The 113,706-nt window shown below is 63.7% G+C and carries 102 protein-coding genes and 5 pseudogenes (2 of these 107 cut by a window edge); 51 read left to right on the forward strand and 56 right to left on the reverse strand.

Annotated elements, in window-relative coordinates; all coding sequences use genetic code 11:
* The 5 genes from ACVENA_RS21660 to ACVENA_RS21680 form a co-directional block, all read right to left on the reverse strand.
* On the reverse strand, window positions 1-662 hold the 5' portion of the coding sequence (locus ACVENA_RS21660) for a dioxygenase family protein (protein WP_449327025.1). The gene continues 229 nt to the left of window position 1, outside the view; the window shows 662 of its 891 coding nt (coding positions 1-662); its start codon is at window positions 660-662; its stop codon lies beyond the left edge, outside the window.
* Window positions 663-699: 37 nt separating this feature from the next.
* A complete protein-coding gene (catC, locus tag ACVENA_RS21665) occupies window positions 700-990 on the reverse strand; it encodes a muconolactone Delta-isomerase (protein ID WP_449327026.1) in 291 nt (96 codons plus the stop codon).
* 11 nt (window positions 991-1,001) lie between these two features.
* A complete protein-coding gene (locus tag ACVENA_RS21670) occupies window positions 1,002-2,150 on the reverse strand; it encodes a muconate/chloromuconate family cycloisomerase (protein WP_449327027.1) in 1,149 nt (382 codons plus the stop codon).
* A 243-nt stretch (window positions 2,151-2,393) separates the two neighbouring features.
* Window positions 2,394-2,579 (reverse strand): hypothetical protein, encoded by a 186-nt coding sequence (locus ACVENA_RS21675; RefSeq protein ID WP_449327028.1) that lies wholly within the window; start codon window positions 2,577-2,579, stop codon window positions 2,394-2,396.
* A 52-nt stretch (window positions 2,580-2,631) separates the two neighbouring features.
* On the reverse strand, window positions 2,632-3,762 hold the full coding sequence (locus ACVENA_RS21680) for a citrate/2-methylcitrate synthase (protein WP_449327029.1): 1,131 nt from the start codon (window positions 3,760-3,762) through the stop codon (window positions 2,632-2,634).
* Window positions 3,763-3,852: 90 nt separating this feature from the next.
* Between ACVENA_RS21680 and ACVENA_RS21685 the strand changes: the two genes are divergently transcribed.
* Entirely contained in the window at window positions 3,853-4,920 is a 1,068-nt protein-coding gene (locus ACVENA_RS21685) for a citrate synthase/methylcitrate synthase (RefSeq protein WP_449327030.1), read from the forward strand.
* Between the two features lie 396 nt (window positions 4,921-5,316).
* On the opposite strand, the gene ACVENA_RS21690 is transcribed toward ACVENA_RS21685, so the two are convergent.
* Window positions 5,317-6,507, reverse strand: a complete 1,191-nt coding sequence (locus ACVENA_RS21690; protein WP_449327031.1) for an IS91 family transposase — start codon at window positions 6,505-6,507, stop codon at window positions 5,317-5,319.
* A 5-nt stretch (window positions 6,508-6,512) separates the two neighbouring features.
* Entirely contained in the window at window positions 6,513-7,412 is a 900-nt protein-coding gene (locus tag ACVENA_RS21695; protein ID WP_449327032.1) for a tyrosine-type recombinase/integrase, read from the reverse strand.
* A 205-nt stretch (window positions 7,413-7,617) separates the two neighbouring features.
* Here ACVENA_RS21695 and ACVENA_RS21700 point away from each other — a divergent pair, with 205 nt between their 5' ends.
* From ACVENA_RS21700 to mobF, 14 genes are all read left to right on the forward strand, one after another.
* On the forward strand, window positions 7,618-7,776 hold the full coding sequence (locus tag ACVENA_RS21700) for a hypothetical protein (protein WP_449327033.1): 159 nt from the start codon (window positions 7,618-7,620) through the stop codon (window positions 7,774-7,776).
* A gap of 645 nt (window positions 7,777-8,421) precedes the next feature.
* The gene (locus tag ACVENA_RS21705; protein ID WP_058456001.1) at window positions 8,422-8,742 is read left to right on the forward strand and encodes a DUF736 domain-containing protein; all 321 of its coding nucleotides are present in this window, start codon (window positions 8,422-8,424) and stop codon (window positions 8,740-8,742) included.
* Window positions 8,743-9,210: 468 nt separating this feature from the next.
* Window positions 9,211-9,375 carry a hypothetical protein gene (locus tag ACVENA_RS21710; protein ID WP_322309587.1) on the forward strand — a complete coding sequence of 55 codons (165 nt, stop codon included), beginning with the start codon at window positions 9,211-9,213 and terminating at the stop codon, window positions 9,373-9,375.
* A gap of 123 nt (window positions 9,376-9,498) precedes the next feature.
* Window positions 9,499-9,930, forward strand: a complete 432-nt coding sequence (locus ACVENA_RS21715) for a hypothetical protein (protein WP_449327034.1) — start codon at window positions 9,499-9,501, stop codon at window positions 9,928-9,930.
* A 310-nt stretch (window positions 9,931-10,240) separates the two neighbouring features.
* A complete protein-coding gene (locus ACVENA_RS21720) occupies window positions 10,241-10,555 on the forward strand; it encodes a DUF736 domain-containing protein (RefSeq protein ID WP_449327035.1) in 315 nt (104 codons plus the stop codon).
* Window positions 10,556-10,677: 122 nt separating this feature from the next.
* The gene (locus tag ACVENA_RS21725; RefSeq protein ID WP_449327036.1) at window positions 10,678-10,887 is read left to right on the forward strand and encodes a transcriptional regulator domain-containing protein; all 210 of its coding nucleotides are present in this window, start codon (window positions 10,678-10,680) and stop codon (window positions 10,885-10,887) included.
* Window positions 10,888-11,050: 163 nt separating this feature from the next.
* Entirely contained in the window at window positions 11,051-11,455 is a 405-nt protein-coding gene (locus ACVENA_RS21730; protein ID WP_439513712.1) for a DNA -binding domain-containing protein, read from the forward strand.
* Between the two features lie 102 nt (window positions 11,456-11,557).
* The gene (locus ACVENA_RS21735) at window positions 11,558-11,800 is read left to right on the forward strand and encodes a helix-turn-helix transcriptional regulator (RefSeq protein WP_011542767.1); all 243 of its coding nucleotides are present in this window, start codon (window positions 11,558-11,560) and stop codon (window positions 11,798-11,800) included.
* Window positions 11,800-12,345: a DUF2840 domain-containing protein gene (locus tag ACVENA_RS21740; RefSeq protein ID WP_449327037.1), complete on the forward strand. Its 546-nt coding sequence runs from the start codon at window positions 11,800-11,802 to the stop codon at window positions 12,343-12,345. Before ACVENA_RS21735 ends, ACVENA_RS21740 begins: the two co-directional genes overlap by 1 nt.
* The gene (locus ACVENA_RS21745; protein WP_011542765.1) at window positions 12,342-12,932 is read left to right on the forward strand and encodes a S26 family signal peptidase; all 591 of its coding nucleotides are present in this window, start codon (window positions 12,342-12,344) and stop codon (window positions 12,930-12,932) included. The genes ACVENA_RS21740 and ACVENA_RS21745 overlap by 4 nt, the downstream gene beginning before the upstream one ends.
* Window positions 12,929-13,657 (forward strand): lytic transglycosylase domain-containing protein, encoded by a 729-nt coding sequence (locus ACVENA_RS21750; protein ID WP_449327038.1) that lies wholly within the window; start codon window positions 12,929-12,931, stop codon window positions 13,655-13,657. The genes ACVENA_RS21745 and ACVENA_RS21750 overlap by 4 nt, the downstream gene beginning before the upstream one ends.
* Window positions 13,658-14,003: 346 nt before the next feature.
* A complete protein-coding gene (locus tag ACVENA_RS21755; RefSeq protein ID WP_449327039.1) occupies window positions 14,004-14,372 on the forward strand; it encodes a hypothetical protein in 369 nt (122 codons plus the stop codon).
* A complete protein-coding gene (locus ACVENA_RS21760; RefSeq protein WP_449327040.1) occupies window positions 14,369-16,267 on the forward strand; it encodes a type IV secretion system DNA-binding domain-containing protein in 1,899 nt (632 codons plus the stop codon). Before ACVENA_RS21755 ends, ACVENA_RS21760 begins: the two co-directional genes overlap by 4 nt.
* On the forward strand, window positions 16,267-19,077 hold the full coding sequence (gene mobF, locus ACVENA_RS21765; protein WP_449327041.1) for a MobF family relaxase: 2,811 nt from the start codon (window positions 16,267-16,269) through the stop codon (window positions 19,075-19,077). The genes ACVENA_RS21760 and mobF overlap by 1 nt, the downstream gene beginning before the upstream one ends.
* A gap of 84 nt (window positions 19,078-19,161) precedes the next feature.
* Here mobF and ACVENA_RS21770 read toward each other — a convergent pair whose 3' ends face one another.
* From ACVENA_RS21770 to ACVENA_RS21785, 4 genes are all read right to left on the reverse strand, one after another.
* Window positions 19,162-19,962, reverse strand: coding sequence for a JAB domain-containing protein (locus tag ACVENA_RS21770; protein ID WP_439513707.1), 801 nt, complete (start codon window positions 19,960-19,962; stop codon window positions 19,162-19,164).
* A gap of 137 nt (window positions 19,963-20,099) precedes the next feature.
* Window positions 20,100-20,573 carry a hypothetical protein gene (locus ACVENA_RS21775; RefSeq protein ID WP_431591841.1) on the reverse strand — a complete coding sequence of 158 codons (474 nt, stop codon included), beginning with the start codon at window positions 20,571-20,573 and terminating at the stop codon, window positions 20,100-20,102.
* Window positions 20,574-20,614: 41 nt separating this feature from the next.
* Window positions 20,615-20,947, reverse strand: coding sequence for a hypothetical protein (locus ACVENA_RS21780; RefSeq protein WP_431591840.1), 333 nt, complete (start codon window positions 20,945-20,947; stop codon window positions 20,615-20,617).
* Window positions 20,948-21,006: 59 nt separating this feature from the next.
* Complete coding sequence (locus tag ACVENA_RS21785) at window positions 21,007-21,495, reverse strand: LuxR C-terminal-related transcriptional regulator (protein ID WP_449327042.1); 489 nt, start codon at window positions 21,493-21,495, stop codon at window positions 21,007-21,009.
* Between the two features lie 218 nt (window positions 21,496-21,713).
* Here ACVENA_RS21785 and trbB point away from each other — a divergent pair, with 218 nt between their 5' ends.
* From trbB to ACVENA_RS21840, 11 genes are read left to right on the forward strand one after another with little or no spacing between them, the layout of a single operon-like run.
* A complete protein-coding gene (trbB, locus tag ACVENA_RS21790; RefSeq protein ID WP_439513705.1) occupies window positions 21,714-22,697 on the forward strand; it encodes a P-type conjugative transfer ATPase TrbB in 984 nt (327 codons plus the stop codon).
* The gene (locus ACVENA_RS21795; protein WP_011542756.1) at window positions 22,694-23,026 is read left to right on the forward strand and encodes a TrbC/VirB2 family protein; all 333 of its coding nucleotides are present in this window, start codon (window positions 22,694-22,696) and stop codon (window positions 23,024-23,026) included. The genes trbB and ACVENA_RS21795 overlap by 4 nt, the downstream gene beginning before the upstream one ends.
* Window positions 23,026-23,295 carry a VirB3 family type IV secretion system protein gene (locus ACVENA_RS21800; RefSeq protein WP_041383336.1) on the forward strand — a complete coding sequence of 90 codons (270 nt, stop codon included), beginning with the start codon at window positions 23,026-23,028 and terminating at the stop codon, window positions 23,293-23,295. The genes ACVENA_RS21795 and ACVENA_RS21800 overlap by 1 nt, the downstream gene beginning before the upstream one ends.
* A complete protein-coding gene (gene trbE, locus ACVENA_RS21805) occupies window positions 23,292-25,727 on the forward strand; it encodes a conjugal transfer protein TrbE (protein WP_449327043.1) in 2,436 nt (811 codons plus the stop codon). The genes ACVENA_RS21800 and trbE overlap by 4 nt, the downstream gene beginning before the upstream one ends.
* Window positions 25,728-25,740: 13 nt before the next feature.
* Window positions 25,741-26,460 (forward strand): P-type conjugative transfer protein TrbJ, encoded by a 720-nt coding sequence (gene trbJ / locus ACVENA_RS21810; RefSeq protein WP_449328981.1) that lies wholly within the window; start codon window positions 25,741-25,743, stop codon window positions 26,458-26,460.
* 1 nt (window position 26,461) lies between these two features.
* Entirely contained in the window at window positions 26,462-26,716 is a 255-nt protein-coding gene (gene trbK-alt, locus ACVENA_RS21815; RefSeq protein ID WP_449327044.1) for a putative entry exclusion protein TrbK-alt, read from the forward strand.
* Window positions 26,713-27,993, forward strand: coding sequence for a P-type conjugative transfer protein TrbL (trbL, locus tag ACVENA_RS21820; protein WP_449327045.1), 1,281 nt, complete (start codon window positions 26,713-26,715; stop codon window positions 27,991-27,993). The genes trbK-alt and trbL overlap by 4 nt, the downstream gene beginning before the upstream one ends.
* A gap of 6 nt (window positions 27,994-27,999) precedes the next feature.
* Complete coding sequence (gene trbF / locus ACVENA_RS21825) at window positions 28,000-28,683, forward strand: conjugal transfer protein TrbF (protein ID WP_449327046.1); 684 nt, start codon at window positions 28,000-28,002, stop codon at window positions 28,681-28,683.
* Entirely contained in the window at window positions 28,680-29,531 is an 852-nt protein-coding gene (gene trbG / locus ACVENA_RS21830; protein WP_449327047.1) for a P-type conjugative transfer protein TrbG, read from the forward strand. The genes trbF and trbG overlap by 4 nt, the downstream gene beginning before the upstream one ends.
* Window positions 29,528-30,739 carry a TrbI/VirB10 family protein gene (locus tag ACVENA_RS21835; RefSeq protein ID WP_449327048.1) on the forward strand — a complete coding sequence of 404 codons (1,212 nt, stop codon included), beginning with the start codon at window positions 29,528-29,530 and terminating at the stop codon, window positions 30,737-30,739. Before trbG ends, ACVENA_RS21835 begins: the two co-directional genes overlap by 4 nt.
* A complete protein-coding gene (locus tag ACVENA_RS21840) occupies window positions 30,736-30,957 on the forward strand; it encodes a DUF2274 domain-containing protein (protein WP_449327049.1) in 222 nt (73 codons plus the stop codon). The genes ACVENA_RS21835 and ACVENA_RS21840 overlap by 4 nt, the downstream gene beginning before the upstream one ends.
* A 357-nt stretch (window positions 30,958-31,314) precedes the next feature.
* Here the strand turns inward: ACVENA_RS21840 and ACVENA_RS21845 are convergent, their stop codons facing one another.
* Entirely contained in the window at window positions 31,315-31,464 is a 150-nt protein-coding gene (locus ACVENA_RS21845; protein ID WP_449327050.1) for a hypothetical protein, read from the reverse strand.
* Between the two features lie 55 nt (window positions 31,465-31,519).
* Window positions 31,520-32,527, reverse strand: coding sequence for a serine hydrolase domain-containing protein (locus tag ACVENA_RS21850; RefSeq protein ID WP_449327051.1), 1,008 nt, complete (start codon window positions 32,525-32,527; stop codon window positions 31,520-31,522).
* 124 nt (window positions 32,528-32,651) lie between these two features.
* Between ACVENA_RS21850 and ACVENA_RS21855 the strand changes: the two genes are divergently transcribed.
* The 5 genes from ACVENA_RS21855 (at window position 32,652) to ACVENA_RS21875 (ending at window position 39,938) form a co-directional block, all read left to right on the forward strand.
* Window positions 32,652-33,392, forward strand: a complete 741-nt coding sequence (locus tag ACVENA_RS21855; RefSeq protein ID WP_449327052.1) for a GntR family transcriptional regulator — start codon at window positions 32,652-32,654, stop codon at window positions 33,390-33,392.
* Window positions 33,389-34,702, forward strand: a complete 1,314-nt coding sequence (locus ACVENA_RS21860) for a hypothetical protein (RefSeq protein ID WP_449327053.1) — start codon at window positions 33,389-33,391, stop codon at window positions 34,700-34,702. The genes ACVENA_RS21855 and ACVENA_RS21860 overlap by 4 nt, the downstream gene beginning before the upstream one ends.
* Window positions 34,703-34,801: 99 nt before the next feature.
* Window positions 34,802-37,048, forward strand: a complete 2,247-nt coding sequence (locus ACVENA_RS21865) for a TonB-dependent receptor (RefSeq protein WP_449327054.1) — start codon at window positions 34,802-34,804, stop codon at window positions 37,046-37,048.
* 63 nt (window positions 37,049-37,111) lie between these two features.
* Complete coding sequence (locus ACVENA_RS21870) at window positions 37,112-38,644, forward strand: carboxylesterase/lipase family protein (RefSeq protein WP_449327055.1); 1,533 nt, start codon at window positions 37,112-37,114, stop codon at window positions 38,642-38,644.
* Window positions 38,645-38,705: 61 nt separating this feature from the next.
* Window positions 38,706-39,938, forward strand: a complete 1,233-nt coding sequence (locus tag ACVENA_RS21875; protein ID WP_449327056.1) for a serine hydrolase domain-containing protein — start codon at window positions 38,706-38,708, stop codon at window positions 39,936-39,938.
* A 197-nt stretch (window positions 39,939-40,135) separates the two neighbouring features.
* On the opposite strand, the gene ACVENA_RS21880 is transcribed toward ACVENA_RS21875, so the two are convergent.
* The 4 genes from ACVENA_RS21880 to tnpA all read right to left on the reverse strand — a co-directional run bounded on the left by ACVENA_RS21880 (window position 40,136) and on the right by tnpA (window position 43,039).
* Complete coding sequence (locus tag ACVENA_RS21880) at window positions 40,136-40,747, reverse strand: plasmid pRiA4b ORF-3 family protein (protein ID WP_037513771.1); 612 nt, start codon at window positions 40,745-40,747, stop codon at window positions 40,136-40,138.
* Window positions 40,744-42,276 carry an IS66 family transposase gene (gene tnpC, locus ACVENA_RS21885; RefSeq protein ID WP_449326736.1) on the reverse strand — a complete coding sequence of 511 codons (1,533 nt, stop codon included), beginning with the start codon at window positions 42,274-42,276 and terminating at the stop codon, window positions 40,744-40,746. Before tnpC ends, ACVENA_RS21880 begins: the two co-directional genes overlap by 4 nt.
* 62 nt (window positions 42,277-42,338) lie before the next feature.
* Window positions 42,339-42,686: an IS66 family insertion sequence element accessory protein TnpB gene (tnpB, locus tag ACVENA_RS21890; RefSeq protein WP_006963110.1), complete on the reverse strand. Its 348-nt coding sequence runs from the start codon at window positions 42,684-42,686 to the stop codon at window positions 42,339-42,341.
* Window positions 42,683-43,039 carry an IS66-like element accessory protein TnpA gene (gene tnpA / locus ACVENA_RS21895; protein WP_052182212.1) on the reverse strand — a complete coding sequence of 119 codons (357 nt, stop codon included), beginning with the start codon at window positions 43,037-43,039 and terminating at the stop codon, window positions 42,683-42,685. The genes tnpB and tnpA overlap by 4 nt, the downstream gene beginning before the upstream one ends.
* A 544-nt stretch (window positions 43,040-43,583) precedes the next feature.
* Between tnpA and ACVENA_RS21900 the strand changes: the two genes are divergently transcribed.
* Window positions 43,584-45,338 carry a chloride channel protein gene (locus ACVENA_RS21900; RefSeq protein ID WP_449327057.1) on the forward strand — a complete coding sequence of 585 codons (1,755 nt, stop codon included), beginning with the start codon at window positions 43,584-43,586 and terminating at the stop codon, window positions 45,336-45,338.
* A 45-nt stretch (window positions 45,339-45,383) separates the two neighbouring features.
* On the opposite strand, the gene ACVENA_RS21905 is transcribed toward ACVENA_RS21900, so the two are convergent.
* The 3 genes from ACVENA_RS21905 to ACVENA_RS21915 form a co-directional block, all read right to left on the reverse strand.
* Window positions 45,384-46,331 carry a formylglycine-generating enzyme family protein gene (locus ACVENA_RS21905; RefSeq protein WP_449327058.1) on the reverse strand — a complete coding sequence of 316 codons (948 nt, stop codon included), beginning with the start codon at window positions 46,329-46,331 and terminating at the stop codon, window positions 45,384-45,386.
* A gap of 95 nt (window positions 46,332-46,426) precedes the next feature.
* Window positions 46,427-47,119, reverse strand: coding sequence for a polysaccharide deacetylase family protein (locus tag ACVENA_RS21910; protein WP_449327059.1), 693 nt, complete (start codon window positions 47,117-47,119; stop codon window positions 46,427-46,429).
* Window positions 47,116-48,069 carry an aldo/keto reductase gene (locus ACVENA_RS21915; RefSeq protein WP_449327060.1) on the reverse strand — a complete coding sequence of 318 codons (954 nt, stop codon included), beginning with the start codon at window positions 48,067-48,069 and terminating at the stop codon, window positions 47,116-47,118. The genes ACVENA_RS21910 and ACVENA_RS21915 overlap by 4 nt, the downstream gene beginning before the upstream one ends.
* A 186-nt stretch (window positions 48,070-48,255) precedes the next feature.
* Between ACVENA_RS21915 and ACVENA_RS21920 the strand changes: the two genes are divergently transcribed.
* Both ACVENA_RS21920 and ACVENA_RS21925 read left to right on the forward strand, forming a co-directional pair.
* Window positions 48,256-50,763: a TonB-dependent receptor gene (locus ACVENA_RS21920; RefSeq protein ID WP_449327061.1), complete on the forward strand. Its 2,508-nt coding sequence runs from the start codon at window positions 48,256-48,258 to the stop codon at window positions 50,761-50,763.
* Between the two features lie 23 nt (window positions 50,764-50,786).
* On the forward strand, window positions 50,787-52,169 hold the full coding sequence (locus ACVENA_RS21925) for an MFS transporter (protein ID WP_449328982.1): 1,383 nt from the start codon (window positions 50,787-50,789) through the stop codon (window positions 52,167-52,169).
* On the opposite strand, the gene ACVENA_RS21930 is transcribed toward ACVENA_RS21925, so the two are convergent.
* Window positions 52,159-52,851 carry a TetR/AcrR family transcriptional regulator gene (locus ACVENA_RS21930; RefSeq protein ID WP_449327062.1) on the reverse strand — a complete coding sequence of 231 codons (693 nt, stop codon included), beginning with the start codon at window positions 52,849-52,851 and terminating at the stop codon, window positions 52,159-52,161. The two genes, ACVENA_RS21925 and ACVENA_RS21930, sit on opposite strands and share 11 nt — an antisense overlap.
* 195 nt (window positions 52,852-53,046) lie before the next feature.
* Here ACVENA_RS21930 and ACVENA_RS21935 point away from each other — a divergent pair, with 195 nt between their 5' ends.
* A complete protein-coding gene (locus tag ACVENA_RS21935) occupies window positions 53,047-54,681 on the forward strand; it encodes a carboxylesterase/lipase family protein (protein ID WP_449327063.1) in 1,635 nt (544 codons plus the stop codon).
* Here the strand turns inward: ACVENA_RS21935 and ACVENA_RS21940 are convergent.
* From ACVENA_RS21940 to ACVENA_RS21960, 5 genes are all read right to left on the reverse strand, one after another.
* Entirely contained in the window at window positions 54,656-55,666 is a 1,011-nt protein-coding gene (locus tag ACVENA_RS21940; protein ID WP_449327064.1) for a Gfo/Idh/MocA family protein, read from the reverse strand. The genes ACVENA_RS21935 and ACVENA_RS21940 overlap by 26 nt on opposite strands.
* Window positions 55,659-57,851, reverse strand: a complete 2,193-nt coding sequence (locus ACVENA_RS21945; RefSeq protein ID WP_449327065.1) for a beta-L-arabinofuranosidase domain-containing protein — start codon at window positions 57,849-57,851, stop codon at window positions 55,659-55,661. Before ACVENA_RS21945 ends, ACVENA_RS21940 begins: the two co-directional genes overlap by 8 nt.
* A 119-nt stretch (window positions 57,852-57,970) precedes the next feature.
* Complete coding sequence (rbsK, locus tag ACVENA_RS21950; protein ID WP_449327066.1) at window positions 57,971-58,912, reverse strand: ribokinase; 942 nt, start codon at window positions 58,910-58,912, stop codon at window positions 57,971-57,973.
* Window positions 58,905-60,296, reverse strand: coding sequence for an MFS transporter (locus ACVENA_RS21955; RefSeq protein ID WP_449327067.1), 1,392 nt, complete (start codon window positions 60,294-60,296; stop codon window positions 58,905-58,907). Before ACVENA_RS21955 ends, rbsK begins: the two co-directional genes overlap by 8 nt.
* Window positions 60,256-61,506, reverse strand: coding sequence for a sulfatase family protein (locus ACVENA_RS21960; RefSeq protein ID WP_449328983.1), 1,251 nt, complete (start codon window positions 61,504-61,506; stop codon window positions 60,256-60,258). Before ACVENA_RS21960 ends, ACVENA_RS21955 begins: the two co-directional genes overlap by 41 nt.
* 337 nt (window positions 61,507-61,843) lie before the next feature.
* Here ACVENA_RS21960 and ACVENA_RS21965 point away from each other — a divergent pair, with 337 nt between their 5' ends.
* A complete protein-coding gene (locus ACVENA_RS21965; protein WP_449327068.1) occupies window positions 61,844-63,805 on the forward strand; it encodes a cellulase family glycosylhydrolase in 1,962 nt (653 codons plus the stop codon).
* Here ACVENA_RS21965 and ACVENA_RS21970 read toward each other — a convergent pair.
* From ACVENA_RS21970 to ACVENA_RS22005, 8 genes are all read right to left on the reverse strand, one after another.
* Window positions 63,797-64,546, reverse strand: a complete 750-nt coding sequence (locus ACVENA_RS21970) for an FCD domain-containing protein (RefSeq protein WP_449327069.1) — start codon at window positions 64,544-64,546, stop codon at window positions 63,797-63,799. The two genes, ACVENA_RS21965 and ACVENA_RS21970, sit on opposite strands and share 9 nt — an antisense overlap.
* A 112-nt stretch (window positions 64,547-64,658) precedes the next feature.
* Window positions 64,659-65,456, reverse strand: coding sequence for a phytanoyl-CoA dioxygenase family protein (locus ACVENA_RS21975; protein ID WP_449327070.1), 798 nt, complete (start codon window positions 65,454-65,456; stop codon window positions 64,659-64,661).
* A gap of 98 nt (window positions 65,457-65,554) precedes the next feature.
* Window positions 65,555-66,931: a tannase/feruloyl esterase family alpha/beta hydrolase gene (locus ACVENA_RS21980; RefSeq protein WP_449327071.1), complete on the reverse strand. Its 1,377-nt coding sequence runs from the start codon at window positions 66,929-66,931 to the stop codon at window positions 65,555-65,557.
* A 232-nt stretch (window positions 66,932-67,163) separates the two neighbouring features.
* The gene (locus tag ACVENA_RS21985) at window positions 67,164-69,392 is read right to left on the reverse strand and encodes a TonB-dependent receptor (RefSeq protein WP_449327072.1); all 2,229 of its coding nucleotides are present in this window, start codon (window positions 69,390-69,392) and stop codon (window positions 67,164-67,166) included.
* A 124-nt stretch (window positions 69,393-69,516) separates the two neighbouring features.
* Window positions 69,517-70,284 (reverse strand): hypothetical protein, encoded by a 768-nt coding sequence (locus ACVENA_RS21990; RefSeq protein WP_449327073.1) that lies wholly within the window; start codon window positions 70,282-70,284, stop codon window positions 69,517-69,519.
* The gene (locus tag ACVENA_RS21995) at window positions 70,284-70,739 is read right to left on the reverse strand and encodes a DoxX family protein (protein WP_449327074.1); all 456 of its coding nucleotides are present in this window, start codon (window positions 70,737-70,739) and stop codon (window positions 70,284-70,286) included. The genes ACVENA_RS21990 and ACVENA_RS21995 overlap by 1 nt, the downstream gene beginning before the upstream one ends.
* Window positions 70,740-70,954: 215 nt before the next feature.
* Window positions 70,955-72,250, reverse strand: a complete 1,296-nt coding sequence (locus tag ACVENA_RS22000; protein WP_449327075.1) for a glycoside hydrolase family 172 protein — start codon at window positions 72,248-72,250, stop codon at window positions 70,955-70,957.
* A 63-nt stretch (window positions 72,251-72,313) separates the two neighbouring features.
* Window positions 72,314-72,904 (reverse strand): TetR/AcrR family transcriptional regulator, encoded by a 591-nt coding sequence (locus ACVENA_RS22005; RefSeq protein WP_449327076.1) that lies wholly within the window; start codon window positions 72,902-72,904, stop codon window positions 72,314-72,316.
* 146 nt (window positions 72,905-73,050) lie between these two features.
* Here ACVENA_RS22005 and ACVENA_RS22010 point away from each other — a divergent pair, with 146 nt between their 5' ends.
* On the forward strand, window positions 73,051-75,393 hold the full coding sequence (locus ACVENA_RS22010; RefSeq protein ID WP_449328984.1) for a TonB-dependent receptor: 2,343 nt from the start codon (window positions 73,051-73,053) through the stop codon (window positions 75,391-75,393).
* Between the two features lie 67 nt (window positions 75,394-75,460).
* On the opposite strand, the gene ACVENA_RS22015 is transcribed toward ACVENA_RS22010, so the two are convergent.
* Complete coding sequence (locus ACVENA_RS22015) at window positions 75,461-75,898, reverse strand: hypothetical protein (RefSeq protein WP_449327077.1); 438 nt, start codon at window positions 75,896-75,898, stop codon at window positions 75,461-75,463.
* A gap of 125 nt (window positions 75,899-76,023) precedes the next feature.
* Between ACVENA_RS22015 and ACVENA_RS22020 the strand changes: the two genes are divergently transcribed.
* Entirely contained in the window at window positions 76,024-76,983 is a 960-nt protein-coding gene (locus ACVENA_RS22020; protein WP_449327078.1) for a hypothetical protein, read from the forward strand.
* Between the two features lie 530 nt (window positions 76,984-77,513).
* On the opposite strand, the gene cydB is transcribed toward ACVENA_RS22020, so the two are convergent.
* The 5 genes and pseudogenes from cydB to ACVENA_RS22045 form a co-directional block, all read right to left on the reverse strand.
* Window positions 77,514-78,512, reverse strand: coding sequence for a cytochrome d ubiquinol oxidase subunit II (gene cydB, locus ACVENA_RS22025; protein ID WP_449327079.1), 999 nt, complete (start codon window positions 78,510-78,512; stop codon window positions 77,514-77,516).
* Window positions 78,509-79,915, reverse strand: a complete 1,407-nt coding sequence (locus ACVENA_RS22030; RefSeq protein ID WP_449327080.1) for a cytochrome ubiquinol oxidase subunit I — start codon at window positions 79,913-79,915, stop codon at window positions 78,509-78,511. The genes cydB and ACVENA_RS22030 overlap by 4 nt, the downstream gene beginning before the upstream one ends.
* A 35-nt stretch (window positions 79,916-79,950) precedes the next feature.
* Window positions 79,951-80,406, reverse strand: a complete 456-nt coding sequence (locus ACVENA_RS22035) for a DoxX family protein (protein ID WP_449327081.1) — start codon at window positions 80,404-80,406, stop codon at window positions 79,951-79,953.
* Between the two features lie 10 nt (window positions 80,407-80,416).
* Window positions 80,417-81,202, reverse strand: coding sequence for a sulfite exporter TauE/SafE family protein (locus ACVENA_RS22040; protein WP_449327082.1), 786 nt, complete (start codon window positions 81,200-81,202; stop codon window positions 80,417-80,419).
* Window positions 81,203-81,206: 4 nt separating this feature from the next.
* A pseudogene (locus tag ACVENA_RS22045) lies at window positions 81,207-82,352 on the reverse strand (NAD(P)/FAD-dependent oxidoreductase); the annotation flags it as partial.
* A gap of 100 nt (window positions 82,353-82,452) precedes the next feature.
* Here ACVENA_RS22045 and ACVENA_RS22050 point away from each other — a divergent pair.
* A complete protein-coding gene (locus tag ACVENA_RS22050) occupies window positions 82,453-83,478 on the forward strand; it encodes an IS110 family transposase (RefSeq protein WP_449325887.1) in 1,026 nt (341 codons plus the stop codon).
* Between the two features lie 3 nt (window positions 83,479-83,481).
* On the opposite strand, the gene ACVENA_RS22055 is transcribed toward ACVENA_RS22050, so the two are convergent.
* The 7 genes and pseudogenes from ACVENA_RS22055 to ACVENA_RS22085 form a co-directional block, all read right to left on the reverse strand.
* A complete protein-coding gene (locus tag ACVENA_RS22055; protein ID WP_449327083.1) occupies window positions 83,482-84,123 on the reverse strand; it encodes a TIGR01244 family sulfur transferase in 642 nt (213 codons plus the stop codon).
* Window positions 84,124-84,147: 24 nt separating this feature from the next.
* Window positions 84,148-84,558, reverse strand: coding sequence for a DUF6691 family protein (locus ACVENA_RS22060; protein WP_449327084.1), 411 nt, complete (start codon window positions 84,556-84,558; stop codon window positions 84,148-84,150).
* The gene (locus ACVENA_RS22065; protein WP_449327085.1) at window positions 84,555-84,995 is read right to left on the reverse strand and encodes a YeeE/YedE family protein; all 441 of its coding nucleotides are present in this window, start codon (window positions 84,993-84,995) and stop codon (window positions 84,555-84,557) included. Before ACVENA_RS22065 ends, ACVENA_RS22060 begins: the two co-directional genes overlap by 4 nt.
* Window positions 84,992-85,492, reverse strand: a pseudogene (locus tag ACVENA_RS22070) (MBL fold metallo-hydrolase); the annotation flags it as partial. The pseudogene ACVENA_RS22070 and the gene ACVENA_RS22065, both read right to left, overlap by 4 nt.
* Before the next feature lie 231 nt (window positions 85,493-85,723).
* A complete protein-coding gene (locus ACVENA_RS22075; RefSeq protein ID WP_449325887.1) occupies window positions 85,724-86,749 on the reverse strand; it encodes an IS110 family transposase in 1,026 nt (341 codons plus the stop codon).
* Between the two features lie 252 nt (window positions 86,750-87,001).
* Window positions 87,002-87,322: pseudogene (locus ACVENA_RS22080) on the reverse strand (ATP-binding protein); the annotation flags it as partial.
* 242 nt (window positions 87,323-87,564) lie between these two features.
* Window positions 87,565-88,518, reverse strand: coding sequence for a beta-1,6-N-acetylglucosaminyltransferase (locus tag ACVENA_RS22085; RefSeq protein ID WP_449327086.1), 954 nt, complete (start codon window positions 88,516-88,518; stop codon window positions 87,565-87,567).
* 472 nt (window positions 88,519-88,990) lie between these two features.
* Here ACVENA_RS22085 and ACVENA_RS22090 point away from each other — a divergent pair.
* The 3 genes from ACVENA_RS22090 (at window position 88,991) to ACVENA_RS22100 (ending at window position 93,321) form a co-directional block, all read left to right on the forward strand.
* A protein-coding gene (locus tag ACVENA_RS22090; protein ID WP_257546647.1) for an IS3 family transposase occupies window positions 88,991-90,354 on the forward strand; the annotation gives its coding sequence in 2 pieces (ribosomal slippage) (window positions 88,991-89,338 and window positions 89,341-90,354; 1,362 coding nt in all).
* Between the two features lie 875 nt (window positions 90,355-91,229).
* Window positions 91,230-91,574, forward strand: coding sequence for a DUF2958 domain-containing protein (locus ACVENA_RS22095; protein WP_016745822.1), 345 nt, complete (start codon window positions 91,230-91,232; stop codon window positions 91,572-91,574).
* A 457-nt stretch (window positions 91,575-92,031) separates the two neighbouring features.
* Window positions 92,032-93,321, forward strand: a complete 1,290-nt coding sequence (locus ACVENA_RS22100) for a hypothetical protein (protein ID WP_016745823.1) — start codon at window positions 92,032-92,034, stop codon at window positions 93,319-93,321.
* On the opposite strand, the gene ACVENA_RS22105 is transcribed toward ACVENA_RS22100, so the two are convergent.
* Window positions 93,312-95,396 carry a S8 family peptidase gene (locus tag ACVENA_RS22105; RefSeq protein WP_255308788.1) on the reverse strand — a complete coding sequence of 695 codons (2,085 nt, stop codon included), beginning with the start codon at window positions 95,394-95,396 and terminating at the stop codon, window positions 93,312-93,314. The two genes, ACVENA_RS22100 and ACVENA_RS22105, sit on opposite strands and share 10 nt — an antisense overlap.
* Window positions 95,397-95,423: 27 nt before the next feature.
* Here ACVENA_RS22105 and ACVENA_RS22110 point away from each other — a divergent pair, with 27 nt between their 5' ends.
* A complete protein-coding gene (locus ACVENA_RS22110) occupies window positions 95,424-95,699 on the forward strand; it encodes a hypothetical protein (RefSeq protein ID WP_255308787.1) in 276 nt (91 codons plus the stop codon).
* 236 nt (window positions 95,700-95,935) lie between these two features.
* Here the strand turns inward: ACVENA_RS22110 and ACVENA_RS22115 are convergent, their stop codons facing one another.
* Entirely contained in the window at window positions 95,936-96,928 is a 993-nt protein-coding gene (locus ACVENA_RS22115; RefSeq protein ID WP_012049856.1) for an AAA family ATPase, read from the reverse strand.
* Between the two features lie 847 nt (window positions 96,929-97,775).
* Here ACVENA_RS22115 and ACVENA_RS22120 point away from each other — a divergent pair.
* A pseudogene (locus ACVENA_RS22120) lies at window positions 97,776-98,294 on the forward strand (ParB/RepB/Spo0J family partition protein); the annotation flags it as partial.
* A 231-nt stretch (window positions 98,295-98,525) separates the two neighbouring features.
* Here the strand turns inward: ACVENA_RS22120 and ACVENA_RS22125 are convergent.
* Both ACVENA_RS22125 and ACVENA_RS22130 read right to left on the reverse strand, forming a co-directional pair.
* Window positions 98,526-99,551 carry an IS110 family transposase gene (locus ACVENA_RS22125; protein ID WP_449325887.1) on the reverse strand — a complete coding sequence of 342 codons (1,026 nt, stop codon included), beginning with the start codon at window positions 99,549-99,551 and terminating at the stop codon, window positions 98,526-98,528.
* A gap of 252 nt (window positions 99,552-99,803) precedes the next feature.
* Window positions 99,804-100,130 (reverse strand): annotated as a pseudogene (locus ACVENA_RS22130) (ATP-binding protein); the annotation flags it as partial.
* 8 nt (window positions 100,131-100,138) lie between these two features.
* On the opposite strand from ACVENA_RS22130, the gene ACVENA_RS22135 reads away from it, so the two are divergent.
* Complete coding sequence (locus ACVENA_RS22135; protein ID WP_449327087.1) at window positions 100,139-100,306, forward strand: DUF2274 domain-containing protein; 168 nt, start codon at window positions 100,139-100,141, stop codon at window positions 100,304-100,306.
* Between the two features lie 17 nt (window positions 100,307-100,323).
* Here the strand turns inward: ACVENA_RS22135 and ACVENA_RS22140 are convergent, their stop codons facing one another.
* Window positions 100,324-100,632, reverse strand: coding sequence for a hypothetical protein (locus tag ACVENA_RS22140; RefSeq protein WP_012049887.1), 309 nt, complete (start codon window positions 100,630-100,632; stop codon window positions 100,324-100,326).
* On the reverse strand, window positions 100,629-101,576 hold the full coding sequence (locus ACVENA_RS22145; RefSeq protein WP_012049888.1) for a LysR family transcriptional regulator: 948 nt from the start codon (window positions 101,574-101,576) through the stop codon (window positions 100,629-100,631). The genes ACVENA_RS22140 and ACVENA_RS22145 overlap by 4 nt, the downstream gene beginning before the upstream one ends.
* 324 nt (window positions 101,577-101,900) lie before the next feature.
* Between ACVENA_RS22145 and ACVENA_RS22150 the strand changes: the two genes are divergently transcribed.
* Genes ACVENA_RS22150 through ACVENA_RS22175 form a run of 6 tightly spaced genes read left to right on the forward strand, consistent with a single transcriptional unit; the run spans window position 101,901 to window position 109,074 of the window.
* Window positions 101,901-102,509: a TetR/AcrR family transcriptional regulator gene (locus ACVENA_RS22150; RefSeq protein WP_012049889.1), complete on the forward strand. Its 609-nt coding sequence runs from the start codon at window positions 101,901-101,903 to the stop codon at window positions 102,507-102,509.
* Window positions 102,506-103,537, forward strand: a complete 1,032-nt coding sequence (hlyD, locus tag ACVENA_RS22155) for a secretion protein HlyD (protein ID WP_012049890.1) — start codon at window positions 102,506-102,508, stop codon at window positions 103,535-103,537. Before ACVENA_RS22150 ends, hlyD begins: the two co-directional genes overlap by 4 nt.
* A 1-nt stretch (window position 103,538) precedes the next feature.
* The gene (locus tag ACVENA_RS22160) at window positions 103,539-105,323 is read left to right on the forward strand and encodes an ATP-binding cassette domain-containing protein (protein WP_449327088.1); all 1,785 of its coding nucleotides are present in this window, start codon (window positions 103,539-103,541) and stop codon (window positions 105,321-105,323) included.
* A complete protein-coding gene (locus ACVENA_RS22165; protein ID WP_049771264.1) occupies window positions 105,320-106,489 on the forward strand; it encodes an ABC transporter permease in 1,170 nt (389 codons plus the stop codon). Before ACVENA_RS22160 ends, ACVENA_RS22165 begins: the two co-directional genes overlap by 4 nt.
* A 6-nt stretch (window positions 106,490-106,495) precedes the next feature.
* Window positions 106,496-107,620 carry an ABC transporter permease gene (locus ACVENA_RS22170; RefSeq protein WP_012049893.1) on the forward strand — a complete coding sequence of 375 codons (1,125 nt, stop codon included), beginning with the start codon at window positions 106,496-106,498 and terminating at the stop codon, window positions 107,618-107,620.
* Window positions 107,617-109,074 carry an efflux transporter outer membrane subunit gene (locus ACVENA_RS22175; protein WP_012049894.1) on the forward strand — a complete coding sequence of 486 codons (1,458 nt, stop codon included), beginning with the start codon at window positions 107,617-107,619 and terminating at the stop codon, window positions 109,072-109,074. The genes ACVENA_RS22170 and ACVENA_RS22175 overlap by 4 nt, the downstream gene beginning before the upstream one ends.
* A gap of 44 nt (window positions 109,075-109,118) precedes the next feature.
* On the opposite strand, the gene ACVENA_RS22180 is transcribed toward ACVENA_RS22175, so the two are convergent.
* The 3 genes in view from ACVENA_RS22180 to ACVENA_RS22190 are tightly spaced (each overlapping or abutting the next) and all read right to left on the reverse strand, a layout consistent with a single transcriptional unit that may run on beyond the window.
* Window positions 109,119-110,354 carry a TolC family protein gene (locus ACVENA_RS22180; RefSeq protein WP_016747683.1) on the reverse strand — a complete coding sequence of 412 codons (1,236 nt, stop codon included), beginning with the start codon at window positions 110,352-110,354 and terminating at the stop codon, window positions 109,119-109,121.
* A complete protein-coding gene (locus ACVENA_RS22185; protein WP_016747684.1) occupies window positions 110,354-110,653 on the reverse strand; it encodes a DUF3240 family protein in 300 nt (99 codons plus the stop codon). Before ACVENA_RS22185 ends, ACVENA_RS22180 begins: the two co-directional genes overlap by 1 nt.
* Window positions 110,646-113,706 carry the 3' portion of an efflux RND transporter permease subunit gene (locus tag ACVENA_RS22190; RefSeq protein WP_016747685.1) on the reverse strand. The gene runs 11 nt beyond the window's last position, so the window shows 3,061 of its 3,072 coding nt (coding positions 12-3,072); its start codon lies beyond the right edge, outside the window — the gene reads right to left on this strand; it ends in the stop codon at window positions 110,646-110,648. The genes ACVENA_RS22185 and ACVENA_RS22190 overlap by 8 nt, the downstream gene beginning before the upstream one ends.

A 113,706-nucleotide genomic window follows, 5' to 3' on the forward strand; every position in this document is an offset into this window, starting at 1 on the left:
TGCGCGGGACGGTTGCCGTGACGGCCGAGCGCGTCCATCAGCGTTTCGGCGGCGCCGCCGGGCGGTACGCTGTAGCCGCTGGGCAGGCGCGAATGAAAGGCATAGAGGCCATCGTCGCCGAGGCGGATGCGGCGGCGGTTGTTGAACGGGCTTTGCGCACCGGTCGGGTCGAAGTGCGAATAGAAGCCCTTCGAATTGGCGTGCCAGACGTGCAGCAGCGCGCCCTTGACCGCTTCGCCGTCCATGCCCCGGATCGCGCCGTTCATGTAGAGGGTCACGGTCTCGTCCTCGTCCTGCGACAGATTGACGTCGCCTTCGACGATCGGCGCGTCGGCGACATAGAGCGGGCCCTCGATCGTTCGCGGCGTGCCACCGCCCCGCCCGGCCTCGGCGTCCTGGGCATCCATATACAGGTCGAGGAAATGCTCGAGGCCGAGCCCCGGCACCAGCAGGCCGAACTCGTCGGCACCCTGCTGCAGGTAGGTGACCGCCTTCCAGAATTCGCTTTCGTCGATGTCGTATTTGACGATCGTGTTCATCACCGCCTCAACAAGGTCGCGCACGATATGCTTCAGCCGGGGGTCGCCGCCTTCGGCGTCGAGGCCGCTCGCCCGGTCGAGCAGATTCTGGATGGGCGCGCTCTGCACGAAATCGGTGGTCATGATGCTCTCCTGTATCGGGTCCATAGTCTGGTCTGGTTCAACGGTCGTCGTCGTGGATCGACGAGGGATGTCGGCACAGCGCCGTCACGCGCACGTCCATGAAGGGATAGAGCGGCAGGCTGGTCAATATGTCGTGCAACTCGCCATTGCCCGCGACGTCGAAGATGCTGACATTGCTGTACTGGCCGACCACACGCCAGATGTGGCGCCAAGTGCCTGCGCGCTGCAATTCCTGGAACCGCGCCTTTTCCGCCGCCTTGAGTGCTTCGAAACGCGTCGGATCATAGTCCAGCGGCACGTTGACATCCATTTCGACCTTGAACAGCATGATCGGACCTTTCAGGCAGCCGGGATACTGATGGTGGCGCGCGCTGCGCCGCGCCGAAGGAAGTCGACGCGATCGTCGTCGAGCGCGATCCCGAGGCCAGGCGCGTCGGGTACGCCGAGCGAGAAATCGCGATAGTCGAGCGGCGTTGCCAGTATCTCTTCGGTGAGTAGCAACGGTCCGAACAATTCGGTACCGAACGCCAGCGAGGGGAAGGTCGCAAACACATGCGCCGAGGCGATCGAGCCGACACCGCCTTCGAGCATCGTGCCGCCATAGAGCGCGACGCCGGCGGCGTCGGCGATCGCCTGTACCTGCTTCGCGGCGAACAGCCCGCCCGATTGCTCGATTTTCACGGCAAAGACATGGGCCGCCGCGTGGGTCGCAAAATCATAGGCGCTGTGCGGGCCGGTCAGCGCCTCGTCGGCCATGATCGGGATGCGCGCGCGCGCCGCCAGCCGCGCCATGCCGGCGCGGTTGAAGCGCGATATCGGCTGTTCGACGAGGTCGCAGCCGACGTCGGCGAGCCTGTCGATGCCGCGCGCCGCGGTGGTCTCGTCCCACGCCATATTGACGTCGACGCGCACCGAGGCGCGGTTGCCCAGCGCGCGCTTGATCGCCGCGACATGCGCGACATCGTCGTCGAGCGGGCGTTTGCCGATCTTCAGCTTGAACGCGTTGTGCCGGCCGCGCTCGATCATGTCTTCGGCTTCGTCGATGTCGAGCGACGTATTGCCGCTCGCCAGCGTCCAGAGTACCGGCAGCCGGTCGCGCACACGTCCGCCTACCAGCTCGCTGACGGGCAGTCCCATCCGCTTGCCCTGCGCATCGAGCAGCGCGGTTTCGATCGCGCATTTGGCGAAGTGATTGCCGACGATATGCGTCGCGAGCTTCGCCATCGCCGCGGCGGGGCGGGTGGCGTCGCACCCCCTGAGCAGCGGCGCCAGATAGGTTTCGATGGTCAGCTGAATGCTCTCGGGGCTTTCGGGGCCATAGGAGAGGCCGCCGATCGTCGTCGCTTCTCCGATCCCGACGATACCGTCGGAGCAATGGAGGCGGACAAGGCACAGCGTCTGGCTGTGCATCGTCGCCATCGCCAGCACATGCGACCGGATGGTCGGAAGGTCGACTAGAAAGCTTTCGATATGTTCGATTTCGACCATCAGGCACCCCGTTTCCGATGCCGATGATATCCGGCCGGCGCCTGAAACGGAAAGACTGTGTCAGTCCATTATCATACCTTCAGGGTATGAATTGCCAAAGAGTCAGTGAGCTAACAAATTCCATTGGAACGAGTATGGACGCGCAGTCGTCCAATTTTCGTCTTCGGGAGCAAGTCTGTCGAGAGTTCCGACCACCAGCATTGATTCAAAGTTTTTGACCTGGCCCCCATCTTTCATCCAGCTTCAACCAAAGGCTGAGTGGTGTTGTCGCGGATAAGCGCAGGCGAAGAAACGGGCGGGGTCAATCTTAAAACATCGCCCGGCAACGATCCCAATGCAACGTATGAACCAGTAGCAGCTTTCCTGCTTCCTGAGACCGAAACTCGACAAGCAGAAGGCGGCCACCAGCTGACCGGTCATGTCGATCATCACTTGCGGTCGAGTCAATCGCGCTGCCTGGCGTACCGTAGATGGTCGAAGGCTATGTCGGAGGTGCGGGCAAGGGCGCAGTTTGACTTCGACCTCGGTATCGTGCGCGGGGACGGATGATCGTGCCGGTCGACGCCTGCTCCAAGGCATGCGCCACCCAGCCCACTGTTCGGGCGATAGAGAATAGGCCGAAACTCGATCGTGGCGGCAACGAGTATCGCCGCGCGATCGCGAGGAGCGCAAAGTCGATGTTGGGCTGTAATCCCAACATGTCCATGACCGCATCCCGCAGCGTCGCAAGCTCCGCGTCCGGCCGGACGTGCTCGAGCAACGCGCGCCCGCGCGGGTCGCCATAGGGATAGAGCGGGTGGCCAAATCCCGGCAGCCCATGCCCGGCGGCGAGCCAGCGCTCTATCGCTGCGTCGGCGCCCATATTGCTCGCCTCGATAAGCAAAGATTCCATAGCGACACCAGCACCGCCATGTTTGGGGCCGGACAGGGTGGCCAGCCCGGCAAGAATGCAGGCAGGCATGCCGGCGCCCGTCGAGGCAGCGACACGCACAGCAAACGTCGATGGGTTGAGTTCATGATCGGCGAGCAGGGCCAGCGCCTGTCTAACCAGTTCTTCGCCCTCAGTGTCGAGGGCCCAGGCAGCGGAAAGCCGCTGATGGATCGGTCCCGTCCCGACGGCGCCGAAAGCCGAGGCCATCGCGGCAACACATATCGCGCCCTCGTTCACCAGTTTCGCGGTGGGCCTGCCGATGAGCGATCGTGCTCTTCCAGCCAATATGGCGAGAGCCTGAAACGGATCGCTATCGGCGGCGACCTCGGGAAACACAATGACGTCCGTTTGTTCCCACAATAGCGCCGCAACCTCTTCAAGCCCCGCGCGCGCGGCCAAGGCCGTGGCGGTCTCGCCGCGATAGATCAATTCTCCGTGATTGACCGTCGCAATAGCTGTGGGGATTACCGGTTCGCCCCATGCCAATGTGCTTGCCGCGACGGATGTCTGGCGGCGGCCGCGCGCGCGCCGGTCTGCGAGCGCGAGAATATCGTCGCCCCGATAGAGGCTGCACCGCGGGTCCGTGGGATCGGCGCGCCGCTCGATCTGGCCGCGGCTGACATAGGCATAGAGGGTCTGGGGCCGGACATTGAGTTTCGCCAGCACCTCTTCGCGGGTCATCCATTCGTGCATGATTGATTCACTTGATCAAGATTGATTCACTATGCTGAAGGGATCATTTCGCTTCTCGCCAGTCAAGGAGCGAATGAAATGAGCAACGGTCTTGAAGATGTCGTGGCGGCCGAAACGGTCCTGTCGGACGTACGCGGCGTCGAAGGGCAGCTGATCATCAGGGGATATCCGCTTGCGACATTGGCCGGGCGCTGGACCTTCGAACAGACCGCGCACCTGTTGTTTACCGGCTTCTTCGCCGATTTACCCGATGCTGCGGAATTTTCGGCGAGGCTGGGCGCCGCCCGCATCGATGTGTTCGAGAGGGCACACGGGTTGCTCGGGCCGATGTCGAAACTGCCCGCCTATGATGGCATGCGCGCCGCGATGGCGATGCTGCCCGACGGCACGGCGCTGTCCGATGGGGTGCGCTTGCTTGCGGCCCCTGCGGTTCTTCTTCCCGCGCTGATCCGTTTGCAGGCGGGCGATGAGCCGATCGAGCCGTCGGCCAACGCCGGTCACGCGGCGGATGTAATCCGCATGCTGGGCCGATCGGACGGCGCGGGCGCGCTCGATACCTATCTCGTTACCGTGAGCGATCATGGTCTCAATGCCTCCACCTTCGCTGCGCGGGTGGTCGCCTCTACACAGGCGGGGTTGACCTCCTCCGTCCTCGCGGGGCTGGGCGCGCTCAAGGGGCCGCTTCATGGCGGTGCCCCTGGTCCCGTCATCGACATGCTCGATGCGATCGCGGAGGAGGGTGACAGCGCCGGTTGGATCGAGCGTGCGCTGGATGAGGGCGAGCGGTTGATGGGATTCGGGCACCGCATCTATCGCACGCGCGATCCGCGCGCCGACGCGCTCAAAGCCGCGCTTGGGTCATTCGGAGATGTCGATGCCCGTCTACGCTTCGCAGAAGGCGTTGAACAGGTTGCGCTTGAAGCGCTTCACCGTCGCAAACCTAATCGCGTGCTCGAAACCAATGTCGAATTCTATACGGCGTTGCTGTTGGAAGCTGCGGGATTTCCGAAGCATGCATTCACCGGAGTCTTCGCCATGGGCCGAATCGCGGGCTGGCTGGCGCATGCCCGCGAACAGGCGTTGACTGGACGGCTGATCCGGCCGGCATCCCGCTATGTGGAGCCTTTGACGAGCGATGCAGCCTGAAGGTAGTCCGGCGGCCCATGCGGGCCACAGCCAGGCAGGGATATGTCGCTGCGTCCGCTTTTCGGCACCTCCTCGTTCAAAGCTGCCTTACCGCAACCGTTGAGAGTTTCGGACGCCGCCAGGCGTCGGAAAGTCTTCGATGCCCGAACCGCGGTGGTCATGGTGCGAGCTATGGGGAAAGCTGTTTTGCGCTGATGTTGGGATAGCCAGGCGCTGCCCAAAAGCAGACGTGCGCGATATCGGACCGTCTGGATATGGGTCGCAAAAGCGGACATGCAAAAGCAGACGGGCTGATTTTGGTGGTGTGATGTCTGCTTTTGGGCAGCGTCGGCTTGAGCGGGTCCGCTTCCAGGCGCGGGTGTGCGCTGGATCGTGTCTGCGCCAGGCCGTGCCGGGTCACGGCGCAGGTGCCCCGGATGAGACCGCAAGCTGGGGCGGCGCGCGGGGCTGGTAGCGGCGCTCGAAGACCTCGATGATGATCATGGTACCGCCGCAGCACGGGCAGGTTGGCCCGGGCCCTGCATCGACGACGGGCTCGTCGGTCGGCGGAGGTGCGACATCGAGCAGGCGGCGGGCGCGTTCGAGATGATCCTTGCGGTGTGCGCTGGCGAGAAGGCCATAGTGGCGGATGCGGTGGAACCCGCGCGGCAGGGCGTGGAGAAGAAAGCGGCGGATGAACTCGTCGGCGGCGAGGGTCATGACCTGCTGCCGTCCGGGGCCGGCCTTGCGGTAATCCTTGTAGCGGAAGGTGACGCCTTCCTCGTCGAACCGGAGGAGCCGGCTGTTCGATATGGCGACGCGGTGGGTGTAGCGCGCGAGGTAAGCGAGCACGGCCTCGGGACCAGCGAAGGGCGGCTTGGCATAGACCACCCAGCGCTTCTTCCTGACGGGTGACAGGTGCCGCAGGAACGCGCGTCGTTCGGCGAGATGCGTGAGGCTGCCAAAGAAAGCGAGCTTGCCGGCATCGTGCAGCGCACGCAGCCGGGTGAGGAACAAGCGTCGGAACAGGGCACCAAGCACGCGGACCGGGAGCAGGAAGGCGGGGCGTGCGGATATCCAGCGCGTTCCATCGCGGGAGATGCCGCCGCCGGGCACGATCATATGGATATGGGGATGATGGGTGAGCGCCGAGCCCCAGGTGTGGAGGACGGCGGTGATACCGATCCGGGCGCCGAGGTGCTTCGGATCGGCGGCGATGGTCAGCATCGTATCGGCCGCGGCCTTGAACAGCAGGTCATAGACGAGCGCCTTGTTGTAATAGGCGATCGCGGCGACCTCGGCAGGCAGCGTGAACCCGACGTGGAAATAGCCGACCGGGAGCAGGTCGGCCTCGCGCGCTTCGAGCCAGCTGCGCGCGGCGGCGCCCTGGCACCTGGGGCAGTGCCGGTTGCGGCAGCTGTTATAGGCGATCCGCCAGTGCCCGCAGTCGGTACAGGCCTCGACATGACCACCGAGCGCGGCGGTGCGGCAATGCTCGATCGCCGACATGATCTTGAGCTGGTGCAGGCTGAGATGCCCGGCATGGGCGGCGCGGTAGGTTGGCCCGGCAGCGCGGAAGACGTCGGCGACCTCGAGTGAGGCGCGCATCGGCCTCAGCCGTCGGGCGCTTCCTCGCTGGGCGATGCGAGCGCGAGCCTGTCGAGCGGACTGACGATCGACCGCACCGTCTTGGTCGCCACCTGGGTGTAAAAAGCGGTGGTGCCCAGCTTGGCGTGACCGAGCAGCGCCTGGATGACGCGGATATCGACACCGTCCTCAAGCAGGTGGGTGGCGAAGCTGTGGCGCAGGGTATGCGGTCCGACGCGCTTGTCGATGTCCGCCGCCTCCGCGGCTTCGACGACGACGCGGTAGAGCTGCCGCGTGCTGATCGGCGCCGCGGCGCTCTGTCCGGGAAAGAGCCAGCCGTCGGGGACAAGGATGCCCTGTTGCCGCCCAGCGCGCCACCAGTCGCGCAGGAGCAGGAGCAGGCCTTCGGGAAGCATGGCGTTGCGGTAGCGCCCGCCTTTGCCGCGCTCGATCCGAAGCAGCATGCGCTTGCTGTCGATATCGCTGACCTTGAGCGCCGACACCTCGGCGACGCGTAGGTAGGCGACCGACAGCGCAGCCTGGTGCTTGAGGCTGCGGGTCGCATCGAGCAGGCGCTTTACCTCGGCCATCGTCAGCACGACCGGGATCTTGCGTACCTGCCTGGTGCGGACGAGCTTGCGCGCGAGGTCGGGGCGGTCGAGCGTGTGCGTGAAGAAGAACCTCAGCGCGCCGACGATGCTGTTCATGGTCGGCGCCGGGACGCCCGCCTGCTGCTGCTCGATCTGGAACCGCCGAATGTCCTCGGCGCCTGCGGTGTGCGGCGAGCGTCCGAGCCAGGTCGCGAACCGCCCCACATCGCGAAGATAATTACGCTGCGTCTCCTTCGAGAAGCGGCGCATGGTCATGTCGTCGATCAGGCGCTGGCGCAGCGGGCTGATCGGGCCAATCTGGATAAGCTCGTTCATCGTTCGACTCCTCAGGTGAAGGAGTCGAGAGGGTCCACCTGCGGCAGCCCACGTTCAATCAGGTGCGGCGCTCGCTCGGCCGCTTTACATCGAGGCTAGCACCAATCCGCGGAGCGGTTCGTGCACCGGCCAATTTCGCAGGGGCTTCCGTTTGTCGATTTGCCTGACTATCGCAGCATTCATGCGGCCCACCATAGCGGAGCGAGTGGCAGGACTGGTCCGCAGGATGGACGGGACGCCGCTTTGCGACGAATGTATCGCCGACCGGCTCGACCTTTCGTCGATCGCACAGGCGAGTGTCGCTACCAGTTCGGCGAGCGGGACCGGAGGCTTCGAGCGGTTGAGAGGCCCCTGCGGCCTCTGAGGAGAGCCAGGGCCGGTCATCCGCTACAACGGTTGAACGTCCGGAATCCGGCCGGCCAAATCGAGCGCGGCTGAATTGGGCGTGCTCTGGCGCCGCCGGGCGGCGCCAGGGGCCGCGCGTTGTTTTGGGCCGCGCGGCGCACTTGGCTCGCTATCCTTGCCGGGCGGCGGCTGGCCCCCAGGCCCGCGCGCACGCCGCCCGGCCGCGGGCTCGCCAAGAGCGCCTTCTTCTCGGGCGCTTCGCGCCGGCGTCGAGGCCCTGTGGAATGATTGCAGGGCCTGGGCGGCAATTGTCGCCCTGCTTTGCTCCAAGACATCCGGCCCTCTCCGCCGTCCGCGGTCGCACTGTGAGTCGCACCACTTTCTCTTGTGGGTCGCGGGGAAAGGCCCTTGCGGGATCTCGGCGACCGAGCCCGCCGGGACCAGACGGAGCTTCGCGCGTCGGCTGGTTTTGGGCAGCGGTGGGCAACGCTCCCTGGCCTGCCCGAGGTCACCCCTTCTTGCCGCCCTTTTGCGGGTCCGGCTCGCCTTTGGCCGTCAACCCCATGCGGGGTTCGCCCTCGCGTGCCGCTCGGTGACGGCAGCTCGCGGCCCCTCCTTTCGGCGCCATCGGGGATGTCCCCCGAGCAAGCGAAGGAGTTTTGATATGCCCACCATTGCCAACCTCAACGTCAAGGCCGACGGCAGCTTCGAAGGCACGCTCGCCACCCTCAACGTCACCGCGCCGATCGCCATCGTTCCCAATGGTCGCAAGACCAAGGAAAACGAGCCCGATTATCGCATCCTCAGCCGCAAGAACGGCTTCGAGCTCGGCGCCGGCTGGAAGCGTTTCTCGCAGAGCAACGGCGCCGAATATGTGTCGGTCACCATGTCGGCCCCCGAATTCGGTACCATCTACGGCAATGTCGCCAATGCGCCGGGCGATGATCCGATGAAGAAGGTCATCATCTGGAACCCGCCGGCCTGACGGCCATCCGGCTCCGCCTTCGGGCGGAGCCGGTTTCTCTTTCTGTCGATGGACGGCCGTTTTCGGGCCGCCGTTCGGCATGTTTGGCCCGGCAGGCCCTTGGCCAACTGGGGAACTGCGCAGGGGTTCTGCCTGACGGGCCGCATGTCGCGGGGCTTCGAAAATCATGATCTGATCGGCGTGGTGGATCGCTGGTTTGGCGTGTCGGGGAGTATTCGGTCAGGCGCCGGGAAGCGGAAGCAAGGGGGCGATGGGGCGGCATGGGGGCTGCCGAATGGGCGCGGGCCATCCCCGCTCTCGATTGCCGCTGATCCCTTGGCCGAGGACTGGCCTCCTTCAATCAACCCGTAAAGGGTCCCCACGCTGCGCTCGGGCCGCGGCTTTGCCGCGATGATTGCGGCCAGTCCCCTTCCGGCGGGGCGCCTGTCGAGCGGGAATGGCCCGCTCCCAAGGACAGGAGTTCATCCCATGCCGCTTACCACCGCCCAATCGCTCGGCTGGAACCTCGCCCGGACCATGATGACCGTGATCATCCTTATCGAAACCAGCGCCGGTTATTCTGTGATGCCGCTCGACGAATTCGATGGCGACCCCGAAACGATCCTCTGCGAATATGACCCCTTCAATCGCTGACCCTTTGAAAACAGGTCCAGATTGGGGCCGGTTCGGGTTCTTCCCCGGACCGGCTTCTGCTATGCTTCGCGCGCAGGTTGCGCTGTGGAGGTGGTGGTGGGCGCGTCCGACAGGAGGACGTTCATGACCCTGATGCTCATATTCGGCGCCATCGCGGCGCTTTATTGTCTCCGGCTTCTCTTCCGCAGTGCCAAATTCGCGCTGCCGGTGTGCGCCGCGATCGCCCTCGGCTTCGCATTGCGCGATCTCGGCTTTGGCTGGTTGACAATCCTGGGGTCGGCGCTGATCGTAGGAGTTGCTGTTCTGGCTCTTGGCCGGCGGTTGGTGGGAGGCGCGGCCCCGCTCCCCGTGAAGCTCTGCGTCATCCTGACGTTCGTCGGCGCTGCGGCCTTTGCCGGCTATCAAGCGGGGACCGCACTAGGCATTTTGGGCGGGCTTGAAGAGGGAGCGGAGCATGGCCTCGCATTCCTGTCGGGCCTTTTGACCGGCTATGCGAGCTGGCGCGACCTTGTGTCGCCTGCGGTTTCAGCCGAGCGACCGGCCATGTCCGTCTAGGCCGACTTCCCCCCTCCATCTTCGCTCTCCTTCCCGGCCGATTGCCGATGCGTCCGTCCGGCGGACCTCCTGTCGCGGTCTCTCGACATGCGCCATCTGTCAGCGGAACGCTTTGCTGACCGGCTCGGTGCAACGGCGCGCACCCGTCTTTCTTCCCCCGGCGTGCCGCCGTTCCTCGCGAAGCAAGAAAGACGGGTGCGCGCCGTCCTCCGCTTTGCTCCGGGCCCCTGGCTGCACCGCCGGTCCCCGCTGACCTTCGCTGCGCATCGAGACCGCGATGGTGCGGTCCGAGCCAAGGAAGGAATGCATCATGGCCAAGATCGGCACATTCAAGAAAGTCTCCGGAGAATTTCGGGGCAGCATCGTCACCCTCTCGGTGCAGGCGAAGTCGGTTCGCATCGCACCCGAGGAAAATCCGAGCGGCAACGCCCCCAGCCACCGCGTCTTCATCGGCGACGTCGAAGTCGGCGCGGCCTGGGAAAAGCAGACGCAGGACAAGCGCCCCTATCTTTCGGTCAAGCTCGACGACCCGAGCTTCACGGCGCCGGTCTTCGCGCAGCTCTTCGCGGGCGAAGGCGATGAGCATGACCTCGTCTGGAATCGCCAGGCGCGCCGCGGCGACTAACGCTCCGATCCCGCCCGGCGCTGCCGGGCGGGATACCCATTTCTGGGGATGTGACTCCCCGCCTCATGGAATTGGCGACCTGGGCGTCGTCGCCAAGTCTGCCGCCTTGCACGGAGGCGCGCATGGCGGAGGAAGCAAGGGACGATGGGGGCGGCAAGTCCCGGCTCGATTTCCCCGGCTTCGCGCAGGAATTTCTTCGCCGCAATCCCGAATATCGCCGCGACTATGAGAGCGTCATGCCGGATCCCGAGGGCAATCCGACGGCGCAGGAGGTGATGGCCCGGCGATGGGGCCTTTGCTTTCCCGGCCGATCCCCATCTGTCGGCGCGTGACGCGCCTGCCTTCTGGGACCCGGCCGTCTGCCCCCAGGTCATAATCCTCGGCCCCGCAATCGCCGGTATGAAGAATAGGCCGCATTTCGACCCCGCCCATTGGCCTCTGGCCATCGCGTCGCGGTCGGCGGGCGACGAAACACACCTGGTGATGGGCGATAATGTGTCGCGACATCGCGTCTGTCTGCGTGGCCTGCCCGCTGGCCACCCCATTGCTTGGCTGATCCCCTGCGACGCGCTGCTCGATGCCCGCTTGCAGGCGCTTGCGGCCCTCGACCGCTGGCTGCGCGGCGCGCGGCGCGGCGCGCAAATGTTCGGGCCAACCGCCTATCAGGCGCGGCGCCTCGACCTTTTGCTGGCCATCCTCGACCTTCGCCGCGGCGGCGGGGTCACGAGCCATATGGTCGCGAAGCATCTCGTCTATCCGCGCCATTCGATCGGACAGGGCGCTTCGTGGAAGTCTTCCCCCGAGCGGCGCCGGACCCAGCGCCTTATCCACGAGGCCGACGCGCTTGCCGCGGGCGGCTATCGCACGCTGCTCGCCGGCCGCGCGGGGCGACAAAAATAGCTCGGCGATTCAGCCGCTCCCCCGCGCTCCCGCTTTCGCGCCACGACGCCTCATCGCGCGCTGCCCCGCCTTTTCGGGAGCCGCCGCTGGAAGGAGCATCCCATGACCCCCGCGCACCCTCCCCGTTATCTGAGGACCCCTGACGCGGCGCGCCGCGTCGGCCTCTCGCCGCGAACGCTCGAAAAGCATCGCTGCTATGGCACCGGCCCGGCCTATCGCAAACTCGGTGGGCGCGTGGTCTATGCGATCGACGAACTCGATGCATGGGTCGAACTCGGGCGGCGCTCGTCGACCTCCGATCCGGGCGTCGGCACCGTGCACCCGGCGCGCCGGGGGCTCGCCTGATGCCGCGCGCTGTCGCAGCGCCCGGCGTTTCGCTCTCCCGCCCCGGCCACGGTAGCGGATGTGTTTCCGCGTCGCCCCACGGCTGCGGCTTGACTGAGGTCGAACTGACCTGGATCGAGGGCCGCCACGAACACTGGATCCGCTTCGGCCGCGTCGCCGCCGAGCGGATATTGAGCCGCAGCACCCGCGTCATGGCCTTTCGTCCCGGCGCGGTCTTTGGCTTCGTGCGGTGGACGTCGAACGACTTCGGTACCATCCATTCGACCATCGCGATCGCAATTGCGATGACGCCCGGCGAACCATTTTCGACGCTGCCTTTCGTCCGCCCCGGCGCCGAAATCCTTGCGCGGATCGACGGCTGGCCGAAGGTCCAGCAGGCGCTCGCAGCGATCAACGCGGTGGAGGCGGCTGGCATCGAGGCGTGCGATGCATCGCCCGACCATTGGCGCCATGTCGGCAACCGGCTCGCCGCCGGCCTGCCTTTCCGGCCCTATAGTCTCGATCGCCATACGGCATGGCTCCGCCGCCGGGCGATCGAGGCATGAACCGCCGGTTCTTGTGCGCGACGGTCGGCGCAGCGGCGCTGTTTACCGCTTCTTTCGTCGCAGTCGCCTGGCTGAAGCCGGCGCCGCGACTGCTCTGGAATGCGAGCGCCAGCGCCCCCATCGGCGTGTACCGGATCGATGTCGGTGCGCGGCCTCGGCTCGGCGAGCTTGTCGCCATCGACCCGCCGCCGGCGCTTGCGATCTATCTTTCCCGTCGCGGCTATCTGCCGCGCGGCGTTCCGCTGCTGAAGCGCGTCGCCGCGCTTCCGGGCTCTCTGGTCTGCCGTTCGGGTGCATCCGTCACGATCGACGGCGCGGGCGTCGCCCGTGCGCTGGCGCGCGACGGGGCGGATCGTCCGCTCCCGGTCTGGCGCGGTTGCCGGATCGTCGGGGCGCAGGAATTATTCCTGATCAATGCCGCGCGGGGCAGCCTCGACGGGCGATATTTCGGGCCGATTTCGGCGTCCGGACTCATCGGCACGGCGCACCCTGTTCTGACGCGCACCGACGCCGAAGCATCGCTTCGCTGGCACCGCGCGAGCCCTTCCTTCGAACCAATTGCCGACGAGATGGAGCAAGGACGATGACAGTTGTGCGGCTGCGGCGAAGTCTCACCATACTGTCTGTCCTGTGCTCGCCGATGCGCGTCGGCGCACGGCGCGCGGCCATTTCGGCTGCGCTGCTTTTGCCGCCGATCTGCACTCCGGCTGCCGCCGCAGCGCAGTCGGAGCGCCATCCCTATGCCGCTCCGGTCGCCGAAGCGGCGCAGCGCTTCGGTATCCCGGAGCTCTGGATCTGGCGCGTGATGCATGCCGAAAGCCGCGGCCGTATCGGCGCCGTGTCGCACGCCGGCGCCATGGGGCTCATGCAGATCATGCCCGCAACATGGGCGTCGCTGACGGCGCGCCACCGGCTCGGTTCGGACCCGTTCGACCCCCGCGCGAACATCCTCGCGGGCGCCGCCTATCTGCGCGCGATGTGGGACCGCTATGGCGATGTCGGGCTGATGCTCGCGGCTTACAATGCGGGCCCGGGCCGCGCCGATGCCTATGTCGCGGGACGCCGCGGACTGCCCGCCGAGACACGCGCCTATGTCGCCAAAATTGCACCCGAACTGCACGCCGCCGGTGAAATTGCCGCGATCGCTGCGCCGACCTTGCCGTCGACCGGATGGCGCGGGGCGGGGCTCTTCATCGCACCCCTCGGTGCTGTCGACACCCCGCGCTCGTTCGAATCTGCGGGCAAGACTGCCACGACTTCTGGTGCAGGCTCGCCGTTATTCATTCCCCTGTCCGGGATACACCAACCATGATGCGGCACTGCCCCATAATCAGTCGAGTGGTCCGTCAACCGCGCGGAAAGGATTCAGGCTCAGCGGCAAACTCGCTCGTAGCGGTTTCCGAATCTAACAGCCTTGGTTTCTCGCTTCCGAGGCCTTGGTTCAAGTCTGAGCCGGTTGGCTTTGGAGTAAAGTTGCAGGGCCACGATGCTACGCATCGGACCCGTACTATGGATACACACCTCACGCACGGGTGCATCCAGCTTTTTCACCACTTTTCGAGGGTGCGATCAGAGTGCGCTCCGCCATTGCTTCGCCTCAGTGACGCTTTTCCGCCAAAATTCGAGGGTGCGATCCGCACCCTCAGGGAGGCGGCGTGATGAAGACCGTCCAACATTCCATCCGCCTGCCCGCGGCGCTCGACACCGCGCTTCGCGCGCTGGCCGACCGGCAGGGCAAGACGGTTTATGCGATGCTCCGCCGCTGCGTGAAGACAGGGATCGACGGTCATGTAAATCCCACCGTCAGCAGCTCAGACGATCGCGAACTGGTCGCCGAGGTGGCGTCGATCAGCACCCGCCTCGCCGATGTCGAACGCCTGCTCGACCGAACCTTGCACACGGCCTGCGCAGCCTATTGCTATGCGCGCAGCGCCGCGATGGGCGGCGGCAAGAGCGACGAGGTCATCACCGCCGAGACCAACCGCGCCTATGATCGGCAACGGGCGACAGCGGAGGAACGGTCATGAGCGAGCCTCACGATCTCCGGCTCCATGCCGAGACGCTGCGGCGTCATCTTCGCTACAGCCAGACGCGGCGGTTCAAACGACAGTTCGCGATCATGGTCTCGTCGATCGCGCTCGGCGGTTTGGCGGCGCCCTATCTGATGCTCGACCCGAGCATCCTTCGGGACACCGGCACTCATTATCACGCGAAGATGCTGTCATGGTTTGCAGGCGAAGGCGGCGATCCCGGTATAGTGATCCGTTATGAGGGGAGAGACTATCTGAACCCCGCTCGCACGGTCGCGACCGATCCCTATTTTGTCCGCCGGGCGAGCATCGCCAAGTCGTTTGTCATGCGCGGCGCCATGCTGGGATTTGTCGCGTGGCTGTCGGGACTGTTCCTGCTCCGCGATGTCGCAGCGCGCCGACGCGAACGCGCGCTCCGCGATCGCGTGATCGACGGCACTAGGGTTACGAGCGAGAAGGAGCTTGTGAAGCAGGCGCGAGCCGAAGCCGGCACGCATCCGCTAGCGATCGGTCCCGTCCCCTTTCCCCGCCGCCTCGAAACCCGGCACATGGCGATGGTCGGAACGACCGGCAGCGGCAAGACGACGGTGCTGCGCCAGATGCTCGACGGGATCGCGGCGCGCGGCGAAGCCGCACTGGTCTATGACACCAGCGGCGAGTTCATCGCCCATTACTTCCGGCCCGAGTGCGGCGACATCATCCTCAATCCATTCGATGCCCGCTGCGTCTATTGGTCGCCCTTCGCCGAGATCGCGCATCCCGCCGATGCCGATCGTATCGCGCAACAGCTCGTTACCGAAACCGGGAAGCAGGACGATGACGTCTGGCTGGAAACGAGCCGCATCCTCGTCGCCAACATGATCCGGGAGCTCTGGAAGGAGAAGAAATGCACGCTGCTCGATTTGCTCGAAGCGCTGCAGAAGATGGACAAGGACAAGCTCAAGGCCTGGCTCAAGGACACGTCGTCGGCGCGCACCTTCTCGGACGACGCCGACCGAGCCACCGGCAGTGTGCTCTTCATGCTCGCGAAGGCCGCGAACCTCATCCAGTTCCTTCGGATGCCAGAGGAAGGCGAGAAGGTCTTTTCGTTCCGCGATTTCATCGCCGGCCTCGACGAGACGAAAGGCGCCAAGCCCTGGATCTTCGTGCCGCGGAAGGAAGAGCAATTTGCGGCGTTGAAGCCGCTGCTCGCCTGTTGGCTCGAATGCGCCGCGAGTGCCATGCTTGGCCTTGCTCCGTCATCCGACCGCCGCGTCTGGTTCCTGCTCGATGAGCTTGCCGACCTGCCGCGTGTCGACAATCTGACGCGCCTGCTGCCCGAGGGCCGCAAGTTCGGGGCGGCGGTCGTGCTGACCTTCCAAGGTGTCGGGCAGATGCGACATCGCTACGGCGACGACCTTGCCGAATCCATGCTCGGCTGTTGCAACACCAAGCTCTTCCTCCAGATGGGCGACGGCGAGTCCCGGCGCTGGGCGAGCGACACGATCGGCACCTGCGAGGTCGAGATCCAGACCATGACCGGCGCGCTTGGCGATGGCGACGACAAGCCACGGATGACGCTCGGCCGTCAGCGCAAGACCCGTCCCGCCGTGTTCGAAAGCGAACTCCGCCTCGCACGCTATGAGGGCTATTTGCTGTTCCCCGATGGGCTGCCGGTCGCGCGCATCGCACTCACCGCCGATCATATCGAGAAGCGCGGCGAGCCGCGCCAGCCCGCTTTCGTCGCGGCGAACCCGGATACGACCCTCTGGCACCCGCCGTTGGAGGCGGCGCCCAAAGAAGAGCCCGACAGCGATGTGTCGCCGCCCGCCGAGAAGCAGGTCGTCGAAAAGCCGAAGGCAAGGAAGAAGCCGCCGGCACCCCCGTCCGCGGACGACGGTGGACCGATCTGATGGTCGCGTCGGTATCCGCACTGACCAGCTCGGCGCAGGCGAGCAGCTATTATGAGGCCGACGACTATTATGCCGAGGGCGGGCTGTCTCCGTCTGAATGGCACGGCGAGGGAGCGAAGGAGCTTGGACTATCGGGCGACGTTGATCGGGATACCTTCCGCGAACTGCTCGACGGCAAGGTCGCAGGGCAACAGCTTGGCACGGTTCGTGACGGTCAGCTCGAACATCGGCCCGGTTGGGATGTGACGCTGAGTGCGCCCAAGTCAGTATCGATCATGGCCGAGGTCGCGGGTGACCGGCGGTTGATCGAAGCGCATGGGCGGGCGGTGAAGACCGCGCTCGCACATGTCGAGACACATATGGCCGCGACCCGCGTTCGGCACGGCGGCAGCGTGACGCGCGAGGCCACCGGCAATCTCATTGTCGCCAGCTTTAAGCATGGGACTAGCCGCGCGCAGGACCCGCAACTTCACACGCACAATGTAATCATGAATGCGACGCAGGGGGAAGATGGATCGTGGCGCAGCCTGGAGCCGCGCGCGATCTATCAGCTCCAGAAGCAGATCGGCGCCATCTACCGACAGGAGCTGGCCGTGAAGGTCCGCGAGCTCGGCTATGAGATCGCGCTGGGCAAGGAGTCGATGTTCGAGATCAAGGGCGTCTCGGAGGCCGCGATGGCGGCGTTCAGCACGCGCAGCGCCGAGATTGAAGCGGCGCTGGGCGAACGCGGAACATCGCGCGAAGAGGCCAGCGCTGCCGAAAAGCAGGTGGCCGCGCTCGATACGCGGCAAGCGAAGGTGGTGGCCGACCATGGCGCGCTTGTTGCCGATTGGCGCGAGACCGCCGACCGGGCAGGGTTCGACGCCGAGGCTCGGCTGGCGTTGGTGCGTGAGGCAGAAGCTCGGGCAGCGAACGGTGTTCAGCTTCCCGATCCATCGGTCGCCGATCGCGCCGTCGCCCATGCCGCCGACAAGCTTGGCGAGCGGCAGTCGGTGTTTGCGGTCGCGGCGCTCCATGAGGAAGCGGGCCGGGTTGGGCTTGGGAAGGTCGGCTATTCCGAGATCGGCGAAGCGATCGGGCGGGCGACAAAGGAAGGCGAGCTGGTCGAGCGCACCTTCCTCGATCGGCGCGGCGCCGCGTTCGCGGGGTTCACGACCAGCCAGAATATCGCCGCCGAGAAGACGCTGCTTCGGATCGAAGCCCGCGGGCGCGGTGCGCTCGCGCCGATAGCCTCCCCGCTTGCCGCCGCCAAGGCTGTCGCTGGCGCGGCCGCGCAGGCGGAGCGGTCGGGGTTTGGCTGGAATCCCGACCAGAAGGCCGCGACCGAACAGCTCCTTACCAGCCGCAATCGGGTCACCGCGGTCCAAGGCTATGCTGGCACCGCCAAGACGACGACGGTGCTCGCCACCTTCGCGCGCGAGGCCGAAGCGCGCGGCGTGTCGGTGGTCGCGCTGGCGCCGACTGCATCGGCGGCGATGACACTAGGCGAGGCGCTCGGCACGCGCGGCGATACCGTGGCGCGCCATCTGCTCGCGCCGGAAGATTCGGCGCCCGGGCAGCCGGTGGCATGGATCGTCGACGAGGCTTCGCTCTTGTCGGCGCGCGATACCGCGCGGCTGTTCGAGTTGGCCGAGCAGCATGATGCCCGAATCATTCTCGTCGGCGACGTGAAGCAGCTTGGATCGGTCGAGGCTGGCGCGGCGTTCGCGCAGCTTCAGGGCGTCGGCATGGAAACCGCAAAGCTCGGCGAGATCGTTCGGCAGAGCAACGCGGCTACCAAGGAGGCGGTGCTCGCCTCGATCGAGGGCGATGCGAAGAAGGCGCTCGCGGCGCTCGATCGCGGGGGCGGCCAGATCGTCGAACATGCCGATCGCTCCGGCCGCTTCGCCGCCATCGCCGATCGCTATGCCGGGCTCGACAAGGCGGCGCGGACGCGAACGCTGGTCATTGAGCCCTCGCGCGAAGGGCGCGACGCGCTGACAGCAGGCATCCGCACGGCGCTCGTCAATTCGGGCGCGCTTTCCGGTCCCGCTGTCACGATGGAGAGCCTCGTCAACAAGGGGCTCACTCGTACCGAGGCCCGCGATCCGTTGAGCTATGACAGGGGCGATGTTGTGCGCTTCACCCGCGATTATGCCGACAAGGGCGTAGCGCGCGGCGACGCCTATCGTGTCGAGGCGGTCGATCCGGCCAAGGCTGCCATTGCACTGAGGTCCGAGGATGGGCGCGAGGTCGATTGGCGGCTTCGGCAATGGGGCGCCGGCAAGGTGCAGGTGTTCGCGCCGCAGAATATTGACCTCAGGACCGGCGACAGCATCCGCTTCACCCGCAACGATCGCGACGCCGGGCGGATCAATGGCGCGCGGGGCGAGGTGATCGCGGTGGACGAGCAGGCGCGGACGGCGACGGTGCTTGGCGCGCGCGGTCAGGTACAGACTCTCGACCTCGATGCCGTGCGCGACCGGCATATCGCCCACGCTTATGTCGATACCGCTTTTGCCGCGCAGGGACGCACCGCCGATCATGTCATAATCCACGCGGACAGCAAGGCGACCAATCTGGTCGACCAGAAAAGCTTCTATGTCGGCATCTCGCGCGCAAAGGAGTCGGCGACGATCGTCACCGACGATCGCGCAAAACTGACGTCGGCGATCAATGAGCGCGCCGGGGCCGTCCAGACCGCGCTCTCACAGGCACCTGCCGCCGGGGCCGGCATGGTGCAATCAGCCATCGCCGCGCCCGCTGCTGACAAGGCGATCAGCGCCGCGGTCTCGCAAGCGGCGACGTCGCTGCCCGGCATGGGGCTTTAGCTCTTGCCAAAGCTCGCGGTTCTTTGACGAAGAGTTGCCGAACGGGAGCCGCCGAAATCAACCATTCTTTGCGTTCGGTGGTGGTCATTCATCGCCTTCCGCAAAATATGCCATGAGGCGGTGCCCGAGATCGGGGTCGAGCAGAATGAAATTGCGCCGCCCATCGGTCCGGTCGGCCTCGCGCGTGACAAGGCCGGCGTCGGTCAGGCGCTGCAGGAGCCGGAGCGCGCTGCTCATCGGAAGGCCCGACGAAATGCAGAGTGAACTGGTGGAAACGGGTTTGGCCTCGGCCTCATGGATGAACAGCTCGACGAGCATGTCCCAGGCCGGTTCGCCGAAGAGGCTGGGCGTGCCGACGAGCTGCCGACGGAGCAGCCGCCGTCGGGCGGCGCGCTGTGCGTTCGCCAGCGCGCGCGGGGCATCGGGCGCGCTGTGCCAGTTGCCGGATCTGTCGCATAGAAAATGGTCGGGCGCAGGGGAGTAGAGAAGCGCGGTCCCTTGTTTGAGGATGGCCCGGTGGCCGCGCAGCGCGACGACGATATGTTCGAGCAACTCGATTTCGAGCGCCCGGCCTATGGCCGCCAGCCGCGCTGTTGTCGCCACGTCGGCCTCGCTCGGTGTCGGATCGCCGCTCGGATGATTGTGGACAAGAATAATCGCGGCGGCATCGAGTTCAACTGCGCGCCGGAATATCGTGCGGGGATAGATTGCGACATGGCCGATGGTGCCCTGCTGCAATTGTTCGTCGGCGATCAGGCGGCGCGCCGGGTCGAGAAACAGCACCCTGAGCGTTTCATGCGGCAAAGCGCCCATCGACAATTTGAGATAGCGAAGCAGTTTCGGATTGGCGGGATCGATGCCGCGGTCGTCGAGGTCGGCCCGCAACGATTGGATCGCGGCCGCCTGCGTTGCGCAAAGCAATGCGCTGACCGCGCTGTCTTTGCCAAGCGTTCTCGCCAGCGTCTCCGGGGACTGCACGAGGATGCGCGCGAGCGTGCGATGTTCCGCTAGCAGAGCCTCAGCTATGGCCGCGCTATTGTCGGGCTCGATGACGGCGACGAGATTTGCCAGGACGGCTCGCTGTCGCCGCGCGCCAGCCGACGCTGGTGACGCCAGGTTGCGAGGATGAGAATCGCCGGGACCGGCCACGACGTCGCCACCTGCATCGTGAGATAGGCCGCGGGATGAAGGCCCACGTCGATCATCCGGCTGGTGTGCGCCAGCAACGGGGCAATGTGCAAAACGGCGACGCACATGGGCCAGAATCGATGCGCAAAAAGCGCGAGGATGATCGTCGCCGTCGCGCCGAACAGGTCGATCGCAAGATGGCCGCTGTCCAGCGACAGGAAATTCGGCGGGACGAAGGCGTGGAGCAATTGGTCCAGCCCCACCATCGCCGCCGCGATCGCTGCCATCACACGTTCCGGGCCGCCTCCGCGCCAGGCGGCATAGCATATGGCAACCGCCAGAAATCCGAGGAACAATGCGATGCGCATGAACCAAGACTTTCATGGCGGTGCCTGCCCGTCAATCGGCGTCAGGCCGAACCGGCTTGGACGCCGGTTACCGTCCCGGCGATCGACGGACATTCGTGAAGGTCATAGCCCGCGGTCTCCCGGCCGATGTCGGCGAGTTCACCATGGACACGCAAGATTTCTCCGCTGACGCCGACCAGCGCGACCTGCGCCTTCATCAATCTCCGGATCGCGGCCTGTCCTTTGACCGCGGGCACTCCGACCGTATCGCGCCGGGCGGTGACGACACTTGTCATCAACGAGGATAAGGCGATGAGCGCATCGTCGATGCGCACTTCGGCCGCAGGGACATCGCGGATGAGACGTGCGGCCGTGATGGTGATTTCGTTGGACATGACTTCTCCTCTGCCGGAAGCCAGTGCTCCGGCCATTGCTGATCGACTGTGCGAAAGGGTCAGCCGGAAAGGAGGCGCGTCAGTGTTTCACCGATCGTCACAGCCGCAAGAACGAGAAGGACGAGGACGGCCAGCATCGCCGCCATGATCCCGCCCCGGTTCAAGCGACGATGATCGTGCCTCCAGAGACCCTTGGACGGCGGGTCCACGATGTCGTTCAGCGCCAGCGGGGCCGGCTCGCCGTCCGGGAAATCGGATGGCACGAGGTCAGTGCCCGGCGGTAGTACGACCGGATCACATGGTATCCGGTCGTAGGTCTGGCGCAGCCGGGCGTAGATGAGTGCGGCCTCGTCGCGATTGGCGGCGCCGAGGATATGCCGGGCAGTGGTGATCCTCAGATCGACTGCCTGCTTCGATATTTGGAGGCGGCGCGCGATCTGTTTCGAGGTCTGGCGCTCGAGCAGCAAATCGAGACATGCGCGCTGTTTCCCGGTGAGACGCGCCCAGCGCAAAGGCTCGTCCGACGGCTGCGACCCCGAATCAGTCATTGTTACACTCTTGTCATAATCGCGCGCGACGCAAGTTGTCGCGCCCGCGTTTCGGGCTGGACCGGTTCTCGAGATCGCCGGCACTTACGCCATCGCCTGTCTTTCATCGCCACGCTGCGACGCGGCGAAAAGCTTGTTGAATCCGGCGCTTTGCTGCGTCTCTTACTCATCCCCGTCGAGCGGGGCGCCCTTGCCCCGCGTCAAGAACCGGGGACCCGATGGGCGCAGAACCGATCCGGCTGGAGGCACGTCATCGCAGCGCACGCATGCTGCGCACGGCGATGGGCGGCGCGATCGCCGAGTGGCTCTCCGACCGCGAAATCATCGAGATCATGCTCAACCCCGACGGGCGGCTCTGGGTCGATAGGCTTGGCCTCGGGATCGAGGACAGCGGCGAGACGCTGAGCGCGGCCGATGGCGAACGCATTATCCGCCTTGTCGCGCATCACGTCGGCGCCGAGGTCCACGGGGCTGCACCGCGCGTGTCCGCCGAGCTTCCCGATGGCGGCGAGCGCTTCGAGGGATTGCTGCCGCCCGTCGTCGCCGCGCCGACATTCGCCATCAGAAAACCGGCTATCGCGGTCTTCACGCTCGCCGACTATGTCGCCGCGGGCATCATGTCGTCCGAGGCCGCGGACATCCTTCGCGTCGGCGTGCGCGAGCGTCTGAACATCCTCGTCGCCGGCGGCACGGGCACCGGCAAGACCACGCTGACCAACGCGCTCCTCGCGGAGATAGCGGGCAGCACCGACCGGATCGTCCTGATCGAGGATACGCGCGAACTTCAGTGCGCGGCGCCGAACCTCGTCGCGATGCGCACTAAGGATGGTGTCGCCTCGCTCTCCGACCTCGTGCGCTCCTCGCTCCGCCTCCGGCCCGATCGCATTCCGATCGGCGAGGTTCGCGGCGCCGAAGCGCTCGACCTTCTGAAAGCGTGGGGCACCGGCCATCCCGGTGGTGTCGGCACGATCCATGCCGGCAGCGCGCTCGGCGCGCTCCGCCGGATGGAGCAGCTCATCCAGGAAGCGGTGATCACCGTCCCGCGCGCGTTGCTCGCCGAGACGATCGATCTCGTCGCCGTGCTCGTCCGCGACGGTAGTGGCCGGCGCCTTGCCGAACTCGCACGCGTCGACGGCTTCGACCGGCTGAACCTCGAATATCGCCTCACGCCCCTCATCACCCCCGAAGGAGACAATCGATGATCCATGCCCTCCGGCATGGCGCCCGCCGCGCCATGCTCTGTTCGACCGCACTTTTTGTCGCGCTCGCGGTCTCGGCACCCGCTCAAGCCGGCGGCTCGTCGATGCCGTGGGAAGCGCCGCTTCAGTCGATCCTCGAAAGCATCGAAGGTCCGGTCGCGAAGATCGTCGCGGTGATCATCATCATCGTGACCGGCCTCAGCCTCGCCTTCGGCGACACCTCGGGCGGGTTCCGCCGGCTGGTCCAGATCGTCTTCGGTCTGTCGATCGCCTTCGCCGCCTCGAGCTTCTTCCTCTCCTTCTTCTCCTTCGGCGGCGGAGCGCTGGTTTGATGGATGGGCAAGGGGAAGTGCCGGGCTTCTTCGCTTCGGTCCACCGGGCGCTGGCCGAGCCGATCCTGCTTGGCGGCGCGCCGCGCAGCCTCGCGATCGTGAATGGCACGCTTGCCGGCGCGGTCGGACTCGGGCTCCGGCTCTGGGTCGTCGGTCTCGCCATCTGGGCGGTCGGTCATGCCCTCGCTGTCTGGGCCGCGCGCCGCGACCCCCAGTTCGTCGACGTCGCCCGGCGTCACCTCAAATATCCTGTCTGGATGCGCCCATGATGAATCTCTCCGAATATCGCACGAAATCCGCCCGCCTCGCCGATTTTCTCCCTTGGGTCTGCCTGGTGGCGGAGGGCGTGGTGCTGAACAAGGACGGCTCCTTCCAGCGCACCGCGCGCTTCCGCGGCCCGGATCTCGACAGCGCCACGCCCGCCGAACTCGTCGCGGTCACGTCGCGTCTCAACAATACGCTACGCAGGCTCGGATCGGGCTGGGCGGTGTTCGTCGAGGCGCAGCGCGTGCCCGCGACGTCGTACCCCGTGTCGGACTTTCCCGACCCGGTGTCCGAGCTCGTCGATGTCGAGCGCCGCGAGCAGTTCCGCGAGGAAGGCGCGCATTTCGAGAGCTTCTATTATCTGACCCTGCTCTGGATGCCTCCGGCCGAAGAGGCCGCGCGCGCCGAGGCATGGCTGTACGAGGGCCGTTCGAAGGTCGGCGTCGATGCGAAGGAACTGCTGAAGGGCTTCATCGATCGCACCGGGCGAGTCCTGCACCTCGTCGAGGGCTTCATGCCCCAGGCCGAGTGGCTGGGTGACAGCGAGACGCTGACCTATCTCCACAGCTGCGTCTCGACCAAGATCCAGCGCGTCCGCGTCCCCGAGACGCCCGCCTATCTCGATGCGCTGCTCTCAGACGAGGCGCTCGTTGGCGGCCTCGAGCCGCGGCTCGGTGATCATCATCTGCGCACGCTCACGATCACCGGCTTTCCGAGCGTCACCTTTCCGGGGCTGCTCGACGAGCTCAACCGCCAGGCCTTCGGCTACCGTTGGTCGTCGCGCGCGATCATGCTCGACAAGAGTGACGCGACCAAGCTGCTGACGAAAATCCGGCGGCAATGGTTCGCAAAGCGCAAGTCGGTTGCGGCGATCCTCAAGGAGGTGATGACCAACGAGGCGTCGGTGCTCATGGACAGCGATGCCTCGAACAAGGCGGCCGACGCCGATATGGCGTTGCAGGAACTGGGCGCGGACGAGGCGGGCATCGCCTATGTCACCGCGACGATCACGGTCTGGGACCGCGATCCGGCAATCGCCGCCGAGAAGCTCCGGCTGGTCGAAAAGATCATCCAGAGCCGCGACTTCACCTGCACCGTCGAGGGCGTGAATGCGCTCGAGGCGTGGTTCGGGAGTCTGCCGGGCCATGTCTATGCCAATGTTCGCCAGCCCCCCGTTTCCACGCTCAATCTCGCCCACCTGATCCCCCTCTCGGCGGTGTGGGCGGGGGCGGAACGGGACGAGCATTTCGGTGAGTCCCCCTTGCTTTACGGCAAGACCGAAGGTTCGACCCCGTTCCGCCTTTCGCTTCATGTCGGCGACGTCGGCCATTGCCTCGTCGTCGGCCCGACGGGTGCCGGCAAATCGGTACTTCTCGCGCTCATGGCGCTGCAGTTCCGGCGCTACGAGGGCAACCAGATATTCGCCTTCGATTATGGCGGCTCGATCCGCGCCGCCGCGCTCGCGATGGGCGGCGATTGGCAGGATCTCGGTGGCGCCCTGTACGATGCCAGCAGCGACGGATCGGTGGCGCTGCAGCCGCTCGCACGGATCGACGAGGCGGCCGAACGTGCGTGGGCGTCCGAATGGCTCGCGGCGCTGCTCGCTGGCGAAGGCGTCGCGGTCGATCCTGCGGCGAAGGAGCATATCTGGTCCGCGCTGACCTCGCTCGCGACCGCACCGGTTTCCGAGCGTACGCTCACCGGCCTCGCGGTCCTGCTCCAGTCGCAGGAGCTCAAGCTCGCGCTTTCGCCCTATCTTGTCGGCGGTCCCTGGGGCCGGCTGCTCGATGCCGAGGCCGAGCATCTCGGCTCCGCGCGCGTGCAGGCGCTCGAAACCGAGGGGCTCGTTGGGTCTTCGGCTGCCGCGACCGTGCTGTCCTATCTCTTCCACCGGATCGAGGGCCGCCTCGACGGTTCGCCGACGCTCATCATCATCGACGAGGGCTGGCTCGTGCTCGACAGTCCCGCCTTCGCGGCGCAGCTGCGCGAATGGCTGAAGACGCTCCGCAAGAAGAATGCGAGCGTGATCTTCGCGACGCAGAGCCTTGCCGACATCGAGGGCTCGAGCATCGCGCCCGCGATCATCGAGAGCTGCCCAACGCGGATATTCCTGCCGAACGAACGCGCCGCCGAGCCGCAGATCGTGCGGGTCTATGAGCGCTTCGGGCTCAACGACCGGCAGATCGAGATACTGAGCCGGGCGACGCCGAAGCGCGACTATTATTGCCAGTCGCGCCGCGGCAACCGGCTGTTCGACCTGGGCCTCGGCGACATCGCGCTCGCCTTCGCCGCCGCCTCCTCGAAGTCCGACCAGATCCGTATCGGCGAGCTGATGGCCGCGCACGGCCGGCAGCAATTTGCGGCCGCCTGGCTCCGCCACCGCGGCCTCACCTGGGCCGCCGACCTGCTCGGCAATCTGGAAATCGCAGCCCCCTGAAGGAGTGAATATGATGAACATGTCTTTGTACCGCCGTGCCGCGCTGGCCGGCCTCGTCACCATTGCCACGCTGCCCGCGGGCGCCGTCATCGCCCCCGCGAGCGCGCAGGTCGGCGGGATCGTCCACGATCCGCGCAACTATGCCCAGAATATCCTGACCGCAGCGCGCACGCTCGAGCAGATCAACAATCAGATCAAGCAGCTGCAGAACCAGGCGACCTCGCTCGTCAACGAGGCGCGCAACCTGCAGAGCCTGCCGGTCTCGACGCTGCAGGAGCTGCAGGGCCAGGTCGATCGCACGCGCGAGCTGCTTGGGCAAGCGCAACGCGTCGCCTTCGACGTCGGCGATATCCAGAAGACGTTCGACGCGCGCTACCGCGGCTCGGCGCTGACAGGTCCGCAGGCGGCGCTGGTCGCCAACGCCGAGGCGCGCTGGAACGACAGCGTCGGCGCCTTCCAGGATGCCATGAAGGTGCAGGCCGGCGTCGTCACCAACATGGGCGGCGCGCGCCAGTCGATCGGCACGCTTGTGACCGCGAGCCAGTCGGCAACCGGCGCGCTTCAGGCGGCGCAGGCGGGCAACCAGTTGCTCGCGCTTCAGTCGCAGCAGCTCGGCGATCTGGCCGCAGCGATTGCGGCGCAGGGCCGCGCCGAAATGCTCGACGCCGCGCGCGCCGCCGCCGCGGAAGCCGAAGGGCGCGAACGCTTCCGCCGTTTCCGCAAGGGCAATTGAGATGGAGCGGGCGGGAAAGATCGCCAGCATCGCAGTGCTTGGCGGCCTGGCTCTGACGCTCGCGCTCGTCGCAACGTCGGACCCGCCCGCGCCTCGTGCGTCCGCTCCCCCGCAGATCTCCGGAGCGGACGCACGACCCGGACTCAAGGGCATATTGCGCCGCTGCCGAACGGTCACCGCCGCCGACGCCGAGTGCGAGGCGGCGTGGGAGGTGAAGCGCCGCCATTTCTTCGGCCAAGAGGAAGATAAGAAATGAACGATACGGGCGTAATCGACCAGTTCCTGTCGGTCTTCTCGACCTATATCGACAGCGGCTTCGGCCTGCTTGGCGGCGAGGTCGGCTTCCTGTCCTCGACCCTTATCGTCATCGATGTGACGATCGCGGCGCTCTTCTGGGCCTGGGGCGCCGACGAGGATGTGATCCAGCGCCTCGTCAAGAAGACACTCTACATCGGCGTCTTTGCCTTCATCATCGGCAATTTCCAGAGCCTCGCGACCATCATGCTCGAAAGCTTTGCCGGCCTCGGGCTCAAGGCAAGCGGCGGCGCCATGGCGATCGAGGACTTCATGCGTCCCGGCGTCGTCGCCGCGACAGGCCTCGATGCGGCGGAGCCGCTGCTCGACGCCAGCGCCGATCTTCTCGGGCCGGTCGGGCTCTTCACAAACTTCGTCCAGATCATGATCCTGCTGGTCGCCTGGGTGATCGTCGTCCTCGCCTTCTTCGTGCTTGCGGTGCAGGTCTTCGTGACGATCCTCGAATTCAAGCTGGTCACGCTCGCGGGGTTCGTCCTCATTCCCTTCGCATTCTTCGGACGCACCGCGTTCATGGCCGAGCGCGTGCTCGGCCACATCGTGTCGTCGGGCATCAAGGTCCTCGTTCTCGCCGTGATCACCGGCATCGGCACGACGCTCTTCGATCGCTTTCTCGACGCGGGCATCGGACCCGAGCCCGACATCGAACAGGCGATGGCGATCGCGCTCGGCGCGCTCACACTCCTCGGTCTCGGCATCTTCGGTCCCAGCATCGCCAATGGCATCGTGGCAGGCGGACCGCAGCTCGGAGCCGGCGCGGCAGCGGGAACGACGGTTGCGGCGGGCGCCACGCTCGCCGCCGGCGCCGCCGGAGCGACGCTCGCGGGAGGTGCAGCCGCGACCGCAGCGCGAGGCGCTGCCGCTGCCGGGGCCCGCGGCGCGGGGAGCGCAGCGGGCGCATATTCCTCTGGCGCGGCCGGAAAGAGCGGCGCGAGGGCGGTGGGCTCCGGCCTCGCCAACGTCGCGCGGACCGCCGCCGGCAGCGCATCGGCGCCGCTTCGCAGCGCCGCGGAGAAGATCCGGGCCAACTTTCAGGCCGGGCGTGACGGGCCCGCCGACAGTGCGGCGCCTGCGAAGGCGTCCGACGCGCCGCCGGCCTGGGCCGCCGCGATGCGCCGGCGCCAGATGGTGACCCAAGGTGCGACCATCGGCGCCCAGACCCTGAAGAGCGGCGACAGCCACGGCGGCGGCTCGGCCCCCGACATCAGCGAGAAGGACTGATCGATCATGTTCAAACGACCCACCAATCACTATGGCCGCGCGCCGGAACCGGTGACGCCCTATCAGCGCGCCGCGCAGGTCTGGGACGACCGCATCGGGTCCGCACGGGTGCAGGCGAAGAACTGGCGCCTCGCCTTCTTCGGCTCACTTCTCCTCTCGGGCGGTCTGGCTGGAGGCCTCATCTGGCACTCGGCGCGTGGCACGATCACGCCTTGGGTCGTCGAGGTCGACAAGGTCGGCGAAGCGCGCGCCGTTGCCCCGGCCGACGAGGACTATCAGCCGACCGATCCGCAGAGCGCGTTCCACCTCGCGCGCTTCATCGAACATGTCCGCTCGATCCCGGCCGATCCCGTCGTGCTTCGGAAGGACTGGCTCAGCGCCTACGACTTCACGACGGCTGCCGGAGCGCAGGCACTGAACGACTATGCGCGGAACAACGACCCCTTTGCCGAGGTCGGGAAGTTCCAGGTGGCGGTCGATGTCTCGAGCGTGATCCGGGCATCGAAAGACAGCTTCCGCATCGCCTGGGCCGAGCGGCGCTATCAGGATGGAAGCCTGATCGAGACGTCGCGCTGGTCGGCAATCCTCACCATCACCCATGTGCCTCCGCGCACGCCCGACGCGCTCCGCCGCAATCCGCTCGGAGTCTTTGTGTCCGCAATTTCGTGGTCGAAGGAGCTCAATCAATGATCCCCATTTCCCGTATCTCGTTGCTCGCCGGCGCCGCTGCGCTCGGGATGTCGTCGCCGGCCCTCGCCGCGGAGACTCGCGATGCGAAGCAAAGTGTCGGGCGCGCCAATGATGCCGCGCGCGTGCAGCCCGAGCGCGCGACCTTCCTGAATGCCATCCAGAAATATGCCTGGGCCGATGGCGCGCTGTTCCAGGTCTATACCGCGCCGGGGCAGGTCACGGACATCGTGCTGCAGGAAGGCGAGGAGCTTGTCGGCCCGGGGCCAGTGGCCGCCGGCGACACGGTGCGCTGGATCATCGGCGATACGGTGAGCGGCAGCGGTGCCGCGCGCCGCGTTCATATTTTGGTGAAACCAACCCGGCCCGACATCATGACGAATATCGTTATCAACACGAGCCGACGGACTTATCATCTCGAGCTGCGCGCGACGCCGGCGACATACATGGCTTCGGTTTCCTGGTCCTATCCGGAAGCCGAACTGATCGCGCTGCGCACCGCCGAGGCGGAACGCGAGCGGATCGCGCCCGTTGCCGCCGGTCTCGACCTTGCCGCGCTCAACTTCCGCTACCGGCTTTCGGGCGACAAGCCGGACTGGCGCCCGGTCCGCGTGTTCGACGACGGCCGGCAGATCTTCATCGAATTCGGCGACGGCATCGCAACAGGCGATATGCCTCCGCTGTTCGCCACTGGAGAGAAGGGCGAAGCCGAGCTTCTGAATTACCGCATCCACGGTCGTTACATGATCGTCGATCGGCTGTTCGAGCGCGGGGAGCTCCGCATGGGCGCCGGCCGTGCGGCCCGGCGCGTCATCATCGAACGCGCAGGACGCGTGCGGGGGCGCTCGTGAGCGCGCCGGAACGCGAGGAGGAGGCAGGTCTGGAGCCTGCCGCCGCGCCTCCTGCAGGAGCGGAGCCGTTTCGGCTTGGCGCCGAACCGCCGCAGGTGATGCGGCTGTCGCGCAAGGCCCTCGCGATCCTCGGCGGCGCCTCGGGCATCGCGATCGGCGGCGCGCTCCTCTATGCGTTGCAGCCGGCCAAGCCCAAGGTCGCTGAAAATCTCTATGACAGCGACCGACCGAACAAGTCGGAGCTCGTGACGGGCGCGCCGGGCGATTATGGCAAGATTCCGAAGCTCGGCGAGCCGCTTCCTGGGGATCTCGGCCGACCCATCCTCGCCGCGCGCGAAAATGGCGAGACCGTCCCGGTGCCCCCGATAGGCGCTGCGCCTGCGCCCGACCCTCGCGTTGCGGCGGCCGAGCAGGCCCGCGCTCGCGCCGCGCAGGAACGCGAAAGCGCGCGTTCCAGTCAGCTCTTTCTCGGCGGGGCGGCATCTGTAACCTCGGCCCTGCCCGTGCTTGGTGCCGCCTCGCCGCAGCCGCTCCCTCCAAATGCTTCAGCAAATTCAACGGCGGCGGAGAAGCGGTTAGGGTTTCTCGGCGGAAGCGAACGTCCCGCGGAGAACAGCGCGCGCATCGTCGAACCGTCGTCGCCCCATGTCGTGCAGGCGGGCAGCGTTATCCCGGCCGCGCTCATCACCGGCATCAGATCCGATCTTCCCGGCCAGATTACGGCGCAAGTGACCCAGAATGTCTATGACAGTCCCACCGGGCGCATCCTGCTCATCCCTCAGGGCGCCCGGCTGATTGGCGAATATGACAGCAAGATCGCCGACGGACAGAATAGGGTATTGCTGGCATGGGATCGGCTCATTCTGCCCGGCGGGCGCTCAATTACTCTCAATCGGCTGCCGGGAGCTGATACGGTCGGCATGGCCGGGCTTGCCGACCGGACCGATCGTCATTGGGGTCATATGCTGAAGGCTGCGCTTGTCTCGACGCTGCTCGGAGTCGGTGCCGAGATCGGGGCGAGCGACGACGATCGCCTCGTTCAAGCCGTGCGGCGCGGTACGCAAGATAGCTTGAACGATACCGGACGGCAGCTTGTCGATCGGCAGCTGCGCGTTCCTCCGACGATCACGATCCGCCCGGGATTCGCGCTGCGCGTCATCGTAACCCGCGACCTCATTCTTGAGCCTCGGGAAGGAGCCGGACGATGACAAAACTCAGACTGGGGCCCGTTGCCGACGAAAGGCCCGTGAAACTTACGATCGAACTTTCGGGACGGCTGTTCCGGGATTTGGCGGATTACGCATCCGCGCAAGCCAGCGACACGGGACTGGCAGAGCCGCTTTCGCCCGAGCGTATCGCTCCTCCCATCATCGAACGCTTCATCGCCAGCGACCGCGGCTTCGGGAAAATGCGCCGCAGGAACTGACGGACCTGTTGCGCGAGCGCAGGTCTGGCTGATCGCGGGCCGGCAGTTTGCTGGTAAGTGCGAACGAAAGGCCTTTCGAGAGCATCTTGGGAAAAGGCAGCTAGCGTCCCGCAACCGGTGGTCCCGCAGCTCCGTGGTTAGGCGTCGACGAGTTTCTCCACGACATCGTCAGCATCGACAGCCTAAACTCATCGGTCATAACGATACCACGCCCGGCGGGTTCTTCAAGCTGATCTGGTCGGACCGCGACCCGTCAAGTAGATGTGGCGGCAACCGGGAAAGCCGCCGACAACCATTGAGCGCTCCTCGGCTAAGGTCGCATCATCGTCGAAGGGGTGCTTGAGCGGCCACGAGACATTAGGGTGTCTTTTCATCCTCGCCGATCGATTGTTCGGAAATGACCTCCAGCACCGATTCGCCGCTTTTTTCGACGGAGAGAATGCGAAAGCGGCGGCGGTTCATCCGGCGCTGAATGCCATGGGCATTGCAGAATCGAATGACGAACATCCAGAATCCGCCGAGCGGTTCGAAGGGAGCGGCCCTGCCGGGGCTGGTTTCTTGGCTATTTGGTCAGGAGCAGACCGAGAAAATGACTGTCGGACCAGCCGCTCTTCCGGCCTGCTGCAAGTGCCATGACGTCGAGCTTCGCCTGACGCACGATGGTGAGCCGCTTCGACGGGATCACATAGAGCCTCTGGTCGCCCGCCCCAGCCGCGACCACCATATCGACTGGCAGGTCTGCCGCATGGACCGTGATATCGGTCGAACGCGTCACGGGATCGCTGGCCGGACTCGCACGCGGTAGCCACCAAGTCAGTCCATAAGCGGGATTGGCGGGGCTGCCCTTAAACAGCTCCGCCAAGGCAATTGGATCCACGAGGGGCTTGCCGTTCAGCTTACCGCCCGCCCGCACGAATTCGCCGATTTTCGCCCATTCGGACGCCGCCAGCACGAGACCCTGCGGCATCAGCGGCGCCCCGTCGGGGCCGTTTCGCCAATCGCCGACTTTTACCCCGAGCGGCGCGAGAAGTCGCCGCTCGATATAGAGGCGCGGATTGCCATCCTCGCCCATCGCTACGAGTTTGCGGCGCATGATCTCGCCGAATATCTGCATCGGCGCCGGGCCATATTGAAACTTGCTGCCCGGTGCGGCCGCGAGCGGCTGCTCTACTGAATCAAGATAGGATTGCGGTCGGCCGACCGCCGACGCCTGCCCGCTCGTCATCGACAGGAGCTGGCGAAGCGTCACCCCGGCCTTGGCCGGATCTCTCTTCCATTCAGCAAGCGTATCCGCCGCCCGCTCGTCGAGGGTCAGAAGGCCATCCTGGACCGCTGCGGCTGCCATCAATCCGACGAGGCTCTTTGTTCCCGACCAGAGTTCTTGCGGCTTGGCGACGTCGGCGCTGGAACAGCGGACCTTGCCGTCTTCGAGAACAAGAAGGGTGACGCCTGCATGGGCCTCGGAATAAGCGAGCGCCGCAGCGCAGCCGGGAAGCGAGGACGCTTCGGCAGCTGCGGGGGCTGCCGCAGCCGCAGCGGCGAAAAGAAAGATGGTGCGCTTCAAAATCATGCTCCCGTTTCTCAAGCTTGTCATTACAGATATTATCGATAATAATTTCAATCGCAATCATCGATTGCTCGTCCGTGCCGCCTGACTAGGATGCGCGGCGAGCAGAGGAGCCGAACGGAGAAAAATGACCGCGACGAAGATGGAAGAGAGCGACGCGCCGACCCAGGATCGCGTGATCGCGCGCCTGCTTACCGACGATATCGTCGAGTGGCGCATCCCGCCCGGCACATGGCTGCGCGAACGCGAGATCGCGTCGCGCTTCAACGTCAGCCATGCGCCGGTGCGCGAGGCGTTCCGGCACCTTGCGCGGATCGGCCTGGTCAAGGTCGTGCCGTGGCGCGGCACCTATGTGATCGATATCGACGAGCATGCGGCGAACGAGGTCTATGAGCTTTGGAAATCGCTGTTCGGCGTCGTCTGCCGCCTGGCGGCAGCGGAGATGTCCGACCGCGACGGGCGCGAACTCATGCACCGCCTCGTCGAATATAAGGACGTGACCCAGCGCACCGAGAACACCTTCGAGCATATCAAGGTATCGAATCAGATCGGCCGCTTCATCGCCAAGCGAAGCAACGCGCCGCTCGCGCTCGAATTGCTCGACCGGATCGCGCTGCTCGCGCGGTGGCAGCACAATGTCTACACCGACAGCTATATCGAGACGCATGGTAATGAAGCCGGCCGCCAGTCTGCGGTCCTTTATGAGGAGCTTTGCCGATACATCGTTGCCCGCGATGGCGACGCGGCCGATGCGGCGGCGCGCGATCTCATCGGGGTGACGCAGGCCAGCTTCGGGCGCGCGCTCGAGGAATATAAGGCCCGCCATGCCAAGCCCAAGCTCGGGCGTCGGCGCGCGAAACCCTCATGAAGCGTCCCGCGACCGATCGCCGAACGGTTCTCAAGGCCGGGCTTGCCGCCCCGATCGCTTTGCAGGCCAGCGGGGCGGCGGCTGACACCAAGGATGTGGCGATGTTCGGGCCCGAGCGACTTTTCGCGGATGTCAAGGCATATGCCGATGCGGGTAGCAAGCAGTCGGGCGGCGCAGGCGACCGATGGACCGCCGACTGGACCGCTAAGCGGCTTTCCGCCGCAGGGTTCACGGTTGAACGCCAATCTTTTGACGTGCCGTGGTTCGAAGCGGACATTTGCGAACTGGCGCTGGGCGACGTCAAGGTCGCGCTTCTTGCCCAGTCGCTTGTCGTTGAAACCGAGGAAGCCGGGCTCGAAGCGCCGTTGCGCCTCGCGGATGCCTCCGAGCGCCTCGACGGTACGATTGCGGTAGTGCGGCTGCCGCATCGTCGCTGGTCGACACTCGTCGACCGGGCGGTCCAGGCGCCGCTCGCGGACGCGCTCGCGCGCGGTGCGAGCGCCGTGATTCTCGTGACCACAGGCCCCTCGGGCGAAGCGCTTTTGCTCAATGCGCCCGCCGATCAGGCGGTATCGGACAAGCCGCTTGCCTTGCTTGCGCCGCGCCTCGCAGCGCCGGTCGTCGAAGCCGCCAGGCACGGCAGCCCTGCGAAGCTCACTCTTCGCGGGCGAGGCGGCACGCGCCGCGCAGAGAATGTCATTGGGCGCCACCTGCGCGCCGACCGCCCGTGGCTTGTGGTGTCTACCCCGCGCTCGGGTTGGACCGATTGCGCCGGCGAGCGTGGCCCGGGCATCGCGATCTGGCTTGCGCTCGCCGAATGGATGCCGCGTGTCTTCACGCAACACAGTCTGCTCTTTGTCTGCAACAGCGGCCATGAATATGAGAATCTCGGCGCCAGCCATATCGTCGAGACGATCGGTCCGCCCCCGGCCGAGACCGATATATGGCTGCATCTCGGGGCCAATGCCGCGACCCGCGACTATCAGGAATTGCCGGGGCGGCTCCTTCCTCTACCCAGCGCGGATTCGTACCGTTTTCTCATGACATCGCCAGAATTCGTCGAGCGTGCCCGCGGGATATTCAAGGGCCAGCCCGGCGCTGAAATGGCCTACCCCTCGTCCGAGGGGACTGCGGGCGAGCTCGCCGAGGTGATCAGCGCGGGCTATTCGCGTCACATTGGCATCTTCGGTGCGCATCGTCATCACCACGCCGCGACCGACATATTATCGACCGTCGCTGCCGAACCGCTTGCCGCTACGGCACGCGGCTTTCGCGACTTGCTGAGCGCGATCGTCCCTTCCCACCGCTGAATAGCCAGCCCGCGCGCACCTGTTTTTCCGGCTTGACTTGCTCGCCCTAATCCACAAAATTATCGATAATAATTGCAATAAGACGATGGGAGAGACTTTATGGGACGCCACGCGCATCTTCTGTTCTGCACGGCCGCCATCTGGGTGGCCGCATCGGAAACGCCGGCGCTCGCCCAGGACCGGGCGCCCGAGGCGCTCCCTTCCGACACGTCGGCCGACACAATTGACGACGGCGCGATCGTCGTCACCGCCCGGCGCCGCGAAGAGAGGCTTGCAGACGTGCCGACGGCCGCCTCGGTCATCGACGTCATGTCCCTCAACGATCGCGGTGGCGCGACGGGAAGCGGCGAACTGCTTGCGGACCAGCCCAGCGTCCGCTTCAACAATTTGAGTTCGACGATCACTTCCGAAATCTCGATCCGTGCGTCGTCGACCGCGCGCGCGACGAACGGCGACCCGAGCGTCGGCCTCTATCGCAACGGCGCCTATATCGCGGGCGGTCCGGTGGGCGGTCGCAACTTCACGCGGCTCGACCTGCTCGACATCGGTCGCGTCGAGGTGCTGCGCGGGACGCAGGGCGCGCTGTACGGTCGCAACGCGGTCGGCGGTGCGATCAATATCATCTCGGCCGAGCCCGAATTCGACCTCTCGGGCTGGGCAAGCGCGCGCTATGGCTTCGAGAACAACAGCTTCCAGACGCAGGGTGCGATCAATGTCCCCCTCGCCGATGGCCTGGCGATCCGCCTGAGCGGCGATCTCGTCGAGCAGGACAAGGGCTTCTTCTACAACCCGGACAATGACGTCTATTTCGACCAGCAGAAGGGGCACGGGCTGCGCGGCCAGATCCGGCTGAAGCGCGGGCCGGTTGATGCGATCATCACGGCCGAGACCCAGCGGCTGACGACGCCGACGATCCACTATCAGATTTTCATTCCGGCCGGCACCCCGGGCTTTCCGGGCGGCTATGTCCAAGATCGCTTCCGCTATCCCTGGAACACGGCGCCGCGTGCCAGTCAGGACGTGGACGGACTGCAGGCGCTCGTCCGGGTCGATCTGGGCGGCGCTGACCTGACGTCAACAACGTCCTTTCGCAAGCGCCGCTCGGAATATGATCTCGACAATGACGCGATCAGTCCCGCGGAACTGGCGCGCGCGCGGGCCGCAGGGCAGATCGGTGCGCTTACCCCGCTTGATCCGAACACGGCGTCCTACGTCATCGATACGACCGACAATTTCTCGCAGGACATTCATGTCAGCGGGGCGAGCGATCGCTTCACCTGGCTGGTCGGCGCCGAGATGCTGCTGCTTGACAGCGATTTTTCGGTGGCGACGACGCGCACACCAACGCTCGCCAATCCGTCGCCGGGCAATATCGCGCCCGCGCGGCTTCATTTCGAAAGCTATGCCGCATACGGCTCGCTCGGTTTGGACATCACCGACAGCCTCAACCTCACAGGGGAACTGCGCTTTACCCGCGACAGCCGGAGCATCTCGGCGCGGCTTTACGATCTTGGGACAGGCCTTCCGACCGGCGGGCCGTCGCGGATCATCGACGACAGCATCAACGCCGACAATCTCTCCTACAATGCGACGCTTTCGTACAAGCTGACGTCCAACGTCCTCGCCTATGGCAAGGTCGGCAGCAGCTACCGCGCCGGCGGGTTCAACACGCGCCTCTCCGATCCGCGCGCGCCTAGCCCCGTGCAGGTGCTTTTCGGCAACGAGAACAGCACGTCTTACGAAGTCGGCATCAAGGGCAGTCCGATCCGCCGCGGCTATTTCGCGATCGCGGGCTATTACACCGAGCTTGAAGACCTGATCGCACAGGTCGACGATGGCTGCGCGCTCACCAACGCAGCCTGCCCGGTCGCGGCGGTTGCCTATCTCACCAACGCGGGCGACGCAAAGAGTTGGGGGATCGAGGCCGAATATAGCCAAGGCTTCGACATTGGCGAAGGCAATGGCCGTCTCGCGCTCAGCGGCTCGCGGCAGGGCGGGGAGGTCAAGAGTGGCCGCTACGATGGGATCGATCTCGCGCAGGTTCCCGACTGGCTCGCCTCGGCCAACCTTAATCTGCGCTACCCGGTCACCAAGGACGTCGCGCTGACCGGCAATGTCCTCGTCAGCGGTCAATGGGGCGGAAAACAGGAGCTGACAGCGACGTCGGTCGACCTTGATGATTATGTCCTCGTCAATCTTCGAGTCGGTGTCGACTTCGGCAAGATCAGTGTCAGCGCCTTCGCTAACAACCTGTTCGACAATGTTTATTTCGTCGGGCAGGCGCCAACGATCAATCGGTACAGCCAACCCCGCGTTATCGGCGTCGAAGGACGCATTACTTTCTAGGTCGCTCGCCCGTCCGCGGGCCGCGGGCCGGGAAAGGAGGAAGGTGAAATGCGGCATTTGGTGATGACAGCACTGCTCAGTGTCGCGACGCTGCCTGGATCTGCACCCGTCGCGGCGGCAGATGTCGCTCCTGCCACGACGATTGCGCAGGGCCGCATGGCCGGTGCGCGTGATGCGGGCGTCGAGCGCTTTCTCAATATTCCCTTCGCCGCGCCGCCGATCGGCGCATTTCGTTGGCGCGCCCCGCAGGCGCCGCCACGCTGGAATGGGGTTCGCGATGCCTCGAAGCCCGGACCTGCCTGCCCGCAAACGGTGCGCCCCGCGCTCGTCGCGGGCGGGGTTGCCGAGCTTCAGTCGGAGGATTGCCTCCAGCTCAACATCTGGCGCCCGGCTGGCGCGCGTAAGCTCCCCGTCATGGTCTGGCTTCATGGCGGCGCGCATGTCATCGGCTCGGGTACCTTCCCGGCGTTCGACGGCACCGCCTTTGCGCGGCAAGGCGTCGTCCTCGTGACGATCAACTATCGGCTCGGCGCGCTCGGATATTTCGCGCATCCAGCATTGACCGCTGCAAAGCCGCGCGGCGAGGCTCTCGCCAATTATGGCCTGATGGACCAGCTGGCCGCGTTGCGATGGGTGCAAAGAAACATCGCGGCATTCGGCGGCGATCCCGAACAGGTGACCTTGTTCGGCGAGTCCGCTGGCGCGATCGGGGTCATGACTATTCTCGCGCAGCCGGAAGCCAAAGGCCTTTTTGCCCGCGCCATCCTTCAGTCGGGCGTCGGTCTTCTCGATCCACGCCCGCTTCGCGAACAGGAGGCGTTAGGCGTCGCCTTGACGGAGCGTGCCGGTGCACCGCCTTCGGCCTCGCTCGATGCGCTTCGTGCGCTTCGGGCTGACGCGCTCGTCGCTGCCGGGAACGCCCGGACGCCGGGTGCGATGACCGGTCCCATCCTCGACGGCGAACTAGTCCGCGAAGCACCGTGGCGGGTCTTTGCGCGCGGCGAACCGATCGACATCCCGCTTCTCGTCGGGGCAAATAGCAACGAAGCGAGCGTGATTTTGGCCATGGGCGTGCCGCCCGCTGCCGCACTCGCCTATCTTGGCCCTGATCAGGCCGCTGGCCGCGCAGCCTACGGTGCAGGGCTGGCCGATGACGAACGGGCGCGCCAGGTGCTGGGCGACGCTTGGTTCGTCGCCCCAGCGCGCTGGCTCGCGGCCCGGACGGCCGGCGGGGCGCCTTCCTATCTCTATCATTTCGACTATGTCGCAGCTGCGCGGCGCGACCGGGCAAAGGGCGCTGCGCACGGGTCTGAGATTCCCTATCTGTTTGGGACGCTCGACTATTTGGCGTCGGTCGCCGGCGCCGTTGATGACGAGGATCGCCACTTCAGCGAAGGTATTGCTGCCTGCTGGGTTGGCTTCGCCAAAACCGGCGTTCCCGCCTGCGCACTCGTGCGCGACTGGCCGCGTTACGATGCGGCGAGCGACCGTCTCGCAAAATTTGGGCCCCAATCCAGCGTCGTCGCCGGCTTTCGCAAGGCGCAACTCGACCATCTGCTAAAGGTTCATTTCGGGAACGGTCAGCTCAGGCCCTAGCCCGCTTGGACGTTCAAGGCCCTCCGTTTCGACGATGTGCAGTGAAGCCGGGAGAGAGAGAATGGCTGGAAGAGAAAAATGGATTTGGCTTGCCGCCGGTGCGGCATTAGCGGGCGCTGCGGCCTTTGCGGCGCAGGGCGGGTTCGGGGGCGGTGACGGCGGCGAGGCGCTTCCCATGGTGCAGCTTCCGCCAACGGCGCCAGCGGCGAAAGCGTCTGCCTCGGTGGCACCCGCGCCCGCGGCCGCTAGCCCTACTACCACCGTCGGCGGCTATACCTACGAGTGGACGGATTTGCAGGACGCGATCGATGCCGACACCGAGGTCGATAACGGCTATTTCATTGTCGGTAACGCTGCGGATCCGGACTATCTCTTCGCCTATGAGAAGGGCAGCTTCGATATTGATCGGGTAACCCCGCTGGCCTCGGCATCCAAATGGTTCGCCGGCGCGCTGGGGATGCGGATGGTGCAGGCCGGTATCGCGACGCTCGATGATCCGATGCGGCCGCCACTCGCCTTTTGGACGACGAGCGGGACGAAAAAGGACGTCAAACTCAAGCACGCGCTGTCGATGACGTCGGGGTTCAATGCGAGTCCGCTGGTCGGCGGCTGCCAGTTGCTGCCTGCTTATGAGCTCTACAATTGCGCAAAAAGCATCCACGATCTGCGTTATGACATTCTGCGCCCGGGTAACGCTCCCGGTGCTCAATTCAGCTATGGGCCGCACGGTCTTCAGGTCGCCGCAGCCTATCTCGAGGCGAAGGATACCAGTATCGCACCGGACACATCGCCATCACGACAGCGCAATTTTCACGAATTGTTCGCACAGCATGTGACGACCCCGCTCGGGATGACGAGCACGACCTGGTACGATCCGTCAGGAAGCGCCCCCTCGAACCCGTGGGTTGCGGGAGGCGCCTATTCGACGCCGCGTGACTATGCGAAGCTGTTGCGCGCATTACTTGGCGGCACCTTCATCATCGACATGACGAGCTTTACGCAGCAGCGCACCGCCGGTCTGCCTCGCGTTTTCGTCCCGGCAAGCGCTGAGAACTGGGAATATGCTCTTGGCTCCTTCGTCGAATGCGACACGCCGTCTGCCTGCGCGACGTCGAAGATCAATTCCTCACCGGGCGCCTATGGCTGGACCGGCTGGATCGATCGCGAGACCGGCTATTACGCTTTGATCGCAACAGAAATCTCTAGCGGCGGCGACCGCAAGGGCGTTGAGCTGGAGCAGGTCATGCAGGACCTGATCGAGAAAGCGATCGCGAAACGCACTCCGGCGCTCTGACTTCCTCCGGTCGGACGCAATCCTCCGACGCGGCGGTCATCACCGCCGCGTCGTCCTTTTGGTCCATTGAGATACGCGTCAAGCACCATGCGCCAGCCAAGGTGCGAAACCATCTCCGCTCTCTATTGCCGCTGTTCCCTTGGCTGATGCCCGGCCTGATAGAATCAGCGTAAGCGTGGTCAGGAAACCGCCATCGATTAGCTGTCGCGGGATTTAGCGTCGGCGTAGGCGGCTTTTCCCTGCGCCCTTCGCTTGGCGAGCTTTGCCATGCGTGCGCTGATCTCGTCGGGGCTGATATCGGCGGGGTCGAAGGGTCGGCCATACCATTCGATCATGGATTTGCGTTCGGGATGACGCGGCTTGGACATGGCCTCAAGGAACTCTTCGAACCCTGGTGTGCCACCGACATCTTCGGGCGGGGCTCGCCGTTCGCCATCGACGAAGCGGGGGTAATTGGTGCCGGGAATGGTGGATGAGATCTCTTCGATCTCGATACGATGTCGCCAGTTGTCGCCGAAATCATAGGTGTAGGTGAAGCTGGTTATGCCGCGCTCGACGAGCTTGTTGATGCGCATATGGGCGGCGTCGCGGGTGCGGACCATGAAAGCATCGTCATCATCGAAGCGGATGCCATAGGCGGCATCGCCAATGTCGAACTGGAACAGATGGTAGTTCTCGAAGAGCATGCAGGCCTGGATCGCGAGGTGCAGGGTCTTGAGGCTGTTGGTGACGGGAAGTTCGACACGGCGCCAGATGGCGGGCTTCATGTCTTCGAGCGTTATGCGAATCCGTGCGATCTGGTCGGTCATGCCGCCATGCTGACGGGTGCGCTTTGCGCTGTCCAGTTCCACGGCATGAGCTCGTCCCAGCGGGAGGCGGGCCAGCCCGATGCGATCTTCTCGATGACATCGGCGATATAGGCCTGCGGCTCGACGCCGTTGAGCTTGGCTGTCTCGATGACCGAGTAGGTGGCAGCGGCGCGTTCGCCGCCAGCCTTCGATCCGGCGAACAGCCAGTTCTTGCGGCCGATCGCGATGGCGCGGATCGCGCGCTCGGCGATATTGTTGTCGATCTCCGCGATGCCGTCATCGATGTAGCGGGTGAGCGCATCCCAACGCTTGCGGCCATAGGCAAGCGCCTTCGCCATCGCCGACTTGGGCGACAGACGACGCAGGGCGTCGTCGATCGCGCCGCGAAGCGCATCGATCTGCGGCCTGGCTTGCTCCTGTCGTTGTCGGCGCCGGATATCGGGCGGCTGGCCGCGCACATCCTCTTCGATCCGGTAGAGCCCGGCGATACGTGTCAGCAGGTCGGTGGTAAGCGGCGTCGGGCTCGTCTGGTGGCACTCGAAGATCTTGCGGCGAAAGTGTGCCCAGCAGGCGACCTCGCGGATGCGGTTGCCTTCATAGAGCTTCTCATATCCGGCATAGCCGTCGGCCTGGAGAAGGCCGGTGAACGATCTGAGCTCGCTCTGCGGATGGATGCCGCTGCGATCAGGGGTGAACCGATACCAGGCGAGTGCCGGGGTTGCGGCGCCCGATGCGCGATCATCGACGACATAGGCCCAGAGCCGTGCCTGCGCGGTGCGGCCCTTGCCGGGCACGAGCATCGGCACCGGCGTGTCGTCAGTGTGCAGCTTGGCGGCCTTCAGCCCTTCTTCGCGGATGCGGCTGACGATCGGGTCGAGCAGATGCGCGGCCTGGCCCGCCCAGCCGGCGAGGGTGGAGCGATCGATGTCGATACCCTGCGCTGCCATCATCTCTGCCTGGCGGTAAAGCGGGAGATGATGATCGAACTTGTTCACGACGACATGGGCGAGCGTGGCAAAGCTCGCCTTACCGCGTGCTATCGCCTTCGCTGGCGCCGGTGCCTGGACGATCTTCTCACAGGCGCGGCAGCTATACTTGGGCCGCACGGTGCGGATAACGCGCCACTGGACCGGGGCAATATCGAGCTGCTCGTCGCTGTCGTCGCCAAGCGGGCGCAGTGCGCCGCCGCAATCGGGACAGGTGCAGTTGCCGGCCTCGGGCTCGATCCGCCGTTCGGCGCGCGGCAGATGATCGGGCAGAGCGCGCACCGGCGAGGGTCGCTCGGCGGGTGCTCTGTCGGCGGTACGGCTATCCGCGACCTCGGCTTCGCCTTCGAGCTCCTCGAGGGCGAGCTCGAGTTGCTCGATCTGCAGCGCGAGCTTCTCCGACGACTGGCCGAAGGTCATGCGGCGAAGCTGCGCAAGCTGGTGACGGAGGGTATCGATCAGCGTGTCGCGGGCCGCGAGAGCGGCTTCGAGCTCGGCGATCCGGGCGTCCTTGTCGATGATGGAAGAGGCTGGTTCCGACACCCCGGATGCCTAGCAAAACAGGCTCCGCAATGCCAGTAAAACTAACGATAATCCGCCGCTTTTTACCCTGCGAGCAAGGGTGCCGCGGTGCGTTCGGGACGCCGCCAGTCGATGCCTTCGAGCAGCATCGAAAGCTGCGCCGCGGTGAGGCTGACCTTGCCCGCCTTGGTGATCGGCCAGACGAACCGGCCACGGTCCATGCGCTTCGAGAAGAGGCACAGGCCCTGGCCATCATACCAGAGCAGCTTGACCAGATCGCCGCGCTTGCCGCGGAACGCGAACAGCGCGCCCGAGTGCGGACTCTTCTCCAGCACCTGCTGCACTAGCACCGCGAGGCCGTCGAACCCCTTGCGCATATCGGTGGCGCCGCAGGCCAGATATATCCGTGTCGTCGGCGGTAACGGGATCATCGGGCAAGGACGGACATCACCCGGGCCAGCGCATCGGCATCGACCGCCGCGTCGACGGTGAGCCGCACGCCTGACGGCAGCTCGATCCCGATCTGGCCGCTGCCTGCCGTTGCCGGGGCCGGAACGGACACCTCCACCTCGGCGAACGAGGGTGCCGGCGTGCGCTTCGCTCCCGTCAGATCGCCAGCCAGGGCCTGTCGGCGCCACGTATAGAGCAGCCCGCTGCCGACCGCGTGCCGCTGGCATGTCGCCGAGACCGAGCCGTCGGGGCCAAATGCCTCGCGCAGGATCGACAGCTTCTGATCCACCGACCAACGGCGACGGCCGCCAACGACCGCGATCCGACTGCTCATACGATCACTCATATGACCAGTCACAAGAGCACTCGCTCCCGCCGCTCCGATATCCTCGCTCATCACCGCTCCTCGCAAAGAGCGGCTATCAGCACCCCGGAACGCCGTCCCGCAAGGCGGCCTTCACACCACGGTTACGAATCAGCCCAGATGGCCCCCTGCGCAAGTTTGGGCCGCGGCTTTGCCGCGGTGACTGCGGCCTGTGGCGGGGCGACAGTCAAGCGGGAGGTCGAGTATGCGGGTAATTCGCCAGATCAAAGTTTCAGCTTATGATCAGTTTTTTGGTGGGGACGTTCAAGTATTGCGCACTGTGCACATCCTATTTGGGCTCCGCATGAGCAAGGCGAAATATGCCCGCAGTGTGCCGCCGCATGAGTGTGGTGAGGGATCGTCGCGCGTACCCACAAACTTCGAGCAAAATTCAGCGCACGGCACGCAAGAGTCTCTCCATGATGTCTCGATCAAAAGGCGGCCGCAGCCCATCGGCTCAATTCCTCGGTCATAGCCGCTTGACGACGGGCGGCGCGCGCGCTTGGAGTCGGCCATGGCCCGGTCGCGGAAATCACCCCTGCTGATCGCCGCCGCGCGCCAACGCCGGCGGCTGCGCGAGAGCGAAGCCGCGTTCATCCTGCTCGCCGCGCTGGCGGGGCTGGCGGCGGGGGTGCTCACCAATATCCAGCAATTTCTGGCGCACGGCATTCAGCAGCTTCTTTACGGGGTCACGATCAACCGGCTGAGCGCGCTAGGCGAGATCCATCATCCGTGGAAGCTGGTCGCGCTGCCCATCGGCGGCCTTCTGCTCGTTCTGCTCGCGCGCGGACTGCGCAACCGCAAGCGCGTGCCCGTCGACATCGTCGAGGCGAACGCGCTGCATGGCGGACGCATTCCCTTTGCAGACAATCTGGTGATCGCGTCGCAGACGATCATCTCGAACGGCGCCGGCGCATCGGTGGGGCTCGAGGCCGCCTATGCGCAGATGGGCGGCGGCTTCGCCTCGCAGCTCGGCCAATGGTTCGCGCTGCGTCGCAACGATCTGCGCACGCTGGTCGGCGCGGGGGCGGGCGGGGCGATCGGCGCGGCCTTCGGCGCCCCGCTGACCGGCGCCTTCTATGCGTTCGAGATCGTCATCGGCAATTATACCCCCGCCGCGATCGCCCCGGTGATGGTCGCGGCACTATCGGCGGTGTTCGTCAGCCGCGCGCTCGGGGTCGATCCCTATCTGATCGCGACGACCGTCGACCGTGCCTTTTCGACCGCCGATTATCTTGCCTATGCGCTGCTCGGGCTGGTCGCCGCGCTGTTCGGTATCCTCATCATGCGGCTCGTCACCTTCGCCGAAATCCGCGTTCAGGGATGGCAGCGGATTGCGGGCTGGCGGCCGCTGATCGGCGGCTTGCTGCTGATCCCGCTGGCGCTGGTGTCGCCGCAGACGCTGTCGGCGGGGCATGGCGCGCTGCACCTCGATCTGATGCTGCGCCCGGCACTGTCCTTCCTTGCCATCGTGCTGCTGCTCAAGATCGCGGCGTCGGTCGTGTCGCTCAGCTTCGGCTTTCGCGGCGGGCTGTTCTTTGCCTCGCTGTTCCTGGGTTCGCTGATCGGGCAGATTTTTGCGGGGCTCGTCAACATGAGTCCGCTCGGCATCGCACTCGATCCCAACGACGCGGCGCTGGTCGGCATGGCGGCGCTCAGCGTCTCGGTCGTCGGCGGGCCGATGACGCTCGCGGTGCTGATGCTTGAGACGACGCATGATTTCGCGCTGATGGGCGTGGTGCTGACCGCGACCTTGGTATCGAGCGCGCTCACTCGCGAATGGTTCGGCTATAGCTTCTCGACCTGGCGCCTGCATCTGCGCGGCTCGAAAATCCGCAGCCCGCGCGACGTCGGCCGGTTGTTGACGCTGACTGCCGGACGGATCATGCGCACCGACTGGACCGCGGTCCCCGCCGACATGACCGTCGCCGATTTCCGCCGGCGCGTACCGCTCGGTTCGACGGCCAAGGCGGTGTTGGCCGATGCCGAAGGGCGCTATGGCGGGATCGTGGTGACGGCGTCGGCCTATCACCCCGACCTACCGGCCGATGCGACGCTCGGGGAAATCGCTACCCAGACCGACAGGGTGCTGCGCCCGGTGACCGCAATCGAGGAAATTATCGCTGCCTTCGATGCGGCCGCAGCCGATGAACTGGTTGTGGTCGACGGACTGGAGCATGTGCTCGGGGTCGTTACCGAGCGATACGCGCGCCGCCGCTATTTCGAGGCGCTCGAGAAGGCGCAGAAGGATTTGTTCGGCGAAAGTTGACCCTGTATTGCGGTATACGGTCCGCCGAGGCGAGGGCGAACCGCGTCAGCTTGTCGGGCGCTTGCGCGCGGTGTTTGCATCTGGCCTGACGACGCAACGAAACCCGATGTGCGATGTCGAGGTATCGATCATTTCCGGATGACGCGCCGCCGGACGATATCGCTGGCAATAATTTTCGGCGCACAGATGCGAGCCGCCCTTCAAAACCTTGCGGCCGATCCTGATGTCCGGAAACAGCGGATCCAGACTCTCGCGCAGCGTGCCGCCGCGGGGGTTGCGAGGAGAGCAGCATGGCGAGCTGGGCGGCGCTGCCTCCCTAAGCACCGACCACCAATCCTGAGTCCACTCCCAGACATTGCCGATGAGGTCGTAGATACCATAAGGGTTGGCTGGGAAGGCCCCGACCGGCGAAGTTCGTTCCCACCCGTCCGCGCAAAAATTCTCGGACGGGAAGCGGCCCTGCCAGTAATTTGCCATTATCCGGCCCGCCGGTGTCAGCTCGTCCCCCCAGGCGTAATCCGCATCGTTCAAGCCGCCGCGTGCGGCAAACTCGAATTCGGCTTCGGTCGGCAGTGACTTCCCGGCCCAGCGAGCATAGGCAGCCGCATCGCCATAGGCGATGTGCACGACCGGATGCTCCTCGATCCCCTCGATCGTCGACCCCGGGCCATAAGGCCGACTCCAGCAGGCTCCGGGCGTGTAAATCCACCAGCTCTCAGGCCGGGCAAGGTCCACCACCGGCCCCGGTCTTTGGAATAAGGTCGAGCCTGGCTCGGCCATGCCTGGCATCATGCCAGGATAGAGTTTCGGATCGGGAACCGTCTCGGCGAGCGAAACATATCCGGTTGCCGCGACGAATTCGGCGAATGCAGCATTGGTCACGGGTGTCCGGTCCATCCAGAAGGGATCGACCGTAACGCGGCGAATGGGCGCTTCCTCGGGATAGAATTTCTCCGAGCCCATCGCGAAGGTTCCGCCGTCAAGCCGGACCATCGCAGACAGCCTCTCGTGACTTGTCGCATATTTGCGGCGGGCCGTCGTTTGCCGCTGAAAGCGGTGGCTCATATACTCACTCCTGCCGCACCCGCTTATTGCCGCTCTGGCCGCACGATGTCGATGAGCGGAAGGATGTCCATCTCGAGATGAAGGCATGAATCGACGAGGACGGCAAGCTCGCCGAGAGCAAGGGCCCCCCAGCCCTCGCCATCCAGACCATGCAGAACGAGACAGAGCCAGTCTCCGTCCGACCGGGCGAATGCCTCGATCTGCCGCTGCGCCGAGGCCGCTACGCCGTCCGGCCCGAACGCGATGCAATCGATGGGCCGCTTCGCGGCGACCCCCGCCCGGCGATTGATGCCGCCGCCGCCGGTTGCAAGGCGGACGCCCGCCACGCGGGCTCCGACCCAGTCTAGCAGTGCAGGCGGGAGTGAGAGGTACGGCGTGTGGAAAATGGAAGTCGCCGGATCGAACCCCGGGAGTTCCGCCTCGAACATTTCGAACATCCGTTCGAGCGAGCGACAGGCTTGCTCGAATGGCATGTCCGACAGCCGCTCATGCGCCCAGCCATGCGGCGCGACATCGTGCCCGCTGGCGAGCCAGCGGCGCCACAGAGGCCAGTCGACGAAGACGCCGCCCCGGTGCGCGCTATCGTTCGAATTGGCGGGCGATGCCATGGCGCAGAAGGTCGCGCGAAGCCCGCGCGCCTCGAACAGGTCGGCAGTCTTGCGACTGGATTCGAGGAAGCCGTCATCGAAGCAGAAGCTCACCGTCTTGCGCGTCACACGAGAGCCTCGTAGAAATTTTTCGTCCAGACATGATGGCGGCGAATTTCGTCGATTGCTCCTTCGGAGAGGGGGCCGGCCTCGACGGCGTTGATAGCCGCTTCCACCTGGGCAGGTCCTGCAAGACCCAGCGTCATGCTGGACACTGCGGAATCCGACAGGGCGAACCGGATGGCGAGATCGGCGAGCGACGCAGCCTCGCCGGGCAAGAAGCGTTGCATGAGCCGCGTCACTCGCCGCCGGTATTCGGCGGTCGGCGCGTGTTTGAGAAACGGGCGACCGGCGAATTCCGAATCCGCAAGAGGAACCGCGAGACCGCCGCTGTCCAGCACACAGCGCGCGATCACGCCGACACCGCGGCTCGCTGCGCGCGGCAAAAGCGAATTCATTGGACGCGATTCGAACAGGTTCAATATGATCTGCACGCCGTCGATCCGGTCGGTGCCGAGCACCTCCAGCAAGGCGTCATGCTCGTGATCCTGGCCGCTGATCGCGATCCTGTCGATCTTGCCCTGTCGCCTTAGGTCGCAGAGCGCCTCGATCCATTCATGTTCGTGTGTCCATCGATAATGCCATTGATGGAGATGAACGATGTCGAGTCGTTCGGTTCCGAGCGTCTTCAGACTGGCTTCGACCGAGGCTATAATGTCCGCGCGGGCGTAATAATCGGCGATCGGACCGCCAAATCGAAATCCTTCCCGATTTGCCGGAGCGAGCTTCGTTGAAATGATCGGCTTGTCGCCCCGCCATTGCTCGAGGGTGCGCGCCACGATTTCTTCGGACTGATGATAGACGCGTGCCGTGTCGATAAGATTTACGCCGCGTTCGAGGGCGAGGAGCAGGGACCGGGACACACCGTGATGAAGGCCTGGGTCGTGTGCGATTCCCATCGCCCCGAACGCCAAAACGCTGACCATCGGGCCTTCGCTGCCATATCTGCGGAATTGCATCGTTGCTCCATTGGTGGAAAGAGCGCGCTTAGCGCAGGGGCCGGACATCTATAGGCAGCCGGTTCAAGAAATCTATAAATTATTGCCGCGCAGGAGCGCGCGCCGGGATGCGGTCGTCACGACTCTCCAATAACTTGCTATTTATCAATTGATTGCTTGTAATGTCCAGGCAAGGCGGATGCCGTCGTGCTGGCTGTGCGAAACGCCGGATCTGCCACATTTGCATTGCAAGTCGGCGCTAACGTGATTTGCCCGCATCAAAAAAATATCAACAGCAGAAAACTGGATCAATTTATTCACTTTCCGACTGGACAGCAAAATGCTAGATCGCTGCGGACCGGCAACGACCGGGCGAAAAAGTGGGGAGGATTGACTATGCTGAGTCGCAGTGGCCTGCGCCTGATCGCGCTTTCGACCGTTACATTCTCGCAATTTGCGCTCGCGGTCGCAGCCGCTGCCCAGGAGAATGTGCCGGCCGAGGCGGAGGAAAAGCGCAGCGATCTCGAAATCGTCGTGACGGCCCAAAAGCGGGTCGAGCGGCTGCAGGATGTGCCGATCGCGGTCAGCGCCGTGTCCGGCGAGCAGCTCGAAACCCTCAACATCAATGACCCTCGCGATCTGCGCTATGTCGCGCCGAGCCTCAACTTCAGCAACTCGGCGAATGTTCGCGGCGAAGGCTTCACCATCCGGGGTGTCGGCACAGCGGTTTTCGCCGACACCGTCGAGCAGAGCGTGGGCACCGTCATCGACGGCGTTCCGCTCGCCCGGGCGGGCCAGGCGGTTGCCGATCTGATCGATATCGAGCGGGTCGAAGTGCTGCGCGGTCCGCAGGGCATGCTGTTCGGAAAAAATGCCTCGGCGGGCGTCATCTCGATCACCACCAAGGCGCCGCAGTTCGAGAACAGCTTCGAGGGCCGTCTCTCCTACGCGACCTATGACGAGATCAAGGTGAATGCGGTCGGCAATCTTCAGCTCGCGGGCAACGCCGCGATTCGGGTCGCCTATTCCCAGACGAAGCGCGACGGCATCGTGCGCAACATCTTTCGCGACGAGATGGTCAACGACCGCGATTCCAAGTCGCTTCGCGCGAAGCTGCGCTGGGAACCGACGTCGAATCTCAGCATCAATCTCGTCGGCGACTGGGGCGACAGCGATCAGCTGTGTTGCAGCTGGACAGCGCGCACCGCTCCGCTGACCACCCAGTTCGGCCAGCTGAATGCGGCCGCAGGCATTACCCCCGGTCCTCGCAATCTCGAAATGGCTGCCGACCAGCCCTTCTTCCAGCGTGCGAAGACTTGGGGAGCGTCGGCCCAGGTCGACTTCGACGCCGATTGGGCCACTCTCACCTCGATCACCGCCTATCGCCACTGGGACGAATTCGACGGCAATGATCCCGACATCCTGCCGGTCAACTATCTCAGGGTGAACAACGGCTATAATCTGCTCGATCAATATTCGCAGGAGCTGCGAATGACGTCTCCATCGGGAGGGCGCTTCGAATGGGTTGGTGGCATTTTCCTCGGCTGGACCAAGAACGAGAACCGCAGCGAGCAAACCGGTGCCCTGGCGCTTCTGCCGCCGCCTCTCGAGCTCGGGAGCGTCTTCTCATCGGTCGTCAAGAATGAGAGCGCCGCGGTCTTCGGCCAGCTTTCCTACTCGCCGGTCGATCGCCTCAAGCTCATTCTCGGTGCACGCTATACAGCCGAGAAGGTCGAACTCGACGCCGTTGCGGGTCCGGCTCCCGGCGCGCTGGCCGGCATTCCCGGTCGCTTCGTCGGCCTTGTTCATGGCCAGCAATCGAACACCAACCTGTCGGGCCGGGCGACGATCCAATATAATTTCACGCCCGACGTCATGCTCTATGCAAGCGCTGCGCGCGGCTACAAGGGGCCAGGCATCGACACGCTCGGGATCGTTCGCGCGACGCCCGATATCGTCGAGCCCGAGATTCCGACCAGCTACGAGGCCGGCTTGCGGTCAACGCTTTTCGATCGCAAGATGATCTTCAACGTCACCGCCTTCGCGACCGACTTCAAGGATTATCAGGCGTCGAGCTTCGATACCACCGTGACGCCTTCGCGCTTTCTCGTCACCAACGCCGGCAAGCTTCGGACCCGGGGGATCGAGGCGGAGATACAGGCGCGGCCTTTGGAGGGTCTCGCACTCGGCGGGTCTGTCGCCTATATCAAGAGCCAGTTCGCCGACTTCAAGAATATCTCCTGCTACTCGGGACAGACCGTGTTGCCGCTCGGAACTCCGCGGACGTCGCCGCGCCAATGTATCCTGATCTCGCCAACCCAGGCCGTGACCTATGGCGACGGCAACCGTCTGCCCAATTCGCCTCGGCTCACCTATAATCTGAATGCCGGCTATCAGCACAGCATCGGGGATTTTCGCATCGATACCGCGCTCAACTGGTTCTACCGCAGCAAGGTGTCCTTCGACGCAGCGGGTAATCCCGCAACGGTGGAGAAAGGCTATGGCCTGCTCAACGGGAATATCGGCATCGGTCCCGACAGCGATCGCTGGCGCCTGTCGTTCTTTGCGCGGAATATTCTCGACCGTCATTTCGTCAACGTCGTATTCGTGCAGCCGGTACTGAATTCCCCGGGGGTGACGGTCCAGATTCCGAGCCCGGATGCGCGCCGGGTGCTGGGCGTAGCGCTTGATTTCAAATTCGGGGGTGGCAATTGAGTGAGCGCAGCGCGGCAGGGTCATTGTCCTGGCCGAGACGGATCGGCTGGGCATCAGGCGACGCCGGGATAAACTTTTACTGGCAAGGCATCGGGATCTTTGCCTATTTCTTCTACACCGACGTCATGGGCATCTCGCCGATGTGGGCGGGCATTGCCTTTGCCGCTGCGTCCTTCTGGGATGCCGTCACCGACCCGATCATGGGGGCGATCGCGGACCGAACGCGAACCAGGTACGGACGGTTCAGGCCTTGGATTCTGTTCGCCAGCGTCCCGTGCGCGGTATCGTTCGCGCTCATGTTCTGGACGCCTCCCCTGGCGGGCGGCTGGTTGATTGCCTATGCCATAGCGACCCATATTCTGCTCCGCACGATGCTGACCGCCGTCGGTATTCCCTTCAGCGCGTTGACCGCGCGCATGACCCATGATTCCAACGAGCGCGGGACCATCGCGATGCTGCGCCTCATGTTTGCGGCGACAGGCGCTCTCGCAGTCTCATTTACCATCCCCAAACTCGTCGAAATGCTCGGCGACGAAAGGACGGCCTATTTCTATGCCGCCTGCATTCTCGGCGCCGGCGCCACGATCATCCTGTTGATCAGCTTTCTGTCGACGAATGAACCGCCGGACGAGGATGACCAAAGCGCGCCGCCGGTGGCCGGTCGCGGATTGATGCTTACCTTTATCGCCGACCTCGTGGGCTTTTGGTCGACCCTGAAACATAATGGCCCCCTCGCGCGGCTCTTCGCAGCGGTCATTCTCAGCGGCATTACAACGGCCATGAACGGCAAGGTTTTGCTTTATTGGATCAAATATGACCTGAAAGACCCGTCGATCATGGCGTGGCTCCTTCCGCTCCCGGCGGTCTGGCTGGTTCTGATCGCACCGGGCTGGACACTCATCGCGCGGCGCTGGTCAAAGCGGACCGCATGGCTGGCCGGCACATTCCTCAGCATGACGAGCCTGTTGTCCTTCTACATCATCAATCCGCACGATCACGCGACCCTCATCGCCATCACACTGATCGGTGCAACGGGGGGCAGCGCAGGGCTCATCATGTTCTGGTCGATGCTTCCGGATACCGTCGAATATAATCAGTGGGTGCGCGGGGAACGGAGCGAGGCGAAGATCTTCGGGTTCGCGACATTCGGCCAGAAGGTAGCTCTCGCGATCAACGCGCTGCTGCTCGGGCAATTGCTCACCGCAGTCGGCTTTGTCGCCGATCAACCGCAATCGCCCGAAATTCTCGCCGACTTGCGAGCCATCATGTGCCTGATTCCGCTGGCTGGCGTCCTCGGAACCGTCGCGATCATGTGGCGCTACCCCATTACCGCCGAATTCCATGCCCGCTTGCGAGCGGATCTCGCTGCGAGGGATGGCGCCGTTGCGTCGACCGCTAGCGCCTGAACAGCAGCCGTACCACCGCGTCGGCGTGCCGCGAGACGAATTCTTCGGCGAGCACATCGACGCCGTAGATACGGCGCGCTTCATGGGCGAGCGCGAAAACAGATTGGCTTGCCGCAGCGAGGATATAGGTCATGTGGGCTGGAGGAACGTCGAGCGGGAAGCCGTCGCTGACCGCAGCCTGCAGCATTTTTTCGAGGAACCTGTGCGCGGGGCGGACGTGCTGGTCGACGGCGTAACGAAGCTGCTCGCTGTCGTGCATCGATTCCATCAGCATCAGCCGTGCGTGCTCAGGATGACGCGCGCAATAAGCGACATACCGCCGCACGAAAAGCTCGAGCCCTGCAGCGCCTTCCGCATAATCGGGATCACCCTTGCCCGGCCGCAGTTCCGATTGCATGCGAAGAAAAAGATAGTCGAGCGCATGCTGCCAAAGCTGCGCCTTGCTTCCGAAATGCAGGCGGATCACCGCGTGGCTGACCTGTGCCTGTGCCGCGATGTCTCGCAGCGAAGCCGCCTCGAATCCACGTTCGGCAAAATGGTCGAGCGCGCTCTCCAAAATCTTCGCCTGCGTCAGGCGCTTTTGCTCTTCGCGTCGCTCGCCACGATAGGTTCGCTTGGCCGCCTGCTTGTGCGGCCCCGGGACGGAGACAGTCTGGCGTTTGGCCGGCGAAGGCTGGTTCATGTCAGGCCTTTTTTCGACAAGCTTCGACGGACGGCGGCGCCCGGGCTGATGCAACGACTGTAGGGGGGCTTGCCGGAAATGTCGAAAAGCTTGTCGCTTCAAACCATAATTTATCGGCCTTTGCGTGCGAGACAGAGCTTTTCCGGTCGGACGACACGGTTCGGCGCCGCACCGCAAACCACCCGAGGGGAGAATATGATGCGTGCGAAAAGGATATTGCGCCGGCTGGCCGTTGGCCTGCTTGCGCTGCTGGTCATCCTTGTCATTGTAATCGGAGCGCTTTGGTGGTGGATGCAGCCGGCCGCCGTCGATGCCGCTGCTCCCGTGAGACCCCTCGGGCCGGTCGCATCCGTCGAGCGAACGATCGAAACCGGTGCGCTCGCTGGGATCAGGGATCGCGATATCGACATTTTCAAGGGCATTCCCTATGCCGCGCCGCCCGTAGGGCCGCTGCGCTGGCGCGCGCCCCAGATGCCAGCGGCCTGGACCGATCTTCGCGATGCCACCAAATTCGGCAATGATTGCTGGCAGAATCGGCCCGACTGGGATGCGGCGCGTTCGTCGCAGCCGATGAGCGAGGATTGCCTGACGATCAACGTCTGGGCGCCGGCCGATGTGCCGAAGGGTGGGGCTCCGGTCCTCTTCTGGGTTCATGGCGGAGGCTTCGTCCAGGGCTCATCGAGCCAGCCCGCGCTCGATGGATCCGAAATCGCGCGACGCGGCGTCGTGCTGGTGAGCTTCAATTATCGCCTCGGGCGTTTCGGCTTCTTCGCCCATCCCGCACTGGCCGGCGAAGCGGCAGGGCGGCCGATGGGGAATTGGGGGCTTATGGATCAGGCTGCCGCGCTGAAGTGGGTCCACCGCAATATCCGGACCTTTGGCGGCGATCCCGGCCGTCTCACCCTGTTCGGACAGTCGGCCGGCGGCGCGTCGGTTGCCCAGTTGATGCTCGATCCGGATGTGCGCGGCCTGTTTTCTGCCGCCATCATCCAGTCCAGCGGCGGGCGCAATCGGTGGGCCCCTATGGTCTCGGCCGACGAGAGCGTGAATTCGGGATATGGTGCAGCCATGCGGTTTGCGGCCGATCAGAAGCTTCGCGATCCCGATGCGGCGGCCTTGCGCGCGCTACCCGCCTCGGCCGTGCTTGGCGACATCAGCATGACCAAGCTCGATCCGAAGCGCTTTTCGGGACCGATGATCGATGGCCTTCTGGTGCGCAGCGACTTTGTCGACGGCTTTCTGGCCGGTCGCGAAGCGCCGGTCCCGATGCTAGTCGGGTCGACCGATCGCGAGCTTAGCCACCTCAACATTCTGGCTCGATACGGCCTCCGGCAATGGGCCAAGAGCGAACTGGGGCACTCGCTCGACACCGTTCGCGAAACCTATGGCGACACGTCGGTCTTCGACGACAACATCGTCAATGATTGGGGCTTTGCCGAGCCTGCGCGGACCATGGCGACGCAGCATGCGGCTCGCGGCTATCCGAGCTGGCTCTACAGTTTCGACTATGTCAGCGAGGGCCGCCGCGCCGATCTGGACGGGGCGCCCCATGCGTCGGACGTCAGCTTCGTGTTCGGCACATTGGGACGTGAAGGCGTTCGTCCCACAAAGGCGGATTGGGTGGCCTCGGAAATCCTTCAATCCTATTGGCTCGCCTTCGCTCGCGGTGGTGTCCCCAACCCGGCCGGTCAACCGGCCTGGCCGACCTACCGGGTCGGCGACGACCGTCTGCTTCGGTTTACCTCGAACGGAGCGCAGATCGACAGCGTCCGTCGGGGGCGAGCCCTCGACGCGATAACGGCGGCTATGTCGGCGCGTCCCGTTCGCTGACGGACGATAGCCAGTCGGGATGGGCGCGGATCAGATCGATCGCGCGCATCGATCGAACGGGGTCGTCGGGGGAGACGGGAAAGGGCGCTCCGTCGAGAAGCGTTGAAGCAATTGCGGCGAGCTGCGCGGTCCAGCTGCTCGGTCCCCCAATTTCCTCGTCGCGTATACAATCCCTCGTGCGAAGCACCAGCCGGTTGCCGAGGCTTGGAGCGACCGGGTTGCGGGCCATGAGCGTACCCTCTTCGCCGCCGATCTCGAGCCAGGCGTCGGACGGCTCGATCATCGATGACGAGATGCGCGCCTCGATCGCTCCGAATTGCAGCTCGGCCATCATATGCGAGTCAACGCCTCGCCTAAATCCTGCCGAGAGCGCGCTCACGCGGAAATTCTCTCCCAGCAGGCGCCGGCAAAGCGCCAGGGGATAGATGCCGAGATCCATCAGGCTTCCGCCGCCTTGTCCCGCTGCCCAGCGAAATTCATCGGCACCCTCGGCAATCATCGTCGAAAAATGGGCGCTGGCGCGGCGAATTTCGCCAAGCCTGCCGCTGACGAGGATGTCGCGGACCGCGGTGAACAGCGCGTGGTGTGGAGCGTGCATCGCCTCGAAAGCGCGGACACCGCATAGGGTTGCATGATCCACGATCGCCGCGGCCTCACGGGCATCGAGCGCAAAAGGCTTTTCGATCAGAACATGTTTGCCGGTGGCGATCGCAAGATGAGCGAGGCCGGCATGCTGCGCCGGCGGCGTTGCGATATAGATCAGGTCGACGTCGGGATCGGCAATCAGGGCGGCATAGCTTTCATGGACCTTCGGGATGCCATGTCCGGCCGCGAACGCCGAAGCGCGCGCTCCGTCGCGGGCTGCGACGGCAACGACGGCTGCGCGGCCGATTTCGCGGGCCGGCGCAATAAGCGCGTAAGGTGCAACACGGGCAGCGCCGATGAGACCGATCCGCAGCTGTGTGAAGATCCGCGACTTAGGCAAGGCCGGCGAGTTCGGCGCAGCTCAAGATGCCGGTTTTCGGGGCGCCGTCGATCCTGATGCCGTAACTGATCCGAGGCCTCGATAGAGGCAGGATGAATTCAGGATCGGTGACAGTGTCGCGGAGAGCCTCGACATATGCCGGCAGACTTCCAAGGCTGTCCCATCTTGTCTTCACACCTGGATCGATCGTTTGAATGGGGACCGGGCAGGACGCGAGTGAGACGCGCGGCGGCGCGATGAACCAGCGCGACCGGTCCGCGGTGCCATGACGGAACCGGATCGCTCCGATGAGAAGCGGCCGATCGAAGGCCAGCGCGATCCATGCCGGGCCGACGTCGGACGAGGCGCCCGCGCGAACTGTCGTGACATCAAAGCCGCCCATGTCGAGCACCGCGACCGTATCGTAACGCCCGTCGGTGACGAATTCGCCGACGAAGAGGCTTCCAACGGCCTCCTCGCCCAGAATGCCTTCGGGGACATGGATGCGCGAAGTATAAGCCCGCGCCCACAGCGTCAGCGGAGCCGGGTCGATGTCCGCGCTCGTTCGAAGCAGCATATTGTGGCGCCTTGCGTCTGCGAAAGGGACCAACTTCACGGCTCGGGCCTGAGAGTGGTCGCCGCAACGGCACCGGGCGGACATCGTGAATACAGAGCGGTCGCCATCTGTCGGGCTGCGGCGAAGAGACGCGATTGCCGCCGCATCGATGCTGACCGAGTCGAGATCGGCGATGTCCGGGTTCGCGTCGGCATCGAGGGTCAGCAGCTGCGGTCCGTACCGGAGCATCGCGCGATCGGGATAGCCGTTCGAAATCGGCAGGCTCTCGGCCTCGCAGGCCATCTCGATGGCGATCGATGTCCCGGGCAGCCATTCGCGGTCGATCGTCAGCATCGTGCCACGCTCTCCCTCCCATGTCTCTGCGCCGATCTTCGCCGTGAATTTTGTAGCCCAGTCCGGCACCCGCATCTGGAGAGTGAACCGCAACGGCAACTCGGCGTCGACCCGGATCGTCGCATCCAACTCTGCGGGAAAGCGGCTCTCGATCGAAAGGACGATATCGATGCCGCCGCGCGACCATTGCAGCCGGCTCTCGGCAAAAATATTGATCGTCAGCCCGCTTTGCGAAACCGCCCAGACATGATCTGCTATGGCGGCAATCGCGCGCGGCCCGCTGGAAACGCAGCACAGCGGGTAATCGGTAAACTCCTTCGACCCGCAAAGGGCCGTGTAATAGGCGAAATCGCCATTGGCGCCATCTTGTGCGGCAAGCAGGTGATTGAGGATCGTCCGTTCGCATTCGGCCCCGAAACGCGGTTCGCCTGTAAGGCGGAGCAGGCGCTCGTTGAACTGCAGCCAGGTGACGGTAACGCATGTTTCGGCGAGGTTGGAGGACGGGAGTGCCCGGGCTTCGCCGTGCGGCTGGAAATGCTCCATCGCACTGAGGCTGCCGGTCGGATAGAGCTGGGCGTCGCGCATATCTGCCCACGCCTTCAGCGCAATTTTCATCATCTGCTCTTCCGCCGTCAGACGGTAGAGGTCGAGCAGGCCATTGAGATTGGAAATGAATTCATAGGCCTTGCCGCTGGGCAAGTCGTCAAGGCCCCCCGCTTGCAGCGCGGATAGAATTTGCGCGCCGCCCGGGCGATCCCACGCCGCGGCGATGGCGCGCGCAAAGTCTAGAAAGCGCTTTTCACCCGTCATCCGGTAGAGGTCGCAAATCGGTTCCAAGACGCTCGTTGCGGCCATCCCGAAAAACCATCCGGCCCCATTGATGTCCATCCCCGAAGGCTGCCCGCCAAATTTGTCCGCTAGAAGGAGGCCGATCCGGCGGGAGGCCTGAATGACCTCTTCCTGCCCGGAGAGCCGATACCAGGCGAGCAGACCGGCCAGCACATATTTGTGAACCCAGACGTCCCACCCCGTCCAGCGATCGCCCGCAACATAGGTTCCGAGATACCCGTCGTCCTCCTGCGCCGCCAGCAGCCCGGCCGCGACGCGTGCGGCCTTTGCATGCAGCGCGCCATCCGGCTGTCCCACGAGACTGCGGCAAGCAGCGGACAGGAACTTGCCTGCATGTTCGCCAGCCCAAGCGTTGGCAAAGTCGCTCGATGCCGTCCGTTTGCGGAAACAGCGGAGAAGCCCCTCTTCGTCGACGGCCAGCAGCCGGCCCTGGACATTGATCGCCATCCGGCTCCCGAGAAGGCCACCGACACGGATCCGCGACGGGGGCGGCGCCGAAAGCTCCTCCGCGACCTTCCAGGGGACCGGGATATCGCGATGCCTGGACTGCCGAGGTGCAGTTTCGGTCATGTCGGCGTGCCTTGAATGAAGGTGACGACTTCCGCGCGCGTCGGTGCGGCGGATTGAGCGCCGAACCGTGTCACCGAGAGCGAGGCGGCTGCGAGGGCAAATTCGACACCCGCTTCTATCGGGGCGCCTTCGGAAAGGCGGACGGCCAATGCGGCATTGAAGACGTCGCCTGCGCCCGTCGTGTCGACGACATCGACATGCGGCGCGGCCAGCTGCCGCGCCGGGCCATCACCGATGACGAGACAGCCCTCGGCGCCCAATTTTACGATGACCGTTTCCGGCCCACTCGATCGCAGATGCTCGGCGGCTTCGACGAGCTCGCCGTCGCGCAGCTTTTTTTGACCCGTCAGCACCTCGAGTTCGGTTTGATTGGGCGTGATCACGCTGATACGTCGGAGCAGATCCCGCGGAAGGTCGCGCGCCGGTCCAGGATCGAGAATCACGCGCCCTCCTGCGGCATGGGCAATCATGGCAGCGGCCGAGACCGCTTCGAGCGGAATTTCCAGTTGCAGCAGGATAACGCCGCCTTCCTTCAGCTTCTTCTCGTCGCGGCGAACCTGATCCGCGCTCAGAAGGCCATTTGCCGCTTCGATCACCACGATGCTGTTGGCGCCTTGCCGATCGACAGTTACGAGGGCCTGCCCCGAGAGCTGGCCTGCCTGCCGAACCCCGGAAATGTCGCAGCCGGCGGATCGCAACACGCCGCGGGCCGTGCGGCCCCAGGCATCGGCGCCGACCCTCCCGATCATCCGCACCGTCCCTCCGAGCCGGGAGGCTGCGACGGCCTGGTTCGCACCCTTGCCCCCACTGCCGTAGCTCAGCGCGCTGCCTGCGACCGTTTCGCCAGCTCTCGGGAGGGAGCGGCATCGGACGACGATATCGCGGTTGATGCTCCCGACAACGGTAATCGGTTCGGACCCGGCCTTTGGATTATCCATTTGTCTGGCGTTGCTCGATATCGAGCACGATCTGGCGATGGATCGCATGCGAAAGACGGTATCGCTGGATGAGCAAAAGCGAGAGGATAACGCCGCCGAGCGGTATGAAGAGCATCATCATGCGAAGTCCGTCGATCGTCTCGGGCGTCATCGGTTCGTTCGACCGATAGCCGATTGCCGTCAGGGCAAAGCCCAAGGCTCCGGCCGCGATTCCGAGCGCCGCCTTCTGGCCGAGAACGACGAGTCCGAATATCAGCGATTCGGTGCGAACGCCGGACTTCCATTCGCCATATTCCACCGTGTCGGGGAGCACCGCCCAGAAGCAGATGTAATTTGCGCTCATCCCCGCAGCGATGACCGCGATGGCGGCCAGGAGCGCCGGCAAGCCTTGGCCGTGCGCGAACCACCAGCCGAGGATTCCGATCCCCACGACAGCCATGCCGCTTCCCCACGCAAGCTTCTTGCCATGCGTGCGTGCAACCCAGGTCCACGCCGGAACGGAAATCGCCGTGACGCCGGCGCTGAGGGTAAGAGCAAGCGTCGCGGCGTCGGTGTCGCCATATATATATTTGAAATAATATATGATGTTCTTGCTGAAAAAGGTCGATGCCACCGAGCTTAGCACCACGACACCGAGCGCCAGGTGCAGGGGGCGGTTGGAAAGCAGCGATGCTACGATATCGCGCCAGGCCATCCTCGTTGTGGCCGGGGGTTCGGGAGCGTCGAGGCCGCGGGCCGCATAGGCGACCTGCCATAGAATCAGCACCACGAAGATACCGTAGATTGCCGCAACAATCTGCCAGCCGCGGCGCGCGTCTTCCCCCCCGAGATAGTTCGCGAGCGGCAAGGTGGTCGAAGACACCAGCATGCCGGCGATCATCGCGAACAATATGCGCGCTCCGGCCATGTCGGCGCGCTCGGCACTATCACGAGTAACCCGCGCGAAGAGCGAAGCGTAGGGAATGTTGACCATGGCGTAGATGGTGCGGAACAGCAAATGCGTCACCGTCACCGCTACGATCGAGCCGCTATGCGGCATGGCGGGCGCAAAGAACATTGCGGCATAGGCCAGCGCGAGGACGGGCGCGCCAAGCATGAGGAAAGGGCGGTATCGGCCGAAACGCGTTCGCGTCCTGTCGGCTGCCCAGCCGACGACAGGATCGATCGCGGCATCCCAAACAAGCGCAGCCATATAGATCGTCCCGGCGATGGCGGCCGGGACATTGAGCACGTCGGTGTAAAAATAGAGCAGAAACAAGGAACTGCTCTGCCAATAGAGATTGAAGGCCAGGTCGCCCGACCCGAACGAAATCTTGCGCCAGAAGCCGATGCGGCCGGTGACGTCAGGCCTTGGGGGCGAGGGCGTCATAATGGGCCTGGGCATCGGCCATCCGTTTCATCAGGGCGTCGAATACGTCGGGATGCCTGCTCGCGACGCTGTACAGCTCGCCGGGATCCTGCTGCATGTCGAAGAGCAGCGCACCTTGGCGGCTGATCATATATTTGCCCAGGTCGAGCTTATATCCCCGATAATAGGAATATTTGACGAGTTTCCACCGCTCGGTGCGGATGCCCGTGATCTCCTTGTCGTTGAACAGGAGCAAATCCTTATGCGGCGAGGCGGTGCCCTCGGTCATGAGGCCGGCGATATCGAGCCCGTCCAGTTCGCGTTGAGGCAGGGAAGCGCCAGTCCAGCCTGCAATCGTTGGAAGCAGATCGATGTTCATCGCGAGACCGTCCCGCACGACACCAGCGGGAATGCGGCCGGGCTGCGATGCGATGAAGGGCACCTTGTACCCGCCATCCCAACCCGCGCCGCCCTTCCGGTCGCGTGCGTTGCCGGAGGATCCTTCGAACCAGGGACCATTGTCCGACGTGAACATCACCAGCGTGTCGCGTTCGAGCCCGAGCTTGCGCAGATGGGCCATCAGCCGGCCGACATTCGTGTCGATCTCCTCGACGACATCGCCATAATCGCCTGCTTTCGATGTCCGCGGCTCGTCCGGATTGGGGTCCAACGGCGTGTGCGGCGCGGTCAGCGCGAGCGTAAGGAAGAAGGGGCGTGCCCGATTGTCGTCGATGAAACGCATGCCGCGATCGAAGAACTGCGCTGTCAGCCTGTGGAAATCGACCTCGCTCGTCGACAATGCATTGCCTTCTCCGCTCTCGTACATCGACAAGGGCACCATGTTGTGGCTGTAGGGCAAGCCATAGAAATAATCGAATCCCTGGACGTGGGGCGGCCAATGGGGCGCGACGTGGCCGAGATGCCACTTGCCGATCAACGCGCTGCGATAATCGGGCTTGAGCATCTCGGCGATCGTGACCTCGTCGAGCGGCAGGCCCGTGCTGTCATTGGCCTGAATGACCCCGTTCGCCATGCCGCTGCGAACCGCAAAGCGGCCCGTGAAAAGGCCGGCCCGCGACTGGCTGCAAATATTGGCGCTTGCATAGAAATTCGTGAAGCGCGCGCCGCCCGCGGCGAGCCTGTCGAGATGCGGTGTGCGCAGAAGACTCGCGCCATAAGCCGCAACGTCACCATAGCCCAGGTCGTCGCAAAGTATCAGAATGATGTTCGGTTTGCGCATGGTCATTCTCGCCCAGCTTGGTGTCGTGGATGCTGCCAGCGTTGCCGCAGCGCTCGTTGCCAGAAATTGCCTGCGATCCACGCCCGTCTCCCGAGGATATCAGTCCGACACTGGTTCGGACGCCGAGTCCGGCATAGCGCTCAAAATTTGTCAAAAAAAGAGAAAAATCTCAAATCTGGCAGATTGGTCAACGGTTTGATTATCACAAAGCGTTGATTTTACGCCACAAAGTTGGATGCAATTTTTTTATATGTTTGTTGACCACCGAATGCCTACTGCTTAGCCTGAGCGCATCGGAGGGTGATGGTTACCCGATGCCGATCAGCGAGAAGGGATTTTGGGGATGCGAGTTTCGGCGGCAGGGCGTTTGAAGGTTGATGGATCGCGCTTCCGCGACGAGGACGGCCGGCATGTGATTCTGAGAGGCGTCAATCTGGGTGGGGATTGTAAAGTGCCATGGCCGGACGGCGGCACCAACTTTCCGACCGACTTTTCCGACCACCGCACGGTGAGCTTCATTGGCCGCCCGTTTCCGCTTTCAGACGCCGATGCCCATCTTGGGCGGCTGGCCCATTGGGGGTTCAACTGCCTCCGCCTTCTGACGACCTGGGAAGCGATCGAGCACGCGGGCCCGGGTGACTACGACCAGGAATATCTCGACTATTATGCGGAAATCTGCGCGCGCGCCGGCCGGCACGGGTTGCATGTGTTCGTCGATTTCCATCAGGATGTGTGGAGCCGCATGTCGGGTGGGGACGGAGCACCGGGCTGGGTCTTCGAGGCCGTGGGTCTCGATTTTCGTCAGTTCGACCGGGCAGGCGCGGCACACATCATGCAGGCCCGCTACGACTATTCGGATCCGCAACGCCGGCAGGACGCCTATCCGCAGATGAGCTGGGGCGGAAATCACCGATTGCCTGCCAATGCCGTGATGTGGAGCCTGTTCTGGGCAGGAAATCGCCTGACACCCCGCTTCGCGATCGACGGCGTCAACATACAGGACTATCTCCAGACATCCTATATCGGCTGCCTCGAACAAGTTGCAGCACGGGTGGCGGACATGCCGCACGTCATTGGCTTCGACACGCTGAACGAGCCGGGGCTCGGCTGGCTGGGCTATCCGATGAATTACCGACATGTGGCACCCGACGCGATCAATCCCGTTGCGCCGCGGGTCGGGCCCGCGCTCACACCGCTTGAAGGGCTGCTGATGTTGCGCGGACTTGCGGTCGAAGCACCGCAGCTTCTCCGCAACATTGAAACTGGACGCACCGAGGTGACGGGAATGGTCACCCTCAATCCGCATCGCCAAAATGTGTGGTTGCCAGGCCGCGAGTGCCCGTTCGAGGCTGCAGGTGCTTACCGGATCGAAGGCGAGGAAGGGGTTGCACTGCGGGAGGACTATTTTCGCGCCGACGAAGCGGGAGGCTTCGATGTTTATGGCGACGGGATGGGGCCCTTCTTCAATCGCGTTGCCGACGCTGTACGCCGTTACCGCCAGGATTGGCTCGCCTTCGTGGAGATCGACCCTTTCGGCGGCATGTCGGGCCGCGACCTGCCGACGCCGCTTCCGGAAGGGTCCGTCAATGCCGCGCACTGGTATGACGTGAAGACCCTCTTCTTCAAGCGGTTCGAAACGCCGACAGGCGAGGCCCGTGACGCGGTGCGGGCGCGCTTCATCGACGAGCTGGGCGTGGTTGAAGGCCTGTCGCGCGCCCAGCCGGGCGGGATGCCGACACTGATTGGGGAATTCGGGATTCCGTTCGATCTCGATGAAGGTGCTGCTTATGATGCATGGGAAGCGGGCGAGCGCGGGCCCGATATCTGGGCGCCACACAGCGCGGCGCTTGGGCTGATGTACGACGCGATGGATCATCGCCTGCTCAGTTCGACGATGTGGAATTACACTGCGTCCAACCGGAACGACTTGTTGATCGGCGACGGATGGAACCAGGAAGATCTCTCGATCTTCTCGCTCGACCAATGCGAAGATCCTGCAGATCCGCACTCGGGCGGACGAGCGATTTCCGGTTTCTGCCGCCCTTATGCGCAATTTGCGGGCGGCACCATTTCGCAATTTGGGTTCGACAGCGACAGTGGCCGGTTCGAACTGACCGTCGATGCCGTCGCCGGGCTGCAGTCAATTATATATGTTCCGGAAATCCATTTCCCCGACGGGCTAGCCGTTGCCATCGAGGGAGCGCGGGCGAGCTGGACCTTCGATCAGTCCACCCAGCGCCTCGCAATCGATCACGAGGCGAGCGGTGCAGTGACGATCAGGGGAGCGCCAAGCTGGCTAAGCTGAGCGCCTTTCCAGCGCTTTGAGCGCGTCGATCGTGGAATTTCGCATGCTCTTCGATCGGCGATTGCTCTCATCGAGCAGGTTGTTGAGACGGGCAGGGTCGCGTGCAATGATCGCATCGACGATCGCGCTATGCTCCGACGCGTGATCGCGTTCGTGATCGCTGCTCTGGTCCGCAAAGAGATTGATATATCGTTCGGCCCGAGCCACCAGGTCGCTGTAATATTCGATCAGAAGCGGCGATTTACAGCCGCTGATCAGCGTATCGTAGAAATCCATATAGGCGCGCTGCCAGCGCTCGCGACCTTCATGGTCTTCACCCGGCAGCACATGTTCCACCTTCTTCGACCGGTGCAACTGCACGAGAACTAATTCTTCCCATTCATCGTCTCCGCGCTCGATCGCAGTCGCTAACGCGAGGCGTCTTATGCTGTCGTAGACGTGCAGGGTATCGAGGTAATCGGCCAACGAGACCGGAGCGACCCGATGCCCCTTCTGATGCTCGTGGGCAACGAGGCCGCCAGCGGCAAGGAACAGCACGGCCTCGCGAACCGGACTGAGCCCAGCGCCATAATAGCGTGTCAAAAGGTCGAGCTTGAGCCTCTCGTTGGGCTGGAAAACGCCGCGCACGATATCGCGCTTCAACCAGTAGGCGATCGCATGACTCGGGCTCGAGACCGCTGCACGCGGATGGCGCAGGCGTTCGTCGTCGAAACCGCTTATCGATGGAATGTCGGTCGGCAAGCATTGGCCCCTATAGCATCAAGGCGCCGCTGGCGCGGCGACGATCCGAATAGCGTGCCCTGAAATCCTGTCAATTAGCGCCTGGTCGAGCCCGAGCCGCGTTCAAAACAGCTCAATCGATAAGAAACTGCCGATCGGCGTCGTTTTGCGGAATTCGGACGCCATCCACGACCGTATGCGCTCCGTCCGGCGCATATTGCAGAATATAGGCCTTTCGCACCGAACCGTCGCGAAGATTGGGGCCCGTGCGATGAGGCGAAAGCGACGAAAAGAGTATGATGTCTCCCCGTCGCGCGGGGACACAGACAGCAGCTTCATGCTCCTCCAGGCATTTGAGACCGATCGGCGTCTCCCAATGCTCCAACGTCCCGCCGCGATGCAATCCCGGCACGATCCAGGGACAACCGTTGGTTTCGTCGACATCGACAAGCGGTATCCAGAAGGTCAGATATTGCTGGGGTTCGATGAAGGTGTAGCCATTATCCTGGTGCCACGGAAACTCCTGCTTCTTGCCGGTCTTCTTGTAGACCGACTGATCCCAGTAGAGGCGGGCGGGTTCGCCCATCAGATCGAGGCAAATGTCCCGGATTTTCCGATTTTTTGCGAACGCACGTGCTGGTTCCGAGTGTTTGACGATATGTGTGGTGAATGTGATCGTGCCAGCATCGGTCAGACGCGAGCGTCCTCCAGCCTGCTCGGCTACCAATCGCTCCAGCTCGGCTTCGATCGGGTCGATCGCCGCCTCGATGGCGTCGAGTTCGTCGCTGTCGAACACGCCTTCGATATGAATAAAACCGTCGCGATCGAAGCTGTCGACCTGATCGCGCGTCAGCACCCGCAATGCACGATCCGACGGCACGTCGGCCCATTCAAAATTCTTGCTTAACGGATGCGGGGCAGGTTGGCGCATAGAATCATCCTAAAAATTGATATAAAAAATAAATTAAAGGGCAAACGGCAAAAGATCAATAAATTAATGCAATTTCCGCCGATTGAGGCGAGTCAACCCTAGTCTCGCCGGTTGAAGCTGCTCGCGAGCGACGGGTCGCCTCGGCCACGATAATGATATCTTCCCGGGTAGGAGAAAATGGGGCGGGCATATTCGACCTCGCCCGCAGGAATGGGGAATCTGCCTATCCGTGCGAAGGCCTGAGCCGGATCGGCGGGGAGGCGAGGACGCATTGCCAGCAGGCTGTCAGGTGCCTGGCCCTTCTCAACCCACGATTCGAGATAGCTCAAATGGTCGATCGCCCAGGCACCGCCCCCGAACGCGCAATGATCCATCCCGGGAACCATGTAGAGGCGAAGAAATTGGTCGGTGGCAGCCTGCCCGCCCATCGTACTACGTACCATCTCATAATAATCGACCGTCTGACCCGGGGCGATAAGATGGTCGTCCCAGCCATGGTAAAGGATCAGCTTGCCGCCGGCATCGCGAAATCGGCGAAGATCGGGGTTGTTCGCCGACAGCAGAGCGTCGGCGACGCCCGACCGGCGTGCGTCGAGATCGAAATCGAAGGCGGCGCCGTTCCAGCTCGGACCGGGTGCCGGCGAGAATCCCATATATCGGAAAAATTCTTCGCCATAGCTTGCGCCGGTCGACCGGCCAGCGGTCCCGGGCGCCAGCAGCCGCGCGAAGGCTGCTGCCGGGCTGAGGCCCGGCGCCAGTGCGACGCCGGACGATGTGCGCGGACCGCCAACCAGCGACGCGAGACCGTCGACTTGCGCGGCCGACAGACAGCTCTTCTCCCCAGCACCATGACATGCCAGCGACGCAGGGTCGAACTGACAGCGCCGCGGATCGCCTATCACGCCGTCGGCGAGGCCGTCATTACCATCACAGGCCTTCAGCACGGCGTTACGGACGAGTGAGAGGGCATCCGCGTCGAGCAGCGCGGTGCCTTTGGCATCGCGTGCCTTTCGGTCCATCCACAATGCGCTGAGGAATGTCCGGCCGGTGTCGATCAGCGGCGAGCCGGCAATGATGCCATCGAAATCCCAAGGGAAGCGTTGCGCCGCGATCAATCCCTCGCGACCGCCTTCCGAACAGCCGTTGAAATAGGAACGCTCCGCCTTGCGACCATAATATCGCTCGACGATCGCCTTGCCGATCAACGTCGTTGCGTGCGAGGCGCGAAATCCATGGTCTATCTGGGCACTGTCGCTGCCATAGGCCCAGAGCGCGCTGAGGCTCGGCGCCCCAGGGCTGGCGATCGCCGAGCGGTGGCCAAGGTCGCTGACAATGCAGGCGTATCCACGTGATGTCGCATCGCGGCAGTACCACCCCATGGTGCGACCGCAGAACCCCGCGCAGCCAGCCTGGAGGAATTTCCCGTTCCAGCGATCGGCCGGAAGCTGCATTTCGAACGTCGTCGATGCATTCACCAGCCCCGTAAGCCGGCATAGACCGGGCTGATCTCCGCTTGGCGGCGTGAACTGGGCCTCCAGTATCTGAGCGGGGGCGTCCACGGTGCGCGAAAAGTCGCTTTGTCCGAAGCTTGAACATTTGGCTGCGGGCTCGGTTGCCCCAGCGGGAGAGGCCGCGCCCGCAGCGGCGGCAACAATGGCAACAGCGGCTAATATGCGTCGCTTCATCCGGCCTCTCCCGCTGGCAGACTCAATAATTGTAGGACAGTTTGACCCCGACCTGGCGGCGATAGTCGAGGGGGATGAAGCCGACGATGGCGGTGCCAGGCGTCAAGCTGTTGGTATAATATTTGTTCGTCAGATTCTTTCCGAAAAGTGCGAGCGTGTAGCGCCCGTTCTTCGCCCGGATTCCGAGAGACCCCGACAGGAGACCCACGGAATTCTCGATCGCCTGGGGATCCTGAAAGATGTCCCACTGGATCTGGCCGCGCCAGTTATAGTTGAGGTTGATGAAGCCGTCGAAGGGCGCGGAACCAAATTTCACCACCTGTTCGCCGCCGATATTGAACGACCATTTCGGATTGGCCGGAAGGGGCGCACCCTTGAGATCTTGGACCCCTCCGACGCATCCTTGTGCGGCGGTTTGGCCCGAGAAGCATTGACCGCCGGGAAAATTGCGGAACTTGCCGTCGATATAGCTGACGCTTGCGTCGATCGAGGTTGTGTCGGTGGGATAGAGGTTCAGGCTGCCTTCGAAGCCGCGTGTCCGGATCGAACCGGCGTTCACGAGAATGAAGGTTCTCAGGCCCGTAATGGGGTCAGTATCCACCGCCTGAGTCTGGAAGTCCTTGAATGTCGTCGAAAACAGCGCGAGGCTTGTCCGCACCCGATTGTCGAAGAAGCTGCCCTTGAAGCCGACTTCATAATTTGTCGCGACTTCGGGGCGCACACGCTGCGGACCGGTGACATTGGTCGCGAGCGTGTTGAAGGCAGGTCCCTTGATCCCGCGCGACACCGTCGCATAGATCATGTCGTTCGGCGTCATCTGCCAGCGCGCACCGAGCTTCCACGACCATTTCTCGGCCGACACGCTGTCCTGAATCGTCTCGCCGGGCGCGAGGTTGACCACGGCATAGCCCGGTTCACGAGGAAGGCCGATATTGCGGAAACTGACGTCGAACTTGGTCCATCGTGCGCCGGCGATCAGGGTCAGATCTTGCGTCGGATGAAGGTTGCCCTCGCCGAACAGCGCATAGTTGGCATTGTCCGCGTCGGCAAAATTCAAGTGATTCTGCTGCTGGAAGCCGTTCGCGCGCAAGCGGATCTTCTGGTCGATGCTGCCGGACTTCAACTGCTTGAAATAGAAGGCGCCAACCACATAATCGAACAATCCGCCGGTCGGCGAGGCGAGGCGCAATTCCTGCGAAAGCTGGTTCTGCTTCGCGGTCGCGAAATTGCTGGGAAGGATGAGGCTCGGCTGCACCACCGTCGTTTCCGCCTCGATATAATAATCGCGATAGGCGGTGATCGAGGTGAGAAGATACTCGCCCAGATACCGATCCCATTGGGCGCTGAACCCGAAGCCGTTCGATTTCGAGAAGGTGCTTCCGGGCAGGTTGATCTCGTTGCTTCTGGGCGTCAGCGGGCCGTAGAACTGCGTATCGAAAGCGTTTGATCGACCGGGAACGAGCTTGATGAAGACCGGTGAGCAGCAGTCGCTGCGATCCCAGGCTGCATCGGCGTTGATCGTCATCTTGGTCTGGTCATCGGGCTCGAAAATCAATTTGGCCCGCACGCCATATTGCTTGTCGCCATTCAGCGACTCGCCGGTGTTCAGATTGTCGACAAAGTCGTCGTAGCGCTTGTAGAAGCCGGATACGCGAAGGCGCAACTTGTCGCCCGCGATAGGGCCACCGACCGCGCCATAGAGATCAACCTGGTCACGCTGGGCGTAGCTGGCGCCGAATTTGGCCGACAGTTGGTCGCCAGGCTCTTCGGTTGCGATGTTGAGGATGCCCGCAGACGCGTTGATACCGAATAGCGTGCCTTGCGGCCCCCGCAGGACCTCGACGCGTGACACATCGTTGAAATTGAAGAGATTGGGGCCCTGAAGTCCGATCACGACGCCGTCGATCACGGTACCGACCGACGGCTCGATCGAGCGGCTGTAGGAAAGGGTACTGATTCCGCGAATGCTGAGCGATGTATTCGTCGGATTGAAGCCCCCGCGGTAGACGAACCCGGGCACCGCGGTGGCCAGTTGCTCGACGCCAGCGATATTCTTCCGTTCGAGATCGGCTGCGCCGACAACCGCGATCGAGGCCGGTACTTTCTGAACGCTCTCGCTGCGCTTGTTAGCCGTGACGATGATCTCGCCATTCGGGTCTTCATTCGGACCCTTGTCCTGGGCCAGTGCCGCTTGCGGCAACACGCAGCAGGCCGAAGCGAAAAGGACGACGCGAAGAGACCTGGATGTCATATATAACCCTCCCCAGAGATAATTTTTATAATAAATGCCACTTGAGACATTAATTTATAAATATGATCGGTAGGCAGGCGAGTCAATGCGAAATTCGCTGCCGCATTCTGAGGAGCAGGCTGGCCTAGGGCTTCGGTGAGGCAGCGACTATTTGAATGGGGTGGACGACAAGCCCGCTGTTCCCGGTCTTGCGATTGTGCGCGGCGATGATGAGCTCGCTATGTCCTTGGGTGCCGAGCTGGACGATGCCCGCAAAGCGGCCTGGGTCGGATTCGAAGGATAAGGGAACTTGCGTGAGGAGCTTGCCCTTGCGGTAGACGAGTGCCGTAACCTCATAGTCGTCGGCGTCCCAGATGCCTCCGCGCGTGATAGGGCAGCCACACATCAGCTGGACATGAGCCGTAATCTCCAATCGCGACCCGGCGCGAGGCCGACCAGGGTCGGTAATCAGTGATACGACGAGACCGGGCATTTCGATCGTCCAGCCATTTCCTGCATCCAGGCGCTGGCCAGGGATCAGCCAGCGCTCGGCGGATACTCTGAGTTGGCTGGCGGGATGGGCCAGCGGCCCGCGCGCTTCGAGTCTCACGAGCGTCGGCCTGGACAAGTCGAGGGTCGTTTCGAAACCGGCAGCATCCGGCGTTGCCCTTATAGGGCTGCGGCCTTCGGCTTCCATGATCTGCGCCGTATTGCCGGTACCGCCTCGTGTGACGCCGCGAGCCAGGATCGTGCCGCTCTCAACGTCTCGCAGGATGACCTCGGCACCGCCCATGGTGTCGCCGATATATTTGCCATCCTGGCTGATGACATGGACGGTGACTGGCGTAGGCTCGGCGTGGGCAGTGGACGCGATGGCAATCGCCGCAACGCAAGTAGCGAGTTGCCGCCACATCAGTCGGATTTCCTCTGGCGGCCGATGTTGTCGATCGCAAATGCACCCGGGCCTCGTGCCCATATCAGCAGCAGGGCGCCGAGGATCGCGATATTCTTGAAAAGCGGACCCACATGTGAGGTATCTGGGACGACATGGATGGCGACCGTCACCGGTACCAACGTGATGAATAAGGCCAATGCCGACGTGCGGGTCATCCAGCCGACTGCAAGGGTAAGTCCCGCGACAACGAATACCGCACCCGAAAGCCAAAGAAGCACCGACGGGCTGCCGATCATCGCTACCGCATCGCGCCACGGCGACTCGGCCATGCGCTCCAGCATCATCTTATGCTGTCCGAAATGCCCGAGCCCGCCGATGATAAAGATCAGGCTGGTCAACACCCGGAACAGCGGGTCGATCATCGCGCGCGTTCTTGCGGTCGGTTCGAGACGGCGTTCGACTTCGCTCAACATTCTCTACCCCGCCCTTTCGATATCCGCGCAGCTGCGCGCATGGTCCACAAGCCCGCCCTTTTTCGCGTCCCCGACCCATGGCGACGATATTTGCCGCCCCGAAGGGCCGCCAATGCAAAATTCCGCTCTCGCTAAGCGAGACGATCGATCTTCTGCATTCCCCCTGCATCACAACCGTAAGTTGCAGCACACGACCGTTCGGGCCGCGTCAGATGCTACGCGGCTTTGTCGAGAAACGAGCGGTTCAGAGCATCCCGCTGATCGTCGGACAGTTCTCGCTTCGGCTCATACGGAAACTCCTCAAGGTCGGCGAGGGCGCATTCCCGGTCGTACCGGGAGACGGGCTGAGGACGACTGCAATATACGAATGCCGTCGCGCAATAATCATCACGTCTTTCGACAATCCCGAAGGTCGTTCCGGCGACCGTCGACCAACCACGGCCGGCCGGCGGATGCGCAGCTTCATATTGCAGCTTCTCATCGCGCTGATCGGGTCCGAACTTCGCGAAGCCGATCTGCTGGATCGTGACCTTGATCTCGCGCTCGAACATGATCGGATCGGGAAGGTGCCATCGATAGAAGCTGACAAGATCCGGCCTGTAATCGTCGGGCTTTGCGTCGCCCGGCGCCGGCATTACCAAAGGTGCACCGGAATAGGTTCCATGATGTGGCCCCATGCCCCAAGCGGTCCCGACATAATCCTCAAGTCCCGTGCCGCAGATGGTGGGAAGATCCTGATCACCGTCCCGGAAGATTTTGACCTCCCCTTCGCCATACCAGGAGCCCGAATCGATCACCCGCACGCCCACCGAGCACCCGAGAAAGCGGCCGGGGCCCTCCAATCCTTCGAAAATGATGAAGTCGTCGCGCAAGCGCGTGGGGTTTTCGCGCCTGAAGGTTGCATGAAGATAGCTTGTCGGCACGGCTTCACGCGGCTCAAGAGTGTAGTCTATTTGATAATAAAGGAGAATGTGGCGTTCCGACTCGTTTCTGAGATCGATCCGAATGGCCCGGTGAAACGGCATTGGCATGTGCGAATTTAACCCCCGGCTTTCATGCGTCGATAAAAGTGCCGAGTAGAATTCGCGGGTGCGGCCGTGCGGCTGACCGAAAAAATCGAAAAAAGGTACGGACACGCTCGGATCATCAAGTCCGTCGTATCGCACCTCGAGCCGCAGCGAGCGAAGCACGGCGGGCGACCATCCATCGGTCGTCGCCCAAATGTGACGGATCGTGCCGCTGCCAGCGATATCGGCTAGGATGATGCGCTCGCCCGGGCGGATCAGCTGTGCCGGTCTGCCCTTCCGGCCACCTGCAGCGCTTCCGCCGGCACCGCGAGCGCCGGTTGGATTTTCAAAGCTGATGGAACGGCAATCGAGGCGAGTATCGATCAGGCTTGCGTCCATCACATCATAGTCTCCAACGGCAAGCCGATCGGCAGCGAATTGGCCAACCAAAGCAGCGGGCGCCGGCAGTATCAGCCCACCCTTCAGGAGGTCTCGACGATCCATGGCCTGTCCAATATTAACTGTCCATACGGATAGTTAATATTCAATGCCGATGCGAGGCAAGTCCTAAATGCCCGGACCCGCGCGCAACATTGCTCGACAGCGGCGGCGAATCTCATCGTCGGGGACCTCCGACATTGTCCCCTCGGCCAGGATATAGGCATAGATCATGAAAGCGCGGCTTTGTGCATCACCCACATCGAACCCGTTGGCTCGCAGTATTTTTCTCATATAGCTCATCCGCTGCGCGTCGACGCGCGACATGGTTTCTGCTGCCCGCCGGTCGTGATGGGCCCAGAGGCGGATCGCCATCTCCATTCGCGCACGTTCCCGAAAGTCGCCGCGGCGAAACGGCGTCAGCAAAATTCGCTCGAGGCGGTCGGAGACCGGCTCATCCACATTCGCATAGGTCGCGATGACCGACGCTGTCGACTCCTCCAGCCAATAGTCGAGCATGGCGGACAGCAACTCATCCCTGTTGGAATAGCGGGCATAAAAGGCGCCCTTGGTGATCCCGAGGCGCGCGGCGAGTGGCTCGATCCTCACTTGGTCGATCCCGCCGTCAGCCAGCTGCCGGAGCGCCGCCTCGAGCCAGACGGACGCGTCGATCCGGCTTGTCCGATTGCGTTTTCGGACTCGAAGCTCGCTGTCGTTCATCGGTCGATCTTATCGATACCGCGCGAATGATCGTCAACAGATACGGTGCCGTATTTTTAAGCTTGACGGAAAAATTATCACATACGATATTTGCTGGCAGCAATTTGTCAGATTCGGCGAATAGGCCGAACGGATTGGGAGGGTCTATGTCGGGGCGCTTTAGGTTGTCGCTTGCTTTCGGATGTGCTCTGATGGCGATAGCCGGGGGGTCTCCGGCCATCGGTCAGGATCGCGATGGAGCAGGTCCGGCACCGGCTTCCACGACAACTGGCGACGATAGCGAAATCGTCGTCACGGCCCGCCGGCGCTCCGAAAGTCTGGTCGATGTTCCAATTGCGGTAACGGCCTATTCGGGCGAGCAGCTCGAGGCCTCGGGCGCTCTCGACATCACCGACATCGAGGATACGACTCCCAATGTCACCATCGAGGCGTCGCGCGCCACGAACTCGACCCTCACGGCGTTTATCCGCGGCGTCGGACAGCAGGATCCGGTCGGCGGTTTCGAACCGGGCGTCGGCATCTATCTCGACGACGTCTATCTCGCTCGCCCGCAGGCGGCGTTGCTCGACATATACAATGTCGAGCGGATCGAGGTTCTGCGCGGGCCGCAAGGAACCCTCTATGGGCGAAATACCATTGGCGGAGCGATCAAATATGTCACGAAGCGGCTGAGCGCCGAGCCCGAACTGAGCCTGCGCGGAACTCTGGGGACCGACGAACATGCCGATCTCATCGTGTCCGGCGGTATGCCGGTGGGAGATGGTACGCTTCGGCTCGGGGCATCCGGTGCACGGCTTTCGCGCGACGGGTTCGGGCGCAATCTCACCACCGGTCTGGACAATTATAATCGGGACGTTTGGGCCGGCCGTGCAAGCGCGGAGATAAATAACGACGACAACCTCTTCGTGCGCGTGCAAGGCGACTATACGCATGACAAGAGTGCGCCGCGAGGAGGGCACCGGCTGATCCCTGGGCTGGTGTCAGGCGCCCCCGTCCTTGACGACGTCTTCGACACGCGCGGTGCGCTGAATTTTCCCGAGCAGGATATTCGCGCTTGGGGTGTAAGCCTCTATGCCGAATTCAAACCGAGCGACGCGATTACGCTTCGCAACATCACGGCATTCCGCCGCGATCGGTCGCGCGGTCCGATCGACTTCGATGCGCTCCCGGCCGTCGATGCCGACGTACCGGGCATCTATCGCAATCGGCAATTCTCTCAGGAGCTGCAGCTACTCTATAGCGCGGACAAGCTGAATGTTCTGATCGGCGCCTATTATCTCGATGCTCGCGCTGTCACCGCCTTTGACGTCCGGTTGCCGGGCGGTCTCGCGGCCTTCACATTCGGCGGTGTCGATACCAAGACCTACGCGGTCTTTGGAGATTTGACCTATGATTTCTCCGACAGCCTCAGCCTGTCGCTTGGCGGCCGTTACACGTGGGACAAGCGCGCATCGGACGTCAATCGCGGCGTTTATGTCGGAGGCGGCGGTTCGCCTTTCTTCGGTGGAACCGGCGTATTGGCGCTAACCCAGTCGGATTTCGACGGCCGTGCAACTTTCCGCAAATTCACGCCGAAAGCGACGCTCGCCTATCATCCGGCTAAGGATCATACGCTTTATCTGTCCTACTCGGCCGGCTTCAAGGGAGGCGGGTTCGACCCGCGCGGCGTTACGACCGCTTGCCGCAACGCGCAGGGAGGCGCGTGCTCGCCGTCCGAGCTCTTCGATTTCATGGCCTTCGACCCGGAAACGGTCGACAGCTATGAAGCGGGCTACAAGGCCTCTCTCGCAGGCGGCCGAGGGATGATCGGGCTAGCGCTTTTTCATGCCGACTACCGTGATGTCCAGGTGCCGGGGTCGATCGGAACCGTCGTCGGCGGCGTTCCTACCTTCATCGGTATCACCACAAATGCCGGCAAGGCCCGTTTTCAGGGCGCCGAGTTCGAAGGGCGCTGGATGCTCGGGCGCGATATGGGCGCGGCGGGGGACCGCCTCAACGGATCGTGGACGCTGGGCTACATCAACGCCGACTATCTCCGCTTCATCGATGCGCGCGGCATCGATGTGGCCGACCGGCGCAAAATCCAGAATACGCCCACATGGACGCTCAGCAGTACGCTCGACTACAGCCTTCCCGTCGGCGCTGGCCGACTCGGGCTCAACACGACCCTTTCATACCGGAGCAAGACCCAGCAGTTCGAATTGCGTATCCCGGGACTCGATCAGCCAGGCTATGCGCTCTGGGACGCCAGCCTTGTCTGGCGCTCGGACGACGACCGCTGGTCCTTCGGCCTTCATGGCCGAAATCTGACCGACAAGCGTTACATCACATCGGGTTATAACTTCCTTCGCCAGAATCCCGACACGGGCGATTTCATCCTCGCAAACGGCCAGCCTGGCCTGAGTTCGACGCTTGGAGCCGAAGGCGTGCTAACCGCCTTTTACGGTAATCCCAGGCAAGTTTATGTGACGGCAGGACTGAAGTTCTGATGGTCGCCAGGCAAGCCAACTTAGAGGGGGAGGCCGAACACATCGCGATCAATCCGATGTGTTCGGCCTATGGGAGGCCCTTGCCGTCGCATAAGGGCGCCACCTGGGCATATAAACCCTTGCCGTCGTCCGCGACGACCTTGCTGGCGTCGGCGAGCCAGACGAATTTTGCGTATTTCCGCGAGTTTGTCGCGAGGATCTCGCCGCACGCGACCTGTTGCCGGTCACCGGCGAGTTTGACCCCGCGCAACTTGGCGGCCGGGTCGCCCGCATCCCGCAATATTTCCAGCTCGATTTCCGGCGCAATGCCGGATGGGTCGACGAGCCACTCTGACGGCAATGTAGAAGCCGACGGTGAGACCTTGGCCTCTGGCCCTTGTCCCGGCAACAAAATCGGATCCGCGTGGGGGTCGCCGGGTGGCGCTGTCCCAATCAGGGTGGTGAATGCAGCAATCGCAAGAATTGATCCGATACCGATAGACAATAAGACCAGCCTATTATTCACGGCATCCTCCCTCGATAATGATATGAACATTCTCGCATAACTATTATGAATACGCAAGTATATTGTAGAAATAAGGATGAAAAATTCATAGACTAGACCATTTTACTTTGAAAGGAGCGAGGGTCATGAAATATCTTAAGGGTCTTGCGACTCTGGTCGCGTCGCTTTCGACGACATGGACGACCGCGGCGCTGAGCGTGGTCGGTCTCGGGATCGCTTTCGCTCCTGCGCCAGCGCACGCGGCGCGATGCACGCTTTCAGCAAGCGGTACATACGCATGCTCGATGGTCGCGACGACGCAAAGCTATAAATATAATCTGGGCGGCTCCTGCACCGGCGGAAACACGAACCGATCGGTGACCTATCAGGTGCCCGAAGGTACGCCTCCAGCCGGGGGTTGGCCGGTGGTATTCTATTATCACGGGACCAATCTTGCTTCGCCGCCTCCGGCGGATGGTCCGACGACTTTCGGGCCGGCCGATCCGGCCAACGATGCTCCCGGTGCGCGTCACCTTGCGGCGACGCTGCACGAGCTTCTGGATGATCCGGGCAACACCGGCAAGAAATATGCGGTCGTTATGCCGCAGGCCGCCGTGCAACTGCTGGTCACGCGCTTCTGGGACACCAATTTGCCGATCGCCTATAATCTGAGCAGCGACTATTGCTTCTTCCCGTCGCTATGGTCGGCGATCGAAAGCGGAGCCTATGGTCCGGCGAGCCAATTCAATATGGATCGTCGCTTCGCATTCGGGATGTCCAGCGGCGGTTACAATACCAGCCGGATGGCCGTGTCCTGGAACAGCGACAATGTATGGAAGGCGCTCGCTATCCATTCCGCTTCCTATGCGAATTGCATTGGCACGGTCTGCAATGTGCCGGCAACCCTGCCGGCCAATCACCCGCCGACGAAATTCTTCCATGGCACCGAAGACACGGTCGTCCCCATTGCCACCATGTATGCCTATTACGACAAGCTGATCGCGCAGGGACGCACAGCGGCGGTCAAGACCAATGGCGAAGGGCACAATCTGACGGCTGACATGGTCGGTCCGGGAGGAATTAAGGCCTGGTTCGACCAATATTGATCTCCCTCGGCCCGGGTACGGCCGAGTCAGGCGGCAGCCTCAGAAGGCTGATCGCTCGGGTTCCGGCTTCGTTGCTCCCAAACCTCCTTGCAGCGATGTTGCCGGAACCCGCTTTTTTCGTACCCCACTCTCCTGCCTTGCCGCGCCGCGATTACTGGGCTTCAACTCATTTTGGCGTTTTCATCCAATCGCAACCTGGTCCGACCCGCTAGTCCGGCTATGCGACCCAGAAGAGCTTCTTCTTTTCAGAGAGCCTGCTCTTCATTTGGTGCCCGCCAGATTGGACGATCTGGCGGGCACTTTCCCATTTCACGTTACGCGTTTGGGCGGGCCAGTGGAACGCGCTCCGGTCGAGGCAAGTCGCGTTGTTTCAGCGGACCGGCTACGGCGATATCTTCTGCGAGGATCAGGTTTCAGAATCCGTCAGGCGCGCAGGACAGCCCTTATTATCGCTCCGAGGGCCGCCAGCACCAGCACGCTGCCCACCCAGATTGCGACGAACCAGGCGAACTTCTTAAGCCTTGTCATCGTCAATGATATCCGTCGTGTCCGACTTTACCGCGGAACACCCAGTAGGACCATGCAGTGTAGGCGAGAATGATCGGGACCATGATCGCGGCGCCGACGAGCATGAAGACTTGGCTGCGATACGGAGCGGCAGCTTCCCAGATCGTGACGCGCGCCGGGATCACGTCGGGCCAGATCGAGACGCCGAGACCGACCAGGCAGAGCCCGAAGAGCGCAAGAGCCCAGAAAAAAGGTTGTGCGTCGCGATTCAGACGCAGGCTGCGATAGAAGAGGAAGGTGACGATGATGGTGGCGAGCGGCACTTGCGCGGTCGCGAGCACGCCGGGATAGCTCAACCAGCGCTGGTGATATTGCGCCTCCAGCGTCAGCGTGGCGAGGCTGATCGCGCCGATCATGGCGAGTAGAAGAATGCCCAGGCGCCCCGCATAGGTTATGGCCTGGCGCTGCAGCGCGCCCTCGGTCTTCCAGTTGAGCCAGCATGCGCCGAGCAGCGCATAGCCGACGACCAGCCCAGCCCCCGTCAGCAGGCTGAAAGGCGACAGCCATTCCCACCAGCCACCTGCGTAGGCGCGGCCCTCGACGGTGATACCTTGGAGCAGCGCACCGAGCGCGATGCCTTGCGCGAAGGTCGCGGCGATCGAGCCAAGCGTGAAGGCGCGATCCCAGAACGCGCGGTGCGCCGGGTCGCGCCAGCGGAACTCGAACGCCACGCCGCGAAAGACGAGGCCGAGCAGCATGGCGATCATCGGTGCGTAGAGCGCGGGAAGAATGATCGCATAGGCAAGTGGAAAGGCCGCAAGCAGGCCGCCAACACCCATGACGAGCCATGTCTCATTGCCGTCCCACACCGGCGCGATGCTGTTCATCGCGGTGTCGCGATCCTTGCCCACCTTGAAGAAGGGAAAAAGGATGCCGATGCCGAGATCGAAGCCGTCCATCACGACATAGGCGATGATCGCAAAGCCGATGATCGAGGCCCAGATCATGGTAAGATCGATCATGCGCCTTCTCCTTCAATGACGGCAGCGGCGGGCGTAATCCCGGCGGATCGGATCGGCATGCCGTCGAGCGCGGCCTCATGGGCTTCGGGCGGCTTTTTCATAAGCCGCAGCAGGTACCAGATGCCCATGCCGAACACCGCGAAATAGACGACGACGAACGCGAGCAGCGACGCGGCGACCGCGGGCGCGTCGAGCGGCGACGCGCTGTCGGCGGTGCGGAGCAAGCCATAGACGGTGAACGGCTGGCGACCGACTTCAGTGGTGACCCAGCCGGCAAGGACGGCAACAAAGCCGCCTGGCCCCATCGCGACGGCGGCGCGGTGCAGCCAGGACATATCGTAGAGTCGGCGCCGTGCGCGCGCGAAGAGACTCCACAGGCCGATCCCGACCATCGCCATGCCGAGGCCCACCATGATGCGAAAGGCCCAGAAGACGATGCCCACCGGCGGCTCGTCGGCATCGGGAACCGTATCGAGGCCCTTGAGCGGCGCGTCGGGATCGTGCTTCAGGATGAGCGAGGAGGCTTTCGGGATTTCGACGGCATAATCGACGCGCTTTTCCTTGCTGTTGGGTATGCCGAAAAGGACGAGCGGCGCGCCGTCGGGGTGGCTCTGATAGTGGCCTTCCATCGCCATCACCTTGACCGGCTGATGCTCCAACGTGTTGAGACCGTGGAAATCGCCCGCGACGACCTGGATCGGCGCGACGATCGCCGCCATCCACATCGCCATCGAGAACATCTTGCGCGCGCCGGGGTTCTGCCGTTCCTTCAGCAGGTGCCACGCGCCGACGCCGCCCACCGCAAAGGCGGTCGTTAGATAGGCCGCGAGGACCGTGTGGACGAGGCGATAGGGAAAGCTGGGGTTGAAGATGATCGGCAGCCAGCTGTCGCCGGGAAGAAATTGCCCGTTCGCCCCCATCTCGAAGCCCGCCGGGGTCTGCATCCAGCTGTTCACCGACAGGATCCAGAAAGCAGAGATGAAGGTGCCGAGCGCCACCGCCAGCGTCGCGACGAAGTGCAGCTTACGGCCGACCTTGTTGATGCCGAACAGCATGACTCCAAGGAAACCCGCCTCGAGGAAGAAGGCGGTCAGCACTTCATAGGCCATCAGCGGGCCGATGACGGGGCCGGCCTTGTCCGAGAAGACCGACCAGTTCGTGCCGAACTGGTAGGACATGACGATGCCGGAGACGACGCCCATTGCGAAAACCACCGCAAAAATCTTGAGCCAATAGCGGTACAGGTTGGCGTAGACGCCGTTACCGGTCTTCAGCCACAGCCCTTCGAGCACCGCGAGGAAACTCGCGAGACCTATCGAAAAGGCCGGGAACAAAAAATGGAAGCTGACGGTGAAGGCAAATTGAATGCGGGCGAGCAATATCGCCCATTCCTGTTCGATCATGACTTATCTCTCGGGCAAGTGATGAGAGGAAACTCTCAGCGACGAATCTCGGCATCGCTCCGTGTGTCGAGCGCAAAGGCTCCGGGCCCATGGGCCCACAGGAACAGGAGCGCGCCGAGGATCGCGACATTCTTGAACAATGGTCCGACGTGAGTGGGATCGGGTACGAGGTGGATCGTAATGGTCACCGGCACGAGCGTCACGAACAACAGCAGCGCCGAAATCCGCGTCATATATCCCGCCGCCAGCGTGACGCCCGCCACGACAAAGACGATACCGGAGAGCCAGAGCAACAGCGAAGGATCGCCGATCATTTTTATGCTATCGGCCCAAGGCGACTCCTCCATCCGATCGAGCATCATCTGGTGCTGACCGAAATGGCCGAGGCCGCCGATAATGAATATCAGGCTGGTAAGCAGCCTGAATATCGGATCGATCAAAGCGCGTGTTCGCGGGCCCGGCGTCAGAGCGGATTCTATCTTCCTGACCATTTCCCGTCTCCTATCCGTTCAGCTCTATCCAACTTTTCCACAACATATAAACGGCAACGATCATGACGAAGCCGGCAAAGATCATGTTGAGCCTGCCCTTGTCGGACGACAGCGCGCGTGCGGCGCGGGTTCCGATTGCGCTCCCGGCGATGCCGCCGAAGATGAACACCGCCGCGAGCGGCCAGTTGACGAGGCCCGACAGCGCATAGTTGAAAGAGGTCGTGAGACCGAAGGCGGTCACCGCGACTAGCGAGGTGCCGATCGCGCGCAGGATCGGCATCGAGGTCGAGGCGACAAGGCCGGGCACAATCAGGAAGCCGCCGCCGATACCGAAGAAGCCCGAAAATGCGCCGGTGCCGAGGCCATAGCCGGCGACCTTGCCGACATTCTCGCGGCTGCACATCGCGCCTTCGATCCCTTCGTTGCCGCGCCCGCGGAACATCAGGATCGCGACCACGATCATCAAAAGAGCGAATAGCAACAGCAATTGATGCCCGTCGATGCTCTTGCCGAGCGTCGATCCGGCGAAGGCACCGATGACGCCGGCTCCGGCGTAGATGAAACCGCAGCGCCAGTTGACTGTCCCTGCGCGCGCGTGGTTCCACAATCCGATCGCGGCATTCGCCGCCACCGCAAAGGCGCTGGTGCCGATCGCGATATGCGGGTTCTTCACGCCGACGAGATACAGAAGCAGCGGCACGGCAAGGATCGATCCGCCGCCACCGACAAGGCCGAGCACGAAGCCGACCAATATGCCCGACACGCCGCCGAGGCCGTAGTGAAGGGCGTCGATCATCCCATCATCCTTCGGCGCCGATCATATGGGGCTTCACCATCCATTCGCGGCCCTTGAGCATGCCGTGCCAATAGACGGGCGGCAGGATCGTGTCCTTGAGCAGCCACGACAGACGCGATGGCCGGGTGCCGTCGATGAGCCACGACGGAAAGCTTGGCAGCAACTTACCGCCATAGCCGAATTCGGCGAGCACGATCTTCCCCGCCTCGACGGTCAGCGGGCAACTGCCATAGCCGTCATAATCCGCCACCGGCGGTTTGCCCGCCAGCGCCGCGAGCGCGTTGACCGCGACGACTGGCGCCTGCTTGCGGGCGGCGGCAGCCGTCTTCGCGTTGGGGGCGGCGCACGCGTCGCCAAGCGCGAAAATATTGGGATAGGAGGGATGGCGCAGAGTCGCCTCGTCGACGGCGACGAAACCGGACGGCGCGGCGAGCGGACTTGCACGGACGAAGTCCGGTGCGACTTGCGGTGGCACGACATGGATCATGTCGAAGCGCTGCCTGACCGTCGCGACCTCGCCGCCGCGGCGTTGTTCGAAGGTGGCGGTCCGTTCGGGCCCATCGATCGCGACGAGCTTGGATTCAAAATTGAGATCGATGCCGTAGCGTTCGACATACTCCATCAGCGCCGGAACATATTCGGGAACGCCGAACAGCACTGCGCCTGCGTTATGGAACTGGACGTCCGCTGCAGCAAGTGTTCCAGACTTCTCCCAGCGGTGGCAGGAGAGATACATCGCTTTCTGCGGGGCCCCGGCGCATTTGATCGGCATGGGCGGCTGCGTGAAGAGGGCGGTTCCGCCCTTGAACTGGCGGACAAGCTTATTGGTGTAGGGCGCCAGATCGTATCGATAGTTCGATGTTACGCCATTCTCGCCGAGCGTTTGAGCGAGGCCGGGGATTGCGTTCCAATCGAGCTTGATGCCCGGACAGACGATCAGCACATCATAGCCGATTCGCCGCTCGTCGGTGAGCTCGACACGATTGGCGTCGGGCTCGAACGCAGCGACGGCCCCCTTGATCCACTCGACGCCCTTCGGGATCAGGGCGGCTTCGGAGCGATGGGTGAAGGGTGCGTCGAAGACACCGGCACCGACCATCGTCCAACCGGGTTGATAATAATGGTCGTCGGACGGTTCGATGATAGCGATTGTGACGCTTTGGTCACGATGACGTAATTGCTGCCGTTGTTCTCATTTGGGCGCGACAGCTGCAGGATGCGAGAAATCATCGTAACGGAGGAGCATCGCCATGAAGCACTATGTCGGACTGGACGTATCGCAAAAGGAAACGTCGATTTGCATCGTCGATGAGGCAGGACGGCCCATACACCAGGGCCGGGTGAAATCCGATCCGGGCGTGCTGGCGGCGGTCATCGCCAAGAAAGCTCCCAATGCCGAACGCGTCGGCCTCGAGACGGGCGCCATGTCGAGTTGGCTCTGGCATGAACTCAAGCGCACCGGTTTGCCCGTGGTCTGCATCGATGCGCGTCACGCCCATGCGGCCCTGTCCGTTCGCATGAACAAGAGCGACGAGAATGATGCTCGCGGTTTGGCGGAACTCGTCCGGGTCGGCTGGTATCGGGAGGTTGCCGTCAAGAGTGAAGAAAGCCAGACCGCGCGATCCATCCTCGTGTGTCGATCCCGATTGGTACGGGTCCGGCGCGACCTCGAAAACCAGATGCGGTCTATGCTGAAGGAATGCGGTCTGCTCTTTCCACGCGCTGCCGGCGGGCAATTCCAACGGCGGGTCAACGACCTCATCGCCGATGGCCATGCTCTCGGCCCCATTCTTCGGCCGCTGCTATCCGTGCACCAACAGACTTGTAGCGAACTGGAAAAGATCGACCGAACAATCCGCGACCTTGCGCGAGAGGATGAAACGACGCGGCGGCTCATGACCGTGCCGGGCATTGGCGTCGTCACGGCCCTGACATATCGTCACACGATCGACGATCCAACCCGTTTCCAGAATGCGGCAAAGGTTGGCGCTTATCTCGGACTTACGCCCCGCCGAAAGCAATCGGGTGAAATGGACGTCACGGGAAAAATCTCGCGCTGGGGCGACCGGTTGTTACGCGCCTATCTGTTCGAGGCGGCCAGCGTGCTGCTCCATCGAACCAAGCGGTGGTGCTCGCTCAAGGCGTGGGGGCTGCGGCTTGCGAAGCGAAGTGGCATGAAGAAGGCGCAGGTCGCGGTCGCCCGAAAGCTCGCCATCATCCTTCATTGTATCTGGGTGGATGGAACCGAGTTCGAGTGGGGGAAGCAGCCTGCCTGACCGTCATACCCACCCTGAGATTGCAGGCCTGACGCCAGACCTGTGATGATCCACCGGGACGGTGGTTGCGGTGACCTCGTTCAAACGGCTGCGGACTTCCAGGACCGCGTTGCGCACGTTGAGGCATCCGACCCGGACATCATCATGAGGCATGACCTCGAAAAGGACCATGACCCCGGTTCGGATCAATATGCAGGCTTGACAGATACCCGCAATTAAAGGGCGCCGTTTGATGCTTGCCGCGACCGCAATCCCCGCCGCGCCGCCCCCGACGACGACGATATGATGATGAAGGGCGCGGTCGGTGGGATGCGCAGCCGCGGACGCCATGGCGGCCAGCTTTTCCGAACGGTTGCCCGTTCGGCAGAATGCGAGCACGGGCGCAGGCAGGCTGGCCAGCGCATTCGCCATGAGGAGGGCGTCGGTCTCGCTGATCTTTCCCGCGACCACCGGCAGGTGGGTAAAGGCAAGGCCGGACCGCTGCGCAGCCTCCGCAATTGCGGCGGCGATTGGTTGGTCCGCCTCCTCGCCGTCGGGACGATTGCATATGATCGAACGATACCCGGCCGCCGCAATTGCAGGAATCTCTCCGGGCTGAATTTGCGGGCTGACACTCAGCTGCGGGCTAATTGATTTGATCTCCATTGATCCTCTCCGGCTTTTGCGGGTTTAGCGTTGGGTCATACGATGCAGGGCCATCCCGGCGATGATGGCGAGGACCGCCAGGGCCGCGTCCATAGGTGCCAGCGCGAGGCCTGCGATCGCCGGGCCGGGGCAAAGGCCGCTCAGACCCCAGCCGATCCCGAACAGTGCCGCGCCACTGGCCAGCCGTGGGTCTATCCCCTTGGTCGCAGGTAGGTCGAAGGCATCGGCGAATGCCGGACGCGCGAGCCGGCGCTGAATGAGCCAAGCAAGAGCCATCGGTAGCAGAGCGCCGCCCATCACGAAGGCGAGCGTCGGATCCCAAGGGCCGAAGACGTCGAGGAAGGCGCGGACGCGCTGCGGGTCGACCATCCCCGAAACTGCGAGGCCGGCGCCGAAGACCGTTCCTGCAACAAGTGCGGCAATCGGACGGATCACAGGAGATTCGCCATGCGCATCAGTGCAACGGTCGCAATACCGCTGGCCATGAAGATGAGTGTCGCAGCGGTCGAGCGCGGCGAAAGGCGGGCCATGCCGCACACGCCATGCCCGCTCGTGCAGCCCGATCCGAGCCGCGTTCCATAACCGACGAAAAGGCCGCCGAGGACGATCTGCCACGACGCGCTCGGGTAACGCGTCAGCACACCGTCAAGGAGTAGCGATACCAAGCCAGCGCCGAGCGGCAGGCCGATGATGAATGTTGCCGCCATCGCCCGCGGTGCGCCGGACTCCGCAAGGCCGATTGCACGAGCTCCGAGGCCACTTACCCCGGCAATGCGGCCATTGCCCAGTAGCATGATCGCGGCACTGACCCCGATCAGCAGGCCTCCGATCAGGCCAGCAACCGGCATCGCTTGCGGAAAGGAGGCAATCATACCGCGTTCACGGGGATCTTGAGGTAGCGGATGCCGTTGTCCTCTGGCGCGGGCATATGCCCCGCCCGCATATTGACCTGAATCGACGGCATGATCAGCCTTGGCATCGACAGCGCAATGTCGCGCGCTTCGCGCATCGCGACGAATTCGTCCTCGCTCACCCCGTCATGCGCGTGGATATTGTGCGCGCGCTCGTCGGCGACGGTGGTTTCCCAGACATAATTGTCTCGGCCCTCGGGCAGATAGTCGTGGCACATGAACAGGCGCGTCTGGGACGGCAGCTCAAGGATGCGGCGAAGCGAGCGGAAGAGCTGGCGCGCATCGCCGCCGGGAAAGTCAGCGCGCGCGGTGCCATAGTCGGGCATGAACATCGTGTCGCCGACGAACGCCGCATCGCCAATTACATAGGCGTTATCGGCTGGCGTATGGCCCGGCACGTGCAGCACCGTGACCGGCAGATCACCGATTTGAAACAGGTCGCCGTCCTTCCACAGGTGTCAAACGGCCCTTTAATTGCGGGTATCTGTCAAGCCTGCATATTGATCCGAACCGGGGTCATGGTCCTTTTCGAGGTCATGCCTCATGATGATGTCCGGGTCGGATGCCTCAACGTGCGCAACGCGGTCCTGGAAGTCCGCAGCCGTTTGAACGAGGTCACCGCAACCACCGTCCCGGTGGATCATCACAGGTCTGGCGTCAGGCCTGCAATCTCAGGGTGGGTATGACGGTCAGGCAGGCTGCTTCCCCCACTCGAACTCGGTTCCATCCACCCAGATACAATGAAGGATGATGGCGAGCTTTCGGGCGACCGCGACCTGCGCCTTCTTCATGCCACTTCGCTTCGCAAGCCGCAGCCCCCACGCCTTGAGCGAGCACCACCGCTTGGTTCGATGGAGCAGCACGCTGGCCGCCTCGAACAGATAGGCGCGTAACAACCGGTCGCCCCAGCGCGAGATTTTTCCCGTGACGTCCATTTCACCCGATTGCTTTCGGCGGGGCGTAAGTCCGAGATAAGCGCCAACCTTTGCCGCATTCTGGAAACGGGTTGGATCGTCGATCGTGTGACGATATGTCAGGGCCGTGACGACGCCAATGCCCGGCACGGTCATGAGCCGCCGCGTCGTTTCATCCTCTCGCGCAAGGTCGCGGATTGTTCGGTCGATCTTTTCCAGTTCGCTACAAGTCTGTTGGTGCACGGATAGCAGCGGCCGAAGAATGGGGCCGAGAGCATGGCCATCGGCGATGAGGTCGTTGACCCGCCGTTGGAATTGCCCGCCGGCAGCGCGTGGAAAGAGCAGACCGCATTCCTTCAGCATAGACCGCATCTGGTTTTCGAGGTCGCGCCGGACCCGTACCAATCGGGATCGACACACGAGGATGGATCGCGCGGTCTGGCTTTCTTCACTCTTGACGGCAACCTCCCGATACCAGCCGACCCGGACGAGTTCCGCCAAACCGCGAGCATCATTCTCGTCGCTCTTGTTCATGCGAACGGACAGGGCCGCATGGGCGTGACGCGCATCGATGCAGACCACGGGCAAACCGGTGCGCTTGAGTTCATGCCAGAGCCAACTCGACATGGCGCCCGTCTCGAGGCCGACGCGTTCGGCATTGGGAGCTTTCTTGGCGATGACCGCCGCCAGCACGCCCGGATCGGATTTCACCCGGCCCTGGTGTATGGGCCGTCCTGCCTCATCGACGATGCAAATCGACGTTTCCTTTTGCGATACGTCCAGTCCGACATAGTGCTTCATGGCGATGCTCCTCCGTTACGATGATTTCTCGCATCCTGCAGCTGTCGCGCCCAAATGAGAACAACGGCAGCAATTACGTCATCGTGTTCAAAAGGGACCCCCGATCGGCGTCGAAGAGGGACCCCCTTTTCGGATAATATGATGCTGGTTTGTTGAAGATGGCCTTGCGCTGCGTGCGGCGGAGGGCGGGCGTAGCCCGACCGGAGGCGCGCGCAGCGCAAGATAGATTTTTGAAGGCGCCGAAGGTGGCTGTCAGCTGCGGTTTTTGAAGCGCCAGCTGTCGTTGCCCGTCTCGACGATATCGCAGTGGTGGGTGACGCGGTCGAGCAGCGCCGTGGTCATCTTGGGATCGCCGAACACGGTCGGCCATTCGCCGAAGGCGAGGTTCGTGGTGATGATGACGCTGGTCCGCTCATAAAGCTTGCTGATGAGGTGGAACAGCAACTGCCCTCCCGAGCGGGCGAACGGCAGATAACCGAGCTCGTCGAGCACGATCAGGTCGAGCCGCGACAGCTGCGCCGCCAGGGTCCCGCCTTTGCCGATCCGGGTCTCCTCTTCGAGGCGTGTCACCAGGCATCATGGCCAGCGGCGCATGACAAGGCCGCATCACAGGCCGGACACATGGCTGCACCAACCAGCAGATCGCATCTACCTAGAAACCGCTTGCCAACGGAGGGCCGTCCACACACGGCCATTTGCCGAAAGAGAACCGCCCGCCCGATCGACATCGGGCGGGCGTAAGATGATGAGCCGGGTTAATTGAAGGGAAGAGCGCTCCAGAGTCGCATGGCGCGGCTATCGCCTTAGGCGGGTCGCTATTTCCGTCCTGCAGGCGAGGGCGTGTGCGGCTCGGCCCTGTTGTCGGTCATGCATGCGTCTTCGCGCACGGACCTGGGTGGAGGTGGCGCCGCTCGATCGCTCGCGTAGATGTTCGCTGCAGGCGTTTCCAGATGGGCTTCCAGCAGGTCGAAGATGGCTGGATCCTCTTCCGCATCGAACTTGCGGGCGAAAAGGTCAGGACTCAGCGTCAGCCGCAACGCGTCGGCCGTGACGAAGGTGCGAGGCCGCAATTTGATGTCGCCGTCAGGAACCCAATCAATCGTGCGCAAGTCGTCGTTCACGACCTCGCCAAGCCCGCGGCTGTTCATCAGCAGCGTCTGGAAAAAGGCTTCGTCCGGGATGAAACTTCGCCGGTAGAATATCTTGAATCGCTCAGCGCTAGGATGATGGACCGCGAAATGGCAGAAGCTGCGCGTCACGGCCTTCCACTGGGTGCCGATATAGGGCGTCGCGTCCTTCAGGAATGCGCGGGGGAGGTGTGTCCGAAACATCCGTCCCAGTGCTTCGACGAATATATGGCTGACGCGGTTCATGGTATCGGGCCGCATTGTCCGCTGGTCGAGAACGCGAATGAACTGGCGGCGGGGGTGGGCGCGCAGGAAGGACCGGATATAGGCTTGGGACTTCAGCGGAAAATCCTGCCCGCTGAGGTTGATGTAGTGCGTCCAATTGCGGTTCATCTTCAGCAGCTGCTTCATTCCGCGCAGTTCGGCGTCGACGAGGCTGTAGCCGCCCCAAAGCGCTTGCTTCGATTCGATCATCGCAACGCCTTCGTAGGGCCTCAGGAAAGCACCGATGTCTGCAGCAAAATCGGGTCCCGATCCTTTGTCGACATGGATCACATAGCTGTTTCCGGGGGCGTAGATTGCCCGAAACATCCGTTTGAACTGTTCGGGAAAGCGGTGAAGAAGAATGAAATAGCCGATCATGAGAGCATGCCTTTCGGATCGCCGATCCGGGCTGTCAGCTCACCGGAATCGCGATCGATTTCCTGTCCCGGAAAACCCAACCAAAGTCATTTTGATCGATAGGAGACAATGCCCGACAGGTGGCCGGCCGCGTTGCGCCGCGGCGTGGTCCAATGGCACAGGATTGATATGGGGATCGCGGGCGCCAATGTAAGTGGCCGGGGCACTAACATGCGCTTTTGCTACCTCCCTGAATGGAAATCGAACCGTTCGCGATCTATCGGTCATCGTCAGCACCCCGACTTATTAGCCCCGCCGTCCCATCGCTTCGGAACTTGTGTCACCCGGCTTCGTTGCCTCGTCACCGTCGTCACGCATGGGCAAGCGATGGCTGAGAGACATGTTGCGTGTCCGCCGTCAGCACCAATGGCGCATATTTGAGGTTGTGATTTAAGGAGGATTTGGGCTTCGTCGTAGTGACGAAGGAACGAAGATGAAGCCCAAATCCTCCTTGAAAAAATCGGCGCCGAAGGCCCCAGCTGAGCGGGTGGTGAAGGACATACGGCGTGCGACGCGCCGGCACTTCTCTGCAGAGGACAAAATCAGGATCGTGCTGGAGGGGCTGCGCGGCGAAGACAGCATCGCCGAGCTGTGCCGCAAGGAAGGCATCGCCCAGAGCCTGTATTACACCTGGTCGAAGGAGTTCATGGAAGCGGGCAAGCGTCGTCTGGCCGGCGATACCGCCCGAGCTGCGACCACCGGCGAGGTGCACGACCTGCGCCGCGAAGCCCGTGCCCTGAAGGAATGCGTGGCCGACCTGACGCTGGAAAACCGTCTGCTCAAAAAAAGCATGATCGCGGATGGGGGCGACGAAGAATGAGGTATCCCGCATCTGAGAAGCTCGAGATCATCAGGATCGTCGAGCAGTCGCATCTGCCCGCCAAGCGGACGCTGGACCAGCTCGGCATCCCCCGCCGGACCTTCTATCGATGGTATGACCGCTACCTCGAAGGCGGGCCGGAGGCGCTGGAGGATCGGCCATCGGCGCCGAGCCGGGTGTGGAATCGCATCGGCAACGATATCCGGGACCAGATCGTCGAGATGGCGCTGGAGACGACCGAGCTATCCCCTCGCGAACTGGCGGTGCGGTTCACCGACGAGAGGCGCTACTTCGTGTCGGAAGCCACGGTTTACCGCCTGCTCAAGGCCCATGATCTGATCACCAGTCCGGCCTATGTCGTGGTCAAGGCCGCCGATGCGTTCCACACCAAGACCACCCGACCGAACGAGATGTGGCAGACCGATTTTACCTACTTCAAGATCATCGGGTGGGGCTGGCTGTACCTGTCAACCGTGCTCGACGACTTCTCACGCTACATCATTGCCTGGAAGCTGTGCACCACCATGCGGGCCGAGGACGTCACCGACACGCTGGACCTCGCCCTGGCGGCTTCCGGATGTGACAGCGCCACGGTGCTGCACAAACCCCGACTGCTCAGCGACAACGGCCCGAGCTACATCGCTGGGGAACTGGCCGAATATATCGAGGCCAACAAGATGACCCATGTCCGCGGTGCCCCGATGCATCCGCAGACCCAGGGCAAGATCGAGCGCTGGCACCAGACCCTCAAAAACCGCATCCTGCTCGAAAACTACTTCCTGCCTGGCGAACTTGAAGCCCAGATCGAGGCCTTCATCGACCATTATAATCACCGCCGATACCACGAGAGCCTCGGCAACGTGACGCCTGCTGACGCCTACTTCGGCAGGGCACCCGCCATCATCAAACAGCGCGAAAGGATCAAACGACAGACTATCGAATATCGGCGCTTGCAGCACCGAAAGCTCGCCGCCTAATATCAATCCCAAGACGAGGCCCGCTCTCCGCTAATTTACGCCACGAGTTGCGCCAAATGTTCTGACGACGGACAGTTTCGAGGCGGGCGATACCACCGCGTCGATCGTACGCTTTGTCAGCTTGCTCGTCGGCATGTTGCCACTCCTCTTGCTGACAAAATCTCAGATCACGCAATTGTCAGCAAATTGTCAGCGCTGAACGGCACTCCAGCGGCTAGTCGAGGATAGGGCGTCGTAGAGATAATCTCAAGAAAATAAGCAATTATGGGGCAGTGGCGTAGAAAAGGAAGAAATCGAAAAGTGTCACGATCAAGTTGCCAAGGTTGGGGTCGAGGGTTCGAATCCCTTCGCCCGCTCCAGTTTTCTATATAGAAATCAGCGGATTAGCGGCCTTCGGGCCGCTTTTTCGTTGGAGACAGCGCCCTCTGTAAAGCCCGTTGTCTCCATAATGTCTCCAGAAAATCGCCAAGAATGGGCCGCCCCTGGCGTTGGCTGGCGCAGGTTGCGCCCGATCTTTTGCGCCCCCGCGCGGCCATTTCGCCCCTTCCACGCGACCCGGTGGCTGGAGACAATGGCTCCGCCGGCTGGAGACAATCGGGCCGAAGCTGGAGACAGCGCGCTTATCCGCGATCATGCGCTCGGACCCAGGAAGCCTCGCGGCTGTTGTCGCCGCCGCTTCACGCGCACCTCGGACCAAGCCGATCGACGCTCCCATTCGGCCTCCCCGGCGAGGCAGTTACGGACGCCTGACCGGCGCCGCGTCGGGGTCAAGCCCGGCCCGCACCAGACCGAGTAGGGCCTGACCCCGCCGCTCGCTTGCGCCGGTCGAACGCCTCCACGCCCTCGATCGGAGGGCTTCCCGAATGGAGACAGTCATGCAGCTCATCACCGACACCATCCGCGCGCAGCTCATCGCCAACGGCCGCTTGAGCATCGAGCATCCCGAGTTCGATCCCAAGCCCGTCGTCAAGCTGTTCACACCCGACGCTGGCGCCACCTGGCTCATCAGCGAGTGCGATCCCCAGGAGCCCGACATCCTTTACGGCCTCTGCGATCCCGGCCTCGGCGAACCCGAACTGGGCACGGTCAGCCTTGCGGAGATCGAGGCGCTGCGCGGCCCGCTGGGGCTCCCGGTCGAACGCGACCTCTATTTCGAGGCGAAGTATCCGCTGAGTCGATACGCCCGCATGGCTATCGCGGCCGGCGTCGTCATCACCTAGCGACTGCTCATGTGCCCCGCCCGCGCGGGCGGGGCGCTCAATCCGGCAGAAACGGAACGACCACTGGCGCACCGTGAGTTTGCCGCTCGCCGCATTGAGCATGAGGATCAGCACGGCCGGATAGAGCGCGGGCCAAGTCGAATAGCTGATGATCCACGCCGCTGCGCTCGGCAACAGCCAGCCGGTCAGCGTTGTGATGCTGGCATAACGTGACGCTTGCCTCCATTGCGGCTATTGCGGTGATGCCACTCCGGGGGAAGTTGTGCGGAAGTCGAAAGGATATCGAGTCGATGTGGAGTTTGACTGTCCTGTAGTGGATGCAACTCGGCTGGAGCAGGTTCTACGGCATCATTTTGGGGCCACTGAAGTGCGGGTTGCCGTGCGTGCGGTAACGTCCGACAAATTACTTTCCGGGCCGCCCCGATGGGAACCCAATCCAGGGACTGGGGCGCACACCATGCTTGAAATCGTCCGGGAGCGCGGCGTGGTGCGCTGGCGTGACATCAAGCATGTGCGCAATTCGCGCGCCGCGCTCGAACTGCTGCTGATGGACGGGCACCTTGTGCGCGTCAGTCACGGCCTGTTTCGAGATGGGAGCCGACCGCTCGATGCGGAGATCGCGGTGAAGCAACGCGAACCCTATTTTCGGGGACAGCTCGGGACGCGGCAACAAACCATTTATGATGCTCTAGCAAAGCCAGCCACGGCCGCAGAACTTCGCCAGCGAGAGGGTGTCAGCCGTCAAGCGGTGGACCAGATTCTCAAGAAGCTGATGAAATCCGGCCTTATCCGCCGTCTGCCTACACCCGGTGAGTCCTCCGAATGGGTCTATGCACAAAGCGGGAAAAGGACGCTCGACGTCCTGGTGGATCGCGAACCTAAGATCGGCTCGCTCGAAAAGGCGACGTTGAGGCTCATTCCGCCAGTCGGCGGCGCGCGCCGAGCAGCACTCGTCGAGCGGCTCGGCCAGTCGACCCACAGCGCACTCAAGCGTCTTGTCGCCAAGGGGCTTGTCGAGAAGGCTGGGACTCCCAAACGCCAGCTTATCCGGCTCACTCAGAAGGGATTGACGCACAGCGCCTATGATCTCGAAGGTGAGCACCTACCAGGCAACGACGTCTCCGCAGCGCTGAAACCCGAACAGGTGCGTCTCCTACTCGCTCTCGATGCGCTCGGACCAGCCCGCGCACTCGACATCAGCGCCGCAGCGGGTGTCCGGTCAAAGCGGGCTCCAAGCGCGGGTCAGTATCTCCAGCGATTGCGGATGTCGGGTTACATCGTTCAGGAAAGGCCGATGCCGGGACGCGCGCCGATCTACCGGCTCACCAAACAAGGCACGACCGCAATCGCGGCCGCGAAGCTCGCCGGCAAGGCGATGAGTCCCAACAAAGCGCGCCGTGCAGTCGAACGCGATGCTGCGGATCGCGCCCAGCAGGCTGCGTCCAGGCACTATTCATCGCCGGGCCAGGGGCGCACGCCGGAAATCCTCGCGCTCCTCGAATCCGGCCCGCTTACCAGTCGCGAGATTCAGGATCAGCTCAGCAATCCGTTCAAATTCTACCGATCCGTTGGTCTCGCGGCTTCCGATTTACAGAAGCGCGGATGGGTTCGCTGCATTGGGTCGGGCGATCACGCAGCGAAGCGCTGGGAGTTGACGAGCGCTGGCCTGGACTGGCTGGAGGCCCGACGGGCTCAGCACGAGGTGCAGCAAATCGACCTGGCTCCGAGCGAGGCTCATCACCCTTGATCCGGCCCGGCTGCCACCGCCACTTCGGCGGCAATCCGCGCCTCGATCGCCGCCGCGATCTCGGCATAAAGGTCGACGTCCTGATCCGGCGCCGAGATGGAGATCGCGAGCGCATAGCGGCCCTTGTCGTTCATGCGGTTCTGTCCGATGTGCGATTTCCACCAGCCGCCAACCGGATAGATCGCGATCTGGTCGTGCGCGGCAAGGTCGATTGCCGGACCTCGCCACAGGTCGCAATGAAGCGACCCAGCCTGAACGGCCTGCGGCCCGAGCAACCAATAGTCGGTCTCCTGACCGGCCTTTTCCGCCTTCTCCTCGGTCTTGCTCAATCGTGTCCGAAAATCATTGGCCGTCTCGCGCCGTTTCTTCAAGGCGAAGCGCAGGCCGTAGGAGCGATAGGTGTCGGGTCGGGTGCTGGCCCGGCCTGAAAGGTTGGGCTCGATGAAATAGGAGAGCGTCACCTTCATCATCACCGAAGCGTTTTCCAGCGCTTCTAGCGCTGCCTTCGGCCAAGGGAGGGCGTAGAAATGCACCTCGTTGAATACGGCCGAGCGCCCGTCGGCTGAAGCGGCATAAGGTTGAATCTCGGCCTCGGCGAGCAAGGTCACATCATTGCGCGCCGACGCGGCCGCGCGAACCAGGTTGGGCACGCCAAAGCCCATGCTGCGTAGGATTTGCTGCTTCGTGCCCTTGCTGCCCGTCTTCCAGCTACGGCCGGTGCCGATCAGCAGCTTACGAATTGGCCCAGGCCATTCGGCGGAATGGACGGTGAGAGCGCGGTAGGTTTCCGGCCACCGGCCGGGTAGATCGGCCTTGAGTCGCCCAATGAAATTGCCGGCCACGCCCGTCGCGGCGCTGGTCGCCCAGAAGGGCACCAGCGGCTCCGTAGCCACATCCCTGCCTGCCGAGAGCAGCGAGACCGCCGGGTGCCAGCCGCAAAACTGGGCATTGTCCATCATCATGTTGCCGGCCTCGAACAGCACGTCGGGCTTGATCGGCGTCAGGTCAGCCGGAAGGGTCTGCGATCCCCGGCTGAATGGGCTGCGCTCGTTCGGCGCGACCAGCGGAATCAACTCGGGTTCGTCTTGCGCCTGGTCAGCCTTCGCCGTGTATCCGCCGATAGTGAGCGCATTCCAGCTCTGCGCGGGGTCTTCGAGTGCATGATGCTGCTCGACCACGGCCTTGAGCCCGCCGTCCATATTGCCGGTGGCGATCAGCACGAGACGCTTGGGGTGATCCTTGGCGGCGAGCCCCGCCTGCTGCTCACCCGGCATTGAGCCGGCGCAAATCTGATCGACCGCGCCGCTCCAGCTTGATGGCGCCTCCGAAGAAAGATCGGGCGAGGAGGTGGCGATGCAGAAGCTGCGCGGGATATTGGCCCGTTCGATTTCGGCCACGGCCACGGCTGCTTGCGTGATAATGCCATAGCGCGCCGGCTCGGTCGCCGGAAAGCCGCCGGGCGGAAGGAACTTCACGGATTCGACGGCATGGCCGAGCACGACCTGGCGTTGGTCGCTCATAGGCCCAAGCAGGTCGCCATGCAGGACAAGGCTCGCCATGCCCGTTCCATGCCCGCCGGCGCCGGCGTGATCGTCGGTGCCCCAGGCATCGTTCACAGTCCACGCACCGGCCAGCGCGGGAGCGATCAGCGGGTGCGCTGCCGCAACGCCCGTGTCGATCACGCAAACCACCGGCGCATCCGCTGGCGGAGGCGTCACCCGCCCGCAATATTCGGCCACAAGCGCGTGCTGCCCCAAGCTCTTGTCGCCTTGGTCAAGGAACGGCTCGATGCTCTGGCTGGCGCGCCGCACTTCGCTGATCGCGCCGTTGAGGCGGCCGACGAGCCCAAGGGTCGCCTCGGCTGTTCCGAGCACGAATATGACCGAGGTTTCAGGAAATTGCAGCCGGTCGGGATACACGTCGAGCCCCGCCTGCTGCGCGGCCGCCACCACCGCCTCCACGATCGCATCGGGGCGACGCAGCCAAAGCTCCCACCACTGCGGCGCTGGCGATGCCAAGTCCGGCGTGCCGACGACGAGCGTGCGCGCCGCACCGGCGCGGATCGCCTCGATCACCTCGAATTTGTCGATGTCGGGACGCTCGTGATTGCCGAGATCTTCGGAGCCATAGGCCGCGATCCGGCCGGTCAGGAATGCGCGAGCGTCATCGGGAACGAACACTACCGCCCGCTCTGTGCGATCCTCGCTACGCTCGGAACGGAGGACGACGATCTCCTGCGCCGGGAAATCCAGCGCCGGTATCTTCGTGGCCTTGGCGCGCTCGCTCGGCACCATCGTCTCGACCTCGACGAGAACGCCGCGTTTCAGCCCGTCGACCGGGATGCGGACGTCCTCTTGGGGCGGCGGGAGGTTGCCTAGAGCTTCCCCCAGCTGTCCGAGCAGGGCTGCGGCATGGGCATGGTAGTCTTCACGCCGCTCGCGTCGTTCGCGCCGAAGTCGGGGATAGACATACTGCGCTGCCTCGCGCCATCGCGTGATCGAGATATGCGGCTGGCGTGGCGCCGCACCGGCTTCATTTTCGGGCATACCCCCCTCAAGTCATTCCCACCGCTTCCCCACGCGGTCTCTTCTCGCCGACGGACGATGCCGGCGCTTCAATGTCCAAAGCTCTGTCGAAAGATTTGGCGGTCTTGGAGCGCGATGCGCAAATGGTCGGCCGAGATCGACTTCGCCCCTTCGAGGATAGCGTCCTTCACGACGGCATCGGCCGCGCGCACCAGCTCCCCCTGGCTCAAGCCTTCCGTGATGGGAGCGATCGACGCCCAAGCCTTGGCGGTCAGGCGGTAGCGTCCCAGCCGGCGTGAGAGGATCGCGCGCGCGGACTCGGGATCGGGCAGCCGATATTCGATGACTTCATCAAACCTGCGTGCCAGCGCCTTGTCGAGTATCTCGACATGGTTGGTCGCCGCGATGACGATACTGTCGGTTGAGTTAGGCTCCTCCATGAAGGAGAGCACCGAGTTAAGAACCCGTCGAATCTCGCCGACGTCATTGGGATCGCCACGACGCGAACCGATCGCGTCGAACTCGTCGAGCAAATAGACGCCGCGGGTCTGCGCAATCTGATCAAACAGCAAGCGCAGCTTGCCGGCCGTCTCCCCAAAGAAGCGGCTGAACAACGAGTCCAGCCGTGCCGTGAACAGCGGCAAGCGCAGCTCTCCCGCGAGTGCCGAGGCCGTCATGGTCTTGCCCGTGCCCGGAGGCCCGACAAGCAGCAGGTGCGTCGCCGGAACCTGCCCATGATCGCGCAAGGTCGCCCGCTCGCTTTGCTGCCGGACAACGCGCTGCAACCGCGAGCGAATGGCCTCGCCAAGCACCATGTTGTCGAGCTTGGTCTTCGGATAGCTGCTCTCGACCAGCCCTTGCAACTCGCCGCGCGGCCGCGCCAGAGGGATTGGCGCTTGGCCGGTAGGCGCGTTGCCAAGCCGTTCGCGCGCCTTTTGGACGAGGCGCTTCAACTGGTTCGCCTCTTCGGCATTGCCTTGGCGCGCTTGCTGTGCCGCAACCTGGAGCGCTATCGACAGAAATTGCTCTTCGTCCCCAGCAACGTGCGAATTGAGCAGCGCGACGATCTGCTTGGTTGACATCAGCGCTCCTCCTTTCCTGCAAACTGACGGGTATAGGCACCGAGCCGTCATGACAACCGCGCAAACGGTGCGGCGCTCTCATAGTGTAACAAGTCACCGAATATCCGGGAGAAATTTGTTCAGCTCAGGCCGCGATATTGAGCGAACTGGTAGCATGGGCTCGCAAAGCGCCGGTGGAGACGGGACGCTGTAGAACCGCCTGGCAGATGAACGTAGGCGCGCAGCGGTGATCCTTGGCTTTTCCTCCCCGATCATCCATATGGAGCCGGTATCCCCCGGTGGTCCCTGCCTCGCATACCGCCGGGGCACTTAATTCTAGCCACAGCCGATAGTCTTCTTAACGCGCTTCCAGCGTGCGGAATATGCTGTTGTTGTCCTCATCCTATACGGTTTGAGGGGGAAAGCCTTCCCCTGCTGACAAGCCCCTGCGGGTCTCGCCAGACCCCTTCGAGCGGGGACACCCCGCAACGCCCCGATAGTGAGCGCGGGGATCTAGGGAGCGCACTCTGGCGGCTGGCGCCGCGCAGGGGTCGCGCGTCATTTTCCCCAGCGCAGCACTCTCGCTCTGGCCGGAGGGCACGGCGACGGCTGGCCCACAGGCCCGCGCGCACGCCGCCGCGCCGGCCGTCCGCCGCAAGGGTGCGTCGTTTGTGGCGCCGCGAGCGGCGCGGTGCTTGGGGCTCCGCCCCCGGCGCACTTCGGAACGTCTTCCGCCCAGCTTCCTCCGCTGCGCTCCGTGCAGCAGGTTCCCCGCGAAGCCGTCCCTCCGTTTGCACCCCCGGTCTCGCCGACGGGCAGGGTTTCAGCGCGGCGCTTCCCGCTGCGCGGAAACCCAAGGAGTAGGAAGATGACCAAGACCGTTCAAATCGAAACCACCGCTGCCGAGCCTGTGTCGGGCATCGAGATTTTCGTGCCGCTGAACAAGCTCAAGAAGTCCCCCAAGAACGCCCGCAAGGTGCCGCATGGCGAGGCCGCCATCGAGGCGCTGGCCGCTTCCATCGAGCATAAGGGTCTGATCCAGAACCTTGTGATCGAGCCGGAAATGAAGGACGAGAAGCCGACCGGCGCCTATTTCGTCACCGCTGGCGAAGGTCGCAGGCTGGCCTATCTGTTGCGCGCCAAGCGCAGGCAGATCAGGAAGAACCACCCGGTTCGCTGCCGTCTCGACACCGAGAACGACCCGTCCGAGATCAGTCTGGACGAGAATGTGACCCGGACCCCGATGCACCCCGCCGATCAGTTCGAGCGGTTCCGCGAGCTTGCGGACGGCAACGGATGGGGCGCGGAGGAAATCGGCGCGCGGTTCGGCGTGTCGGGCGGCGTGGTGAAGCAGCGGCTTCGCCTTGGCGCTGTCAGTCCGAAGCTGTCAAACGGCCCTTTAATTGCGGGTATCTGTCAAGCCTGCATATTGATCCGAACCGGGGTCATGGTCCTTTTCGAGGTCATGCCTCATGATGATGTCCGGGTCGGATGCCTCAACGTGCGCAACGCGGTCCTGGAAGTCCGCAGCCGTTTGAACGAGGTCACCGCAACCACCGTCCCGGTGGATCATCACAGGTCTGGCGTCAGGCCTGCAATCTCAGGGTGGGTATGACGGTCAGGCAGGCTGCTTCCCCCACTCGAACTCGGTTCCATCCACCCAGATACAATGAAGGATGATGGCGAGCTTTCGGGCGACCGCGACCTGCGCCTTCTTCATGCCACTTCGCTTCGCAAGCCGCAGCCCCCACGCCTTGAGCGAGCACCACCGCTTGGTTCGATGGAGCAGCACGCTGGCCGCCTCGAACAGATAGGCGCGTAACAACCGGTCGCCCCAGCGCGAGATTTTTCCCGTGACGTCCATTTCACCCGATTGCTTTCGGCGGGGCGTAAGTCCGAGATAAGCGCCAACCTTTGCCGCATTCTGGAAACGGGTTGGATCGTCGATCGTGTGACGATATGTCAGGGCCGTGACGACGCCAATGCCCGGCACGGTCATGAGCCGCCGCGTCGTTTCATCCTCTCGCGCAAGGTCGCGGATTGTTCGGTCGATCTTTTCCAGTTCGCTACAAGTCTGTTGGTGCACGGATAGCAGCGGCCGAAGAATGGGGCCGAGAGCATGGCCATCGGCGATGAGGTCGTTGACCCGCCGTTGGAATTGCCCGCCGGCAGCGCGTGGAAAGAGCAGACCGCATTCCTTCAGCATAGACCGCATCTGGTTTTCGAGGTCGCGCCGGACCCGTACCAATCGGGATCGACACACGAGGATGGATCGCGCGGTCTGGCTTTCTTCACTCTTGACGGCAACCTCCCGATACCAGCCGACCCGGACGAGTTCCGCCAAACCGCGAGCATCATTCTCGTCGCTCTTGTTCATGCGAACGGACAGGGCCGCATGGGCGTGACGCGCATCGATGCAGACCACGGGCAAACCGGTGCGCTTGAGTTCATGCCAGAGCCAACTCGACATGGCGCCCGTCTCGAGGCCGACGCGTTCGGCATTGGGAGCTTTCTTGGCGATGACCGCCGCCAGCACGCCCGGATCGGATTTCACCCGGCCCTGGTGTATGGGCCGTCCTGCCTCATCGACGATGCAAATCGACGTTTCCTTTTGCGATACGTCCAGTCCGACATAGTGCTTCATGGCGATGCTCCTCCGTTACGATGATTTCTCGCATCCTGCAGCTGTCGCGCCCAAATGAGAACAACGGCAGCAATTACGTCATCGTGTTCAAAAGGGACCCCCGATCGGCGTCGAAGAGGGACCCCCTTTTCGGATAATATGATGCTGGTTTGTTGAAGATGGCCTTGCGCTGCGTGCGGCGGAGGGCGGGCGTAGCCCGACCGGAGGCGCGCGCAGCGCAAGATAGATTTTTGAAGGCGCCGAAGGTGGCTGTCAGCTGCGGTTTTTGAAGCGCCAGCTGTCGTTGCCCGTCTCGACGATATCGCAGTGGTGGGTGACGCGGTCGAGCAGCGCCGTGGTCATCTTGGGATCGCCGAACACGGTCGGCCATTCGCCGAAGGCGAGGTTCGTGGTGATGATGACGCTGGTCCGCTCATAAAGCTTGCTGATGAGGTGGAACAGCAACTGCCCTCCCGAGCGGGCGAACGGCAGATAACCGAGCTCGTCGAGCACGATCAGGTCGAGCCGCGACAGCTGCGCCGCCAGGGTCCCGCCTTTGCCGATCCGGGTCTCCTCTTCGAGGCGTGTCACCACCGATAAAGGCCACGGTGGACATTCCCGCTGCGGTATATCGCGAGCTGACCGCCTATGCGGAGGCACACGCGGCCGAGACGGGCAGTTCGCCTGTGCCGCCCGAGAAACTGCTAGTGCCGATGGCCATTCAGCTCATGGCGACGGACAGGGGCTTTCGCCGGTGGCTCGCGCAGCGGAAGTGAGAGCGCGCCGCCTGCCGTCAGTTGCCCATGAACTTCTTGAACCGCTCGCGGCCTTCCGCCTCGATCACCGCTTGCTCGGCGTTGGCGCACTCGTCGCCGCGCGCCGTTCCTTCCGCGCATTGCGCCACGACCTGCCGGGCTTCATCGAGATGCGCCGCGAAATACTGCATCCCGCGCGGCTCGGCCGGCGTCGGCGCGGCGACTGGCGGGGCGGCCACGATCGCCGCCCGTTCGACGGGCACGATCACCGGGCGCAGGACGAAACCCGCCCCGAACCCGATGATGAGCGTGACCAGCACGATGATGAGTGTCTTTCCTTGCGTCATGACGGCTCCTTTCCCGGTTGCTGAGACAGTGGTTGCGGCCCAGGCATGGACGGCATCGAATAGCGGGCGGTGACGAACTCAAGAAACCGGCGCAGCACCGGATTTTCATTGTCCTCGCGCCAATAGCCCGAGAAGCCGATCCGCGTGTGCCCGTTGGCCTCGTGGACCTCGCGGAAGACCACGCCGGGGACGTGGATGCCGAGCGCCGATTCCGCGACGATCGAGATATACCCGCCGAGCGCAATGACGCTCAGCACAGTGTCCCGCCTGATGTCGTCCATGTCGATCTCCGGTGAGTAGCCCGGCATCCCGAGCTTGCCGAGGAGCATGTTGCGCGTCTCGGGACCGGGATCTTGCTCGGTGAGCAAGAACCGCTCGCCGGTCAGGTCGGTCCAGTGGATGCGTTCGCGGGTCGCAAGCGCGTGGCTTTCGGGCATCGCCACCAGGATGCGCTCGCTCCAGAACGAGCGGCTCATCAGCCCTGGATGCGGCGCCTCGCCGATCATGATGGCGATGTCGAGCAGCCCGTTCTCGATGCCGGCCAGCAGCATCTCGCGGTCGCGCTCGAACCCGCGCAGCTTCACCTCGGAATGGCGCTCGCCGAACTTGCTCAGGGTCGCGCGCAGGTTTCCCGCCGAGAAGGACGTGTAGAAGCCTACCGCCAGCTTGCCGGCATGGCCGTTGGTCGTGGCGCTGACCCAGGCGTCCAGCTCGTCCCACTCCTTCATGATCCGCTTGGCGACCCGCAGATAGGTCGCCCCGTCCGCCGTCAGGGTGGCGCCGCGCGTCTTACGGTCGAACAGCGCCATGCCCAGCCGCTTCTCGGTTTCGAGGATGTAGCGGCTCAGCGTCGGCTGCTTGATGTTGAGGTTGCGCGCCGCGCGGCTGAAACTCCCTGCTTCTGCGGCTGCTATTAGATAGCGAAGCTGCCGTAGCTCGATCACTCATCTTCTCGCTTCAGTTTACGCTGGTTCCTGATCAATGGATCGATTCGAGGCCAATGGCAGAGCTCAAATCACCGCCGCACTGCCCGCTGGTGCATATTGCATTCTAGGCGTTGATCGAGGTGGGAACATTACTGTGATTCAGGCTCGGCCACGCTCACAATATGAATCAGGAGCCGGGCCAACAACGCAGCTCAACCAACCACGGGTCATCTTCCATACATTGCGAACAATGACTGTCTCCATTCCGGCACTTCCCATCTTGCAACCGCTACACATCGCAGATAGATAGTAATAGATTACTCTCTTTAGAAAGCGCAAGCAATGAGTGACCGCTCCAAGTATCTTCCAGCGGACGAACGTCGAGCGGCAACCGTGGAGGCGGTGGTCGACCTGGCTGCAGAACAAAACCCAAGTGACATCACAACGACGGCCATCGCGCAGCGAATGGGGCTGACCCAGGGGGCGCTGTTCCGTCATTTCCCGACCAAAGACGCCATCCTGGAGGCGGTGATGTCCTGGGTGACCGACCGTTTACTCGCCCGCGTCGACAAGGCCGCGGAAGGGGCCGCGTCTCCGAAGGCCGCCCTTGAAGCGGTCTTCATGACACATATCGATTTCGTGTCTGACCACCCGGGCGTGCCACGAATGCTTTTCGGGGAGTTGCAGCGGCCGGGTGAGACTCTTCCCAAGCGCATGGCCCAGACGCTGATCCGGCACTATGGAGAGCGGCTTCGTGGCTTGCTCGAGGCGGGAAAGGTGCGAGGCGAGTTGCGTGCCGACCTCGATCCGGATGCCGCCACCACCCTGTTTATCGGCACGATCCAGGGGCTCGTCATGCAATCGATGCTGGCGGGCGATGTAACCCATATTCGTCGCGATGCTCCCGGCGTGTTCGCTATATATCTGCGCGGAATCGGAGCAGTGCAATGAAGCGCATCCGCCTGCCCGGCATTCCCAAGCGGGTCTTTATTATTGTCGCTGTCGTCGCAATAATCGGGATCGGATGGGTCTGGATGCAGCGTGGCAGCCATGACGACGAGGCTCTGCGCCTCTATGGCAATGTCGACATTCGCGAGGTTCAACTCGCCTTCCGGCAACCCGGTCGTGTTGCGCAGATGCACTTCGATGAAGGAGATCACGTCGAAGCGGGTGCGCGCATGGCTGTCCTCGACGCGCAGCCGTTCGAGGAAGGTGTGGCTGCGGCCGATGCGTCCGTGGGTGTTGCTCAGGCGGACCTCGACAAATTGCTCCGCGGCCTGCGCCCTCAGGAGATCGTCCAGGCGCGCGAGGCACTCAATCAGGCTTCGGCTGTCGCCAGAGATGCGGAGCGCAATTTCAATCGTCAGAGCCAATTGCTCGCCTCAGGCGCCGCCAGTCAAAAGACGGTCGATGCCGCCCGCACCGCGCGCGACCAAGCCGTCGCCGGCGCCAATGCGGCCCGGGCCGCCTATTCACAAGCCACAGAAGGCTTCCGCAAGGAAGATGTCGCAGCGGGGCAGGCCCGCCTCGCCGCCGCACAAGCGGCACGGGCGCAAGCCGCCACTGCGCTTGCCGATACAGTGCTGCTTGCGCCGCGCACCGGCACCGTGATTGCCCGCGTGCGCGAACCCGGCAGCATGGTTGTTAGCCAGACCCCGATCTACAGCGTGAGCCTTGATGCGCCGGTTTATGTGCGTGCCTATATCGGAGAACCGGATCTGGGGCGCATCGCGCCCGGGATGCGGGTTCGCGTCCATAGCGACTCGTCCGACAAGGTTTATCAAGGCCAGATCGGGTTTATTTCACCGCGCGCCGAGTTCACGCCAAAAACGGTAGAGACCACGGATCTGCGCACGGATTTGGTCTATCGCCTGCGGATCGTGGTCACCAATGCGGATGCCGCGCTGCGCCAGGGCATGCCGGTGACCATCGACGTCGATGCCGGGCCAGCATCCAGCGCGCAGGCCAAAGGCCGCTGACATGGCGTCCGGTAGCGCAGCATCGGACCCGCCACCTGCCCCGCTGGATGAGGTCGCGGTCGTCATCGATGGGGTGAGCAAGCATTTCGGCGGCGTGCAGGCATTGCAGGATCTGAACGCACAGATCCGGTTTGGCCGCCTGACCGGGCTGGTTGGACCGGACGGTGCGGGCAAGACAACCCTGATGCGTATCCTGACGGGTCTGCTGGCGCCGAATAGCGGCCGCGCCACGGTGGCGGGCTTTGATGTGGTGGACGACAATGACGCCATCCATGCCGCAACCGGTTACATGCCGCAGCGCTTTGGTCTCTACGAAGACTTGTCGGTCATGGAGAATATGCGGCTCTATGCGCAGTTGCGCGGCATGGATGCCGACCGAAACGGCGAGTTGCTTTCCGAATTGCTCGACTTCACGCGTCTTGCCCCCTTTACCGGGCGTCTGGCGGGCAAGCTGTCCGGCGGCATGAAACAGAAACTCGGCCTGGCCTGCGCACTGATGGCACGGCCTGCCGTTCTGCTTCTGGATGAACCGAGCGTCGGCGTCGATCCCGTCAGCCGTCAGGAATTGTGGCGCATGGTGCAGGCGCTGACCGACGAGGGCATGGCTGTGGTCTGGTCGACCGCCTATCTCGACGAGGCCGAACGCTGTGACAGCGTGCTGCTATTGAACGAGGGGCGGCTTGCCTATGATGGACCGCCGGGAGAACTGACCGGGCGCCTTGCCGGCCGCAGCTTCCGTCTGGAACAGGTTGGCGATCAGCGCCGGGCCGTGCTGGCCGAGGCGCTGGACCTGAGCAGCGTGGGCGATGGCGTGATTCAGGGCAGCGGTGTTCGCATCGTGTTGCGCCCCGGTGCGGGAACCGGCCAGATAAGTGCTCTTGCCGATCGGATCGCGGCGCAACTCAAACCCGTGCCCGCCCGCTTCGAGGATTCCTTCATCGATCTGCTTGGCGGCGGCCCCGGCGGCACATCGGCCCTTGCCGAGGGGCTGCCGCCTATCCGGCTTGAATCGGATATCGCCGTTTCCTGCCGGAACCTGACCAAACGCTTCGGCGATTTCACGGCCACCGACAATATCAGCTTCGAGGTGGGCAAGGGCGAAATCTTCGGCCTGCTCGGGCCGAATGGCGCTGGCAAATCGACCACCTTCAAGATGCTGTGCGGCCTGCTCAAACCCACCAGCGGTGAGGCGCATGTGGCGGGGCTTGATCTGCGCCGCGCGACCGGGGCGGTCAAAGGTCAGCTTGGCTATATGGCGCAGAAGTTCTCGCTCTATGGCTTGCTGTCCGTGCGACAGAATCTGGAGTTCTCCGCTGGCGTCTATGGTCTGGACGGCGCGACGCAGCGGGCGCGGATCGAGGAAATGATCGAAATCTTCGGCTTGCAGCCCTGGCTGTCGTCAGCGCCGGACTCTCTGCCGCTCGGATACAAGCAGCGCCTGGCGCTGGCCTGCGCGGTGATGCATCGCCCGCCGGTGCTGTTTCTGGATGAGCCGACTTCGGGCGTCGATCCGATTACGCGGCGGGAGTTCTGGACCCACATCAACGGCCTTGCCCGCAAGGGCGTGACTGTGATGGTCACCACCCATTTCATGGACGAGGCGGAATATTGCGACCGGGTAGCGATGCTCTATCGCGCCCGGCTGATCGCGCTGGACACGCCGGACGCTCTCAAACGCGGTGCCGCCAGCGATGCCCGGCCGGACCCGACCATGGAAGACGCGTTCATTCATCTGGTCGAAGCCGAAGATCTCGCCGATGTCGCCCGTAGCGAGGTCGCCGCATGAACGACGCGGATGGATCGCGCCGGGATCGCCGAATGCCGCCGGAGGCCATGCGCCGCTTCGACCCGAAACGCCTTTGGGCGCTGGTGGTCAAGGAGAGCCTGCAGGCGGTCCGCGATCCGTCCACGCTGCTGATCGCCTTTGTCCTTCCGGTGGTCCTGCTGCTTCTGTTTTCCTATGCGGTGTCACTGGACGTGCGGGCAGTGCGTATCGGCGTCGTGCAGGAATCCGAATCTGCCTCGGCGCAGTCACTGGCCGCCGCATTCGCCGGAACCCGTTATCTGGACGTGACTTTCGCCCATGATCGGCGCGAGGTGTCCGACCGGGTCGTTTCGGGCGAATTGCGCGGATTTGTAGTCATTCCGCAGGATTTCGAGCAGCGCCTGGCCGATCGCGGCGCGCGGCCCCTCGTACAGATCATCGCCGATGGCTCGCAGCCCAATACCGCCAACTATGTCACCAACTACGCACAGGGCGTCGTCCAGACTTGGCGGGGCGGCCTCGGTATCGAGGCATCTCAGGCGGGCGTAACACTGGAGCCGCGATACTGGTTCAACGCCGAACTGGAGAGCCGCCGTTCGCTCGTGCCCGGCGCCATCGCCATCGTCATGACCATCATCGGCACCATGTTGACCGCACTGGTGGTAGCGCGCGAGTGGGAGCGCGGCACGATGGAGGCGGTACTCTCCACGCCCGCATCGGTCGCGGAAATCCTGATCGGTAAGCTCCTGCCTTATTTCGCGCTCGGGATGCTCGCCACGCTTGGGGCCACGGCGCTGGCGGTCTTTGCGTTCGGCGTGCCGCTGCGCGGGTCACTGGCCGCACTCCTTTTGCTTTCGGCGACATTCATGGTGCCTGCGCTGGGCCAGGGACTGCTGATCTCCTCCATCACCCGCAATCAGTTTCTGGCCGCGCAGATTGCCTTGTTCTCGGGCTTTCTGCCCGCATTCATGCTGTCGGGCTTTCTGTATGAGATCGACGCCATGCCGGCGCCGATCCGGGCTATCACCTGGTTTATCCCGGCGCGCTATTTCGTTTCTTCCTTGAAGACCGTGTTTCTGGCCGGGGACATCTGGGTGGTCTTTGTGCCGAACCTGCTGGCGATGGCTGCCATCGGCTTTCTGTTTTTCGTCCTGGCAAAACGCGCCACGCGCAAGAATCTGGAGTGAGGAGCCATGGCGCAACACAATAGCCATTTCGCTTTCACCCGGCTGCGGGCGCAGTTCATCAAGGAAGTGCTGAGCATCCTGCGCGACCCGCGCAGCCGCATGGTGGTGCTTGTGCCGCCGCTGTTGCAACTGCTGGTGTTCGCCTTCGCCGCGACGCTGGAAGTGCGCAATGTCGATATCGCCGTTCACAATCAGGATTCGGGGCGCTGGTCCTATGAACTGATCACGCGGCTCGACCGGGCCGACTTCATTACGCAGGTCTATCGCGTGAACGACAGCCAAGAGCTGCGCGATCTTATCGACCAGGGCAAGGTGATCGCGGCGCTCGATATCCAGCCGGACTTTTCGCGCGCAATCGCCACCGGCGACAATGGTCGCGTTCAGATGCTGATCGATGGCCGGCGCAGCAATTCAGGGCAGATCACCGCTTCTTATCTCTCCGCCATCGCTGCCGAGGTTGGCGCGGAAGCAAACGCCGGCAGTGCGCCCGCATCGGCGGTGGCGGTGCGCAACTGGTTCAATCCCAACCTGACCTACCGCTGGTTCATCGTGCCCGGCCTCTCCGGTATCCTGGCGTTCTTCAGCGCGCTGCTCATCACCTCGCTGTCGATCGCGCGGGAGCGCGAACTGGGAACATTCGACCAGTTGCTGGTGTCACCAACCTCCACGCCGGAAATCATTATATCCAAATCCCTGCCCGCTCTGGTCATCGGCACCATGCTCGGTCTTCTGATGATGGCGGCCGCTGCGGGTCCGTTCCAGATTCCGTTCAACGGCTCGTTTGGGCTGCTGTTCGTCAGCCTGGTTCTGTTCATCCTGTCGGTGGTGGGCATCGGCCTGATGATATCCGCGATCAGCGCGACCCAGCAGCAGGCCATCCTTGGCGCCTTCGCCATCGGCGTGCCATCCGTTCTGATGTCGGGCTTCGCTACCCCGGTCGAGAATATGCCCACGCTGCTGCAATGGCTGGCTCAGGCGATCCCCCTCACCCATTTTCTGATCATCGTGGAAGGCAGCTTTCTGAAAGCAATGTCGCCCGGCGATATTCTTGCGAGCCTTTGGCCATTGGCGCTGATCGCCCTGGTGTCGCTCACCACGGCCACCATCTTCGTTCGAGGACGTCTGCAATGATATTTCCCCCTCATCGACAGTTGCGTCTTGCGGTGGTGCTATTCAGCTGCATTTCGTTGACCGCCTGTGTCGTCGGCCCCGACTATCACGCGCCGCCTTCCGTGGACACGGGCAGCGGCTGGACCCAGGCAGCGGCGGGGGCGTCCGCCCCTGCCGACCTTGTCCGCTGGTGGTCAACGCTGGGCGACCCTGAACTGGAGAGACTGGTCGACACTGCACTGGCGCAAAATCTCGATATCCGTCAGGCAGCGGCGCGGATCGATGAAGCGCGCGCTCTGCGCGATCGGGCCGCTGGTCAGCAACTGCCCGCTGTTTCCGCAGGCGCCAGCGTGAACCGCCGCCGACAAAGCGAGAATGGCCCACTGCCGGTTGGTTCCATTCCGGGACTAGATGCGTCGCAGACAATCTATGATGCCGGCTTCGATGCTGCGTGGGAAGTCGACCTGTTTGGCGCCAATCGCCGGGCGCTGGAAGGCGCCAGCGCGCGGTTGCAGGCGACCCAAGCCGAAGCGCAGGGTGTACGTATGCGGATCGCGGCGGAGGTCGCTCGCACATGGTTCGAGGCGACTGGCGCCGGGGAAGAATTGCTTACGCAGCAGGCGACGGTCGCAACGTTGCAACAGACGCTGGACCTCATGCGCAGCCGTGCCGCTCTCGGCGATGTTTCCCGCGCCGATGTGGACGCAGCCTATGAGCGGTGGGCTGCCGCCAATGCCATGCTACCGGGCATTGCGGCGCGTCAGCGCGGAGCCGTGCTCGGTCTTGGCGTCCTGCTCGGCGCACCCCCGGAACGGGAACTGAAGCTGCTCGATACCGCCGCGCCGGCGCGCGTCCTGCCGGCACTGCCCGTAGGGGAACGCGCCGACATATTGCGTCGCCGCCCCGATGTTCTGGCTGCTGAACGGCGGCTTGCTGCCAGCACCGCTGATATCGGCGTCGCCACCGCGGAGCTTTTCCCCAAGCTGTCCATTGGTGCCGGCGGCGGCTTCCAGGCGCTCAGTCCGGGCGACTGGTTCGATTCGTCCAGCACCCGCTACTCCATCCTGCCGCTCATCTCTTGGCGATTGTTCGACGGCGGCCGTGTGCGCGCGGAGATACGTGTCCGGGAGGCTGCCCAGCGGCAGGCCGCGCTGGGTTATGAGCAGGCCGTGCTGGCGGCACTGGGAGATGCCGAGCGCACCTTGGGCGATTATAATGCAAGCTTGGATACATTGACACGTCATCAAGCGGCGCTGGATGCCTCGCGCCGCAGCTTTGATCATGCTGAAGCGCGCTTTGCCGCAGGCGATATCACGCGAATTGAGCTGCTTGCGGCCCAGCGCCTCCTTCATGAGGCCGAAACCGCAAATCTGCGCGCGCGGACGACAGCCGCTGTGCAGATGGTCGCATTATACAAGGCGATCGGAGGGGGTTGGAACCTGGCCGATACAGCTTTCGCTGCTCCCGGTTCGTGATCCTCGGACGTCCGACAACAGAGGGTGAAGCCACCGTGGTTCGATCACTCCCTGTCGACCGCCGCCCAGATGCTGTGCGAGTCGATTTCGAGCCTGAGTAGCGCCCGGTTTGCTTCGGAGCGGGCATCGATCTCCATGCGGCGCGCGTCATTGGTCTGCCGCTGCGCATAAAGGAGATCGGCCAGGTCGATCTGGCCAAGTTGATAGCCGCGAGCCGTCCTTGCGGCGGCATCGCCGGCGCTGCGGGCGGACGCTTCGGCGTTGGACCAGGCATTGAACCGGGTACGGGCGTTGGAAAGACCAGCATTGGCCATCGCCTCGACGGTGCGTGTCACGGCCGCCAGTTCCATGCGCGCGGCATTGGCCTCGGCCGAGGCCTGGTCGGCCGCCGCACGGCGATAACCGCCGCCCAGCGAGATCGAGGCGACGACACCCGCCCCTGTTTCCGTACCGCCGCGCTCGCTGAACAGGCGGACCCCGAAGGAAGGATCGGCGACGCGGTCGGCGCGAACCCGGCGTGCGGTGACGTCCAGCCGTTGCGCCTCCTTATCGGCGGCACCGATTTCGTGGCTGCGTTCGATCACCAGATCGCGCATGGCTTCCAGCCCATCGGCAGGCAGCACGGGTATCGCCAGCTCCGGCGGCTCGGGCGGAAGTGGAATGTCCGGAAAGGTCGCCACAAGCGTAACGCGCGCCTGTTCGCGTGAGGCGAGCGACGAGGCCGCCTGCGCGCGTGCCTGTGCCAGCGCGGCGGCAGCCTGATCGAGGTCAAGCTGCGCGGCATCCCGCAGCGCCACGCGCCGCGCTACGGCCGCCATCGATGCCTCCAGCCCCCGGACGGTGTCGAGATCGTTGCGATAATGGCTCCCGGCGGCCAGCCAGTCATGCCACAGGCCGGAGAAGACGAGCGCCGTCTGGTGCCGGACATCCTCCATCTGGTTCCGGGCAACCTCAACGCCCAGCGCCCCCGCCTCGCGATCAAGCGCTGCCTTGCCGGGCAGGCGGAAGGGACGGCTGATCGTCGTGTCGAACTCATTGAATCCGCCTTCGCGATCGACGGTGCGGCGTATATAGCTGCCGCTGACGGTCACCTCATGCGGACCTTTTCGCAGCATATCGCCCCGTGCCCGCGCCGCCTCGACGCGGGCAGCGGCTGCGGCAACGCTGGGATGATTGTCCAACGCCTCATTCACCCTGTCGGCGGGCGGCAAATCGGTGCGCTGTGCCAGGGCTGGCGATGCGGCCAGCAGCAGGCCGCAGGCGAGGAGCATGGCCCGCATCAGGCGATCCTTCCATGATCGAGCAGGCAGGTGGTTCGCCAGCGGACCGGCAGGTCGCGCCGAGCCTCCTCCACGGCATGAAGCAGGTCGGGCATCCTGTCCGCGCCGACGATCAGTTCGAGCGTGGCCCGCTTGAGCTCGCCGGACACTTTCTCCGCCGTTCCGGCATCGTCATAATCCTGGCCGCGGACGGATTCCGCGCAGATGTGGATAGGTGCCGGGGACACGGTGCGGATTGCGACCAGCAACGCTTCGGTGTCGCGGACGGCGCAATGGAGGGTGAACAGAAGGTCAGACATTTGCGATTTCCTCAGCGCTTTCGCCGAAGCGCTCGAACAGGATCGGCAGCAGGATCAGCGTCAACAAAGTGGAGGTGATGAGGCCGCCGATCACCACGATCGCCAGCGGCCGCTGAATTTCGGACCCGGGCCCGCTGGCGAACAGCAAGGGCACGAGGCCGAAAGCCGTGATGCTCGCGGTCATCAGCACGGGACGCAGCCGCCGCTGCGCGCCCAGCCGTACCGTCTCGGCCATGCTCAGCCCCTCGGCGCGGAGCTGGCGAAAATGGGCGACTAGAACCAGTCCGTTGAGCACGGCGATGCCGAGCAGCGCGATGAACCCCACCGATGCGGGAACGGAGAGATATTCACCCGACAGCCAGAGCGAGAGCAGCCCGCCGACCATCGCGAACGGGATATTCGCGAGGATGAGCAACGATGCCCTGAGTGAGCGGAGCGTTGCCAGCTGGACGAGAAAGATCAGCGCCAATGCGATCGGGATCACCAGCATCAGCCGCGCCGACGCGCGCTGCTGGTTTTCGAACTGGCCGCCCCAGACGATGCTGTAACCCGCAGGCAGCCTGACCCTGGCAGCGACGGCCGCCTTGGCCTCATCGACATAGCCGACCAGGTCGCGTCCCGAGACGAACGCCTGCACAAGTGCGAAGCGCGAGCCGTTCTCATGGTCGAGTTTCACCGGACCCTGCGTCCGCTCCACCCGCGCCATGTCGCTGACGCGCGCCAGCGTGCCATCGGGTGTGCGCAGTTGCAGATCGGCGAAGCGGGCCGGATCATTGCGGATGCTGTCATCGCCGCGGATCACGATAGGCACGCGCTTCTGCCCATCGGCGACGATCCCTGCGTGGACGCCCTCGACCTGCGCGCGCAGGGCATCCTGCATCTGGTCGATCGGCATTCCGAACCGTCCCGCCGCCGCGCGATCGATATCGAGCTGGAGATAATCCACGCTGTCATTGGCGACCGTCAGCACTTCCGAGGCGCCGTCAATGCCGGACAGCATGTGCTGGACCTGGCCCGCCAGATCGGCGAGCATCTGCGAATCGGGACCGAATATCTTCACCGCGAGATCGCCGCGCGCGCCGGTCAGCATTTCCGAGACACGCATTTCGATCGGTTGGGTGAAGCTGGCTTCGATGCCGGGCAATCCCTCTAGCGCCTTGCGGATTTCCTCGACCACGAAGTCCTTGTCACCCCGCCACTCAGATCGCGGCTTCAACTGGACGAAGCTGTCGGTTTCATTGAGGCCCATGGGGTCGAGGCCGATCTCGTCGGAACCAACGCGGGCGATCACATCCTCGACCTCCGGCACGGTGAGGAGTGCGCGCTGCACGGCCATGTCGCCGGCGACCGACTGGCTGAGGTTGATCGACGGCATCTTGGTGAGCTGGACGATCACCGAGCCCTCGTCCATCGTCGGCATGAAGGTCTTGCCGACGGCGCCATAAGCCAGACCCGCCAGCACCAGCCCGGCGGCGGACAGGCCATAGACCAGACGCTTGCGCGCGAACGCGCCGTCCAGCAGCGCGCGATAGCGCGGGCCAAGCTGGCGCATGATCCACGGATCGCCATGATGGCCGCTCTTGAGACCGAAGGAGGCGAGTACCGGCACAAGCGTCAGTGCGAGCAGCAAGGAGCCGAGCAGTGCAAAGACGATAGTGAGCGCGACCGGCGCGAACAGCTTGCCCTCCAGCCCCTGCAACGACAGCAGCGGAAGGAACACCAGCGCGATGATGACGATCCCCGCCGACACCGGCACGATCACCTCGCTGGTCGCGCGGAACACAAGGTTCAGCCGGGGCGTATCCTCGCCATGCGCGTGCCCCAGCCGCTCGACGACATTTTCGACCACGACCACCGCGCCATCGACCAGCAGCCCGATCGCGATGGCGAGGCCGCCCAGGCTCATCAGATTGGCGGACAGCCCCATGCCGCGCATGAACAGGAAGGTGATGAGCGCCGCCATCGGCAGGGTCACCGCGACGATCGCGGCGGCGCGCCAGTCGCCGAGAAACAGAATCAGCAGCACGACGACCAGCACGGTCGCCTCCAGCAACGCCTTCTCGACCGTGCCGACCGCGCGCTCGATCAGATCGGAGCGGTCGTAGAAGACATGGATTTGCGTGCCTTCGGGCAGGCCACTCTGCATCTCGGCGAGCCGTGTCCGCACGCCATCGACCACCTGGCGGGCGTCCGCGCCGCGCAGCGCGATGACGAGACCCTGCACGGCTTCGGCTTTGCCGCCGCGCGCGACCGCGCCATAACGAGTGAGACTGCCAATGCCGACGGTGGCGACATCGCCGAGCCGGACGATCCGTCCGTCGCGGCTGGCGATGACGAGCGACCCCAGATCCTCGACGGTGCGGATCGCGCCCACCGCGCGGACGATCAGTGCTTCCTCGCCGCTCGCGAGGCGGCCCGCGCCGTCATTGCGGTTGCCGCTTTCGATTGCGGTGCGCAGGTCGGCCACGGAGAGTTTCGCGCTCGCCAGCGCGACGGGATCGGGCCTGACCTCGAACGTGCGGACATAACCGCCCAGCGCGTTGACATCGGCGACGCCGGGCACCGTGCGCAGCGCGGGCCGGATCGTCCAGTCGAGCAGTTCGCGCTTCTGCTGGAGCGACAGCGGCCCTTCGATGGTGAACATGTAGACGTCGGAGAGCGGAGTCGAGATCGGGGCGAGGCCGCCGCTCACCGATGCCGGCAGATCGCCCATGACGCCCGAGAGGCGTTCGGTGACCTGCTGGCGCGCCCAATAGATGTCGGTGCCGTCGGTGAAGTCGATCGTGATGTCGGCAATGGCATATTTGGCGGTCGAGCGCAGGATTGCCTGATGGGGGATGCCGAGCATCTCCGTCTCGATCGGTGTGATGACGCGGCTTTCGACCTCCTCCGGCGTCATGCCGGGGGCCTTGAGGATCAGCTTCACCTGCGTCTGCGCGATGTTCGGGTAAGCATCGACGGGCAAGGTGGTGAAGGCCCAGACGCCAAGCCCCGCTGTGATTGTGGCGAGCACAAGAACAAGCAGGCGGTAAGAAAGCGCCGTGGCGACGAGC

This window comes from Sphingopyxis sp. 550A (genome assembly GCF_053569535.1).

What these genes read in the sequence shown, in the direction of transcription:
- ACVENA_RS21725 (WP_449327036.1), top strand. Translation starts at nt 10,678, where the DNA reads ATGGCGGAGGAAGCAAGGGACGATGGGGGCGGCAAGTCCCGGCTCGAT.
- ACVENA_RS22085 (WP_449327086.1), bottom strand. Translation starts at nt 88,518, where the DNA reads ATGATCGGCTATTTCATTCTTCTTCACCGCTTTCCCGAACAGTTCAAA.
- ACVENA_RS22035 (WP_449327081.1), bottom strand. Translation starts at nt 80,406, where the DNA reads ATGGTCAGGAAGATAGAATCCGCTCTGACGCCGGGCCCGCGAACACGC.
- ACVENA_RS21880 (WP_037513771.1), bottom strand. Translation starts at nt 40,747, where the DNA reads ATGACCGACCAGATCGCACGGATTCGCATAACGCTCGAAGACATGAAG.
- ACVENA_RS21800 (WP_041383336.1), top strand. Translation starts at nt 23,026, where the DNA reads ATGGATGGGCAAGGGGAAGTGCCGGGCTTCTTCGCTTCGGTCCACCGG.
- ACVENA_RS21965 (WP_449327068.1), top strand. Translation starts at nt 61,844, where the DNA reads ATGCGAGTTTCGGCGGCAGGGCGTTTGAAGGTTGATGGATCGCGCTTC.
- trbK-alt (WP_449327044.1), top strand. Translation starts at nt 26,462, where the DNA reads ATGGAGCGGGCGGGAAAGATCGCCAGCATCGCAGTGCTTGGCGGCCTG.
- ACVENA_RS21780 (WP_431591840.1), bottom strand. Translation starts at nt 20,947, where the DNA reads ATGTCCAACGAAATCACCATCACGGCCGCACGTCTCATCCGCGATGTC.
- ACVENA_RS22115 (WP_012049856.1), bottom strand. Translation starts at nt 96,928, where the DNA reads ATGTCAACCAAGCAGATCGTCGCGCTGCTCAATTCGCACGTTGCTGGG.
- ACVENA_RS21710 (WP_322309587.1), top strand. Translation starts at nt 9,211, where the DNA reads ATGCCGCTTACCACCGCCCAATCGCTCGGCTGGAACCTCGCCCGGACC.
- ACVENA_RS22010 (WP_449328984.1), top strand. Translation starts at nt 73,051, where the DNA reads ATGTCGGGGCGCTTTAGGTTGTCGCTTGCTTTCGGATGTGCTCTGATG.
- ACVENA_RS21705 (WP_058456001.1), top strand. Translation starts at nt 8,422, where the DNA reads ATGCCCACCATTGCCAACCTCAACGTCAAGGCCGACGGCAGCTTCGAA.
- ACVENA_RS21735 (WP_011542767.1), top strand. Translation starts at nt 11,558, where the DNA reads ATGACCCCCGCGCACCCTCCCCGTTATCTGAGGACCCCTGACGCGGCG.
- hlyD (WP_012049890.1), top strand. Translation starts at nt 102,506, where the DNA reads ATGAAGCGCATCCGCCTGCCCGGCATTCCCAAGCGGGTCTTTATTATT.
- trbJ (WP_449328981.1), top strand. Translation starts at nt 25,741, where the DNA reads ATGAACATGTCTTTGTACCGCCGTGCCGCGCTGGCCGGCCTCGTCACC.
- ACVENA_RS22040 (WP_449327082.1), bottom strand. Translation starts at nt 81,202, where the DNA reads ATGATCGACGCCCTTCACTACGGCCTCGGCGGCGTGTCGGGCATATTG.
- ACVENA_RS21845 (WP_449327050.1), bottom strand. Translation starts at nt 31,464, where the DNA reads ATGTTCGTCATTCGATTCTGCAATGCCCATGGCATTCAGCGCCGGATG.
- ACVENA_RS21990 (WP_449327073.1), bottom strand. Translation starts at nt 70,284, where the DNA reads ATGTGGCGGCAACTCGCTACTTGCGTTGCGGCGATTGCCATCGCGTCC.
- ACVENA_RS21870 (WP_449327055.1), top strand. Translation starts at nt 37,112, where the DNA reads ATGACAGCACTGCTCAGTGTCGCGACGCTGCCTGGATCTGCACCCGTC.
- ACVENA_RS22005 (WP_449327076.1), bottom strand. Translation starts at nt 72,904, where the DNA reads ATGAACGACAGCGAGCTTCGAGTCCGAAAACGCAATCGGACAAGCCGG.
- tnpA (WP_052182212.1), bottom strand. Translation starts at nt 43,039, where the DNA reads ATGAGCAGTCGGATCGCGGTCGTTGGCGGCCGTCGCCGTTGGTCGGTG.
- ACVENA_RS22100 (WP_016745823.1), top strand. Translation starts at nt 92,032, where the DNA reads ATGCTTGAAATCGTCCGGGAGCGCGGCGTGGTGCGCTGGCGTGACATC.
- ACVENA_RS21685 (WP_449327030.1), top strand. Translation starts at nt 3,853, where the DNA reads ATGAGCAACGGTCTTGAAGATGTCGTGGCGGCCGAAACGGTCCTGTCG.
- ACVENA_RS21755 (WP_449327039.1), top strand. Translation starts at nt 14,004, where the DNA reads ATGAAGACCGTCCAACATTCCATCCGCCTGCCCGCGGCGCTCGACACC.
- ACVENA_RS22165 (WP_049771264.1), top strand. Translation starts at nt 105,320, where the DNA reads ATGAACGACGCGGATGGATCGCGCCGGGATCGCCGAATGCCGCCGGAG.
- ACVENA_RS21945 (WP_449327065.1), bottom strand. Translation starts at nt 57,851, where the DNA reads ATGGCGATCAATGTCCAGGGCCGGCTGCTGGCCGTCGACGAAGAGGGG.
- trbB (WP_439513705.1), top strand. Translation starts at nt 21,714, where the DNA reads ATGGGCGCAGAACCGATCCGGCTGGAGGCACGTCATCGCAGCGCACGC.
- ACVENA_RS21955 (WP_449327067.1), bottom strand. Translation starts at nt 60,296, where the DNA reads ATGCCCAGGCCCATTATGACGCCCTCGCCCCCAAGGCCTGACGTCACC.
- ACVENA_RS22185 (WP_016747684.1), bottom strand. Translation starts at nt 110,653, where the DNA reads ATGTCTGACCTTCTGTTCACCCTCCATTGCGCCGTCCGCGACACCGAA.
- ACVENA_RS22180 (WP_016747683.1), bottom strand. Translation starts at nt 110,354, where the DNA reads ATGCGGGCCATGCTCCTCGCCTGCGGCCTGCTGCTGGCCGCATCGCCA.
- ACVENA_RS22075 (WP_449325887.1), bottom strand. Translation starts at nt 86,749, where the DNA reads ATGAAGCACTATGTCGGACTGGACGTATCGCAAAAGGAAACGTCGATT.
- ACVENA_RS21900 (WP_449327057.1), top strand. Translation starts at nt 43,584, where the DNA reads ATGGCCCGGTCGCGGAAATCACCCCTGCTGATCGCCGCCGCGCGCCAA.
- ACVENA_RS21975 (WP_449327070.1), bottom strand. Translation starts at nt 65,456, where the DNA reads ATGCGCCAACCTGCCCCGCATCCGTTAAGCAAGAATTTTGAATGGGCC.
- ACVENA_RS21775 (WP_431591841.1), bottom strand. Translation starts at nt 20,573, where the DNA reads ATGCGCATCGCATTGTTCCTCGGATTTCTGGCGGTTGCCATATGCTAT.
- ACVENA_RS21985 (WP_449327072.1), bottom strand. Translation starts at nt 69,392, where the DNA reads ATGACATCCAGGTCTCTTCGCGTCGTCCTTTTCGCTTCGGCCTGCTGC.
- ACVENA_RS21740 (WP_449327037.1), top strand. Translation starts at nt 11,800, where the DNA reads ATGCCGCGCGCTGTCGCAGCGCCCGGCGTTTCGCTCTCCCGCCCCGGC.
- ACVENA_RS21850 (WP_449327051.1), bottom strand. Translation starts at nt 32,527, where the DNA reads ATGATTTTGAAGCGCACCATCTTTCTTTTCGCCGCTGCGGCTGCGGCA.
- trbF (WP_449327046.1), top strand. Translation starts at nt 28,000, where the DNA reads ATGTTCAAACGACCCACCAATCACTATGGCCGCGCGCCGGAACCGGTG.
- ACVENA_RS21915 (WP_449327060.1), bottom strand. Translation starts at nt 48,069, where the DNA reads ATGCAATTCCGCAGATATGGCAGCGAAGGCCCGATGGTCAGCGTTTTG.
- ACVENA_RS22160 (WP_449327088.1), top strand. Translation starts at nt 103,539, where the DNA reads ATGGCGTCCGGTAGCGCAGCATCGGACCCGCCACCTGCCCCGCTGGAT.
- ACVENA_RS21855 (WP_449327052.1), top strand. Translation starts at nt 32,652, where the DNA reads ATGACCGCGACGAAGATGGAAGAGAGCGACGCGCCGACCCAGGATCGC.
- ACVENA_RS22175 (WP_012049894.1), top strand. Translation starts at nt 107,617, where the DNA reads ATGATATTTCCCCCTCATCGACAGTTGCGTCTTGCGGTGGTGCTATTC.
- ACVENA_RS21905 (WP_449327058.1), bottom strand. Translation starts at nt 46,331, where the DNA reads ATGGTCCGGCTTGACGGCGGAACCTTCGCGATGGGCTCGGAGAAATTC.
- cydB (WP_449327079.1), bottom strand. Translation starts at nt 78,512, where the DNA reads ATGATCGATCTTACCATGATCTGGGCCTCGATCATCGGCTTTGCGATC.
- ACVENA_RS21715 (WP_449327034.1), top strand. Translation starts at nt 9,499, where the DNA reads ATGACCCTGATGCTCATATTCGGCGCCATCGCGGCGCTTTATTGTCTC.
- ACVENA_RS21750 (WP_449327038.1), top strand. Translation starts at nt 12,929, where the DNA reads ATGACAGTTGTGCGGCTGCGGCGAAGTCTCACCATACTGTCTGTCCTG.
- ACVENA_RS21960 (WP_449328983.1), bottom strand. Translation starts at nt 61,506, where the DNA reads ATGACCATGCGCAAACCGAACATCATTCTGATACTTTGCGACGACCTG.
- ACVENA_RS21875 (WP_449327056.1), top strand. Translation starts at nt 38,706, where the DNA reads ATGGCTGGAAGAGAAAAATGGATTTGGCTTGCCGCCGGTGCGGCATTA.
- ACVENA_RS22050 (WP_449325887.1), top strand. Translation starts at nt 82,453, where the DNA reads ATGAAGCACTATGTCGGACTGGACGTATCGCAAAAGGAAACGTCGATT.
- trbG (WP_449327047.1), top strand. Translation starts at nt 28,680, where the DNA reads ATGATCCCCATTTCCCGTATCTCGTTGCTCGCCGGCGCCGCTGCGCTC.
- trbE (WP_449327043.1), top strand. Translation starts at nt 23,292, where the DNA reads ATGATGAATCTCTCCGAATATCGCACGAAATCCGCCCGCCTCGCCGAT.
- ACVENA_RS21785 (WP_449327042.1), bottom strand. Translation starts at nt 21,495, where the DNA reads ATGACTGATTCGGGGTCGCAGCCGTCGGACGAGCCTTTGCGCTGGGCG.
- ACVENA_RS21720 (WP_449327035.1), top strand. Translation starts at nt 10,241, where the DNA reads ATGGCCAAGATCGGCACATTCAAGAAAGTCTCCGGAGAATTTCGGGGC.
- ACVENA_RS21760 (WP_449327040.1), top strand. Translation starts at nt 14,369, where the DNA reads ATGAGCGAGCCTCACGATCTCCGGCTCCATGCCGAGACGCTGCGGCGT.
- ACVENA_RS22125 (WP_449325887.1), bottom strand. Translation starts at nt 99,551, where the DNA reads ATGAAGCACTATGTCGGACTGGACGTATCGCAAAAGGAAACGTCGATT.
- ACVENA_RS21695 (WP_449327032.1), bottom strand. Translation starts at nt 7,412, where the DNA reads ATGAACGAGCTTATCCAGATTGGCCCGATCAGCCCGCTGCGCCAGCGC.
- mobF (WP_449327041.1), top strand. Translation starts at nt 16,267, where the DNA reads ATGGTCGCGTCGGTATCCGCACTGACCAGCTCGGCGCAGGCGAGCAGC.
- ACVENA_RS21930 (WP_449327062.1), bottom strand. Translation starts at nt 52,851, where the DNA reads ATGAACCAGCCTTCGCCGGCCAAACGCCAGACTGTCTCCGTCCCGGGG.
- ACVENA_RS21795 (WP_011542756.1), top strand. Translation starts at nt 22,694, where the DNA reads ATGATCCATGCCCTCCGGCATGGCGCCCGCCGCGCCATGCTCTGTTCG.
- ACVENA_RS22170 (WP_012049893.1), top strand. Translation starts at nt 106,496, where the DNA reads ATGGCGCAACACAATAGCCATTTCGCTTTCACCCGGCTGCGGGCGCAG.
- ACVENA_RS21935 (WP_449327063.1), top strand. Translation starts at nt 53,047, where the DNA reads ATGATGCGTGCGAAAAGGATATTGCGCCGGCTGGCCGTTGGCCTGCTT.
- ACVENA_RS21690 (WP_449327031.1), bottom strand. Translation starts at nt 6,507, where the DNA reads ATGCGCGCCTCACTCGAGGTCGCCGACGTCTTCCGCGCTGCCGGGCCA.
- ACVENA_RS22140 (WP_012049887.1), bottom strand. Translation starts at nt 100,632, where the DNA reads ATGACGCAAGGAAAGACACTCATCATCGTGCTGGTCACGCTCATCATC.
- ACVENA_RS21865 (WP_449327054.1), top strand. Translation starts at nt 34,802, where the DNA reads ATGGGACGCCACGCGCATCTTCTGTTCTGCACGGCCGCCATCTGGGTG.
- trbL (WP_449327045.1), top strand. Translation starts at nt 26,713, where the DNA reads ATGAACGATACGGGCGTAATCGACCAGTTCCTGTCGGTCTTCTCGACC.
- ACVENA_RS21670 (WP_449327027.1), bottom strand. Translation starts at nt 2,150, where the DNA reads ATGGTCGAAATCGAACATATCGAAAGCTTTCTAGTCGACCTTCCGACC.
- ACVENA_RS22000 (WP_449327075.1), bottom strand. Translation starts at nt 72,250, where the DNA reads ATGGATCGTCGAGACCTCCTGAAGGGTGGGCTGATACTGCCGGCGCCC.
- ACVENA_RS21680 (WP_449327029.1), bottom strand. Translation starts at nt 3,762, where the DNA reads ATGACCCGCGAAGAGGTGCTGGCGAAACTCAATGTCCGGCCCCAGACC.
- rbsK (WP_449327066.1), bottom strand. Translation starts at nt 58,912, where the DNA reads ATGGATAATCCAAAGGCCGGGTCCGAACCGATTACCGTTGTCGGGAGC.
- ACVENA_RS22030 (WP_449327080.1), bottom strand. Translation starts at nt 79,915, where the DNA reads ATGATCGAACAGGAATGGGCGATATTGCTCGCCCGCATTCAATTTGCC.
- ACVENA_RS21860 (WP_449327053.1), top strand. Translation starts at nt 33,389, where the DNA reads ATGAAGCGTCCCGCGACCGATCGCCGAACGGTTCTCAAGGCCGGGCTT.
- ACVENA_RS22055 (WP_449327083.1), bottom strand. Translation starts at nt 84,123, where the DNA reads ATGGAGATCAAATCAATTAGCCCGCAGCTGAGTGTCAGCCCGCAAATT.
- ACVENA_RS22095 (WP_016745822.1), top strand. Translation starts at nt 91,230, where the DNA reads ATGCAGCTCATCACCGACACCATCCGCGCGCAGCTCATCGCCAACGGC.
- ACVENA_RS21995 (WP_449327074.1), bottom strand. Translation starts at nt 70,739, where the DNA reads ATGTTGAGCGAAGTCGAACGCCGTCTCGAACCGACCGCAAGAACGCGC.
- tnpB (WP_006963110.1), bottom strand. Translation starts at nt 42,686, where the DNA reads ATGATCCCGTTACCGCCGACGACACGGATATATCTGGCCTGCGGCGCC.
- catC (WP_449327026.1), bottom strand. Translation starts at nt 990, where the DNA reads ATGCTGTTCAAGGTCGAAATGGATGTCAACGTGCCGCTGGACTATGAT.
- ACVENA_RS22150 (WP_012049889.1), top strand. Translation starts at nt 101,901, where the DNA reads ATGAGTGACCGCTCCAAGTATCTTCCAGCGGACGAACGTCGAGCGGCA.
- ACVENA_RS21840 (WP_449327049.1), top strand. Translation starts at nt 30,736, where the DNA reads ATGACAAAACTCAGACTGGGGCCCGTTGCCGACGAAAGGCCCGTGAAA.
- ACVENA_RS21675 (WP_449327028.1), bottom strand. Translation starts at nt 2,579, where the DNA reads ATGATCGACATGACCGGTCAGCTGGTGGCCGCCTTCTGCTTGTCGAGT.
- ACVENA_RS21745 (WP_011542765.1), top strand. Translation starts at nt 12,342, where the DNA reads ATGAACCGCCGGTTCTTGTGCGCGACGGTCGGCGCAGCGGCGCTGTTT.
- ACVENA_RS22020 (WP_449327078.1), top strand. Translation starts at nt 76,024, where the DNA reads ATGAAATATCTTAAGGGTCTTGCGACTCTGGTCGCGTCGCTTTCGACG.
- ACVENA_RS22065 (WP_449327085.1), bottom strand. Translation starts at nt 84,995, where the DNA reads ATGATTGCCTCCTTTCCGCAAGCGATGCCGGTTGCTGGCCTGATCGGA.